The 110,747-nt window shown below is 66.9% G+C and carries 112 protein-coding genes and 4 tRNA genes (2 of these 116 only partly in view); 59 read left to right on the top strand and 57 right to left on the bottom strand.

Annotated features, from left to right (window positions below):
- The 7 genes from AC3WLF_RS04300 to AC3WLF_RS04270 all read right to left on the bottom strand — a co-directional run.
- Positions 1–62, bottom strand: partial view of a Maf family protein gene (locus AC3WLF_RS04300; RefSeq protein WP_010812911.1) — the 5' end (the start) only. 553 nt of this gene lie to the left of the window's left edge; only the first 62 of its 615 coding nucleotides appear in the window; its start codon is at positions 60–62; its stop codon lies beyond the left edge, outside the window.
- A 33-nt stretch (positions 63–95) separates the two neighbouring features.
- Positions 96–575, bottom strand: a complete 480-nt coding sequence (gene rlmH, locus AC3WLF_RS04295; RefSeq protein ID WP_011614787.1) for a 23S rRNA (pseudouridine(1915)-N(3))-methyltransferase RlmH — start codon at positions 573–575, stop codon at positions 96–98.
- A gap of 53 nt (positions 576–628) precedes the next feature.
- Positions 629–1,366 (bottom strand): ribosome silencing factor, encoded by a 738-nt coding sequence (gene rsfS / locus AC3WLF_RS04290; protein WP_492321431.1) that lies wholly within the window; start codon positions 1,364–1,366, stop codon positions 629–631.
- A 61-nt stretch (positions 1,367–1,427) separates the two neighbouring features.
- Positions 1,428–2,162: a nicotinate-nucleotide adenylyltransferase gene (locus AC3WLF_RS04285; RefSeq protein WP_492321432.1), complete on the bottom strand. Its 735-nt coding sequence runs from the start codon at positions 2,160–2,162 to the stop codon at positions 1,428–1,430.
- 10 nt (positions 2,163–2,172) lie between these two features.
- Complete coding sequence (gene hemF, locus AC3WLF_RS04280; RefSeq protein ID WP_492351765.1) at positions 2,173–3,084, bottom strand: oxygen-dependent coproporphyrinogen oxidase; 912 nt, start codon at positions 3,082–3,084, stop codon at positions 2,173–2,175.
- Positions 3,085–3,263: 179 nt separating this feature from the next.
- Entirely contained in the window at positions 3,264–4,532 is a 1,269-nt protein-coding gene (gene purD / locus AC3WLF_RS04275) for a phosphoribosylamine--glycine ligase (RefSeq protein ID WP_010812906.1), read from the bottom strand.
- Positions 4,533–4,616: 84 nt separating this feature from the next.
- The gene (locus AC3WLF_RS04270; protein ID WP_010812905.1) at positions 4,617–5,342 is read right to left on the bottom strand and encodes a YebC/PmpR family DNA-binding transcriptional regulator; all 726 of its coding nucleotides are present in this window, start codon (positions 5,340–5,342) and stop codon (positions 4,617–4,619) included.
- Between the two features lie 219 nt (positions 5,343–5,561).
- Here AC3WLF_RS04270 and AC3WLF_RS04265 point away from each other — a divergent pair, with 219 nt between their 5' ends.
- Positions 5,562–7,088 (top strand): helicase HerA-like C-terminal domain-containing protein, encoded by a 1,527-nt coding sequence (locus AC3WLF_RS04265; RefSeq protein WP_492351766.1) that lies wholly within the window; start codon positions 5,562–5,564, stop codon positions 7,086–7,088.
- A 52-nt stretch (positions 7,089–7,140) separates the two neighbouring features.
- On the opposite strand, the gene AC3WLF_RS04260 is transcribed toward AC3WLF_RS04265, so the two are convergent.
- The 6 genes from AC3WLF_RS04260 to AC3WLF_RS04235 form a co-directional block, all read right to left on the bottom strand.
- On the bottom strand, positions 7,141–7,305 hold the full coding sequence (locus AC3WLF_RS04260; protein ID WP_010812903.1) for a DUF3149 domain-containing protein: 165 nt from the start codon (positions 7,303–7,305) through the stop codon (positions 7,141–7,143).
- 127 nt (positions 7,306–7,432) lie between these two features.
- Complete coding sequence (gene upp, locus AC3WLF_RS04255; protein WP_010812902.1) at positions 7,433–8,083, bottom strand: uracil phosphoribosyltransferase; 651 nt, start codon at positions 8,081–8,083, stop codon at positions 7,433–7,435.
- 201 nt (positions 8,084–8,284) lie between these two features.
- Positions 8,285–9,685, bottom strand: a complete 1,401-nt coding sequence (locus AC3WLF_RS04250; protein ID WP_492321435.1) for an MFS transporter — start codon at positions 9,683–9,685, stop codon at positions 8,285–8,287.
- Positions 9,686–10,313: 628 nt separating this feature from the next.
- A complete protein-coding gene (locus tag AC3WLF_RS04245) occupies positions 10,314–13,187 on the bottom strand; it encodes a c-type cytochrome (RefSeq protein ID WP_492357928.1) in 2,874 nt (957 codons plus the stop codon).
- Between the two features lie 50 nt (positions 13,188–13,237).
- Positions 13,238–13,735, bottom strand: a complete 498-nt coding sequence (locus AC3WLF_RS04240) for a (2Fe-2S)-binding protein (protein WP_492321436.1) — start codon at positions 13,733–13,735, stop codon at positions 13,238–13,240.
- Positions 13,736–13,822: 87 nt separating this feature from the next.
- Complete coding sequence (locus AC3WLF_RS04235) at positions 13,823–14,983, bottom strand: FAD-dependent monooxygenase (RefSeq protein ID WP_492321437.1); 1,161 nt, start codon at positions 14,981–14,983, stop codon at positions 13,823–13,825.
- Positions 14,984–15,331: 348 nt separating this feature from the next.
- Between AC3WLF_RS04235 and AC3WLF_RS04230 the strand changes: the two genes are divergently transcribed.
- Genes AC3WLF_RS04230 through AC3WLF_RS04215 form a run of 4 tightly spaced genes read left to right on the top strand, consistent with a single transcriptional unit; the run spans position 15,332 to position 18,647 of the window.
- Entirely contained in the window at positions 15,332–16,084 is a 753-nt protein-coding gene (locus AC3WLF_RS04230) for a maleate cis-trans isomerase family protein (RefSeq protein WP_010812897.1), read from the top strand.
- 11 nt (positions 16,085–16,095) lie between these two features.
- Positions 16,096–16,926, top strand: a complete 831-nt coding sequence (locus tag AC3WLF_RS04225; RefSeq protein ID WP_492353427.1) for an alpha/beta fold hydrolase — start codon at positions 16,096–16,098, stop codon at positions 16,924–16,926.
- Positions 16,927–16,939: 13 nt separating this feature from the next.
- Positions 16,940–18,019, top strand: a complete 1,080-nt coding sequence (locus tag AC3WLF_RS04220) for a 2,5-dihydroxypyridine 5,6-dioxygenase NicX family protein (RefSeq protein WP_492357878.1) — start codon at positions 16,940–16,942, stop codon at positions 18,017–18,019.
- Positions 18,012–18,647, top strand: a complete 636-nt coding sequence (locus AC3WLF_RS04215) for an N-carbamoylsarcosine amidohydrolase (protein WP_492353429.1) — start codon at positions 18,012–18,014, stop codon at positions 18,645–18,647. Before AC3WLF_RS04220 ends, AC3WLF_RS04215 begins: the two co-directional genes overlap by 8 nt.
- A 27-nt stretch (positions 18,648–18,674) precedes the next feature.
- On the opposite strand, the gene AC3WLF_RS04210 is transcribed toward AC3WLF_RS04215, so the two are convergent.
- Entirely contained in the window at positions 18,675–19,430 is a 756-nt protein-coding gene (locus tag AC3WLF_RS04210; protein WP_492353430.1) for a TetR/AcrR family transcriptional regulator, read from the bottom strand.
- 83 nt (positions 19,431–19,513) lie between these two features.
- Here AC3WLF_RS04210 and AC3WLF_RS04205 point away from each other — a divergent pair, with 83 nt between their 5' ends.
- Positions 19,514–21,784, top strand: a complete 2,271-nt coding sequence (locus tag AC3WLF_RS04205; protein WP_492321442.1) for a xanthine dehydrogenase family protein molybdopterin-binding subunit — start codon at positions 19,514–19,516, stop codon at positions 21,782–21,784.
- A gap of 59 nt (positions 21,785–21,843) precedes the next feature.
- Here AC3WLF_RS04205 and AC3WLF_RS04200 read toward each other — a convergent pair whose 3' ends face one another.
- A complete protein-coding gene (locus tag AC3WLF_RS04200) occupies positions 21,844–22,320 on the bottom strand; it encodes a MarR family winged helix-turn-helix transcriptional regulator (protein WP_011614798.1) in 477 nt (158 codons plus the stop codon).
- Between the two features lie 219 nt (positions 22,321–22,539).
- Here AC3WLF_RS04200 and AC3WLF_RS04195 point away from each other — a divergent pair, with 219 nt between their 5' ends.
- The 4 genes from AC3WLF_RS04195 to AC3WLF_RS04180 are packed head-to-tail and all read left to right on the top strand — an operon-like array spanning position 22,540 to position 25,739.
- On the top strand, positions 22,540–23,427 hold the full coding sequence (locus AC3WLF_RS04195; RefSeq protein ID WP_492353020.1) for a DMT family transporter: 888 nt from the start codon (positions 22,540–22,542) through the stop codon (positions 23,425–23,427).
- Positions 23,428–23,482: 55 nt separating this feature from the next.
- Positions 23,483–24,271, top strand: a complete 789-nt coding sequence (locus AC3WLF_RS04190) for an SDR family oxidoreductase (protein ID WP_492321721.1) — start codon at positions 23,483–23,485, stop codon at positions 24,269–24,271.
- A gap of 57 nt (positions 24,272–24,328) precedes the next feature.
- Entirely contained in the window at positions 24,329–24,721 is a 393-nt protein-coding gene (locus AC3WLF_RS04185) for a methylglyoxal synthase (RefSeq protein ID WP_492321720.1), read from the top strand.
- A gap of 40 nt (positions 24,722–24,761) precedes the next feature.
- Complete coding sequence (locus AC3WLF_RS04180) at positions 24,762–25,739, top strand: quinone oxidoreductase family protein (RefSeq protein ID WP_035819617.1); 978 nt, start codon at positions 24,762–24,764, stop codon at positions 25,737–25,739.
- A gap of 75 nt (positions 25,740–25,814) precedes the next feature.
- Here the strand turns inward: AC3WLF_RS04180 and AC3WLF_RS04175 are convergent, their stop codons facing one another.
- The 6 genes from AC3WLF_RS04175 to AC3WLF_RS04150 all read right to left on the bottom strand — a co-directional run bounded on the left by AC3WLF_RS04175 (position 25,815) and on the right by AC3WLF_RS04150 (position 32,364).
- On the bottom strand, positions 25,815–26,108 hold the full coding sequence (locus AC3WLF_RS04175) for a YkvA family protein (RefSeq protein WP_492321719.1): 294 nt from the start codon (positions 26,106–26,108) through the stop codon (positions 25,815–25,817).
- A 199-nt stretch (positions 26,109–26,307) separates the two neighbouring features.
- Positions 26,308–27,453: a BMP family ABC transporter substrate-binding protein gene (locus tag AC3WLF_RS04170; RefSeq protein ID WP_492353018.1), complete on the bottom strand. Its 1,146-nt coding sequence runs from the start codon at positions 27,451–27,453 to the stop codon at positions 26,308–26,310.
- A 59-nt stretch (positions 27,454–27,512) separates the two neighbouring features.
- Positions 27,513–28,433, bottom strand: a complete 921-nt coding sequence (locus tag AC3WLF_RS04165; protein ID WP_010809241.1) for an ABC transporter permease — start codon at positions 28,431–28,433, stop codon at positions 27,513–27,515.
- 18 nt (positions 28,434–28,451) lie between these two features.
- Entirely contained in the window at positions 28,452–29,561 is a 1,110-nt protein-coding gene (locus AC3WLF_RS04160; protein WP_492321717.1) for an ABC transporter permease, read from the bottom strand.
- Positions 29,554–31,116, bottom strand: coding sequence for an ABC transporter ATP-binding protein (locus AC3WLF_RS04155; protein ID WP_010809239.1), 1,563 nt, complete (start codon positions 31,114–31,116; stop codon positions 29,554–29,556). Before AC3WLF_RS04155 ends, AC3WLF_RS04160 begins: the two co-directional genes overlap by 8 nt.
- A 315-nt stretch (positions 31,117–31,431) precedes the next feature.
- On the bottom strand, positions 31,432–32,364 hold the full coding sequence (locus AC3WLF_RS04150) for a pirin family protein (RefSeq protein ID WP_492321716.1): 933 nt from the start codon (positions 32,362–32,364) through the stop codon (positions 31,432–31,434).
- Between the two features lie 689 nt (positions 32,365–33,053).
- Between AC3WLF_RS04150 and AC3WLF_RS04145 the strand changes: the two genes are divergently transcribed.
- From AC3WLF_RS04145 to AC3WLF_RS04125, 5 genes are read left to right on the top strand one after another with little or no spacing between them, the layout of a single operon-like run.
- The gene (locus tag AC3WLF_RS04145) at positions 33,054–33,770 is read left to right on the top strand and encodes an ABC transporter permease (RefSeq protein ID WP_492357083.1); all 717 of its coding nucleotides are present in this window, start codon (positions 33,054–33,056) and stop codon (positions 33,768–33,770) included.
- Between the two features lie 26 nt (positions 33,771–33,796).
- The gene (locus tag AC3WLF_RS04140) at positions 33,797–34,729 is read left to right on the top strand and encodes a glycine betaine ABC transporter substrate-binding protein (protein ID WP_492321715.1); all 933 of its coding nucleotides are present in this window, start codon (positions 33,797–33,799) and stop codon (positions 34,727–34,729) included.
- A gap of 10 nt (positions 34,730–34,739) precedes the next feature.
- Positions 34,740–35,390 (top strand): ABC transporter permease, encoded by a 651-nt coding sequence (locus tag AC3WLF_RS04135; RefSeq protein ID WP_492321714.1) that lies wholly within the window; start codon positions 34,740–34,742, stop codon positions 35,388–35,390.
- Positions 35,387–36,550, top strand: coding sequence for an osmoprotectant ABC transporter ATP-binding protein OsmV (locus tag AC3WLF_RS04130; RefSeq protein WP_492357877.1), 1,164 nt, complete (start codon positions 35,387–35,389; stop codon positions 36,548–36,550). Before AC3WLF_RS04135 ends, AC3WLF_RS04130 begins: the two co-directional genes overlap by 4 nt.
- 40 nt (positions 36,551–36,590) lie before the next feature.
- Positions 36,591–36,962, top strand: a complete 372-nt coding sequence (locus AC3WLF_RS04125) for a hypothetical protein (protein WP_010809233.1) — start codon at positions 36,591–36,593, stop codon at positions 36,960–36,962.
- A 47-nt stretch (positions 36,963–37,009) separates the two neighbouring features.
- Here the strand turns inward: AC3WLF_RS04125 and AC3WLF_RS04120 are convergent.
- Positions 37,010–37,099: transfer RNA gene (locus tag AC3WLF_RS04120), tRNA-Ser, on the bottom strand.
- Between the two features lie 287 nt (positions 37,100–37,386).
- On the opposite strand from AC3WLF_RS04120, the gene AC3WLF_RS04115 reads away from it, so the two are divergent.
- Complete coding sequence (locus AC3WLF_RS04115) at positions 37,387–37,884, top strand: outer membrane lipoprotein (RefSeq protein WP_010809232.1); 498 nt, start codon at positions 37,387–37,389, stop codon at positions 37,882–37,884.
- Between the two features lie 78 nt (positions 37,885–37,962).
- On the opposite strand, the gene hemW is transcribed toward AC3WLF_RS04115, so the two are convergent.
- The 5 genes from hemW to AC3WLF_RS04090 form a co-directional block, all read right to left on the bottom strand.
- Positions 37,963–39,195: a radical SAM family heme chaperone HemW gene (gene hemW, locus AC3WLF_RS04110; RefSeq protein WP_492321701.1), complete on the bottom strand. Its 1,233-nt coding sequence runs from the start codon at positions 39,193–39,195 to the stop codon at positions 37,963–37,965.
- Positions 39,192–39,809, bottom strand: a complete 618-nt coding sequence (rdgB, locus tag AC3WLF_RS04105; protein WP_492321702.1) for an RdgB/HAM1 family non-canonical purine NTP pyrophosphatase — start codon at positions 39,807–39,809, stop codon at positions 39,192–39,194. Before rdgB ends, hemW begins: the two co-directional genes overlap by 4 nt.
- A 15-nt stretch (positions 39,810–39,824) precedes the next feature.
- A complete protein-coding gene (rph, locus tag AC3WLF_RS04100) occupies positions 39,825–40,544 on the bottom strand; it encodes a ribonuclease PH (protein WP_492321703.1) in 720 nt (239 codons plus the stop codon).
- 96 nt (positions 40,545–40,640) lie between these two features.
- On the bottom strand, positions 40,641–41,555 hold the full coding sequence (locus AC3WLF_RS04095; protein WP_010809228.1) for a PP2C family protein-serine/threonine phosphatase: 915 nt from the start codon (positions 41,553–41,555) through the stop codon (positions 40,641–40,643).
- Positions 41,556–41,611: 56 nt separating this feature from the next.
- A complete protein-coding gene (locus AC3WLF_RS04090) occupies positions 41,612–42,658 on the bottom strand; it encodes a serine/threonine protein kinase (protein ID WP_492321704.1) in 1,047 nt (348 codons plus the stop codon).
- A gap of 187 nt (positions 42,659–42,845) precedes the next feature.
- Between AC3WLF_RS04090 and AC3WLF_RS04085 the strand changes: the two genes are divergently transcribed.
- The 4 genes from AC3WLF_RS04085 (at position 42,846) to AC3WLF_RS04070 (ending at position 47,392) form a co-directional block, all read left to right on the top strand.
- Positions 42,846–43,781, top strand: coding sequence for a YicC/YloC family endoribonuclease (locus AC3WLF_RS04085; RefSeq protein ID WP_492321705.1), 936 nt, complete (start codon positions 42,846–42,848; stop codon positions 43,779–43,781).
- Positions 43,782–43,812: 31 nt separating this feature from the next.
- Positions 43,813–44,475, top strand: a complete 663-nt coding sequence (gene gmk, locus AC3WLF_RS04080) for a guanylate kinase (RefSeq protein WP_010809225.1) — start codon at positions 43,813–43,815, stop codon at positions 44,473–44,475.
- 105 nt (positions 44,476–44,580) lie between these two features.
- Positions 44,581–44,784, top strand: coding sequence for a DNA-directed RNA polymerase subunit omega (rpoZ, locus tag AC3WLF_RS04075; RefSeq protein ID WP_006578656.1), 204 nt, complete (start codon positions 44,581–44,583; stop codon positions 44,782–44,784).
- Between the two features lie 196 nt (positions 44,785–44,980).
- Positions 44,981–47,392, top strand: coding sequence for a RelA/SpoT family protein (locus AC3WLF_RS04070; protein WP_492321706.1), 2,412 nt, complete (start codon positions 44,981–44,983; stop codon positions 47,390–47,392).
- 110 nt (positions 47,393–47,502) lie between these two features.
- On the opposite strand, the gene greB is transcribed toward AC3WLF_RS04070, so the two are convergent.
- Positions 47,503–48,066, bottom strand: a complete 564-nt coding sequence (gene greB, locus AC3WLF_RS04065; protein WP_492321707.1) for a transcription elongation factor GreB — start codon at positions 48,064–48,066, stop codon at positions 47,503–47,505.
- A 156-nt stretch (positions 48,067–48,222) separates the two neighbouring features.
- On the opposite strand from greB, the gene AC3WLF_RS04060 reads away from it, so the two are divergent.
- The 5 genes from AC3WLF_RS04060 (at position 48,223) to AC3WLF_RS04040 (ending at position 50,570) form a co-directional block, all read left to right on the top strand.
- Positions 48,223–48,299: transfer RNA gene (locus tag AC3WLF_RS04060), tRNA-Arg, on the top strand.
- A gap of 213 nt (positions 48,300–48,512) precedes the next feature.
- Positions 48,513–48,773: a hypothetical protein gene (locus tag AC3WLF_RS04055; RefSeq protein ID WP_013955938.1), complete on the top strand. Its 261-nt coding sequence runs from the start codon at positions 48,513–48,515 to the stop codon at positions 48,771–48,773.
- A gap of 180 nt (positions 48,774–48,953) precedes the next feature.
- Positions 48,954–49,029: transfer RNA gene (locus AC3WLF_RS04050), tRNA-Met, on the top strand.
- Between the two features lie 477 nt (positions 49,030–49,506).
- Complete coding sequence (locus AC3WLF_RS04045) at positions 49,507–50,247, top strand: hypothetical protein (protein WP_492357876.1); 741 nt, start codon at positions 49,507–49,509, stop codon at positions 50,245–50,247.
- A 26-nt stretch (positions 50,248–50,273) separates the two neighbouring features.
- Positions 50,274–50,570 carry a hypothetical protein gene (locus AC3WLF_RS04040; protein WP_492357875.1) on the top strand — a complete coding sequence of 99 codons (297 nt, stop codon included), beginning with the start codon at positions 50,274–50,276 and terminating at the stop codon, positions 50,568–50,570.
- A 99-nt stretch (positions 50,571–50,669) separates the two neighbouring features.
- Here AC3WLF_RS04040 and AC3WLF_RS04035 read toward each other — a convergent pair whose 3' ends face one another.
- The 12 genes from AC3WLF_RS04035 to AC3WLF_RS03980 all read right to left on the bottom strand — a co-directional run bounded on the left by AC3WLF_RS04035 (position 50,670) and on the right by AC3WLF_RS03980 (position 58,101).
- Complete coding sequence (locus AC3WLF_RS04035; protein WP_492357874.1) at positions 50,670–51,449, bottom strand: hypothetical protein; 780 nt, start codon at positions 51,447–51,449, stop codon at positions 50,670–50,672.
- Positions 51,450–51,606: 157 nt separating this feature from the next.
- Positions 51,607–52,674, bottom strand: a complete 1,068-nt coding sequence (locus AC3WLF_RS04030; RefSeq protein ID WP_492357873.1) for a phage major capsid protein — start codon at positions 52,672–52,674, stop codon at positions 51,607–51,609.
- A 146-nt stretch (positions 52,675–52,820) separates the two neighbouring features.
- Positions 52,821–53,069 (bottom strand): hypothetical protein, encoded by a 249-nt coding sequence (locus AC3WLF_RS04025; RefSeq protein ID WP_492357872.1) that lies wholly within the window; start codon positions 53,067–53,069, stop codon positions 52,821–52,823.
- 265 nt (positions 53,070–53,334) lie between these two features.
- Positions 53,335–53,568, bottom strand: coding sequence for a hypothetical protein (locus tag AC3WLF_RS04020; RefSeq protein ID WP_492357871.1), 234 nt, complete (start codon positions 53,566–53,568; stop codon positions 53,335–53,337).
- A 39-nt stretch (positions 53,569–53,607) separates the two neighbouring features.
- The gene (locus AC3WLF_RS04015; protein ID WP_492357870.1) at positions 53,608–53,895 is read right to left on the bottom strand and encodes a hypothetical protein; all 288 of its coding nucleotides are present in this window, start codon (positions 53,893–53,895) and stop codon (positions 53,608–53,610) included.
- A gap of 66 nt (positions 53,896–53,961) precedes the next feature.
- Positions 53,962–54,309, bottom strand: coding sequence for a hypothetical protein (locus AC3WLF_RS04010; protein WP_492357869.1), 348 nt, complete (start codon positions 54,307–54,309; stop codon positions 53,962–53,964).
- Complete coding sequence (locus tag AC3WLF_RS04005) at positions 54,306–54,959, bottom strand: DUF1376 domain-containing protein (protein WP_492357868.1); 654 nt, start codon at positions 54,957–54,959, stop codon at positions 54,306–54,308. Before AC3WLF_RS04005 ends, AC3WLF_RS04010 begins: the two co-directional genes overlap by 4 nt.
- A gap of 4 nt (positions 54,960–54,963) precedes the next feature.
- Complete coding sequence (locus AC3WLF_RS04000) at positions 54,964–55,248, bottom strand: hypothetical protein (protein WP_492357867.1); 285 nt, start codon at positions 55,246–55,248, stop codon at positions 54,964–54,966.
- An 11-nt stretch (positions 55,249–55,259) separates the two neighbouring features.
- Positions 55,260–55,553: a helix-turn-helix transcriptional regulator gene (locus AC3WLF_RS03995; protein WP_492357866.1), complete on the bottom strand. Its 294-nt coding sequence runs from the start codon at positions 55,551–55,553 to the stop codon at positions 55,260–55,262.
- Positions 55,554–55,622: 69 nt separating this feature from the next.
- Entirely contained in the window at positions 55,623–56,084 is a 462-nt protein-coding gene (locus tag AC3WLF_RS03990) for a hypothetical protein (RefSeq protein ID WP_492357865.1), read from the bottom strand.
- A gap of 105 nt (positions 56,085–56,189) precedes the next feature.
- On the bottom strand, positions 56,190–57,488 hold the full coding sequence (locus AC3WLF_RS03985; protein WP_492357864.1) for a site-specific integrase: 1,299 nt from the start codon (positions 57,486–57,488) through the stop codon (positions 56,190–56,192).
- Positions 57,489–57,819: 331 nt separating this feature from the next.
- Positions 57,820–58,101: a hypothetical protein gene (locus tag AC3WLF_RS03980; RefSeq protein WP_035819589.1), complete on the bottom strand. Its 282-nt coding sequence runs from the start codon at positions 58,099–58,101 to the stop codon at positions 57,820–57,822.
- A 152-nt stretch (positions 58,102–58,253) separates the two neighbouring features.
- Here AC3WLF_RS03980 and AC3WLF_RS03975 point away from each other — a divergent pair, with 152 nt between their 5' ends.
- On the top strand, positions 58,254–58,937 hold the full coding sequence (locus AC3WLF_RS03975) for a Fe2+-dependent dioxygenase (protein WP_492321708.1): 684 nt from the start codon (positions 58,254–58,256) through the stop codon (positions 58,935–58,937).
- A 57-nt stretch (positions 58,938–58,994) separates the two neighbouring features.
- Here the strand turns inward: AC3WLF_RS03975 and AC3WLF_RS03970 are convergent, their stop codons facing one another.
- Both AC3WLF_RS03970 and pdxR read right to left on the bottom strand, forming a co-directional pair.
- Positions 58,995–59,303, bottom strand: a complete 309-nt coding sequence (locus tag AC3WLF_RS03970) for a hypothetical protein (protein ID WP_010809219.1) — start codon at positions 59,301–59,303, stop codon at positions 58,995–58,997.
- A 158-nt stretch (positions 59,304–59,461) separates the two neighbouring features.
- Positions 59,462–60,910, bottom strand: coding sequence for a MocR-like pyridoxine biosynthesis transcription factor PdxR (pdxR, locus tag AC3WLF_RS03965; RefSeq protein ID WP_492357863.1), 1,449 nt, complete (start codon positions 60,908–60,910; stop codon positions 59,462–59,464).
- Positions 60,911–61,052: 142 nt separating this feature from the next.
- Here pdxR and AC3WLF_RS03960 point away from each other — a divergent pair, with 142 nt between their 5' ends.
- The 5 genes from AC3WLF_RS03960 to AC3WLF_RS03940 all read left to right on the top strand — a co-directional run bounded on the left by AC3WLF_RS03960 (position 61,053) and on the right by AC3WLF_RS03940 (position 64,824).
- Positions 61,053–61,496 (top strand): carboxymuconolactone decarboxylase family protein, encoded by a 444-nt coding sequence (locus tag AC3WLF_RS03960; RefSeq protein ID WP_492321710.1) that lies wholly within the window; start codon positions 61,053–61,055, stop codon positions 61,494–61,496.
- Positions 61,497–61,632: 136 nt separating this feature from the next.
- Complete coding sequence (locus tag AC3WLF_RS03955; RefSeq protein ID WP_492357927.1) at positions 61,633–63,075, top strand: DUF2252 domain-containing protein; 1,443 nt, start codon at positions 61,633–61,635, stop codon at positions 63,073–63,075.
- A gap of 32 nt (positions 63,076–63,107) precedes the next feature.
- The gene (locus AC3WLF_RS03950; RefSeq protein WP_010809215.1) at positions 63,108–63,419 is read left to right on the top strand and encodes a hypothetical protein; all 312 of its coding nucleotides are present in this window, start codon (positions 63,108–63,110) and stop codon (positions 63,417–63,419) included.
- A 156-nt stretch (positions 63,420–63,575) separates the two neighbouring features.
- Entirely contained in the window at positions 63,576–64,478 is a 903-nt protein-coding gene (lpxO, locus tag AC3WLF_RS03945) for a lipid A hydroxylase LpxO (protein WP_492357862.1), read from the top strand.
- 88 nt (positions 64,479–64,566) lie between these two features.
- Positions 64,567–64,824, top strand: coding sequence for a putative hemolysin (locus AC3WLF_RS03940; RefSeq protein WP_492353009.1), 258 nt, complete (start codon positions 64,567–64,569; stop codon positions 64,822–64,824).
- An 11-nt stretch (positions 64,825–64,835) separates the two neighbouring features.
- On the opposite strand, the gene AC3WLF_RS03935 is transcribed toward AC3WLF_RS03940, so the two are convergent.
- Both AC3WLF_RS03935 and AC3WLF_RS03930 read right to left on the bottom strand, forming a co-directional pair.
- On the bottom strand, positions 64,836–66,341 hold the full coding sequence (locus tag AC3WLF_RS03935; protein ID WP_492357861.1) for a sensor domain-containing diguanylate cyclase: 1,506 nt from the start codon (positions 66,339–66,341) through the stop codon (positions 64,836–64,838).
- Between the two features lie 420 nt (positions 66,342–66,761).
- Positions 66,762–68,198 (bottom strand): aminotransferase-like domain-containing protein, encoded by a 1,437-nt coding sequence (locus tag AC3WLF_RS03930; RefSeq protein WP_492357351.1) that lies wholly within the window; start codon positions 68,196–68,198, stop codon positions 66,762–66,764.
- A gap of 176 nt (positions 68,199–68,374) precedes the next feature.
- Between AC3WLF_RS03930 and AC3WLF_RS03925 the strand changes: the two genes are divergently transcribed.
- Both AC3WLF_RS03925 and AC3WLF_RS03920 read left to right on the top strand, forming a co-directional pair.
- Positions 68,375–68,746: a hypothetical protein gene (locus AC3WLF_RS03925; RefSeq protein ID WP_492320968.1), complete on the top strand. Its 372-nt coding sequence runs from the start codon at positions 68,375–68,377 to the stop codon at positions 68,744–68,746.
- A gap of 67 nt (positions 68,747–68,813) precedes the next feature.
- Positions 68,814–70,439 (top strand): NAD(P)/FAD-dependent oxidoreductase, encoded by a 1,626-nt coding sequence (locus AC3WLF_RS03920; RefSeq protein ID WP_492320967.1) that lies wholly within the window; start codon positions 68,814–68,816, stop codon positions 70,437–70,439.
- Here the strand turns inward: AC3WLF_RS03920 and AC3WLF_RS03915 are convergent.
- The gene (locus AC3WLF_RS03915) at positions 70,436–71,701 is read right to left on the bottom strand and encodes a TIGR03862 family flavoprotein (protein WP_492357860.1); all 1,266 of its coding nucleotides are present in this window, start codon (positions 71,699–71,701) and stop codon (positions 70,436–70,438) included. The two genes, AC3WLF_RS03920 and AC3WLF_RS03915, sit on opposite strands and share 4 nt — an antisense overlap.
- A gap of 90 nt (positions 71,702–71,791) precedes the next feature.
- On the opposite strand from AC3WLF_RS03915, the gene AC3WLF_RS03910 reads away from it, so the two are divergent.
- Positions 71,792–72,367: a DUF1415 domain-containing protein gene (locus tag AC3WLF_RS03910; protein WP_492357859.1), complete on the top strand. Its 576-nt coding sequence runs from the start codon at positions 71,792–71,794 to the stop codon at positions 72,365–72,367.
- On the opposite strand, the gene AC3WLF_RS03905 is transcribed toward AC3WLF_RS03910, so the two are convergent.
- Both AC3WLF_RS03905 and AC3WLF_RS03900 read right to left on the bottom strand, forming a co-directional pair.
- Positions 72,368–73,210 carry a class I SAM-dependent methyltransferase gene (locus AC3WLF_RS03905; RefSeq protein WP_011614818.1) on the bottom strand — a complete coding sequence of 281 codons (843 nt, stop codon included), beginning with the start codon at positions 73,208–73,210 and terminating at the stop codon, positions 72,368–72,370.
- Between the two features lie 516 nt (positions 73,211–73,726).
- Positions 73,727–74,023: an ArsR/SmtB family transcription factor gene (locus AC3WLF_RS03900; protein WP_010809205.1), complete on the bottom strand. Its 297-nt coding sequence runs from the start codon at positions 74,021–74,023 to the stop codon at positions 73,727–73,729.
- Positions 74,024–74,453: 430 nt separating this feature from the next.
- On the opposite strand from AC3WLF_RS03900, the gene AC3WLF_RS03895 reads away from it, so the two are divergent.
- The 19 genes from AC3WLF_RS03895 (at position 74,454) to AC3WLF_RS03805 (ending at position 91,554) form a co-directional block, all read left to right on the top strand.
- Positions 74,454–74,747: a Flp family type IVb pilin gene (locus tag AC3WLF_RS03895; RefSeq protein ID WP_010809204.1), complete on the top strand. Its 294-nt coding sequence runs from the start codon at positions 74,454–74,456 to the stop codon at positions 74,745–74,747.
- A 52-nt stretch (positions 74,748–74,799) separates the two neighbouring features.
- On the top strand, positions 74,800–76,329 hold the full coding sequence (locus AC3WLF_RS03890; RefSeq protein ID WP_492357858.1) for a pilus assembly protein TadG-related protein: 1,530 nt from the start codon (positions 74,800–74,802) through the stop codon (positions 76,327–76,329).
- Between the two features lie 58 nt (positions 76,330–76,387).
- Positions 76,388–77,149, top strand: a complete 762-nt coding sequence (locus tag AC3WLF_RS03885) for a hypothetical protein (RefSeq protein ID WP_010809202.1) — start codon at positions 76,388–76,390, stop codon at positions 77,147–77,149.
- A 1-nt stretch (position 77,150) separates the two neighbouring features.
- Positions 77,151–77,876, top strand: a complete 726-nt coding sequence (locus AC3WLF_RS03880; RefSeq protein WP_492357349.1) for a hypothetical protein — start codon at positions 77,151–77,153, stop codon at positions 77,874–77,876.
- A gap of 4 nt (positions 77,877–77,880) precedes the next feature.
- On the top strand, positions 77,881–78,054 hold the full coding sequence (locus tag AC3WLF_RS03875; protein WP_010809200.1) for a hypothetical protein: 174 nt from the start codon (positions 77,881–77,883) through the stop codon (positions 78,052–78,054).
- 42 nt (positions 78,055–78,096) lie between these two features.
- Positions 78,097–79,128: a Flp pilus assembly protein CpaB gene (gene cpaB / locus AC3WLF_RS03870; protein ID WP_492357857.1), complete on the top strand. Its 1,032-nt coding sequence runs from the start codon at positions 78,097–78,099 to the stop codon at positions 79,126–79,128.
- 172 nt (positions 79,129–79,300) lie between these two features.
- Positions 79,301–80,725 carry a type II and III secretion system protein family protein gene (locus tag AC3WLF_RS03865; RefSeq protein ID WP_492357856.1) on the top strand — a complete coding sequence of 475 codons (1,425 nt, stop codon included), beginning with the start codon at positions 79,301–79,303 and terminating at the stop codon, positions 80,723–80,725.
- Positions 80,726–80,732: 7 nt separating this feature from the next.
- Complete coding sequence (locus AC3WLF_RS03860; RefSeq protein ID WP_492320961.1) at positions 80,733–82,592, top strand: TadA family conjugal transfer-associated ATPase; 1,860 nt, start codon at positions 80,733–80,735, stop codon at positions 82,590–82,592.
- A 9-nt stretch (positions 82,593–82,601) separates the two neighbouring features.
- The gene (locus AC3WLF_RS03855) at positions 82,602–83,450 is read left to right on the top strand and encodes a type II secretion system F family protein (protein ID WP_492311138.1); all 849 of its coding nucleotides are present in this window, start codon (positions 82,602–82,604) and stop codon (positions 83,448–83,450) included.
- Between the two features lie 12 nt (positions 83,451–83,462).
- On the top strand, positions 83,463–84,344 hold the full coding sequence (locus AC3WLF_RS03850; protein WP_492320960.1) for a type II secretion system F family protein: 882 nt from the start codon (positions 83,463–83,465) through the stop codon (positions 84,342–84,344).
- Entirely contained in the window at positions 84,341–84,706 is a 366-nt protein-coding gene (locus tag AC3WLF_RS03845) for a DUF192 domain-containing protein (RefSeq protein WP_492357348.1), read from the top strand. The genes AC3WLF_RS03850 and AC3WLF_RS03845 overlap by 4 nt, the downstream gene beginning before the upstream one ends.
- Positions 84,703–85,413 carry a TadE family protein gene (locus AC3WLF_RS03840; protein WP_492320958.1) on the top strand — a complete coding sequence of 237 codons (711 nt, stop codon included), beginning with the start codon at positions 84,703–84,705 and terminating at the stop codon, positions 85,411–85,413. The genes AC3WLF_RS03845 and AC3WLF_RS03840 overlap by 4 nt, the downstream gene beginning before the upstream one ends.
- 168 nt (positions 85,414–85,581) lie before the next feature.
- Positions 85,582–85,974 (top strand): hypothetical protein, encoded by a 393-nt coding sequence (locus AC3WLF_RS03835; protein WP_492352960.1) that lies wholly within the window; start codon positions 85,582–85,584, stop codon positions 85,972–85,974.
- Between the two features lie 58 nt (positions 85,975–86,032).
- A complete protein-coding gene (locus tag AC3WLF_RS03830) occupies positions 86,033–87,403 on the top strand; it encodes an OmpA family protein (protein WP_492357855.1) in 1,371 nt (456 codons plus the stop codon).
- Entirely contained in the window at positions 87,403–88,146 is a 744-nt protein-coding gene (locus AC3WLF_RS03825) for a lytic transglycosylase domain-containing protein (RefSeq protein ID WP_492357854.1), read from the top strand. The genes AC3WLF_RS03830 and AC3WLF_RS03825 overlap by 1 nt, the downstream gene beginning before the upstream one ends.
- Before the next feature lie 16 nt (positions 88,147–88,162).
- Positions 88,163–88,504 (top strand): hypothetical protein, encoded by a 342-nt coding sequence (locus AC3WLF_RS03820; RefSeq protein WP_153956191.1) that lies wholly within the window; start codon positions 88,163–88,165, stop codon positions 88,502–88,504.
- Between the two features lie 41 nt (positions 88,505–88,545).
- Positions 88,546–89,352: a hypothetical protein gene (locus AC3WLF_RS03815; protein WP_492357853.1), complete on the top strand. Its 807-nt coding sequence runs from the start codon at positions 88,546–88,548 to the stop codon at positions 89,350–89,352.
- A gap of 177 nt (positions 89,353–89,529) precedes the next feature.
- The gene (locus AC3WLF_RS03810) at positions 89,530–91,143 is read left to right on the top strand and encodes a flagellar assembly protein A (RefSeq protein ID WP_492357852.1); all 1,614 of its coding nucleotides are present in this window, start codon (positions 89,530–89,532) and stop codon (positions 91,141–91,143) included.
- 255 nt (positions 91,144–91,398) lie between these two features.
- The gene (locus AC3WLF_RS03805) at positions 91,399–91,554 is read left to right on the top strand and encodes a hypothetical protein (protein WP_013955963.1); all 156 of its coding nucleotides are present in this window, start codon (positions 91,399–91,401) and stop codon (positions 91,552–91,554) included.
- 61 nt (positions 91,555–91,615) lie between these two features.
- On the opposite strand, the gene AC3WLF_RS03800 is transcribed toward AC3WLF_RS03805, so the two are convergent.
- Positions 91,616–92,728, bottom strand: a complete 1,113-nt coding sequence (locus tag AC3WLF_RS03800) for a CapA family protein (RefSeq protein ID WP_492357851.1) — start codon at positions 92,726–92,728, stop codon at positions 91,616–91,618.
- 245 nt (positions 92,729–92,973) lie between these two features.
- On the opposite strand from AC3WLF_RS03800, the gene AC3WLF_RS03795 reads away from it, so the two are divergent.
- A complete protein-coding gene (locus AC3WLF_RS03795) occupies positions 92,974–94,362 on the top strand; it encodes an FAD-binding oxidoreductase (RefSeq protein WP_492357850.1) in 1,389 nt (462 codons plus the stop codon).
- 130 nt (positions 94,363–94,492) lie between these two features.
- Complete coding sequence (ppk2, locus tag AC3WLF_RS03790) at positions 94,493–95,410, top strand: polyphosphate kinase 2 (RefSeq protein ID WP_436221104.1); 918 nt, start codon at positions 94,493–94,495, stop codon at positions 95,408–95,410.
- Between the two features lie 342 nt (positions 95,411–95,752).
- On the opposite strand, the gene AC3WLF_RS03785 is transcribed toward ppk2, so the two are convergent.
- The 3 genes from AC3WLF_RS03785 to pepN all read right to left on the bottom strand — a co-directional run bounded on the left by AC3WLF_RS03785 (position 95,753) and on the right by pepN (position 99,789).
- A tRNA-Thr gene (locus AC3WLF_RS03785) sits at positions 95,753–95,828 on the bottom strand.
- Between the two features lie 150 nt (positions 95,829–95,978).
- Complete coding sequence (locus AC3WLF_RS03780; RefSeq protein WP_492320951.1) at positions 95,979–96,995, bottom strand: class 1 fructose-bisphosphatase; 1,017 nt, start codon at positions 96,993–96,995, stop codon at positions 95,979–95,981.
- Between the two features lie 97 nt (positions 96,996–97,092).
- A complete protein-coding gene (pepN, locus tag AC3WLF_RS03775) occupies positions 97,093–99,789 on the bottom strand; it encodes an aminopeptidase N (protein ID WP_492357345.1) in 2,697 nt (898 codons plus the stop codon).
- Between the two features lie 270 nt (positions 99,790–100,059).
- On the opposite strand from pepN, the gene AC3WLF_RS03770 reads away from it, so the two are divergent.
- Positions 100,060–100,683 (top strand): DUF4136 domain-containing protein, encoded by a 624-nt coding sequence (locus AC3WLF_RS03770; protein ID WP_492320974.1) that lies wholly within the window; start codon positions 100,060–100,062, stop codon positions 100,681–100,683.
- Positions 100,684–101,024: 341 nt separating this feature from the next.
- Positions 101,025–103,346, top strand: a complete 2,322-nt coding sequence (locus tag AC3WLF_RS03765) for an NADP-dependent malic enzyme (protein ID WP_010809179.1) — start codon at positions 101,025–101,027, stop codon at positions 103,344–103,346.
- A 106-nt stretch (positions 103,347–103,452) separates the two neighbouring features.
- Here AC3WLF_RS03765 and AC3WLF_RS03760 read toward each other — a convergent pair whose 3' ends face one another.
- The 6 genes from AC3WLF_RS03760 to AC3WLF_RS03735 form a co-directional block, all read right to left on the bottom strand.
- Positions 103,453–103,698, bottom strand: a complete 246-nt coding sequence (locus AC3WLF_RS03760; RefSeq protein WP_010809178.1) for a hypothetical protein — start codon at positions 103,696–103,698, stop codon at positions 103,453–103,455.
- Positions 103,699–103,938: 240 nt separating this feature from the next.
- On the bottom strand, positions 103,939–105,006 hold the full coding sequence (locus AC3WLF_RS03755) for a porin (protein WP_492320949.1): 1,068 nt from the start codon (positions 105,004–105,006) through the stop codon (positions 103,939–103,941).
- Between the two features lie 180 nt (positions 105,007–105,186).
- Positions 105,187–105,705: a 2-oxo-4-hydroxy-4-carboxy-5-ureidoimidazoline decarboxylase gene (gene uraD, locus AC3WLF_RS03750; protein ID WP_492340245.1), complete on the bottom strand. Its 519-nt coding sequence runs from the start codon at positions 105,703–105,705 to the stop codon at positions 105,187–105,189.
- Positions 105,702–106,652, bottom strand: a complete 951-nt coding sequence (puuE, locus tag AC3WLF_RS03745) for an allantoinase PuuE (RefSeq protein WP_492340246.1) — start codon at positions 106,650–106,652, stop codon at positions 105,702–105,704. Before puuE ends, uraD begins: the two co-directional genes overlap by 4 nt.
- A 125-nt stretch (positions 106,653–106,777) precedes the next feature.
- Positions 106,778–108,184 (bottom strand): nucleobase:cation symporter-2 family protein, encoded by a 1,407-nt coding sequence (locus tag AC3WLF_RS03740; protein ID WP_492320948.1) that lies wholly within the window; start codon positions 108,182–108,184, stop codon positions 106,778–106,780.
- 179 nt (positions 108,185–108,363) lie between these two features.
- Positions 108,364–109,134: a GntR family transcriptional regulator gene (locus AC3WLF_RS03735; protein ID WP_492320947.1), complete on the bottom strand. Its 771-nt coding sequence runs from the start codon at positions 109,132–109,134 to the stop codon at positions 108,364–108,366.
- Positions 109,135–109,431: 297 nt separating this feature from the next.
- Here AC3WLF_RS03735 and uraH point away from each other — a divergent pair, with 297 nt between their 5' ends.
- Both uraH and AC3WLF_RS03725 read left to right on the top strand, forming a co-directional pair.
- Entirely contained in the window at positions 109,432–109,785 is a 354-nt protein-coding gene (uraH, locus tag AC3WLF_RS03730) for a hydroxyisourate hydrolase (protein ID WP_010809171.1), read from the top strand.
- A gap of 31 nt (positions 109,786–109,816) precedes the next feature.
- Positions 109,817–110,747, top strand: the 5' portion of a protein-coding gene (locus AC3WLF_RS03725; RefSeq protein WP_010809170.1) for a urate hydroxylase PuuD. 278 nt of this gene lie beyond the right edge of the window; 931 of the gene's 1,209 nt are visible here — the first part of the coding sequence; the start codon lies at positions 109,817–109,819; the stop codon falls past the right edge of the window.

Here is a 110,747-nt window from a genome sequence, read left to right as displayed (position 1 = left end):
AGCTCGCGGCGGCGCGGGCTCTGCGAGGCGAGGTAAAGGTAGTCGTGCAGGGTGTCGGGCATCGCGGCGGAGGGGCCTACCGGCGACAGCCGGGATCAGGCCCGATGATAGGGGTGGTTCTGTGTGACGGACCAGGCGCGGTACAGCTGCTCGGCCAGCAGCACGCGCACCATGCCGTGCGGCAGGGTCAGGCTGGACAGCCGGATCAGGGTGCTGGCGCGGGCTTTCAGGGCGGGATCGAGCCCGTCGGCGCCGCCGATCAGGAAGGCCACGTCGCCGCCCTCGCGCTGCCAGTCGGTCAGCTGCGCGGCCAGTTGCACGGTGGTGAAGTCGCGCCCGCGCTCATCCAGCGCGACGATGCGACACTGTTTCGACAGCGAGCCCAGCACCGCCTCGATGCGCGCGGCTTCGCGCTGCATCACGGTGGCGGCGTTGTTGCTGGACGAGCGGGTTTCGGGCTTGACCTCGCGCAGTTCGATGCGCAGCTCGGGCGGCATGCGCTTGGCGTACTCGCTGAAGCCGGTCTCGATCCAGCCGGGCATCTTGTGGCCGACGGCCACGATCACCAGTTGCATGGGGCAGGGGATGGGTCATGCTGCGCGGCCGCCGGGCGGCCGCGCGCCGGGACTCAGGCCGAGCGGGTGGTGCGCTTGCGCGCGGCCGGCTTGGCTGCTGCGGTCTTGCTGGCAGCGGTCTTGCTCGGGGCCTTCTTGGCCGCGGTCTTGGTTGCGGTCTTGCGCGCGGTGGTGCCGGCAGCGGTCTTGCGCGGCGCCGCGGCGCGGGTGCCGGCGGTCTTGGTCGCTGCCGTCTTGGTGGCGGTCTTGCGGGCCGGCTTGCGGATGGTGGCGATGGCGTCCGCGTCGGTGTCCTCATGGCCCATCGGCGGCGACGGCTCCTTCATGCCTTCGGGCAGGCGGGCCAGCGCGGGGCGCAGGTTGCTGGCGCGGCGCACGGTGCGCACCGGGGCTTCTTCCTCGTCCTCGTCCATCGGCTCGCTGGCCTTGGCCAGGCCGCGGCCGCCGGCGGCCAGCTTCATGCGCACCGGCTTGTCGCCCCAGATTTCTTCCAGGTTGTAGTACAGGCGCAACTGCGGCTGCAGGATGTGGACCACGGCGTCGCCACAGTCGACCAGCACCCATTCGCCGGTTTCCAGGCCCTCGACCGCCACGATATGGCCGCCGGCTCCCTTCACCGTATCCCGCACCGACGCTGCCAGCGCCTTGGTCTGGCGGTTGGATGTCCCGCTGGCAATCACCACCCGGTCGAACAGTTCAGTCAGGTGGCTGGTGTCGTACACCTTGATGTCCTGCGCTTTGACATCCTCGAGGCCGTCGACGATGGCGCGTTGCAGTTTACGAATATCCATGGTGTCTTCTTGTTCAGCTGAGATCGGTTGGGGGTGGGCGCCGGGACTGGTGCAACCCCGGTCATGCCCTGGCCGGGGCGTTGCGGTACAGCCCGTGGTTGGCAATGTAGTGTGCCACGCCGGGCGGCAGTTGGTCATCTGCCGGCTGGCCGGCTGCCAGCCGCTGGCGCAGGTGGGTGGAAGACAGGTCGACGGCGAGCGTCTGGTCGATCCACATCCGGCCGGAGGGCGTGCATTGTATCAGGTGCGTGTCAGCCTGGCGTTCGGCCAGTGCCGCCAGCACCGGACCCTCCAGTGCCGCCAGTTCAAAGCGCGGCCGCGTGGCGGTGCACAGGTGCACGTGTTCGAACAGTGCCTGCCAGCCGTGCCAGGTGTGCAGGCGCAGCAGCTGGTCGGCGCCCATCAGCCAGCACAGCGAGGTTTCGGGGCCGTATTCGGCGCGCAGCTGGCGTACGGTGTCGATGGTGTAGCTGGGGCCGGCGCGGTCCACTTCCATGCGGCTCACGCGGACTTTGGCGCCGCTGTCGCCAAGCGCCGCGGCGGCGAGTTCGGTCATGGCCAGGCGGTCGGCGGCAGGGGTCACGTCGTCGCCTTTTTGCCACGACTGGCCGGTGGGTATCCACACCAGCTCATCCAGCCCGAGGTGTTCGATGCACAGCCGCGCCAGTGCCAGGTGGCCGACGTGGGGAGGATCAAATGTGCCGCCCAGGATACCCAGGCGATAGGGGCGGGCGGACGGTTGCGGCGGTTCTCCCGCGTCGGCGGCGGGCTTGCGGTGTTGCGCTGGATTGGCCATAGGTCAGGCGTCAGGCCCAGTCGCGCGCTGGCAGGAAATCGGTGTACAGCGCCGCTTCGGGGCTGCCCGGTTCCGGTTGCCAGTCATAGCGCCAGGTCACCAGCGGCGGCATCGACATCAGGATGGATTCGGCGCGTCCGCCCGACTGCAGGCCGAACAGCGTGCCGCGGTCGAACACGAGGTTGAATTCGACGTAGCGCCCGCGCCGGTAGGCCTGGAAGCCGCGCTCGCGCTCGCCGTAGGGCGTGTCCTTGCGCGCCTGCAGGATCGGCAGGTAGGCGTCCAGGAAGGCGTCGCCGACCGATTGCATCATGGCGAAGCTGCGCTCGAAGCCCAGCGCGGAGAAGTCATCGAAGAAGATCCCGCCCACGCCGCGCGCCTCGTTGCGGTGGCGCAGGAAGAAATACTCGTCGCACCACTGCTTGAAGCGCGGGTACAGGTCGTCGCCGTAGGGCGCCAGCGCCTGCTGGCAGGTGCGGTGGAAGTGCGCGCAGTCGCCGGCGTCGCCGTAGTAGGGCGTCAGGTCCATGCCGCCGCCGAACCACCATACCGGCTCGGCCCCCGGCTTGAGCGCCAGGAAGCAGCGCACGTTCATATGGACCGTGGGCACATAGGGATTGCGCGGGTGGAACACCAGCGACACGCCCATGGCCTCGAAGCTGCGCCCGGCCAGTTCCGGCCGGTTGGCGGTGGCCGACGGCGGCAGGGTGTCGCCGCTCACGTGCGAGAAGCCCACGCCGGCGCGCTCCATCACCGCGCCGCCTTCCAGGATGCGGGTGCGGCCACTGCCGCGCAGGCGTTCGGTGGGCGGTTTCTCCCAGGCGTCGGTCAGGAACGGCTGGCCGTCGATGGCACCGATGGCATCGGTGATGCGGTCTTGCAGACCGAGCAGATAGGCACGGACTGCCTGGGAATCGATCATGGTTGGCGGAAAGCGGATGGACCGGGCTGAGGGCGGCCTGGCAGCCTTGGCGGCTGCCAGGCGCGTCACAGCGTTGTCACGATTGTACCGGCTGAGGCGGCCGGCGGGTCGCGCAGGTCCAAAGCTGGCCGGCAAGGCGGATCAGCCATGCCGGCCGGAACGGCGTTTGCCGGGAAGGATCAGCGCTTGATGGCGCGGTAGCCGATGTCGGTCCGGTACTGCATGCCGTCGAAGCGGATCTGCTCGACCGCGGCATAGGCGGCGCGCTGCGCTGCCTTGACGGTGTCGGCCAGGCCCACCACGCACAGCACGCGCCCGCCCGAGGTCAGCAGGGTGCCGTCCTTGAGGGTGGTGCCGGCGTGGAAGGTCACGCTGTCGTCGGTCTCGGCCGGGATGCCGGTGATGGCATCGCCCTTGCGCGGGCTGTCGGGATAGCCGTAGGCGGCCATCACCACGCCCAGCGCGGTGCGGCGGTCCCAGTCCAGCTCGATGCTGTCGAGCTTGCCGTTGACGGCGTGCTCCATCACATCGACCAGGTCGGTCTTCAGGCGCGCCAGGATCGGCTGGGTTTCGGGGTCGCCCATGCGGCAGTTGAATTCCAGCGTCTTCAGGTTGCCGTCCTTGTCGATCATCAGGCCGGCGTACAGGAAGCCCGTGTACGGGATGCCGTCCTTTTCCATGCCGCGCACGGTCGGCAGGATGATCTCGCGCAGCGCGCGCGCATGCAGCGCGGGCGTGACCACCGGGGCGGGGGAATACGCGCCCATGCCGCCGGTGTTGGGGCCGGCGTCGGCATCCAGCAGGCGCTTGTGGTCCTGGCTGGTGGCCAGCGCCAGCACGTTCTTGCCGTCGACCAGCACGATAAAGCTGGCTTCCTCGCCGTCCAGGAACTCTTCGATCACCACGCGCGCGCCGGCGTCGCCGAGCTTGTTGTCGGCCAGCATCATGTCGACCGCGGTGTGCGCTTCTTCCAGCGACATCGCCACCACCACGCCCTTGCCCGCTGCCAGGCCGTCGGCCTTGATCACGATCGGAGCGCCCTGGGCGTCGATGTAGGCGTGCGCCTGGGTGGCGTCGGAGAAGGTCTGGTAAGCGGCGGTCGGGATGCCGTGGCGCTCCATGAACGCCTTGGCGAAGTCCTTGGACGATTCCAGCTGCGCGGCAGCCTGGGTCGGCCCGAAGATGCGCAGGCCCTTGGCGCGGAAGATATCGACAATGCCGGCGGCCAGCGGGGCCTCGGGGCCGACCACGGTGAAGGCCACGCCCTCGCGCTCGGCAAAGGCGGCGATGACCTCGGGGTCGGTCAGCGGAACATTCTGCAGGCGCTTGTCGAGCGCGGTCCCGCCGTTGCCCGGCGCCACGTACACCACCTGCACCTTGGGGGACTGGGCCAATTTCCAGGCCAGCGCGTGTTCACGTCCACCCGAGCCGACAACCAATACTTTCATGATCACTGCCAGAAAAGAAACACATACTAAAAGGCGGCGGCCTGGGCTGTGTCCGGGGCGCCGCCGATGGGGGCTTGTTGCAGCTTAGTCTTCGATCACCGCATTGGTGAAGACTTCCTGCACGTCGTCCAGGTTTTCCAGGGCGTCGAGCAGTTTCTGCATCTTGGCCGCGTCGTCGCCGGCAAAGCTGACTTCGTTCTGCGGCTTCATCACCACGTCGGCCACTTCCGCCTTGAAGCCGGCGGCTTCCAGTGCGGCCTTGACCGCCGAGAAATCGTTGGGCGGGCAGGTGACTTCGATCGAACCGTCGTCGTTGGTGACGACGTCGTCGGCGCCGGCTTCGAGCGCGGCTTCCATCAGCTTGTCTTCCGGCGTGCCGGGGGCATACAGGAACTGGCCGCAGTGGGTGAACATGAACGCCACCGAACCTTCGGTGCCCATGTTGCCGCCGTGCTTGGAGAACGCATGGCGCACTTCGGCCACGGTGCGGGTGCGGTTGTCGGTCAGGCAGTCGACGATGATGGCCGCGCCGGCCAGGCCGTAGCCCTCGTAGCGGATCTCTTCGTAGTTGGCGCCTTCCATGCCGCCCACGCCGCGCTGGATCGCGCGCTGGATGTTGTCCTTGGGCATGTTCGCGTCCATGGCCTTGTCGATCGACAGGCGCAGGCGCGGGTTGGAGTCGACATCGCCGCCGCCGAGCTTGGCGGCAACGGTGATTTCCTTGATCAGGCGGGTCCAGATCTTGCCGCGCTTGGCGTCAGCGGCGGCCTTCTTGTGTTTGATATTGGCCCATTTCGAGTGACCGGCCATGATTCTCTCCGAAGCGGAATGCGGTGATCTGCGGTGATGTTGTGCGGGGTTGCCATGCGCGCCGTGGCCGGGGTGGCAAAGCCCTCGGACAGCGCGCGCCAGGTGACGGATATGCCTGGCGGCTGGCTATAATCAGCCCAGGATTTTATCACGCGGGCCTGCCCGCGCCGCTGCCGTGGCGAGTCCCGCGGTGCCAGACCTCAAAACCCCAGGAGCATCATGGCCGACCCCATCCTCATCGCCAAGAACGCCGAACATGAACTGGTGCTGCTGCCGCAGATGGGCAACCGGCACGGGCTGATCACCGGCGCCACCGGCACCGGCAAGACCGTCACGCTGCAGACCCTGGCGCAGGGCTTCTCGCGACTGGGCGTGCCGGTCTTCATGGCGGACGTCAAAGGTGACTTGACCGGCATTTCGCAGGCCGGCCAGCCGTCCGACAAGCTAAAACAGCGCCTGGCCGACCTGAACCTGCCGGAGCCGGCATGGGGCGCGTGCCCGACCACGCTGTGGGACGTGTTCGGCGAGAAGGGCCACCCGGTGCGCGCCACGGTCTCGCACATGGGCCCGCTGCTGCTGTCGCGCATGCTGGAGTTGAACGACACCCAGCAGGGCGTGCTGAACCTGGTGTTCCGCATTGCCGACGCCAATGGCCTGCTGCTGCTCGACGCCAAGGACCTGCGCGCCATGCTGCAGTACGTCGGCGACAACGCCGGCCAGTTCACCACCGAGTACGGCAATATCTCGGCCGCCTCGGTCGGCGCCATCCAGCGCGGGCTGATCGCGCTGGAATCGCAGGGCGGGGACGTCTTCTTCGGCGAGCCGATGCTGAACCTGGAAGACTTCATCCAGACCGAGAAGGGCCAGGGCGTGGTCAATATCCTGGCCGCCGACAAGCTGATGAACGCGCCGCGGCTGTACGCGACCTTCTTGCTGTGGATGCTGTCCGAGCTGTTCGAGAAGCTGCCCGAGGCCGGCGACCTGGACAAGCCCAAGCTGGTGTTCTTCTTCGACGAGGCCCACCTGCTGTTCAACGATGCGCCCAAGGCGCTGCTCGACAAGATCGAGCAGGTGGTGCGGCTGGTGCGTTCCAAGGGCGTGGGCGTGTACTTCGTCACGCAGAACCCGATCGACATCCCCGACACCGTGCTGGGCCAGCTGGGCAACCGCGTGCAGCATGCGCTGCGCGCCTTTACCCCGCGCGACCAGAAGGCGGTCAAGGTGGCGGCCACCACCATGCGCGCCAACCCCAAGCTGGACCTGGAAACCGCGATCAGCGAACTGGGCGTGGGCGAGGCCCTGGTGTCGTTCCTTGACGCCAAGGGCACGCCCTGCGTGACCGAGCGCGCCTGGGTGCTGGCACCGGGCAGCCGCATCGGCCCGGCGACGGAGGAAGAGCGCAGGCAGCTGATTGCAAGTTCGCTGGTGGCGGGCACCTACGAGAAGACCGTGGATCGCGAATCCGCCTATGAAAAGCTGCGCGGCAGCGTGGCGACGGTCGGCAATGGCAACGGCAAGGGCGCTGGCGGCGCGCCGGCGGGGCAGCCAGCGGGCGAGCAGGACAGCGGCTGGCTCGGCACGGCCGGCGACATCTTCGGCACGCTGACCAAGGGCACCGGCAAGACCGGCCGCGGCGATTCGATCCTGGAGTCGATGGCCAAGTCGGCCGCGCGCACGGTGGGCTCGCAGGTCGGGCGCGAGCTGATCCGCGGCGTGCTGGGGAGCCTGCTGGGCAAGAAGAAGTAAAGACCCGGACTGACGCAATGACGGAAAGGGCCGCGCGAAGCGGCCCTTTTCCTTAGCGGCGCTGCGCTTGTTGCTGCGCCTTGGCCGCTGCCGCATCCTCGCGCATCTTGCGCGCGAACATCCGCGCGAAGAACCACCCCATGCCGATGATGAAGACGATCACGCCCAGGCTCATCAGGCCGGTGCTGGTACTGAACAGGATCTTGAAGGCTTCCATGCTTGGCTCCCTTTGCTTTGGCGATGGCCGCCGGCGAGGTCTCGCCGGCGCCTGCCGCCAGTGTAGGGAGCCCTGTGGCGCGGACTATTGAGGCCGGTCAAGCGCAAGCCAGCCCGCCGCGCGCCACTCAGTTCTTGGTGCCGAACAGGCGGTCGCCCGCATCGCCCAGGCCCGGCACGATGTAGGCGTGCTCGTCGAGATGGCTGTCGAGCGAGGCCACGAACAGCTGCACGTTCGGATGCGCCTTCTGGAACACCTCCACGCCCTCGGGCGCCGCCACCAGCGCAACGAAGGTGATGGCCTCGTCCTTCACGCCGCGCCGCTTGAGCACATCCACGGCATGCGCAGCCGAATAGCCCGTGGCGACCATCGGGTCGCACAGGATGAAGCTGCGGTCCTCCACGTCGGGCAGGCGCACCAGGTATTCCACCGGCCGGTGCTGCTCGTCGCGGTACACGCCGATATGGCCGATGCGCGCCGACGGGATCAGCTCGACCAGGCCGTCGCTCATGCCCACCCCCGCGCGCAGCACTGGCACGATGGTCAGCTTCTTGCCGGCGATCACCGGCGCGTCCAGCTCCACCAGCGGCGTCTCGATGCGGCGCGTGGTCAGCGGCAGGTTGCGGGTGATCTCATAGCCCATCAGCAGCGTGATCTCGCGCAGCAGTTCGCGGAAGGTGCGCGTCGACGTTTCCTTGTCGCGCATGTGCGAGAGCTTGTGCTGGATCAGCGGGTGGTCGAGGATGAACAGGTTGGGAAAGCGCGGGTCTTGTTTCATGGCTGGCGGCGAGGGCTCGGCGGGATAGGGGCAAGCAGGTGAAGCGGGCGGCGAGATCGGGTCGACCAGCGCGCCGCGCCGTTGCAGCCGGATTGTAATGGAAGCGGGCCGTCCTGCCCGTGGCTTCGCTTTCGGGACCCGCCACGTCAGCGCCGCCGGCGGGCTCCCTGAACTGCCGGGAGCGTCCGGCGGCGCCTTGCGCTAGTCGAGCGCGCGGTTCTTCGACTCGATATCCACCATGTAGATGGCGATTGCCGCCACGGCAAGAAATGACGAAAGCAGCGCAAGGGCGAGGGTGAACTGGCTGGCCATGATCGGTGCAATGATGGACGGCGCGAACAGGCCGCCAAAGCGCGCCATCGCACCCGCAGTGCCCATCCCGCTGGCCCGCAGGTCGGTCGGGTACACCTCGGGCGTGAAGGCGTAGAGGGCGCCCCAGGTACCGAGGAGCGAGAAGCTCATCAGCAGGGTCGAGCCGACGATAAGCGCGGTGGACGTACCCAGGCTGTAGAGCATGCAGCCTGCCGCGCTGAGCAGCAGGAAGCCGATCAGGGTCGGCTTGCGGCCCCAGCGCTCGACGCCGTGCGCGGCCAGCGCGAACCCGGGAAGCTGCACCAGCGCGAGCACGATCAGGAAGACCTGGCCGCGCATGAAGCCAAAGCCCTGGCCCGCCAGCTTGACCGGCAGATAGACGAAGACGCCGTAGTAGGCGATCGAGATGAGCGCCCAGGCGGCAAGCAGGCAGATGGTGCGGCGCCGGCATCCGCGCGCGAACAGCGCAAAGACCGACTTGCGCTCCATCGGCTGCGGCTCCAGGTTGCCGATTTCAACGGACACGCGATTGGCGGTGGCGACACGCTGCAGCACCGCGCGCGCCTCGGCCGAGCGTCCCGATTTATTCAGGTAGAGCGGAGACTCGGGAACAAAGAAACGGAACACCACGCCGACCAGGGCGGGGATGCCCGTGACGAGGAAGATCAGCCGCCAGGCATCATTGCCTCGCGACACGGCGATCAGCGCAAGAATGGCGAGCAGGATCGTGCCGACGGCCCAGAACGACTCCAGCAGGACCAGCCAGCGACCGCGCCGGTCCGAGGGCAGGAACTCGGCCATCATGGTGTAGTCGACCGGCAGCGTGCCGCCAACGCCGATGCCGGTCAGGAAACGCAGCAACAGCAGCCACTGGAAGTCCGGTGCAAAGGCTGAAGCGACACCGCAGATGGCGTCGATGACCACCGCCATCATCAGCACTGGCCGGCGTCCGATCCTGTCAGCCAGCCGGCCGAACACGAAAGCGCCGATCAGCATGCCGACAAAGAACATCGTCCCGGTCTGCAAGGCCGTCGGTACGGGAATGCCAAACGTCGCCGCGATCGACGGCGCGGTGAAGCCGATCGACAGCACCTGCATCGCGTCAGCGAGCCAGACCAGGCCGAAGATGACAAAGAGCCGATACTGGAACCGGCCGACGCCGGCCGCGCGGATGCCTTGCTCGATCGTGATGGTTTGAGACGACGCTCCCCTCGCGCTGGGCTGCGGAGCCGAGCCTAGCGTGACTTCCGGGATGGTCGTTGTTGCCATGGATGAAATTGATGACGACATGTTGTCTACCTGTCTTTATAGGCTGGTTCTTGAACTCGGACGCACACGTTTATCGAAGCGGGGCCAGACGGTACTGACTAATGCGTGATGATCACACCGGGGCAGTCGCACCGAATTGCAACGAAACGTGGTGAGTACTCCAATTGGCGAGGCTGGAACTAACCTGGTAGCACGCTCGCGACACCTGCTTGATTCTGATACGACATAGTCACTCCTTGTTGTCTACCCTTGGTTGGTCCAGGCCCGGCCTCCCGGTCGGCGCTGCGGGGGACTATGCAAGCCCCGGGCCAGCGCTTCCGGTGATGTAAAGGGCCAATCTTTTAGTTTTGTTGTCTCGTCTGCCGCTTGCGGCGCGCCGTCCTTGTGCGGGGAGGCACCGCTGCGAGCCACGCGGCACTCATGTAGTGCGCACTACATGATCGTTCAGCGTAAGCTACATGAAACTGGCGGGCAAGGCCGAATTGCGTTTTCCCTCCTCGGGGTTTTCCCGCGCGTGGCGCGCATGGCGCCGGCGCGGGAATGCACGTGTCCCTGCCCGGTGGCGAAGCGCCTTGCCAGGCACGGCGTAGGTGCGGTCAGCGTGGATGCGGAAGGCCGGCGCGCCGGCCCCGCAAGGTCTGGATTAGTCCTAGTGGGCAGGCGCCGCGCGCAGGCGCGCGACGGTGTTCTCCAGGTCCTGCCATGCGGGTTTGTCGGGCGCAAAGCGCGCGCGCAGGTACTGCGTCAGTTGCGCGATCTGCTGGTCGTCGAGCGTGTCGGCATAGGCCGGCATCGCCCCCAGTTCGCTGTTGGGCGGTGCCGGCATGCCTTGCAGCAGCACCTGGATCACGTTGTCCGGCAGCTTGCTGTGCAGGTTCGTATTGAGCGCCAGCGAAGGCTTGACGCCGAACTGGGCGATGCCCTGGTCCGACTGGTGGCAGACCGCGCATGCGCTCTGGTACAGGCGTTCGCCGGGACCGCCCAGGGTGCGCGCGGCCTGCGCGCTGCGCTGCTCGATCTGCGCTGCCTGTGCGGCCAGTACGGCAGGCGAGGGCGCTGGCGTGCCGAACGAGGCCACGTAGTGCGCAATCGCGCGCACGTCGGACTCAGGCAGTTGCGCCAGTTCCTCGACCACCGGTGCCATCGGTCCGGCCGCGGCGCCATGGTGCGGTGCATAGCCGCCGCGCAGGTAGGTGAACAGCGCCGCTTCGGTCCAGGGCAGCGGTGCTTGCGACAGCGCGGTCAGAGGCGGCGCTTCCCAGCCTTCGGCGCTGCCGCCGGTCAGGTACTGGCGGCCGCCCTTTTCGCCGCCGAGCGCGTTGCGCGGCGAATGGCAGGCGCTGCAGTGGCCCAGCCCTTCAGCCAGGTACGCGCCGCGATTCCATTGCGCGGAGCGCGACGGGTCCGGTGTAAAGCGCTCGTTGCGATGGAACAGCAGGTTCCAGCCGGCCAGCAGCGGGCGCACGTTGAAGGGGAACGCCAGCTGCGTCTGCGGGACTTCGGCTTTCACCGGCTCTGCCGACATCAGGTACCCGTATAGCGCCTGCATGTCGCCGTCGCTGATCTTCGCGAATGCGGTGTACGGGAACGCGGGATACAGGCGGCGCCCGTCGCGGTGGATGCCCTCGCGCATGGCGCGCTCGAACGCGGCGAAGGACCAGTTGCCGATGCCGGTCTGCACATCCGGGGTGATATTGGTGCTGTAGACCGTGCCGAAGGGCGTCTCCAGCGGCAGGCCGCCGGCGTTCTTCACGCCGCCCGGCACGGTATGGCAAACCGCACAGTCTCCCGCGGCGGCCACCAGCCGGCCGCGTTCGAGCGTGGCGGCGGAATAGAAGCCCGCTTCGGGCGGCGCCACCGGTGCGATCGGCGCGCGCCAGGGCAGCAGCGTGGCGCACACGCCCGCAGCGGCAGCGGCGGCTGCGGCGATCCAGCCGCGCTTGCTGCGCTGGTTGCCGGGCCTGGCCTCGGCCAGCGCCAGGCGGATGCGGTCGGCGCTGAAGGGCGGCGCGCGCAGGCGCACGCCGGTGGCATCGTAGATGGCATTGGCCACGGCCGCGGCGGCGGGCATGGTGCCGGTCGGGCTGGCAGCCAGCGCGTCATGCGGGGCGAGCGTGCCGGCCAGGCGGACTTCCGGCAGGGCGCTGCCCGGCACGGCTGGCAGCGCCGGCCTGGCAGATGGCGCCTCGGCCGGCCAGGTGTCGAAGGCGGGCGTGGCCGACGTCAGCTGCAGGGCAGCATCGGCCACGGCCAGCTCGAGCGAGCGCGCGGACGGCGCGGCTTGCGCGCGCGGCAGCGATTCACTGTCATGCCCCACCGTCACGCGCGTGACCGCCAGCTCGCCGGTGGTGCTGTCGACCTCGACCTCGGCCACCCATGCCGACCAGGTCTGCCCGGCTTCGTGATCGATGGTGTGGGCATAGGCAAAGCCGCGGCCGCGCTGTACGTTGCCTGCCGCTGTGTTGGCGCGGGGCGCGGCCGGCGTCCAGGCGGCGCGCTCGGCCACTTGCCGTACCAGTGCCGTGCCGCGCGCATCGTCGAGATGCGCCAGCCGCAGCGCGACCGGATCGGTGCCGGAGGCGGCGGCAAGCTCGTCGAGATGGGATTCCCGGGCGAACACCTGGGCCCGGGCGGCCGCCAGTGGCGCGGCATCGAACGCGGCGGCGTTGCCTGTCGCAACCAGGTCGACATGCGGGATGCGATAGGGCGGCATGGCGGTGTCGCCAGCATGGTCGGCATCGATGCCGTCCGCCACGGGCGATGCCGTATGCGTCAGCCACAGCGCCAGCGATACGGCCGGGGCGGCGGTGCCCGCCAGCGTTGCGGCGTAGGCTTCGATGGCAGTGCCGGCCAGCGCGGTGTCGACGCGCATATCGAGCGCGGCATCGGCAAGACCCAGGTCGGCGGCACACAGCCGACGCATCACGGGCAGTCCGGCGGCGTGGGCCAGCAGCGCCGCGTCGGCGGCGGCGTGCGGCGCGAGCAGGGCGGGGTCCGCGCGGTCGTCGGGCGCCTGCCAGCAGGCCAGCACCACCTGTTGCTGCGCGATGCCCAGCAGCGCGGCAAGCTCGGCGCGCAGCGCGCCAGGGCGCGTGCTCGGCAGCCACACGGTCAGCTTGCCGTCGCGCCAGTCGGCGACGGCCGTGCAATACGCCTCGCCGCGGGTGCCGGCCAGCGGCCACTGGTAGTGCTGCGTGTGGCGCGCAGCGCCGCCGGCCAGCACCGCATCGGCATTGCCGCGCCGGGCCAGCGCGTGGCGCGTTACCGGCGCGTCGCCGGCGCGGGGCGGGGCGGACCATCGTGCCTGCAGCGCCTGGATTGCGTTGGCGGCCTGTGCGCCGGAAGCCGCCGCCACGCCGGCAAAGTTGTTGCGGATGACGACCGCGCGCACGCCCGGCAGCGCCAGCGCGGCCTCGCGCTGCGCGCCCAGCAGGCGTGCCGCCAGCGGCTTGCCGTCGATCCAGCGCAGGCCAGGCGGTGTCAGCACCCGGGCAACCAGGCAGTCGGCGGCGGGCGGCGGCATGCTGCCCGCGACCGCGGTCGCAGGGGTGGCCTGGGGCACGAGTCCTTCGTTCACGATGCGGCCCCCGCGGCCGCTTGCCGTTGCAGCATCGCGGCACGTTGCACCGCGCGCACGATTTCCACGTGGGTGCCGCAGCGGCACAGGTTGAAGCGCAGCGCCTCGCGGATCTGGGCCTCATCGGGATCGGGATTCTGCGCGAGCAGCGCCTTGGCGGTCATGATCATGCCATTCAGGCAATAGCCGCATTGCGCGGCCTGCTCGTCGATAAACGCTTGCTGCACCGGGTCGGGCTGCGCATCGGTGCCCAGTCCTTCCAGCGTGGTGACGGCGTGCCCGACCACGGCCCTGACCGGCAGCACGCAGGCGCGCGCCGGCATGCCGTCCACCAGCACCGTGCAGGCGCCGCACTGGCCCAGGCCGCAGCCGTACTTGGGCCCGTTGCAGCACAGGTCGTTGCGCAGGATGTAGAGCAGCGGCGTGTCAGGGGCCACGCTCAGCGTGTGCTCGGCGTGATTGACTTGCAGCGTCAGGGGGCGGGGCGTGTTCATCGGGGGCTTGGGGGCGGTTTGAACATCACGCATCGCTGCGCCGCGCCCCTTCGATGAGGGGCTGCGGCGGGCAGGGTTGGTCAGGCGTCAGGCCGCTGCGGACAGCGTCCCGGTCCCGGCCGACACCAGCGGCACGTTGAAGACATCGTAGCCGAAACACCAGTCGGGGTTCTCGTTGCTGCGCAGCCAGGTGTTGTTGTGCGAGACCAGCTGGACCTTGCTTGCGCGCTCGTTGCGGTTCGCTTCATACAGCGCGAATGCCGAGGCGAAGTCGTCCACGCCGGTCTCGGTGAAGCAACGCGTAAGCATCGCGGCATCCTCGATCGCCATCGCGGCGCCTTGTGCCATGTGCGGCTTCATCGGGTGGCAGGCATCGCCGAGCAGCACCAGGCGGCCCCGGCTCCACAACGGCAGCGGGTCGCGCTCCAGCAGCGGCCACTTGGTCACTTCGACGGTGCCTTCGATCAGCGACTGCACACCCTCGTGCCAGCCGTCGAATGCGGCGCGCATTTCCTCGATGCTGCTCGGCACCCAGCTCTTGCTCATGTCCCAGTCGGGCTCGGGCACGCCGGTGACGTAGTAGATCTCGTCGAGCTTGCTGGTATCGAAGTAGACCATCATGTGGCGGTCGTCGGTCCACCACTTGGTGCAGCGCTCATGCGTGAAGCCCTTGACGCGCGAGATCGGGAACACCGCGCGATGCGCCACGTAACCGGTGTACTTGGGCGGCTCGGCGCCCAGCAGCGTCTCGCGGATGCGCGAGTTGACGCCGTCCGCGCCGATCACGATGTCGGCCTCTTCGACCGTGCCGTCGGTGAAGCGCAACTGCACCACGTCGCCCTGGTCGGTGACGCTGTCCAGCTTCTTGTTGAAGAACAGCGTGTCGGGCGCCACGGCGTCGGTCAGCAGCTTGTGGAAGTCGCCGCGGTGCACGGTCAGGTAGCTGGCGCCGTAGTGGCGCTCCGCGTAGTCGCCCAGCGGGATCTGCGCGATCACCGCGCCGCTCAGGCCGTCGCGGCTGTACCAGTAGTCGGGGTGGCAGCCCATGTCGTTGAGCGCGTCCTCGATGCCGATGCGCCGCATGATCTTCATCACGTTGGGCCCCACATGGATGCCCGCGCCCAGGCGCGAGAACGCCGGTGCCTGTTCATACAGCCTGACTTGGAAGCCGGCTCGCTGCAGCAGGGCGGCCGCGGCCGTCCCTCCGAGTCCGGCGCCGACAACTGCGATTCGCGGTTTGCCTTGCACGTTCTTTCTCCTGGCAATGACACAAGGTCGATGGGGGCTGGGGCGGCCACTCGGCCGACCGTTGAAAACGAGTGTACACACTCAAAATATCAAAGTAAAAGAAGAAATTGATGAACCTATGGAAAACCCTTACTGAAACGTGAAGACGCTCACACATCGCGCTGTATCGATGAATTTCTGCGCAAAAATAGGGGCTGGTTAGTTAAGTATGCACTGAACGAGTGAATTCGCGGCGATGCAGATTCTGTTTGCCTAGATAAAGTGTGTACACTACAATCAATCGCAGCATGCAGGGCCGCCAGGGCGAAGCAGGCAGGGTAGACAGACAAACAGATGACGGAGTCGACAGTGCAGAAAGTTTTCCGAATCGGCCAGATCGTGCCGAGCTCCAACACCACCATGGAAACCGAGATCCCGGCGATGCTGGCCGCGCGCCAGCTGGTGCGCCCGGAACGCTTCACCTTTCACTCAAGCCGGATGCGGATGAAGAAGGTGGTCAAGGAAGAGCTGGCGGCCATGGACGCCGAATCCGACCGCTGCGCGGTGGAACTGAGCGACGCCCGCGTCGACGTGCTCGGCTACGCCTGCCTGGTCGCCATCATGGCCATGGGCCACGGCTACCACCGCGTGTCCGAGCAGCGCCTGCAGGCGCATACCGCCGAGAACGGCGGCGACGCGCCGGTGATCACCAGCGCCGGCGCGCTGGTGGATGCGCTCAAGGTGATGGGCGCGAAGCGCATCGCCGTGGTGGCACCCTATATGAAGCCGCTGACCGAGCTGGTGGTCGACTACATCCGCAATGAAGGCTATGAGGTGGTCGACTACCGCGCGCTGGAAATCCCCGACAACCTTGAGGTGGGCCGCCATGACCCGGCGCGGCTGCCGGAGATCGTCGCGCAGATGAATACGGCCGACGCCGATGTCATCGTGCTGTCGGCGTGCGTGCAGATGCCGTCGCTGCCGGCCGTGGCCAAGGTCGAGGCAATGACCGGCAAGCCTGTGGTCACCGCCGCCGTCGCCACCACCTATGCGCTGCTGAAGCGGCTGGGGCTGGAGCCGGTGGTGCCGGGCGCCGGCGCGCTGCTGTCGGGCGCGTACTGAAGGGGGCGGCCATGGCAGACAGCACCTTTCTCTACGGCGCCAACGTGAACGCCAACGGCATCCGCCAGCACTACCTGCGCTATGGCGGGCAGGGCGGCGCGCGCGCGCAGCGCGATGCCGTCATCATCGTGCCGGGCATCACCAGCCCGGCGGTGACCTGGGGCTTTGTCGGCGAGCAGTTCGGGCGGCAGTTCGATACCTATGTGCTCGACGTGCGCGGCCGCGGCCTGTCGCAGGCCGGCGCTGAGCTGGACTACTGCCTCGATGCGCAGGCTGCCGATGTGATCGCGTTTGCCAAAGCGCTTGGCTTGCAGCGCTACGCCATCGTCGGCCATTCGATGGGCGCGCGCATCGGCATCCGCGCCGCGCGCAGCAAGCCGGCAGGCCTGACGCGCCTGGTGCTGGTCGATCCGCCGGTGTCGGGCCCGGGCCGCCGCCCGTATCCGTCGCAACTGCCGTGGTACATCGATTCGATCCGGCTGGCGCAGCAGGGCATCGACGTGGAAGGCATGCGCCGCTTCTGCCCGACCTGGACCGAGGACCAGCTGCGCCTGCGCGCGCAATGGCTGCATACCTGCGACGAGCGCGCGATCCTGGCCAGCTTCAATGGCTTCCATGAGGACGATATCCACGCCGACCTGCCGCACGTCGCCGTGCCGGCCCTGCTGATGACCGCCGGCCGCGGCGACGTGATCCGCGAGGAAGACGTGCAGGAGATGCGCAAGCTGCTGCCCGCGCTGCTGCTTGCGCATGTCGCCAACGCCGGCCACATGATCCCGTGGGACGACGAGGGCGGCTTCTACCGCGCCTTCGGCGATTTCCTGGGTGCGGCGCTGAACTGATCAAGGAGCGAACATGCCCGTAAGCGATTACGACCTGACCGCGGCGTGGAAGCAGGTGCTGACGCTGTCGAAGCTTGAGCCGGGACAGACCGTCACCGTGCTGACCGGCGCCGCCACGCATCCGCAGACGCTGCGCACCGCGATGGTGGCGGCGGCATCGATGGGCGCCATCGTCAACCGGCTCGACCTGCCGCCGGTCAACGGCGAAAAGGCGCTCAGCCGCGACGCGCTGGCCTACCTCGGTACCACGCCGCTCACCGGCAATCCCGCCGCCATCGCTGCGCTCAAGGCGAGCGACCTGGTGCTGGACCTGATGACGCTGCTGTTCTCGCCCGAGCAGCACGAGATCCTGGCGCAAGGTACCAGGATCCTGCTCGCGGTGGAGCCGCCCGAAGTGCTGGCGCGGCTGGTGCCGACCGAGGCCGATCGCGCCCGCGTCAAAGCGGCGACAGCGCGGCTGGGCAAGGCGCGCGAGATGCATATCGTGTCCGACGCCGGCATGGACCTGCGCTGCCGCCTGGGCGAATTCCCGGCGATCAGCGAGTACGGCTTTGTCGACGAGCCCGGCCGCTGGGACCACTGGCCGAGCGGCTTCGTGCTGACCTGGCCGGACGAGGGCGGCACCAACGGCACCATCGTGCTGGACCGCGGCGACATCCTGCTGCCGATGAAGTCCTATCTCCAGGCGCCGATCCGCATCACGGTCGAAGCCGGCTACGTGCGCAGCATCGAAGGCGGCGTGGACGCCGAGCTGCTGGCCGACTACATGGCCTCGTTCAACGACCCCGAGGCCTATGCCATGTCGCATATCGGCTGGGGGCTGCAGCCGCGCGCCAGCTGGTCGGCGCTGGCGATGTACGACCGCGAGGCCACCATCGGCATGGATGCGCGTGCCTACGAGGGCAACTTCCTGTGCTCGTTCGGTCCCAACAACGAAGCCGGCGGCAGCCGCACCACCGCCTGCCATATCGATATCCCGGTGCGCCACTGCACCGTCAGCCTGGACGGCGAGCCGGTGGTGGTGCGCGGCAAGGTGATGGACGGCCACCACGCGCCGGTCGCTTCTCTCTACAAGGACGCGCGCCATGGATGACGCCGTGCAGACTTACCAGCGTCAGGGCTTCGGCGCGTCGATGGAACTGAAGGCCCCATACGGCCTGCTGATCATCGACTTCGTCAACGGCTTCGCCGATCCGGCGGTGTTCGGCGGCGGCAATATCCCCGAGGCGATCCGCAATACCCAGCCGCTGCTGCGCAGCGCGCGCGAGCAGGGTTGGCCGGTGGCGCATAGCCGCATCGTGTTTGCCGACGACGACAGCGACCACAATATCTTCACGCTGAAGGTACCGGGCATGCTGACGCTGAAGGAGGATGGCCACAACAGCAAGATCGTGCCGGAGCTGGCCCCCGCGCCGGGAGAGCTGGTGGTGCGCAAGACCGTGCCGTCGGCGTTCTTCGGTACCTCGCTGGCGGCGTGGCTGACGCAGCGCGGCGTGCAGACGCTGCTGGTGGCGGGGTGCGTCACCAGCGGCTGCGTGCGCGCCAGCGTGGTCGACGCGATGTCGCTGGGCTTCCGCCCGCTGGTGGTGTCGGATTGCGTAGGCGACCGCGCGCTGGGTCCGCATGACGCCAACCTGTTCGACATGGCGCAGAAATACGCCACCGTGCTGACGCGCGACGAGGCGCTGGCGCAGGTTGCCGGCGTGCGCGCCGCCGCCTGAGGCGTGGCGATGCGGCCAGGCCTGGCGTCAGCCTGCCGCCGCGCGCCGGCCGCGGGCCGGTTTGCGCGGCGCGGCCGGCGGCGCCACATCCACATCCGGCACCGCGCCGGGCACGGCCACCGCGCGCAGCACCGTCTGCTGGATCACATCGCGCCAGTGCGCCAGCGCGGGCGGGCTCATCATGGGTTCGCCCAGGAAGGCGCTGAGCGTATGATGGTTGGAGTTGTAGAAGTAGCCAAGCGAAGCGATCACCATATAGACATCGCGCGCGCCCGCATCGGGCCGGAACAGCCCCGCGGCCTTGCCGCGCGCGAGGATGCCGTCGAGCACCGACAGCGCGTAGCTGGAGATCTCGCGCAGCCGCACCGACTTCTTCGCGTGCTTGCCCTGGCTCATGTTCTCGCTGATCAGGATGGCGACGAACTCCGGATGGTCGAGGTAGTACTGCCAGACGAAGTCGATCAGCTGCGACAGCGCGCGCACGGGGTCGGCAGCGTCGAGCTCATGTTCCAGCTGCTGCTCGGCTTCATTGAGCTGCAGGTAGATGGTCTCCAGCACTTCAACAAACAGCTTTTCCTTGCTGCCGAAGTAGTAATAGATCATCCGGTCGTAGGTCTTGGCCAGCGACGAGATGCGTTCGATGCGGCCCCCGTCGTAGCCGCGCTGGGCGAAGACCTTGATCGCAGCCTTCAGGATGCGGTCGCGGCTGTCCTGCGCTTGCCTGGCCCGCGTGCCGGCTGGCGCCCGCTTTGCGGTTGGCTTGGGCGCGGTCGTGATCGTCATGGTCGATGCTTGGGCTATTCCACTGTTGGCTTGCAGTATAACGGGCGCCCCGGGGCGCAGCCGGTGAAGGAGATGGCAGAACGATGACGGCAACCAACCTGCAACCCGCGGCACAGGCCGACGCCGACACGCCCCGCACGCTGCGGCTGGCGCTGCTGCAGGCCACCGGCGTGCTGCTGGTGACGCGCGCCCCGCAGGCGGCGCCGCGGCCCGCGCCGGGCCAGCCCGGCGCGGCTTCGGACTACGTGCCGGCGCTGCCGGACATCTTCATTGCCGTGCGCGACAGCGGCGAGGTGCTGGCCTTCAACGGCCACGTCGACCTGGGCACCGGCATCCGCACGGCGCTGGCGCAGATCGTGGCCGAAGAACTCGACGTGCCGCTCGAACGCGTACGCATGGTGCTTGGCCATACCGAAGCCACCCCCAACCAGGGTCCCACTATCGCCAGCGCATCGATCCAGATCTCGGCGCTGCCGTTGCGCCGCGCCGCGGCACAGGCCCGTGCGTGGCTGCAGGCGCGTGCCGCGCAGCACCTCGGCGTAGAGGCCGGCAGGCTGGAGGCAGAGGACGGCATGTTCCGCGATCCCGGCACGCAGGCCAGCATCGGCTATGGCGCGCTGCTTGCCGGCGAGCACCTGGAACTGCCGCTGGCCGAAGACATACCGACCAAGCCGGTCGAGTCCTACCGCATCGTCGGCCGCGCCGCGGGCCGCGTCGATATTCCCGGCAAGGTGCGCGGCGCGCTGACTTTTGTCCACGACGTGCGCGTGCCCGGCATGCTGCATGGCCGCGTGGTGCGGCCCCCATATGCGGGGCGCGACAGCGGCGACTTTGTCGGCAACAGCCTGCTGGAAGTCGACCGCGACTCCGTGCGCGATATACCCGGCCTGGTCGATGTGGTGGTGCGGGGCGATTTTGTCGGCGTGGTGGCCGAGCGCGAGGAATACGCGGTGCAGGCCGCGCGCCGGCTGCGCGTGCGCTGGAAGCCGGTGCCGCCGCTGCCCGCGCTGGACGATCCGGAGCCCGCGCTGCGCGCCAACCCCGCCACGCGGCGCGAGTTGCTGTCCGACGGCGAGCCGCCGGCAAGCGGCGCCGGCAAGGTCTTGCAGCGGCGCTTCGTCTGGCCGTACCAGATGCATGGCTCGATCGGCCCGTCATGCGCGGTGGCCGACTGGCATGACGATGGCCTGACGGTGTGGTCCGGCACGCAAAACCCGCATGTGCTGCGCATCGACCTGGCCAGGCTGTGCGGGCTCGGCGAAGACCGCATCGAGGTCGTGCGCATGGAGGCCGCCGGCTGCTACGGGCGCAACTGCGCCGACGATGTCTGCGCCGACGCGGCACTGCTGGCGCGCGCGGTCGGGCGGCCCGTGCGCGTGCAGCTATCGCGCGAACAGGAACACCTGTGGGAGCCCAAGGGCGCGGCCCAATTGATGGACGTCAGCGCTACGCTGGGGCCGGACGGCGCGCTGCTTGGCTATGACTTCACCAGCCGCTATCCGTCCAACGATGCGCCCACGCTGGCGCTGGTGCTGACCGGTGCCGTGCCCAACGCGCCGCGCACGCTGGAGATGGGCGATCGCACCGCCGTGCCGCCATACGCGTATGGCGCGCGCCGCATCGGTTGCGACGACACTCCCGCGATCGTGCGCGCGTCCTGGCTGCGTGGCGTGTCGGCGCTGCCCAATGCGTTTGCGCATGAGTGCGTGATCGATGAGCTGGCGGCAGAGGCGGGTGCCGATCCCGTGGATTTCCGGTTGCGGCACCTGCCGGATGAACGTGCCGCGGCCTTGCTGCGTGCCGTGGCTGAAGCGGCTGGCTGGCAGCGGGGCGTGGCCGGGTCGCGGGGCATCGCGGATGCCGATGGCCGGCTGCGCGGCCGGGGCGTGGCCTATGCCCGCTATATCCACAGCCGTTTCCCGGGCTTCGGCGCAGCCTGGTCGGCCTGGGTGGTGGACCTGGCGGTGGATGCCGGCAGCGGCCGCATCACCATCGAGAAGGTGGTGGTCGGGCAGGATACCGGCATGATGGTCAATCCCGACGGCGTACGCCACCAGATCCACGGCAACGTGGTGCAGACCATCAGCCGGGTGCTGAAGGAGCAGGTGCGCTTCGATGCGGATGGGGTCGCCAGCCGCGAATGGGGCAGCTATCCGCTGCTGACCTTCCCGGAAATCCCGCCGATTGAAGTGGTGCTGATGCCGCGCCAGTCGGAGCCGCCGCTGGGCGCGGGCGAATCGGCCTCGCTGCCGGGCGCGCCGGCGCTTGCCAATGCCTTGTTCGATGCGCTGGGGGTGCGGCTGCGCCGGCCGCCGTTCGTCCCTGAGACGGTGCTGGCGGCGCTGAAAAGCTGACTGTTTGCTCCCTCTCCCGCAAGCGGGAGAGGGGAGAAAACCCTCGGCGTCCGTGGACCCTAGACGCCGTTCCCCTCGTCGATCTCACTCATCTTGCGCAGCAGGTAAGTCACCGCCACACGCTCGGCCGGATTCAGGCTGCCGAAGGTCTGCTCCGAGATCTCCTTCGCAAACGGCACGGTCTCGTCGATCAGTGCCAGCCCGTCGGGCGTGACCGTCACCACCACCTTGCGCCGGTCATTGGGATCGTGCGACACCGCAATCAGCTCACGCGACTTCAGCCGGTCGATGATGCCCCGCACCGTGGCCTGGTCGATGGCGGTGGCGCGCACCACCTCGTTCATCGAACACGGCTGGCGGTCCCTGACCGCGCACAGCACCACGAACTGCGCCGCGGTCAGCTGCGAATCCGGGATGGTCTGCTGGAAGATCGCCACATGGCGCTGGTAGGCGCGCCGCAGCAGGTGGCCCACCTGTTCGGTGAAGTCGTAGTCTGCGGCGGTCTTGCCGGAAGGCGGGTCGGAGGGCTGGGGCACGAACCTGGTGCAGTGGGTAAGGTGACCCAGAGTATACCGAGGAAGGGGGCAGGAAAGGTGGCCGGGAAGGTGGCCGGGGCCGCCGGGGTGACGCCCGATGCCATTGCGTCTTTTCGAATACAATCGTCGGGTCGTTTCGCGGGGCCCACGTGCCCGCCCGCTTTCCCCCTGTATTCCCCCGTGCCCGCCTCCCAGAAGTCTCTCGCCGCACCTGCCGCGCTGCCGTCGCCGCAGCGCTCGGGCCTTGTCATCGCCGCCGTCGGCGCGGTGCTGTTCTCCGCCAAGGCGATCGTCGCCAAGCTGATGTACCGCTACAACGTCGATGCGGTGATGGTGATCACGCTGCGCATGCTGTTCGCGGTGCCGCTGTTCATGGCGATCGGCTGGTGGCAGTCGCGCCGGCTGGCGCCGCTGTCGTGGGCGGATCGCGGCCGCGTGGTGTTTCTCGGCTTTATCGGCTACTACCTGTCGAGCTTCCTCGATTTCATCGGCCTGCAATACATCACCGCCGGGCTGGAGCGGCTGATCCTGTTCCTGACGCCGTCGTTCGTGCTGCTGGCCACCGCGCTGGTGTTCCGCCGGCCGATCGCCATGCGCCAGTGGCTGTCGCTGCTGCTGGCCTACGCCGGCATCGTGCTGGTATTCGCGCATGACCTGGACGTCAGCGGCAGCCAGGTGTGGCTGGGCGGCGCGCTGGTGCTGGGCAGCGCCATGACCTATGGTATCTACCTGATCCTGAGCGGCGAGCTGGTGCGGCGTATCGGCTCGCTGCGGCTGGTGGCGTATGCGATGTGCGTCTCGACCGCCTGCTGCGTGATCCAGTACCTGGTGCTGGGCCGGCCGGTGGCGGAATTGGCGCAGCCGGCTCCGGTGATGTGGCTGTCACTCGTCAATGCGGTGTTCTGCACCGTGCTGCCGGTGTCGCTGACCATGGTGGCGGTGTCGCGCATCGGCGCGCCGATGGCGTCGCAGGCGGGCATGATCGGCCCGGTGTCGACCCTGTTCCTGGCCTTCTGGCTGCTGGGCGAGCCCATCAGCGGCGTGCAGCTGGCCGGCAGCGCGCTGGTGATGGGCGGCATGTATTTGCTGTCGGCAAGAAAGACGTGATTCCGGGCCGGCCCCGGGGCTGGCCCGCCAAAGACAACAGACAAAGGAGAAGGACATGGATCTGGGACTGCGCGGCAAGCATGCGCTGGTATGCGGCGCCAGCAAGGGCCTGGGCTTTGCCTGCGCCGACGCGCTGGCGGCCGAGGGCGTCGACGTGGTGATCGTGGCGCGCGGCGCCGAGGCGCTGGAGAAGGCCGCCGCCGGCCTGCGCGCGCGCCATGGCCGCCGCGTGATCGCGGTGGCGACCGACATCACCACGCCCGAAGGCCGCAAGGCGGCGCTGGACGCGGTGGCCAAGCTGGGCGATCTCGACATCCTGGTGAACAACGCCGGAGGCCCGCCGCCGGGCAACTTCCGCGACTGGGAGCGCAGCGACTGGCTGGCCGCGCTCGACGCCAACATGCTGACCCCGATCGAGCTGATCAAGGCCACCGTCGACGGCATGATCGCGCGCCAGTGGGGCCGCATCATCAATATCACCAGCGGCGCGGTCAAGGCGCCGATCGATGTGCTGGGCCTGTCTAATGGCGCGCGCTCGGGCCTGACCGGCTTTGTCGCGGGCGTGGCGCGCGAAGTGGCGCAGCACGGCGTGACCATCAACAACCTGCTGCCGGGCCCGTTCAACACCGACCGCCTGCTCAAGACCATGGAAGGCGGGGCCAAGAAGGCTGGCCTGAGCGTCGATGAGGTGGCGCAGCGCCGCGCCGCGGCGAACCCGTCGCGCCGCTTCGGCGAGCCGGCCGAGTTCGGCGCCACCTGCGCCTTCCTGTGCAGCCGTCATGCCGGCTACATCACCGGGCAGAACATCCTGCTCGATGGCGGCGCCTATCCGGGCACCTTCTGATCCCGCTGCTTTCTCCTGTTTCCTGACGTTCACCGACCCCGCAACAAGGAACCCCTGATGACTCGCCCCCGCATCGCGCTGATCGCCCATGACCACAAGAAGGACGACATCGTCGCCTTCGCCACGCGCCACCGCGCCTTCCTTTCGCAGTGCGAGCTGCTGGCCACCGGCACCACCGGCGGGCGCCTGATCGACGAGGTCGGGCTGGAGGTGACGCGCATGCTGTCGGGGCCGTGGGGCGGCGACCTGCAGATCGGCGCGCAACTGGCCGTAGGCCTGGTGCGCGCCGTGGTGTTCCTGCGCGACCCGATGACGCCGCAGCCGCATGAACCCGATATCAACGCGCTGGTGCGTGCCTGCGACGTGCACAACGTGCCGTGTGCCACCAACGTGGCCACTGCCGAGCTGTTGATCGCCGGGCTGACGCGCGAGGCTGAAGCCGGCAACTGAATTCCCACCGATACAACACCATAGCGAAGGAGCGACACAGATGAGCAAAGCCATCCGGATCGAGCAAACCGGCGGTCCCGAAGTCATGCAGTGGGTCGATGTCGAAGTGGGCGAGCCCGGCCCCGGCCAGGTGCGCGTGCGCCATGAGGCGGTGGGCCTGAACTACATCGATGTCTATTTCCGCACCGGGCTGTACAAGCAGCCGCTGCCGGGCGGGCTGGGCATGGAAGGCGCCGGCGTGGTCGAAGCGGTGGGCGAGGATGTGCGCCACGTCGCCGTGGGCGACCGCGTGGCCTACGCCGGCCGTCCCACCGGCGCCTACGCGCAGGTGCGCGTGATGCCGGCCGATATCGTGGTGCGGCTGCCCGACGCGATCCCGTTCGACACCGCCGCGGCGATGATGCTGCAGGGCCTGACCGCGCAGTACCTGATCCGCGACAGCTACAAGGTGCAGCCGGGCGACACGGTGCTGCTGCATGCCGCCGCCGGCGGCGTCGGCCTGATTGCCAGCCAGTGGCTCAAGGCGCTCGGCGTGACCGTGATCGGCACCGTCGGCAGCGACGAGAAGGCCGAACTGGCACGCGCCAACGGCTGCGCCCACACCATCGTCTACACGCGTGAGTCGTTCGTGGAACGGGTCAGGGAGATCACCAACGGCAAGGGCGTGCCGGCGGTCTATGACTCGATCGGCAAGGACACATTCCAGGGCTCGCTCGACTGCCTGGCGCCGCGCGGCACCATGGTCAGCTTCGGCAACGCCTCGGGTCCGGTGCCGCCGTTTGACCTGTCGGTGCTGGGCAACAAGGGCTCGCTGCGGCTGACGCGGCCGACACTGATGACCTACGTGGTGCACCGCGAACTGCTGGAGCCGATGGTGGCCGACCTGTTCGACGCCGTGGCCACCGGCAAGGTGAAGATCGATATCCGCCAGCGCTACGCGCTGTCGGAGGTGGCGCAGGCGCACCGCGACCTGGAATCGCGCAAGACCACGGGCTCGACCATCCTGCTGCCGAACTGAGCAACAGCCAGCCAGGCAAGCAAAAGCCCCGGGGCGGCAGGCGCTGCCCCGGGGCTTTGTCGTTGAGCGATGCCGTCAGTGCGGCCGGACCGTGGTGGCGGTGGCGCGCGTCTGCGCCTGGCGCAGGATATGCGGCGGCAGGCGCTTCAGGATCAGGTGCACCGCCAGTGGAATCAGCACCACGTCATCGACAATGCCCAGGCCCGCGACCACGTCGGGGATCAGGTCGATCGGCGAGATTGCGTAGAGCAGCAGCCCGATGGCGGCGGGCTTGAGCCAGGCCGGCGCGTCCGGATGGCGCAGCGCGTACCAGAACAGGCGGCCGTCGCGGCGAACCAGCGTCCACAGGGCCGAAAATCGCTTCCACATGAGAGGCCTCCTTCACATAGCGCGCGCCGGTCACTGGCGCATGCACAGATAGCTTGGGCCGTTATCGGCGGCTTCAAGTTCCGGAGGTGCAGGGAGATGCCTTGGGGATAGCCAAGGCTGGCGGTTTGCTCCCCTCGCCCGCTGAGGGGAGAGGGAGAACACCTTGCTTGGGCAAGCTCGGGCGGCTCTGGTGCACCAATCAGCCCGGGATCTTGCCTTCCACGCCTTCGACGTAGAACTTCACGCCATGCAGGAAGCCGTCGTCGGCCACCTGGTCCTTGGCCAGCTGTTCCTTGCCGGTGTTGTCCTTGATCGGACCCTTCCAGATCGGCGCGCTGCCGTCGGCGATGCCCTTCTTGCGCTCTTCGACCAGCGCCTTGACGTCAGCCGGCACATCGGCGTTGAAGCTCTTCAGGTCGATCATGCCTTCCTTCAGGCCCCACCACGTGGTGCTGTTCTTCCACTGCTTGTTCAGCACGTCTTCCACCACCTTGTTGTAGTAGACGCCCCACGAGATCACCGACGCGGCCAGATGGGCCTTGTCGCCGAACTTGCTCATGTCGCTGTCCCAGCCGAAGGCGTGCACGCCCTTTTCCTGCGCGGTCTGCACCACGGCGGCGGAGTCGGTGTTCTGCATCAGCATGTCGACGCCCTGGCCGATCAGCGTGGTGGCGGCTTCGCGCTCCTTGCCCGGATCGAACCACTTGTTGACCCACACCACCTTGACCGTGGCCTTGGGGTTGACGCTGCGCGCGCCCAGCGTGAACGAGTCGATATTGCGGATCACCTCGGGGATGGGCACCGATGCCACCACGCCCATCTTGCCGGTCTTGCTCATCTTGCCCGCGACCACGCCCGCCAGGTAGGCGCCTTCATAAGTGCGCACGTCGTACTGGGCCAGGTTCTCGGCGGTCTTGAAGCCGGTGGCGTGCTCGAACTTCACGTCCGGGAATTCCTTGGCGACCTTGAGCATCGACTCCATGTAGCCGAAGGTGGTGCCGAAGATCAGCTTGTTGCCCTGGCTGGCCAGGTCGCGGAACACGCGCTCGGCGTCGGCCGCGGATTCGGGCACGTTCTCGACGAAGGTGGTCTTGACCTTGTCGCCGAACTTCTCTTCCACGGCCTTGCGGCCGTTGTCATGCGCGAAGGTCCAGCCGGCATCGCCGACCGGCCCGATATAGACGAAGGCGACCTTGAGCGGCTCGGCCTTCTGCTCGGCCACGGGCGCGGAGGCCGCGCCCGCCGTCTCGGCAGGCTTGTCGGCCTCTTTCTTGCCGCAGCCCGCGAGGGCCAGCAAGGCGGTGGCGGCCAGGGCCGCCAGGGTCTTCCTGCGCGTGACGATCATGATTTCTCCTTGTGATGAATTGTTGGTAGCTCAGGGATTTCCGTCAAAAAACTCGAGGCTCAGGCATTGCCGGGCCGGAAGGGCTTGCCCAGCGAGGCCGGCATGTTCAGCCGGATCCAGGCCGGGTTGCGCGAGATCAGCGCCAGCACCACGATGGTGGCCGCGTAGGGCAGCATCGACAGGAACTGCGACGGCACCGACACGCCGATCCCTTGCAGGTAGAACTGCAGGATGGTCACGCCGCCGAACAGCCACGCGCCCACCAGCACGCGGCCCGGGCGCCAGGTGGCGAAGGTGGTCAGCGCCAGCGCGATCCAGCCGCGGCCGGCGACCAGGTTCTCGACCCACATCGGCGTGTACACCAGTGACAGGTAGGCGCCGGCCAGCCCGCAGCAGGCACCGCCGAACAGCAGCGCGCCAAAGCGGATGGTGCGCACCGGGTAGCCCAGCGCGTGCGCCGATTCGGGCGCTTCGCCGATCGCGCGCAAGGTCAGCCCCGCGCGCGTGCGGAACAGGAACCACATGATGGCAAAGCACAGCAGCAGGCTGAAATACACCATCCAGTGATGCTGGAAGAAGGCCGGCCCGAAGAAGGGCAGGTCGGCCAGGCCGGGCACGGCCTTGGCCTGCGCCGGCATGGCGAAGCCGACAAAGCGCTGGCCCATGAAGGCCGACAGGCCGGTGCCGAAGATCGACAGCGCCAGGCCGGTGGCGACCTGGTTGGTGGCCAGTACCAGCGCCAGCCACGAGAACAGCGTAGCCATCAGCATGCCGGCGAGCGCGCCGGCGGCAAAGCCGAGCAGCGGCGACTGGGTCTGGTAGCCGACCATGAAGCCGGCCACCGCGGCCACCAGCATCATGCCTTCGGCGCCGAGGTTGAGCACGCCCGAGCGCTCGTTGATCAGCAGGCCCAGCGCGGCCAGCAGCAGCGGCGTGCCGGCGTTGATGGCGGTGGCGATAAGGGGAGCGAGTTGTTCCATATTGTTCTGTAGCTCCGCTCAGGCCGTGGTGGCGCGCCAGCGCAGGCGGTTTTCGATCAGCGTGTCGCAGGCCAGCAGGAAGAACAGCAGCATGCCCTGGAACACCCAGCCAATGGCCGACGGCAGGCCCAGGCGCGATTGCGCCATCTCGCCGCCGATATAGAACAGCGACATCATGATGCCGCCGAAGACCGTGCCGACCGGATGCAGCCGGCCGATAAAGGCGACGATGATGGCGGTGAAGCCGTAGCCCGGCGAGATCGACGGCAGCAGCTGGCCGATCGGGCCGGTCACTTCGAACGCGCCCGCCAGGCCCGCGGTGGCGCCCGAGATCAGCAGTGCGCTCCACAGCGCGCTGCGCGCCGAGAAACCCGCGTAGCGCGCCGCCGCCGGCGCGGTGCCGCCCACCTGCAGGCGGTAGCCGGCAAAGCTGCGGAACACGAACACGGTCATCACTGCCACCAGCACCAGCATCACGGCAAAGCCGGCATGCAGGCGCGAGCCCGACATCAGGTTGGGCAGCAGGTACTCGGACGAGAACACCTTCGACTGCGGGAAGTTCATGCCGTTGGGATCCTTCAGCGGCCCGTTGACCACCCACAGCAGCAGCTGCTGCGCGATATAGGTGAGCATCAGCGAGACCAGGATCTCGTTGGCGTTGAACCTGTCCTTGAGCACCGCCGTGAGCGAGGCCCACAGCATGCCGCCGACCATGCCGGCGAGTGAGGCCAGCACCAGCACCACGGTGCCGTTCATGGCCTGGCCCGGCACATCGAAGTAAAGCACGGTGGCGCCGGCGCAGATGCCGCCGGCAATCAGCTGCCCGTCGGCGCCGATATTCCACACGTTGGCGCGGTAGCACACCGACAGGCCGAGTGCGCACAGCACCAGCGGCACGGTCTTGAGCAGCACCTCGCCGATGGCGCGCTGGTCGCGCAGCGGATCGGCCAGGAAGACCTTGAGCGCGGCCACGGGGTCCTTGCCGAGCACCAGGAACAGCAGCGCGCCGAACAGGAGCGTCAGCGCTAGTGCGATCACCGGCGAGGCATAGGCCATGGTGCGCGAGGGCAGGCCACGCGGCGCCAGCGAGAGGGGGGAGCGGGGCAGCAGTTGTCGCACATCAGCCATGGCTTGCCACCTCCGCGCCGGATTGCGCCTGGGCGGGCCCGCCTTGCCACAGTCCGCTCATCCACAGGCCGATCTGCTCGCGCGTCGCGGTCTCGGCAGGCACCGAAGGCGACAAGCGGCCCTTGGCGATCACGTGCAGCCGGTCGCAGATCGCGAACAGCTCATCGAGCTCTTCCGACACCACCAGGATGGCGCAGCCGGTGGCCTTCAGCGCCAGGATCTCGTTGTGGATCTGCGCCGCGGCGCCAACGTCCACGCCCCAGGTCGGTTGCGCCACGATCAGTACCTTAGGGCCGCTTTCGATCTCGCGGCCGACAATGAATTTCTGCAGGTTGCCGCCCGACAGGCTGCGCGCCAGCGCGTGCGGCCCGCTGGCCTTGACGCGGAAGCGGCTGATCACGGCCGAAGCCAGCCCGGTGGCCGCGCCGGGAGAAATCATGCCTTGCCGCACATAGGGTGGCGTCTGGTGCGACAGCAGGATATTGGTCGCCAGGCTCATGCCCGGCACCGCGCCGCGGCCCAGGCGCTCTTCCGGCACGAAGGCCAGGCCCGCGCGCCGGCGCTGGCGCGCATCGAGCCGGCCGACTGGCTTGCCGCCGAGCTGCACCGACATGTTGTCTGCGCGTGTGTCTTCACCGGACAGCGCGGCCAGCAGCTCCTGCTGCCCGTTGCCGGACACGCCGGCAATGCCGACGATCTCGCCGGCGTGGACATCCAGCGAGATCCGGCTCAGCTCGGTGGCGAAGGCATGCGCGCGCGGCAGCGACAGGCCCTGCACGCTGAGCCGCACCGGGCCGCGCTCGGCAGCCACGCGCGTCTCGCGCGGGGGCTCGCCGCCGATCATCAGCCGCGACAGCGAGGCCGCGGTTTCCTGGCGCGGATCGCACACGCCGGTGACCTTGCCCATGCGCATCACGGTGGCCTGATGGCACAGCGCGCGGATCTCGTCGAGCTTGTGGCTGATGTAGAGGATGCTGGTGCCTTCGGCGGCCAGCTGGCGCAGCGTGACGAAGAGCGTTTCCACTGCCTGCGGGGTCAGCACCGAGGTGGGCTCGTCCAGGATCAGCAACTGCGGATTGGCCAGCAGCGCGCGCACGATCTCCACGCGCTGGCGCTCGCCGACCGACAGCGTATGCACATGGCGGTTCGGCTCCAGCGGCAGTCCGTAGCGCTCGGCAGTGGCGCGGATGCGCTCGGCCAGCTGCTTCATGTTGCCTTGCTGTCCGGCGGGCAGGCCGAGTGCGATGTTCTCGGTCACGGTCAGCGTGTCGAACAGCGAGAAATGCTGGAACACCATGGCGATGCCCAGGTTGCGGGCGTCGTGCGGACTGTTGATGGTGACCGGCGCCCCGTTGAAGTGCATCTCGCCGGCATCCGGACGGACCGCGCCAAAGATAATCTTCATCAGGGTGGATTTGCCTGCGCCGTTTTCACCCAGCACGGCATGGATCTCGCCGGGGGCGACGCTGAGGCTGACGTCGTCATTGGCGACGACGCCCGGGTAGCGCTTGCTGATATGGGCCAGCGCCAGCCTGGGAGGGAGTTGTGATGTCACTGAGGCGGCTCGGGTTGTTGTGATGGCAGCAACGTGGGATGAGTCAACAGCGCGGCAGTGCGTGGCGCAGCATCGCCGCGACGCATTGCAGCATTCATCATGGTTTGGTGATGCCCGATATTGGTGATGGATTATATAAGTGACAGGACACCGGGCGGGCCGATTCCGGCGTCATTCCAGTCCCTGCAACGGTTTGGGGGTGGTTGCAAGTCGCGTGCCGGCCACAGCACGAAAAAAAGCCGCCGGCCCCTTGCGGAGCCAGCGGCTGGACTGGAGCAGCGGCGGGCGGCCAGGGCGGCCGCCCGCCGGCAGGGCTCAGGCGCCGGTGGTGGCGGCGCTGGTGGCGAAGCGCCCGTCGCGGAAATCCGCCAGGGTCTGGTAGATCTGCTCCTGCGTGTTCATCACGAACGGCCCGTACTGCGCGATCGGCTCGTTCAGCGGCTGGCCTGCGATCAGCAGGAAGCGCGCGTCGGCTTCGGCCCTGACGATGACGCCGTCAGACTGGCCGGCGTTGTCCAGCACGCCCATGCGCTGGGCCTCGATCACGGCGCGGTCGTCGCCGCTGCCGATCGAAACCTCGCCCCGGTACACGTAGACGAACGCGTTGTGCCCGGCCGGCAGCGCCTGCGCAAAGGTCTGGCCGGCCGGCAGGTGCACGTCCAGGTAGACCGGCTCGGTCACCGGGCGCGTGATCGCGCCGGCCACGCCGTGCGTGGCGCCCGCCAGCACGCGCACCGTGACGCCGTGGTCCAGCGCCACCGTCGGGATCTCGGCGGCGGGCAGGTCGCGGTACCACGGCGCGGTCATCTTGTCCGCGGCCGGCAGGTTCAGCCACAGCTGGAAGCCTTCCATGCGGCCGTCTTCCTGCTCGGGCATTTCCGAGTGGACCACGCCTGCGCCCGCCACCATCCACTGCGCGCCGCCGTTCTGCAGCAGCCCCTCGTTGCCGGCGCTGTCGCGATGGCGCATGCGCCCGGCCAGCATGTAGGTGATGGTCTCGAAGCCGCGGTGCGGGTGATCGGGGAAGCCGCCGATGTAGTCGTCCTTGCTGTCGGTGCCGAAGGCATCGAGCATCAGGAACGGGTCCAGCCGGCGCTGCAGGTTCTGCGTCAGCACGCGGGTCAGCTTGACGCCGGCGCCGTCCGAGGTGGCGATGCCCCGCACCACGCGGTCCACGGCGCGCGAGCGCTGCACGGTTTCGGCGGCGGCGGCGGGAACGGTGGCGAAGGTGGTGGCAAGGGTGTCCATGTCTTTCTCCAGTGGGCGGGTTCCGCGCGGCAATGGCCGGGCCGGTTTCCCGTCGTTTCAGCTACCTCGTCAATTTAGTGTTTTGGCGCGGAAAGAGTAGAGGGTCGCCGGGCAACAGATTGTTCTGCTGGCGTACCAACTGGCTGTCCGGTTTCCGCGATTTCAGAACGATCCGGGAAGTCTCCATGTGTCGGCTAATGCACGACCGAACATGCCGTCCTACTGCCGCCAATTCGCGCAAGATCGGCGCAGGAAGGTCGGAAAAATGCGGGAAGATGACAGGATCGATGAAGATCGCTATAATAGCGCTCTCTTTGTCATCCGTTGAGGCGAGATGCGGGGGTATCAAAACCTCGCCAGCCCTTGCCAGTCAACGGCCGATGGACCGGCGGCGCGTCGGAAAACTTCAATATTTGCGCTGCCACTGGCCAACCGATCGCAACAACTTTGCGTCGCCGGTTGCGCCGCTTCAGGGACTGCCAATCCAACCCGGCATCCCGTCAATCGGACTTCCCGCCCACGGCGGAGGAATCCACAGACCGTCCGCCGGCAATCGTGCCGGTCATGGCGGCAATGCAATCTGAACCGGGACTGGTGGCGCCCTATCTCCGCACGCACCAGCCCATATTGTTTTCCATCGCCGGGAAGTGGCGTGCTGCGCGCTTTTCGGTTTCGGAAAAGGGGAGAGTATGTCAAAGCAATCGGCACGGGCCCTCGCCTGGGCAGGACTGACGCTGGCCGCGCTGGCTGCACTGGTGGCATGGATCGGCGTCGATGTGATTCGCCAGTACCAGGAGCGCCTGCTCTACGACGTGGCCGACCACCTGCGCCTGGTGGTGCTGTCCATGACGCTGGCGCTGGCCACCGGCATCCCGGCCGGCATCGCGCTGAGCCGCGCGTGCATGCGCCGCTGGGCCGACCGCCTGATGCAGGTCTTCAACGTGGGCAATACCGTGCCGTCGCTGGCGGTGCTGGCGCTGGCCCTGGCCGTGCTCGGCATCGGCGAGCGGCCCGCCATCCTGGCGCTGTGGCTGGCCTCGCTGCTGCCGATCGTGCGCAACACCTACGAAGGCCTGCGCAATGTCTCGCCCACGCTGCTGGAAGCGGCGCGTGGCATCGGCATGACGCCGGTGCAGCGCCTGGTGCGCGTGGAACTGCCCAACGCGCTGCCGGTGATGCTGGCCGGCATCCGCATCGCCCTGGTCATCAACGTGGGCACGGTGCCGCTGTCCTTCCTGATCGGTGCCAACAGCCTGGGCGAGCTGATCTTCCCGGGCATCTACCTGAACAACCAGCCACTGCTGCTGCTGGGCGCGGCCGCCACGGCGCTGCTGGCGCTGGCCCTGGACGCGCTCTTTGCCGCCGCCGGCCAGCTGTACCTGCGCCGGCGCGGGCTGGCGCGCTGAACATGGGGACCGAAATGGAAAACCAGATGCAATTCATCCGCCGCCGCGCCCGGCGCGTCGCCCTGGTGGTGGCTGCCGTCACCGCTTTTGCGGCGGGCCTGGCGCTGGCCACTGCGCCTGAAGCCCATGCCGAGGCCACGCCGATCCGCGTGGGCGGCAAGAACTTCACCGAGCAGCTGCTGCTGTCGTCGATGACTTCGAAATACCTGCGCGCCAAGGGCCTCACCACCGAACTGACCGCCGGCCTGGGCAGCACGCTGATGCGCCAGGCGATGGAGAGCAACCAGCTCGACGTGGTGTGGGACTACACCGGCACCGCGCTGATCGTGTTCAACAAGGTCCAGGAAAAACTCGGCGCCAGGGAAAGCTACGAGCGCGTCAAGCAGATGGACGGCGCGCGCGGGCTGGTGTGGCTCGATGCCTCGAACATCAACAACACCTATGCGTTGGCGATGCCGAAGGAACGCGCGGCCAGCGGCGTGACCACGCTGTCGGGCTTTGCCGAGCAGATGCGCCGCGCCGGCCCCGACGCCAGCCACCCGTTCGCGGTCGACATGGAATTCGCTGCGCGCCCGGACGGCCTGGAGCCGCTCAAGGCGCTGTACAAGCTGCCGTTCTCGCGCCGCGACGTGATCCAGCTCGACCCGGGCCTGGTCTACACCGCACTGAAGAACAACCAGGTGGAGCTGGGCCTGGTCTATGCGACCGACGGCCGCGTCAAGGGCTTCGACCTGGTGCTGCTGGAAGACGACCTGCATTTCTTCCCGCCGTACAACGCGGTGCCGGTGGTGCGCAAGCCGGTGCTCGACAAGCATCCGGAACTGGCCGGCCTGCTCAATGCACTCGCTGCCAAGCTCGACAACGAGAGCATGACCGACATGAACTACAAGGTGGACATCGGCCAGCAGCCGGTGGACAAGGTCGCGGAGGACTTCCTGCGCAGCCACGGACTGATCTGAGGGAGGCCGCATGGACTTGTTCTCTTACCTGCAGCACAGCTGGCCCACGCTGCTGAAAATGACCGGCGAGCACCTGGCGCTGGTGGGCTCGGCAGTGGGGCTGGCGATCCTGATCGGGGTGCCGCTGGGCATCGTGATCACGCGCTTCCGCGCGCTGGCCACGCCGCTGCTGGCGCTGGCGACGATCGTGCTGACGCTGCCGTCGATCGCGCTGTTCGGGCTGATGATCCCGATCTTCGCGCGCTTCGGCCATGCGCTTGGCTACGTGCCCGCGGTGACGGCGGTGTTCCTGTACTCGCTGCTGCCGATCATGCGCAACACCTACACCGCGCTGGCCAATGTCGACCCCGGCATCCAGGAAGCGGGACGCGGCATCGGCATGACCGCCTGGCAACGCATGCGGCTGGTGGACCTGCCGCTGGCGGTGCCGGTGATCCTCGGCGGCGTGCGTACCGCCGTGGTGATGAATATCGGGGTTGCCACCATTGCCGCCATCATCGGCGCGGGTGGCCTTGGGGTGCTGATCCTGCAGGCGATCAGCCAGAGCAACATGAGCAAGCTGGCCGTGGGCGCGGTCCTGGTCAGCCTGCTCGCCATCGTGGCGGACGCCTTCCTGCAGTGGTTGCAGCGGGCACTGACGCCAAAGGGAATCCGCACATGATCGAACTCGACCAACTCACCAAGTCCTTCCCGCAGAAAGACGGCACCGAAACGCGCGCCGTCGACGCCGTGTCGCTGACGGTGCCGCGCGGTGAGATCTGCGTCTTCCTCGGCCCCTCGGGCTGCGGCAAGACCACCACGCTGAAGATGATCAACCGGCTGATCGAGCCGACCTCGGGCACGGTGCGCATCGAGGGCGAGGATACGCGCGGCCTTGACGGCGTGACCCTGCGCCGCAAGATCGGCTACGTGATCCAGCAGATCGGCCTGTTCCCCAACATGACCATCGAAGAGAACATCATGGTGGTGCCGCGCCTGCTGGGCTGGGACAAGAAGCAGTGCCGCGAGCGCGCGCGCGAGCTGATGGCGATGGTGCAGCTCGATCCCAACCGGCTGCTGACGCGCTATCCGCGCGAGCTTTCCGGCGGCCAGCAGCAGCGCATCGGTGTGATCCGCGCGCTGGCGGCCGACGCGCCGCTGCTGCTGATGGACGAGCCCTTCGGCGCGGTCGACCCGATCAACCGCGAGAGCATCCAGAACGAATTCCTGCAGATGCAGCGCCAGCTCGGCAAGACCGTGATCATGGTCTCGCACGATATCGACGAAGCGATCAAGCTGGCCGACAAGGTCGCGGTGTTCCGCCGCGGCAAGCTGGTGCAGTTCGACCACCCCGACGCGCTGCTGGCGCATCCGGCCGATGAGTTCGTGCAGGCCTTCGTCGGCCACGACAACACCCTCAAGCGCCTGCTGCTGGTACGCGCCGGCGACGCTGCCACCATGCCGCCGAGCTGCCGCCCCGACATGCCGCTGGCCGAAGCGCTGGGCGTGATGGACGATGCCGACGTGCGCCACCTGCCGGTGGTGGACGACGCCCAGGTCGCGCTGGGCTACGTCACGCGCCGCGATGCGCGCTCCGGCAAGGGGCAGTGCAGTGATGTGATGCGCCCGTTCGCCGTCACCGCGGCCTTCGACGAGCACCTGCGCATCGTGCTGTCGCGCATGTACCAGCACAACACCAGCTGGCTGCCGGTGATGGGCGCTGACGGCGCCTACCTGGGCGAGGTCACGCAGGAATCGATCGCCGGGTACCTGAGCTCGGGACGTTCGCGCGGGCAGGCCGGGGGGCTGGCCGCCTCCGCGCCGCTGCAGGCGGCGGCCTGAGCCAGCGGCAGGGCGGCGGCATCCGCGCTATGCTAGGTGCATGCTCCGCTATTGCCGCTCGCCCTTGTGCCTGGTCGTCGAAACCCGCTGGCTGATACCGCGCGGGTTTGACGGCTTCACGCCCGGTCCGCTGATCCTGCTGCGCCCCGGCGCCAGCCAGGCGCTGATCGAGCATGAGAAGGTGCATGTGCGCCAGTTCTGGCGCAGCTGGGGCCTGATGGGCGTGCTCTACCTGGCCAGCCGGCGCTGGCGCCTGCGCTATGAAGTGGAGGCCTACCGCGAACAACTGCGGCACAGCCCGCCGGGCGCGGCGCATGGCCTGGCGCGCGTGCTGGCGTGCAAGTACCGGCTCAGGATTTCAGAAGCCGAGGCGTACCGTCTGCTGACGCAAGACCTGCACGGCGATCTCTAATGAAAAACGGCCCGCACCAGTTACTGGTCCGGGCCGTTTCTCTTGTCTGGCGGAAGCGGTGAGATTCGAACTCACGGATGGGTCACCCCATCGGCAGTTTTCAAGACTGCTGCCTTAAACCACTCGGCCACGCTTCCTGGAAGTGCGGGCATTGTAGCGCGAAAGGGCATGGGCCCGGCGCGCTGCCGCCTGCAGACCTGACGGTCAGGCCGCGCATTATACAAGGCTCGCGTGGATCGATGGTGGTCTTGTGTTGCGGCACGCAAGCGCGCGTAAACTTCCTGCCACATCCGCTGCCGCGGATGTCGGCGTCTGTCTGACATTACGGAACCTTCACACGCCGGCATCGCTCATATTGTCGTGCCGGATGGCGCGGTGTGTGCCGCATCCCCGGCTTTCGCCTGGCAACAGAGGAGAACTCAAAATGCGAATCCATAGCAAGAAATGGCTGATCGTTCCGGTGGCTGCAGCGGCTGTGCTGGCCGGTTGTGCCGCCCCGTATGACAGCGGCTACAACACCGGCTACAACGCCCCGCCTCCGGGGTACCAGACTCCCAACACCTCGCAGGCCCCGGCTGGCGCGGTGTACTACGGCCGCGTGGAATCGATTGAACCGATCACCAGTACGCAAGGCAGCTCGGGCCTGCTCGGCACCGTGATCGGCGGTGCGGCCGGCGGCCTGCTGGGCCACCAGATCGGCGGCGGGCGCGGGCAGACCGCGGCGACCATCGGCGGTGCCGTGGTCGGCGCCGTGGCCGGCAACCAGATCGAGAAGCGCGCGGGCAGCAACACCCAGACCGCGTACCGCGTCAACGTGCGCCTGGATGATGGCCGCATCGCCACGGTGACCCAGTCGAGCCTGGGCAACCTGCAGGTGGGCATGCGCGCACGCGTGGCCAATGACATGGCAACGCCGTACTGACATGCCAGCCTGACGTTTGCCAGCATGTAAAAGGCCACGCATCGCGTGGCCTTTTCTTGTACCGGTGCTCGTCGGCGCTCAGTCCTTCAGGAACATCTCCTGCAGGTCGTTGAGGAAGCGCCGGCCCAGCTCGGTGGGGCGGATGGTGGTCAGGTCCGCTTCCAGCAGCCCTTTCTTTTCCGCCTCGGCCAGCTGCTTGCTGATGGTATGCAGCGGCAGCCCGGTGTAGTCGTGGAAGCTCGATGCCGGCACGCCATCGGTCAGGCGCAGCGCGTTGAGCATGAACTCGAACGGCAGCTCGTCGGCGCCGACATCGCGCGCTTCCTGCACGGCATTGCCGGCCAGCGCCCGCTCCATGTAGGTGGCCGGATGCTTGTGCCGCATCTGGCGCAGTATCCGATGCGGGAACGACAGCTTGCCGTGCGCGCCGGCGCCGATGCCGAGGTAGTCGCCGAAGCGCCAGTAGTTCAGGTTGTGGCGCGCCTCGCGATGCGGCTTTGCATACGCCGAGGTTTCGTAGTGCCGGTAGCCGGCCTCGGCCGTGCGCGCTTCGATCCAGTCCTGCATCTCGTACGCGCTGTCGTCGTCCGGCAGCGCGGGCGGGAATTTGGCGAAGAGGGTGTTGGGCTCCAGCGTCAGGTGGTACAGCGACAGGTGCGTGGTGCCGTACGACAGCGCGGCTTCCACATCCTGCCGGCATTCATCCAGCGTCTGGCCGGGCAGGGCGTACATCAGGTCCAGGTTGATGTTGTCGAAGCTGGCCTGGGCGATGTCGATCGCCTTGCGCGCTTCGGCACCGCCGTGGATGCGCCCGAGCGCCTGCAGGTGCCGGTCGTTGAAGCTCTGGATGCCGATCGACAGCCGGTTGATGCCGCTGGCGCGGTAGCTGGCGAACTTGTCGGCCTCGAAGGTGCCGGGGTTGGCCTCCATCGTGATCTCGGCGTCGGCATCCAGCGGCAGCAGCGCGCGGATGTCCGACAGCAGCCGGTCCATGCCTGCCGCCGACAGCAGGCTGGGCGTGCCGCCGCCGATAAAGACCGTATGCACCGGCCGGCCCCACACCAGCGGCAGCGACTGCTCCAGGTCCGCGCGCAGCGCGTCCAGGTAGATGTCTTCCGGGATCTCGTGGTTGTCGGCGCCGGGTGCGGCGTGCGAGTTGAAATCGCAATACGGGCACTTGCGCACGCACCACGGGATATGCACGTACAGCGACAGCGGCGGCGAGCCGGGCAGGCTGATCTGCCCGGGCTTGAGCCAGAGCTGCTTGCTGTCCACGGGCACGGACGCGGAGACCGGTACGATCGGGATCATCGGGTGGCGCTTTGCGCGGCATCGGCCTGCAGCCGTGCCACCAGCGCGCGCAGCGCCTGGGCCCGGTGGCTGACCGTGTTCTTCTCTTCGGGCGATAGCTCGGCGGCGGTCTTGCCCAGGTGCGCCAGCAGGAAGTGCGGGTCGTAGCCAAAGCCGCCCGCGCCGCGCGGCGCGTCGACGACCTCGCCGTGCCAGAGGCCTTCGGCGATGATCGGGCAAGGGTCTTCGGCGTGGCGCACGAACACCAGCACGCAGTAGTAGTGCGCGTGGCGGTTCAGCTTGCCGGCCAGTTGCGAGACCAGGTGGGCATTGTTGGCGGCATCCGACTTGGCCTGCCCGGCCATCTGCGCATAGCGCGCGGAATAGACGCCGGGCGCGCCGTCCAGCGCCTGCACGCAGATGCCGGAATCGTCGGCCAGCGCGGGCAGCCCGGCCAGCCGGCTGGCATGGCGGGCCTTGGCCAGCGCGTTCTCGACGAAGGTGGCAAAGGGCTCTTCGGCCTCGGGAATGCCCAGTTCGCCCTGGGGCACCACGTCAAAGCCGAGCGGGGCCAGCAGCGCGCCGAATTCGCGCAGCTTGCCGGCGTTGTTGGAAGCCAGTACCAGGCGTTGCATCGCGGGTCCCGCTCCTCAGGCCAGGCCGAGCGCTTCGCGCTGGTGCTGCACCAGGCGGGCGATGCCGGCTTCGGCCAGGCGCGTCATGGCGTCCAGGTCGGCGCGGCTGAACGGCGCGCCTTCGGCGGTGCCCTGCACCTCGACAAAGCCGCCGCTGCCGGTCATGACCACGTTCATGTCGGTGTCGCAGCTGCTGTCCTCGGCGTAGTCCAGGTCCAGCACCGGCACGCCGTCGACCATGCCGACCGAGACCGCGGCAACATGGTCGCGGATCGGGCTGGCAACGATCAGGCCATCGCGCAGCATGGTCGAAACCGCGTCATGGGCGGCGACAAAGGCGCCCGTAATGGCCGCGGTGCGGGTGCCGCCGTCGGCCTGCAGCACGTCGCAGTCCAGGTGGATGGTGTATTCGCCCAGCGCCGCCAGGTCGAACACGGAGCGCATGGCGCGGCCGATCAGGCGCTGGATTTCCTGGGTGCGGCCGGTCTGCTTGCCGCGCGCGGCCTCGCGGTCAGAGCGGGTGTGCGTGGCGCGCGGCAGCATGCCGTATTCGGCCGTGACCCAGCCTTCGCCACTGCCCTTCTTGTGCGGCGGCACCTTGGCCAGCACGCTGGCGGTGCAAAGCACCTTGGTGTCGCCAAAGGCACACAGGACGGAGCCCTCGGCGTGGCGGGTGTAGTGGCGGGTAAGGCTGATGGAACGCAGCGCATCGGCTGCGCGGCCGCTGGGTCGCATGGGATGGTTTGTCCGAATCGGGGAGAGACCGCGATTCTAACGCCGCCAGCCCTGGAGCGCTGCACAGTTGCCCCGGCGCGCCGCCGGGGCAAGGCATTACCGCATCAGGTTGCTGGTCTTGTCGATGGCGGCGCGGATCTCTGCGATCGAGCGCTCGATCTCCTCTTCGGACAGCAGGTCGCTTTCCGAGCCGGTGCGCTCCAGGATCGAGGTAGTGAAGGCGTTCAGCGGCAGGGTGTCGGTCATGACCGAATCCTGCCCCGCCGCATTGCTGTCCAGTTCCCACATCATGGCGATGCCGGTGGTGTTGTCGGCACCTTCGCCGGCGTTCTGCAGCGCCTGCTCGATCAGCGCGGGCACCGCCTGCACCACCGACAGGCGCGACAGCTTGTCCACCAGCGCGGGCTCTTCCAGCGCGCCCCACAGGCCGTCGGAGCAGAGCAGGGCCACGTCGCCCGGCTCCAGCCGCACCGGGCCGCCCAGGTCGATCAGCGGCAGGTTGGGCGAGCCCAGGCAGTTGTAGAGCTTGTTGCGCTCCGGGTGGTTGGCCACGTGCATCGGCAGCACGCGCTCCTGCTGCAGCAGGTTCTCGATCTTGGAGTGGTCGCGCGTGCGCGTCAGCAGCCGGCCCTTGCGCAGCAGGTAATAGCGCGAGTCGCCGGCGTGGGCCCAGTAGATCTGGCCCTGCTGCACCAGGCAGCAGACCACCGTGGTGCGCGGCACGTCCGCCATCTGGTTGGCCTCGGCATAGCGGTGGATCTCGCGGTGGGCCAGCATGATGGTGTCCTGCAGGAACTCGGCCGGGTTGCGCACCGTGGGCCGCGCCTGCACCTGGAACTGGCGCGCCAGCGTCTGCAGCGCCTGCTGCGCGGCGACTTCGCCGTGCGCATGGCCGCCCAGGCCGTCGGCCAGCACCATCAGCAGCGCGTCGCGCGTGAAGCAATAGCCCATGCGGTCCTGGTTGACGCGGCGGCCGCCTTTCCTGCTTTCCTGGTAGACAGAGAATCGCATGTTGGCTTTCAGGGAATTCAGTGGACTGGCCGCAAGCGGGGCGCCAGATTTGTGATTCAGTCGACGCTCGCGCCGGGGACGGATTCGTCACGCCGGCGCAGCAGGGTCAGGAAGCGCGATGTCGCCGCGGGCCGCTCCGCCGGCGCCAGGGCCGGGGCTTGCGTCTGCGGCGCCAGCGCCTGTTCGCCGAGGGCGTTGGTCTGCTCGCGCAACTCCTTCTGCAGCCGGAACACGCTCTGCGGGCGCTCGGCCGGCGTCAGCCGCAGGCACCATTCGACCAGGTCCACCAGGCCGTTGGTGTAGCTGCTGCGCAGCCGCGCCAGGGCATCGCCCATGCGGTCTTCCTTTTCGCGCTGGTTGGCTTCCTGCGGCGGCATGCCGGCCATGCACGCGTAGAGCGTCGCGCCCAGGCTGTAGACATCGGTCCACGGGCCCAGGTCGGAATGCTTGCCATAGAGCTCGGGCGCGGCAAAGCCGGGGGTGTACATCGGCTGGAAGCGGGCCGCTTCCATGGTCAGGGTCTGCCGCGCGGCGCCAAAATCCAGCAGGATCGGGGATTCGTCCTCGCGCAGGTAGATGTTGCCGGGCTTGATGTCCAGGTGCAGCAGCTTGTGGATATGCACTTCACGCAGGCCGCTCATCAGGTCGTGGAAGACCTTGCGGATGAAATGCTCGCGCAGCACCTTGGGGCCGCCTTGCTGGCGGGCGGCCAGCACGTGCTCCTGCAGCGTCTTGCCCAGCTCATAGTTCATCACCATGTAGACGGTGGAGTTCTCGCGGAAGAAATTCACCACGCGCACCACGCTGGGATGGGAGATGCGGGCCAGCGAGCGGCCCTCTTCAAAGAAGTACTTCAGGCCAAGCCGGAACGCGGCGGCGTTTTCCTCGGGCACCACGGGGATCAGTTCGCCCGGGTTGCGCCGCGCCAGCGACGACGGCAGGTATTCCTTGATGGCAACCGGTGCGCCGGTATCGTCGGTGGCCAGGTAGACGAAACTGAACCCCCCGCTGGCCAACTTCTTTACAATACGATAGTTGGACAACAGCGTGCCGACGGGCAGCGGTGCACTCTTCGGTTGTGTCGTGCCCTTTGGCTCTGTCATGGGAATAGGGACCTGATTTGCCTCCGGATTGTCCGGGCTAATCGGTCACTTGTAAAGAACACAAATAAGGGCATTGTTGCCCTCCTTTCAACGTATTGAGAGCGTCCCCAGGATCCCTTGCGGGGCGCTCGAGGCGGGCGTGCTCGGGTCGCCAGCCCGGGGCCGCCGCCATTCACGAGAACATCCAATGATCCACAGCATGACAGGCTATGGCCTGGCGACGCGCCAGGCGCCATTGACCAACGCGCAAGGCGAGCCCAGCGGGCGCTCCGCGTCCGTTTCGGTGGAATTCCGCACTGTCAATTCGCGTTTCCTCGACCTGTTGTTCCGGGCCCCGGAAGAGTGCCGAGCCTTCGAGCCGGCCCTGCGCGAGATGCTGATGGCCGAGCTGTCGCGCGGCAAGCTGGAATGCCGCATCAACCTGCAGCGCACCGACACCGGCGGCGCCACCCTGGCCCTCAATGAAGGGCTGCTGGCGCAGATCCGCGCGCTGGAAACCACCGTCGCCGCCACCTTCGCCAGCGCCGGCACCCTGCGCATGGGCGAGATCCTGCGCTGGCCGGGCGTGCTGGTCGAGCCGGAACTGTCGCAGGAGGCACTGCGCGAGGCGGTGCTGGGCGCCGCGCGCGAGGCGCTGGACCAGTTGCTGGAAGCCCGCCGCCGCGAAGGCGACGCGCTCAAGGCGACGCTGGTGGAGCGCATCGACGCCATGCTGGCGATCGTCGAGCGCCTGACGCCGACCATCCCGCAGCTGATCGCGCACCACCAGGAAAAGCTGACCGAGCGCCTGCAGGAAGCCTTCAACCTGGCCGCGCCCACCGGCATGCCGTCGATGAGCCGCGACGAGATCGCCGAGCGCATCCGCCAGGAAGCCACCGTCTACGGCATCCGCATCGACATCGCCGAAGAGCTGTCGCGGCTGCAGGCGCACCTGAACGAGACCCGGCATATCCTGAAGAAGGGCGGCCAGGCCGGCAAGCGCCTGGACTTCATGATGCAGGAGCTCAACCGCGAGGCCAACACGCTTGGCTCCAAGGCCGCCGCCAAGGAACTGGCCGATGCCTCGATGGAGCTCAAGCTGCTGATCGAGCAGATGCGCGAACAGGTCCAGAATCTCGAATAAAGACAGCCCCAGGAATCACCAAAGAATCATCATGAGCCCAACGCCTCAATCCGCGCCTCACACTGCCATCGATACCGTCTACCCCGGCAACCTCTTCATGGTGGTGGCGCCGTCAGGAGCCGGCAAGTCGACGCTGGTCAACAAGCTGCTGTCGCAGGACCCGGCCATCCGCCTGTCGATCTCGCACACCACGCGCGCCCCGCGCCCGGGCGAGCAGGACGGGCGCGAGTACCACTTCGTCACGGTCGACGCGTTCCGCGCCGCGCGCGACCGCGGCGACTTCCTGGAATGGGCCGAGGTCCACGGCAACTACTACGCGACCTCGCGCGTGTGGATCGAGCAGCAGATGGCGCAGGGCAACGACGTGCTGCTGGAAATCGACTGGCAGGGCGCGCAGCAGGTGCACCAGCGCTTTTCCAACGCGGTCGAGATCTTCATCCTGCCGCCGTCGCTGACGGCTCTGGAAGAGCGCCTGAAAAAACGCGGCCAGGACGAGCCCAATGTGATCGTGCGCCGGCTGCTGGCGGCGGGCAGTGAAATGGCCCACGCCTCGGAGTCGGACTACGTCATCATCAATGAGGTCTTCGACGATGCTCTCGAGCAGTTGCGCAACGTGATCAGCGCCACGCGGCTGCGGTTTTCCTCGCAGAAAGCACGGCATACGGAGCTGTTTATCGAGCTGGGCATCCACTGAGCCGATGCCTGCCGATGACAGCTGCGCGGGGCGCCGCCGGCGTTTTCCGCCGCGTGCTGTAAAATAGCAACCCAACGTAAGGTTTTGTCCCAAGGTGGATTTGATATGGCGCGTATTACCGTCGAAGATTGTCTGAAACACATTCCGAATCGCTTCGAGCTCGCGCTGGCGGCCACGTATCGTGCCCGTCAGCTGGTGCAGGGCCACACGCCCAAAGTCGAAGCAAAGGACAAGCCGACTGTGGTGGCACTGCGCGAGATCGCGTCGGGCCAGGTCGGCATCGAGATGCTGAAGAAGGTCCCGACCTGATTGGTCAGGCGGCCCATGGCTTATCCTCGCATCGTGCCAGCACGTATCCAGCCGGATTCCAGGGGCCGCCGCCATGCCTTCGCCGCATTCGCCCTCCAAGCCTCCCTCCCAGCCGTCGCCGACTGCCGTGGCGCCGGCGCTTGGCGATGCGGCCCCGCCTACGGCGCGTAAGCGCACCATTCCGGGCCAGCCCTCCGTGAACGCGCGCACCGGCGCTCCCAATCTTCCCGATCCGCTCGGCGACGATGTCGTCGGCGAGCGTGCCGTCGCGCCCGCGCTGGCGCCGGGCAAGTCCAGGGGCGCGGCGCTGCAGGATGAGCTGGCCGCGATGCAGGATGTGGCGCCGGCGGCTGACAGCCTGTTTATCGACGCAGTGCTGGCGCAGTCATACCGGCACTTCTTCGGCCCGACCTCGCAGCCGGCGGTGCCGCCGCGCCAGCAGGTCATCTCCATCACCCGGCTGATGGAGAAACTCGCGTACCTGAAGGCGCCCGATCTGGCGCGCGTGCGCGAGGCCTTCCAGTTTTCCGACGAAGCCCACCTGGGTCAGTACCGCCAGAGCGGTGAGCCCTACATCACCCATCCGGTGGCGGTGGCCGAGCTGTGCGCGGACTGGAAGCTGGATGTGCAGTCCATCATGGCGGCGCTGCTGCACGACGTGATGGAAGACCAGGGCATCACCAAGAGCGAGCTGGCCGAGAAATTCGGCCCCAAGGTCGCCGAACTGGTCGATGGCCTGACCAAATTGGACAAGCTCGAATTCCAGAGCCGCGAGCAGGCGCAGGCGGAGAGCTTCCGCAAGATGCTGCTGGCGATGGCGCGCGACGTGCGCGTGATCCTGGTGAAGCTGGCCGACCGTACGCACAACATGCGCACGCTCGACTTCGTGCCGCCGGAGAAACGCCGCCGCATCGCGCTGGAGACCATGGAGATCTATGCGCCGATCGCGCACCGTCTCGGTCTCAACACGATCTACCGCGAGCTGCAGGAGCTGTCCTTCAAGGTCGGCTCGCCGTTTCGCTACGCCACGCTCGAGAAGGCCGTCAAGGCCGCGCGCGGCAACCGCCGCGAGGTGGTCAAGCGTATCCTGGAAGCCGCGCAGAAGGGGCTGGCCGACGCCGGCATCGTGGCCGAACTGTCCGGGCGCGAGAAAACGCTCTACAGCATCTACCGCAAGATGCACGACAAGCAGCTGTCGTTCTCGCAGGTGCTGGACGTATATGGTTTCCGCGTGGTGGTGGAAACGCAGATGCACTGCTACATGGCGATGGGCGCGCTGCACGGGCTGTACAAGCCCATGCCGGGCAAGTTCAAGGACTACATCGCCATCCCCAAGATCAACGGCTACCAGTCGCTGCATACCACGCTGGTGGGCCCGTTCGGCACGCCGGTGGAGTTCCAGATCCGCACGCGCGACATGCACCAGATCGCCGAGGCCGGCGTGGCCGCGCACTGGATGTACAAGCACCAGGCCGACCACGCCAACGATATCCAGCAGCAGGCGCACCAGTGGCTGCAGTCGCTGCTGGACATCCAGAGCCAGACCGGCGATTCGCAGGAATTCCTCGAGCACGTCAAGATCGACCTGTTCCCGGACGCGGTCTATGTGTTCACGCCCAAGGGCCATATCCGCGCGCTGCCGCGCGGCGCCACTGCGCTGGACTTCGCCTACGCGGTGCACAGCGACCTGGGCAACCAGTGCGTGGCGGTCAAGATCAACAACGAGATGTTGCCGCTGCGCACCGAGCTCAAGAGCGGCGATATCGTCGAGGTGGTGACGGCGCCGTACTCCAAGCCCAATCCGGCGTGGCTGTCGTTCGTGCGCACCGGCAAGGCGCGCGCGGCGATCCGCCACTACCTGAAGACCACCAAGCTCGACGAAGCCATCCAGCTCGGCGAGCGCCTGCTGGAACAGTCGGCGCGCCAGCTCGGCTTCGAGCTCAAGGCGGTGCCGCAGTCGGTGTGGGACCGCATGGTGCAGTGGACCGGCAACAAGCAGCGCGAAGACATCTTTGCCGACCTGGCACTGGGCCGGCGCGTGCCGGCGGTGGTGGCCAAGCGCATGGAGATCCTGCTCCAGGAGCTGTCCGGCGATGTCGACAGCGCGCTGCTGGCGGCGGTGCAGACCTTCGCCGGCGAAGAAGCGCCCGCGGTGCCGATCACTGGCGACGAAGGCATGTCGATGATCTTCTCGGCGTGCTGCCGCCCGATCCCGGGCGACTCCATCGTTGGCTACCTGGGCAAGGGCGAAGGGCTGCAGATCCACGTGCAGGACTGCAAGATCGCCAAGCGCCTGCACAGCAAGGATCCGGAGCACTGGATCGACGTGATGTGGGCGAAGAAGACCACGCGCGCCTTCGACGTGTCGATCAAGGTGATGGTGCGCAACGTCAAGGGCATCGTCGCGCGCGTCGCGGCGGACCTGACCGCCGCCGACGCCAACGTCGCGCACGTGGCCATGGAGCAGCAGGACGCCGGCCACCAGGAAGCCACCTATATGCAGTTCATCATCCAGGTGCAGAACCGCCTGCACCTGGCCAACGTGATGCGGGGCTTGCGGCGCAACCCCGATGTGATCCGCATCTTCCGCGACCGCAACGACGGCTAGGAGGCCGTTTTAGGACGGCCCTGGCGTCGTTGCGCGGCCTTGCCGTACTACTGTACTGTCTGCGGCCGCACGCCTAGCCAGGGCCGCCCTAAAACGGCCTCCACTCCAGGCTATTGTTTCCGCGACGGGTAGCGGACTTCCAGGATATCGATCTGCTCGACCCCGGCCGGCGTGCGCAGCGCCACGGTGTCGCCCTCGCGCGCCTTGATCAGCGCCTTGGCGATCGGCGAGATCCAGCTCACGTGGTTGCTGTCCAGGTCGACTTCATCCATGCCGACGATGGTGATGGTGGTTTCTTCGCCGGCGCGATTGGCGTAGGTGACGGTGGCGCCGAAGAAGATCTGGTCGTTGTCGCCCTGCAGGGACGCGTCGACCACTTCCGCCTTGTCGAGGCGGCGCGTCAGGAAGCGGATGCGGCGGTCGATCTCGCGCAGGCGCTTCTTGCCGTAGAGATAGTCGCCATTCTCCGAGCGGTCGCCATTGGAGGCCGCCCACGACACGATCTGCACTACATCGGGCCGGTCGACGTCGATCAGCTGCATCAGCTCATTGCGCAGGCGGTTGTAGCCTTCGGCGGTGATGTAGTTCTTGGTGCCGGGAGGTAGCGGCGTTGCGCCTTCGGGGAGATCGTCGTCCTCGTCGCCGGACGACTCTTTGACAAATGCCTTGTTCATGTTCCGGATCACTTCTTGGGTCTGTCATTATAGGAAAACGCCACAGGCGAACCTCGCCGGCGGGCATCTGCTGCGCCCCTTCCAAAGAAAGATCACAAAAAAGTTGCGAAGGGGCTTCCCAAAAATAAAAACTGGGTTATAATCTTTTTCTCGCGTGCGGCTGTAGCTCAGTTGGATAGAGTACTTGGCTACGAACCAAGGGGTCGTGGGTTCGAATCCTGCCAGCCGCGCCACCTATGCAGAAAGAAGAGGGCTTCCGGAAACGGAAGCCCTCTTTCGCTTCCGTCCTCTCGCCGTCGTGCCATTCGACTTGCGCGCCGCGGCTACCGTTCCCGCTTTCCACCTGCACCCGCGCAGACCTGCGATTGCTGCGTCACGCCTTGCGGTCGTGCGTGCGGCCTCCTAGGCTCGAATCAGGCACAACCTCGACCCTGGGAGCTGAGCGCATGGAAAACGCAGAGTGGCGCGTTGAAGAGTACCGCGGCATGGATGTCTATGTCCTGGTATCGCCGCAAGGGCAGGACAGCATCGGCCGTTGGGGCTATGAAGTCCGCGTGTCGCAGGAAGGCGCCGACCCGGCCGACGCGGGCGATACCGAGTTGCTTGCCAGCGGCCCGCAGCAGTTCGCCACGCGCCATGCGGCGGAGGTGGCTGCCTTCGGCGCGGGCTATGCTCTGGTGGACCGGCTGCTGGGGCCCGCCGAGTAAGAGCTGCGCGTCATTGTGGTTGGCGCAACGGCTTATATCATGCCGTGATCTATTGCTATTGAGGTGGCAAAGCCAGGCGCATTGCATGACGGCGCGAGGCGGGGACGAACGATTTCATGCGCACGGCAAAATAGCGCTTGCCATGCGCGGATGAATCGCCCATAATCCGTCTCCTTCAGACGCGGGGTGGAGCAGTTGGCAGCTCGTCGGGCTCATAACCCGAAGGTCGCAGGTTCAAGTCCTGCCCCCGCAACCAAGACACAGCAAGGGATTGCGCCGTTTTGACCCTCAGCAGCAGATTCGTGTTTTTACGAATTTGGGCACTATGTGGGCAAAACCGGCAGAATTCCGGCAAAAGTAGTGCGCAAACGACCCGCCCCACTTCGGCGGGTTTTTTGTTGCCCGCCGTTTTCGTCACACCACTCCGACACACGACAGCGCCCGCCACGCGCCAAAAAAAAAGCCCCGACCGAAGCCGGGGCGAACACTTGAAAGGTGCCGACCGATGCCAACGGCGGCGGGGTCATCATGCCGCCCCGTTTCGGGCTTGCCAAGGGGCCGGATAGGGGCGTGTTTCACATGCCGCGCACCTGGGGGGGGCACGGGGTCAGGGCCGGTGCGGGCGCGGGCCTCATGCGGTTGTGCGGGGCGCGTAGGATGACCTTAGCGAAACTAGGGCTATTCGCTCATTGTGGGCATAATCGCATGATCGATCACACGGCCAGGATTAACCATGACAGGGACAAGCGTAACGCCGCCGCAGGGCTGGGCCGAAGACGAACTATCCAACGTCATCGATACGGCGAACGGCAATGGTTGGGCAACGTTCGCAAACAAGTCCGTCGAATACAAGCTGCTATCAAGCGTCGATCAGCAGTTCCACACCATCGCCACCCATCTCCACCACAATAAGGCCGGACTTCCGGCACTGCTGTTTCTTCGTTGTCATTCAGCATACCGGGCTGCCTGCCGCTTAGTCATCGGCGGTCAAATAGCAGAGGGCTATGTCGTTCTACGTAGCGTCATCGAATACGCCTTGTATTCGGTTCATATCTACGCCAACGATGGCGACGGACTTGATGAAGTCTGGATGAAGCGCAGCGACAGTGACGACACGCGAAAGGCTTGCCGCAAAGCATTTCAAACTACGGTCGTGATGCAGTCGCTAAAGAAGGTTGCGGAACCGAAACTAGCCGACGCGGTTGCATCCCTCTACGAAAGAACAATCGACTTCGGCGCGCATCCGAACGAACTGGCCCTGACAACGGCCCTGCACATCAACGACAAAGAAGACGGAGCAGTCGAACTGCAACAGCAATACATCGTGCATGATGGCGACGCCCTGGCCCTTGGGTTAAAAACTACTGCGCAAATAGGTGTCGGTGCATTGCTGTTGTTCCGCTACATCCTTAAAGAGAGGTTTGACATCCTAGGGGTAACGCAAAAGGTCGATGAACTTAAGGCCAATCTCTAGGCAAAAGATACCGCACTCATCGAATCGTGACTGACGACTTTCTTTCATGGGCCTTCGCCGCCTTTGTGTTCTGCGGCTTCTCTTGGCTGGTATTCCGCGACGCTGCGCAAGGCATTGCCCGTCTGCGGTCTGGCAAGATTCGACTTGCTGACTTGCGGCGCGCATTACCGGGCTTGCTGCTTACGGCAGCGGTCGCAGGCGGCATCCTTTGGTTCCTGCTTTGGATGCTGACCGATGGGCGCATTCCTCATGGGCTTTGGGGATTTGGATTGGCGGCGGCTGCACTGCTAAGCGTAGTCTTCTTCGATTCACGCAAGCGATGATGCCGCGCCGGTCTTAGGCCCAATGCCGAACAAGACTCCAAAGACAGAACACGAACGGAACGCCGGCCAGCGCCGCATCCAACCCCATCGATCCATCGATCACCAGGTCGACAAGTTCGGGCGCGTGTTCGATGAGCGTGACATGCTCAGGCGATGCGATGCCCGCAAGCTGACACGCAGCGCGGCGGGCTTCTTCGCCTTCGGTTCGGCCTTCGGTTTCGTCTTCATAGGCGTTCCCTGTTTCGCTGCCTGATGCGCGGCGGGGTCTTCGTGCATGGTCTTCTTTGCCCGTTCGACGCTGGCGGTACTGACGTTCAGTGCGGCGGCGGCTTGTGCGGTCGTCATGGCTGGTTTTGTAGCTCCATCATTTGACGGAGCTACCTTCGATTGAAAGCGGTTAGACCCGTTTCGCATCGTCGCCATTTCCGCCGCAATCGCGGCGCGCTGCTTCGTGGTCTTCTTCGGCAGGTCAGCAACCTTCACCGCTTCGCTGACCGACATTTCCCCGGCTTCGACGCGGGCAACGATTTCCGGCGTGGTCTTGTCCACGACCACGCGGGCACGTTGCACGCTGCGGGCACCAACATTCAGACGCGCCGCCGCGTCGGCTTGGCTGACAGCATTACTCCGCCAATTGGCGGAGTTTTTCCCCGGTCGCCCTTCGGCCATGTTCGCCAACTTCGCCGCAACTAAAGCCCGCTGCGATTCGTTCAGGTGGCGGCGGCTCAGGTTGCGGGCAATGACAAACGCTTGAGGATCGTTGCCCGCATAGTCGACGTACTGCGGTTCAATGCCCGTCAGCGCACAAGCCTTCGCGCGGTGCCGACCGTCAAGAATCTGCCCTTCGTATTCGATGGTGGAAAGAAGAACGCCCGCCAAGCTACGCGACTTGGCGGGCGTCCTGCCGTGTCACGGCTGCCGGCCTTTTTCTGGATGGCGGGAGTAACCGGCATGGCGATGCCCGCCGCGTGGTGATGCAAGCAAGGGCCACGCACCCCCGGAATCCAGGGCGCCATGACAGCGCCCCGGCTTGCGCTTACTTCGTCTTCGCTGCGGCAGGCTCTACCGGCGCGATCAGGTTGCCGGCATAGATCAGCGATGGGTCTTGCGGCACCAGGGCGCCGCGCATTTCAACCAACAGCGTAATCAGATTCGCAGTGAAGTTCGATGCGTGTTCGCGCGACCATTCAAACGACATGCCAGCACGCAGCGCCACGAACGCGCCCGCAGGCGATGCCGCCGCGATGAATGTTCCCGGCCCAATGGATGCAGCCGGAACGATGGTCGCACCAGCAATGCCGGTCAACAGGCTTTGCAGCGGGTTCACCAGATAGGCGCCGTTCGAATCCTTCGCGGTCAGCAGGCCAATCCAGTCTTCCGGGGCCAGGCCGACAACCACGCCGCTTCCCCCGCTGCCGTAAAGCGCGCCAATGACGTTCAAGATCGAATCTAGGGCCGTGCCGCCAGCCGGGGGCGTATAGGTCTGCGCCACGTCTGCCAGTGCCCCGACGACATATGCATCCATTGCCGCATTGACGCTTTCGCTCAATTCCATTTGCAAGAAGCCCTGCAATGCGGGCGCGTCTTCGAACAGCTGCCAGCTAACCGTCTTGTGGACGGGGATGGTGACCACAGGCACCAATCGCGGCGAAGCGGCGTTCGTCATCTCCGCCTTCGGATCGCCTTCCTTTGCCTGAATCGCGGCGCCCCCGGTCGCCTCCATGTCGATGATTTGCAGCGCGTTCGACCCGGTCGGCGTCGATGCCAGCGAAGACCAGAAGCGCGGCGGGCGCAGCGGTGCCGGCAGGACTTGCTGCGGCAATACGGGGTAACCGTTCGCGGCGTCGCTGATGGTCGATACCAGGGCCTTGCGAACATCGATTCCAGTCAGTTCGGCCCGTGCCGACTTCGCGCCGTTGCGAAACGCTTCTAGCGCGTCATGCTTCATCAGCAGCGATGCCAGCGATTCAACGGCAGGGCCACGCCCGATGCCGCCTTCGCTGAGAAGGGCAAGCTTCTGTTCCACGTCCGTCAGTCGATTCTTGACGCCGCCGAACGCGCTATCAAGCGCGGTTTTGATTTCCTCAATTGCGGTTGCATTCATGATTTCACCCCATAGGGTCACTACGTTTCGGGGTGGCCTTTGTTCGCAGTGCCGCAGCATCACGCAGGGCAACGCTGACCCGGTGCCAAGGGGCCGGGTCACCGACGACGACCAAGCATCCCGCAGGGTCGTCGTCGGATTTCAGATCAGTTCAACTGCCCAGGCGATAGCGCCTGCCGTTCCACGTCAGCGCCTGCCGTCGCGGTGATGCGCGCCACGTCTTCGGGCGATACCCCGTCCGCAATTTGCAGATCAAGCCCGCCATCAGGCAGAGGGCGCGCAATCCATACCTGCCGGTCGTGCTGGCAGTACGCGGCGTATGTCCGATCCTCAGCGGTTGCCACCTGGGCACCGGCACAGAACGCCGCAAAGCATTCAGAACAGTTCACGATCATGGTGATTTTCTCCCAACACTGTCGGTTTTTGTGGAATTTATGGCCAAGAAACGAAGGAACGCTTGCGTCTTGGCGGTGAAATATCGGTTTTTAGCGCAACAAATCTCCGGCGCGCGGTGAAAGCCGAAAGTGCTCTTAACTTTGCTTCCCCCTTCCCCTGACCGCCATCGGCGGCACGACCGGCGCGCGACGAACGGAGAGGCGCGAAACAGCGATTTTTTGCCCCGACCCTTCGCAAGGTATGTCCAGGCCCAGAAAATCGCTTCTAGGCGATTGCAGCAACCTTGCCGGGGCATTCCTGAAGGCGTTTGCCTAGTCGCTGCCGGCGCTTGCGGTCGCGGTCGTGTATGCGTTGCTCTTCGGGCGTGCGCCTGACCCGTTCGTCCCGCTCACCCGGCATGATCGGCGGCGGGTCGAACTGCGGGCGCGGCACCCAAAAAATCCGGCCCGCCATCACGTCATCGACCACCCTTGCGAACACCCGCGCCGCTGCTTCCATGTCTGCCCCCGTTCAATTCAGCATAGGAAGCAGCGCGGGTCATGCGCGGGGCTTCAGGTCTTCCAGGCGCGCGGATACCTCAGCGTCGAACGCGTCGTCAATCGCATGATCGACGGCGGCATCCCACAGGTCGTCATCGGTTCTTACGTCGAACCAGAATGTCTTGCCAATTGCATGGGTCGCACAGGCGCGTCCGACATCGCGCGCCGCAAGCAACATGCCTTCCAGCCCCTCAACGCATGTGGTCGCGGGGCGCTGTCCGGTGCAATCGATGGTTACGTCGAACCATCCAGGCGTTGCAGACCGCTTCGCGGTGAAGGTCAGCATGACCCCCTTGCTTCGTTGCTTTGTCATTTCAACCCTTTCGATTTAATGGGCCGAAGCCCGATGGCACTACCAATCGCGCCGGCATGACTTCGATGTGCCGACGCATCCCAGCGTGCCGATAACGAAACCGCGCCGGTCACGCTTGAAACCGCAACCAGGGCACGACTGCAAGCCGGTTACTACGCCGCGCGGCGTGGCGCGTGCCCTGGCTTCGGCCAGTCGCGCACGGAAGTGTTCGACTTCAGCCGGCAGGCTTGCAACCGACGTGCAGGCAATGCGCGTCAAGCGGTCGGCGCGCTCTTCATCCGGCCAGCCTTCAAGATCGGCAACGCCATTGATCCACGCGCGCCCCTGCGTCAGCAGAACGCGCACGTCATCAACGCTCAGGGCCGGCACATCGTCGCGGGCGCTCACGGCGTCGCCCCCGCATCCGTTTGATCGTCAGCGTTGCCGTCGAAACGCCTTCCCTTTGCAAGCCGCTTTTTGGGCGTTTGTTGACCGTTTTCGCCAAGGTCTTGCCCTATGTTTTTATAGGTAGTTAGGTAGATAGATTCAGTTTGGGAAATCCAGTTTGAATCCAGTGGATTCTCTTCGGGGTGCCCGTTCGCACCATCGGCAGGAAATCCACTGGATTCTTTCGGATCATGGACAGGCGAACCCACTGGGTTTTCGAAATCATCATCGGCGGTGCCTGTAACCGGCGCAGTTGCGCCAATCCCCATAAGCGACTGGATTTCGGCTTTCGACTTGCGACCGGCATTCTTGGCGTTCAAACGGTTGCGTTCCACAAGCTTCTGATAGCCTTCGATTTCGCGCAGAACACGGCGCTGCACGAACCCAAATTCGTTTTCAAAAAAGAACTGATTCAGGCACCATTCGACGGCGGCGCGGTCGGCTTTAGTGGTGACGTGCAGAAGCCCGTACAGGCGCTTGCGGTTCGTGGTCAAGGGATGTTCCGTGTGATACGCCAGACGCAGCAGTGCGAAGTACGCGCCATGCTGACGGAGCGACATACCCTTGGTGTCCAGTTCGTAATCTGGAATGAAGAACTTGAAATAGAGCATGGCGTCAGCCCCCCTTTGCGTAGCGGCGCGGCGTCAGCCACCAGCCCGGTTCGGGAGCGTGATGACGACGCCGGCGCGGGGTCAGACTCCGCAGCGACAGGCCGACTGCGCGAACGATTAGCCAGGGCGGGCAACCGTTGTCGCAATGCAGCGATACGGCGCCGTCGCTGTCTTCGCGGATTTGAAGCGTGTGCGTCAGGTCTTGGCAGGCGGGGCAATGCGACCGCCACTGACCGCAACCGTCTTCGCACACGCCCCACAGGCGGGCCAGCAGGGTATCGGCGGACATGGTGCCGCCCCTTACGCGCGTGCCTGTGCTTCGCGTGCGGCCTTGCCGCGACCGCGATGGATCGGCGCGGCGGGTTCCGCTTCAACGGGCATGGGATTGGAAGCGCGCAACATCGCGGCTTCCCATTCAAGCCGCGCACGATGCAGAATGCGCACCGAACGCCCAAGCTTGACTTCGTCAGGCGCGATGCCCAGACGCTTCAGTTCGTAGTAGTGCTGGCGGCTGAAACCGTAGTGCGCGCAGAACTGCGCAATCGTGAATGCGGGGCCGTCTTGTAGTACGGCAGTGTTCGTGTTGGCTTCCATTTGATCCCCCAAGTTCGGACGCGTGAATCCTTGGGAAGCAATGTAGCCAGCAGTCTGCGAACAAAAAACCTACACTTTGGGCGCCTTAAAAGTATGTGATTTCCAAGGCTTCGGCGCGTAGTACGCCTTTTCCACAGTGACGCGCTCCACATGGAACTTCGCTGCGACTTCGTCAAGTGCCTCACCGACCTTCATATCCGGGTTGGCGTGCAGCAGTTCGCCAACAGCCCGCGATATGCGCACCGACTTTCGCACTTCATCTTTCGGCATCGTGCCAGGAAGGTAGAACTGTTCTGCAATCGGGGCGCCAGCAATCCAGCCCCACAGCCGCGACCGCACTTCGCGCAAGACCCATTCCGGAACCGGCTTCCCCAGTTCGCCACAAGCAACGAAGTACGATGCCAGCCGCAGCGGGTATTGCTGTTCGTCGTCTTCGTTCGCGTCACCACGCCAGCAACGCGCGAAGAAGGCGTCGTAGTCGAACGTATGCAGGTCAGCCAGATAGGAAGGGGGCGGCGGCTTCTTCGGCATGGGTCGGCGCTTCGTACCGTGAAGGACAAGCGCCAACTATATCGGACAACCACGGACAGCAAAAAGCCCGCGCGATGGCGGGCTTGCGGGGAGCGGGTCAGGCGGTCAAACCGCGCGCAGCGCCTTCGCGCCCTTGGTCTTCAGCTTGTCCAGCACGGCGACGGCGGCGGCGGTGTGTTCCGGCGACAGATGGGCATAGCGCAAGACCATTTTTAGGTCGGCCTGGCCTAGCAGTTCGCGCACCGTGTTCAGGTCAACGCCTGCCATGACCAACTGCGATGCGAAATCGTGCCGGTGGTCGTGCCAGCGGTAGTTTTCAATCCCGGCATCGCGCAGGACTTGCCCCCATGCGGTCTTGATTTCGGTAATGGGTTCGCCATCGATGCCCGCGAACACATAGACTCTGTGGGCAAGCGGCTTCCAACGCTTGAGCGTGCCCAAGGCTTCGGTGTTCAGGGGAATACGGCGGGTCTTGTCGCCCTTGGCAGTCTCCCGACGCACGGTCAAGACGGCATGTTCCAGGTCAATATCGGCCCAGGTCAGGGCCAGCAGTTCGCCCCGGCGCAGGCCGGTATTGAGCGACACCAGCACGGCGGGGCGCAGGTAGTCCACGAACGCCACGCCACGCAGGCTTGGCAGTAGTGGGCGCTTGCGGGCCTTGCGGTGGGCGTTCGTCCGGTCGCGGGCGTCGCGCATGGCGTCTTCGCGGGCGATCAGCGCCGCATACAGGGCTTCGCGTTCGTCAGGCGACAGATACCGAACGACTTCTTCCGAAGCACCGTCATACTCAACCGACTTCACCGGGTTTTCGGAAACATGACCGGCCATGCCTGCCACACGGTACAGCCCTTGAAGTGCGGTCAGCTTGCGCGCTGCTGTGGCGGCGGTGTTTCCCTTCTTGGCTTCGTCGTGCTTCCACTTTTCCAGCGCCCACGGTGTAATGTCATCCAGGCGCTTGTCCAGCAAATCGGCAAAGGCCATGCGGATCAGGTCGGCAAGATCGGTGCCGGTCTTGCGGTTCACAATCAGCCAGTTCGTGTAGTCACCGTCTAGGAAGTCGCGCAAGGTCGGCACGCCCGCGATGCGGTGGGCGTCGTCGCGCTTCTTGCGGCGTTCGGCCAGGGTGGAAAGGGTATCCCCCTTGCGGTCGGTCAGCGCCAGTTCATTGCGGGCGGCTTCGCGGGCCTGCGATGCCGACATAGCCGGGTAAGTGCCGATCTTCTTGCGCCCGAACTTGCCGTCAGGCTTGCGGTAACGCAACGTGTACTGGATGGCCCCGGCTGGCGTGACGCGCACCCCGAAGCCGGTCAGGGTCGAATCGGCGTATTCCTGGTGTGCGCCGGTGGGGGTGATGCCGCGCATAAAGTCGCGGTCAATGGCAACCCGATTGCGGGCCTTCTGCATGGTCTATAGCTCCATTTGGGCAAAGTTTGGGCAATCGCCGCCGCGTACAGCGGCAGACTTCACCGAACAACTATAGACATAACCCATTGATTTCAAAAGACACGCTGACTGCGGTAGACACCAGCGGACAGGCAAAATCGCGCTCATAACCCGAAGGTCGCAGGTTCAAGTCCTGCCCCCGCAACCAACGCCTTATATCAGTATCCAGCGGCATTCGCCGCAGTCCTTCAAGGCGTTGTTCTCAAGGCCGTCCGGCCTGACGCACTCACTGCTCCGATGTCATTCCGCGCAACCCAAAGGCATGCCTTGCAGCGTTCGTGCGCTTGCACCACTAGGTGCGCACCAGTTCCGCCGCACGCCTGAAGGTATCGCGCACCAGCGGCTGGTCTTCACGCTCCGCGGCGTCGGCATGCTCACGCAGCCGCGTGGCCAGCACCGTCAGTGTTCCTTGCGCCTGCGGCCCGCCCGCGGCCTGGCACTTGGTTACCGCTTCGCGCATCACCGCATCGAGCTCGCCGCTGACATCGGCACCATCGAAGGCGCTCACCGAGAGAGCCGAGATGCGTTCCAGGTAGAGATTGACCAGCGCTTCATCGTGTAGCGGTTCGGACATGTCGGCTCCTTGTCGGTGACGGGGATACAGAACCCATTGTAGTGAAGCCCGCCGCCTGCACAGGATCAAACAGTAATGATTCTTGTTCGGGTCCCTGCCGCGCTTCCCATACAATGTGCACCTGCCCGATTCATCCCGACATTATTGCCATCATGATGCTGCAGATTCCCGACGTACTGTCCAAGGCCCAGGTGGCGCAAGTCCGGCAGGTCATCGACGCGGCGGCGTGGGCCGACGGCAATGAGACCTCGGGCTACCAGTCGGCGCTGGCCAAGCGCAACCTGCAGTTGCCGGAGGGCTCGCCGGCGGCGCGCCAGGTGGGCGACCTGATCCAGGACGCGCTCGGCAATAACGCGCTGTTCTTCTCGGCGGCGCTGCCGCTGAAGGTCTATCCGCCGCTGTTCAACCGCTACGAGGGCGGGCATACCTTTGCCAACCACGTCGACAACGCGATCCGCTACCTGCGCGGCACCAGCTTCCGCATCCGCAGCGACCTGTCGGCGACGCTGTTCCTGACCGAGCCGGAGGAATACGACGGCGGCGAACTGGTGATCGAGGACACCTACGGCCAGCAGCGCGTGAAGCTGCCGGCCGGGCATATGGTGCTGTACCCGGCCACCAGCATCCACCACGTGACGCCGGTCACGCGCGGGGCGCGGGTGTCATCGTTCTTCTGGATCCAGAGCATGGTGCGCGACGATGGCCAGCGCGCGCTGCTGTTCGAGCTGGACGCGCGTATCCGCCAGGTGGCGCAGGAACTCGGCCAGGCGCATGAATCGGTGATCGGCCTGACCGGGGTCTATCACAACCTGCTGCGCCGCTGGGCGGACGCCTGAACGCCGGCGGCGCCCTCACGAGGGCGCTGCATAACGTCAGCCAGCAAGCAGGCGCGGCTATCCGTCGCGCCGTCGCTGCATCTGCAACAGTTCGATCGGAGAGGGCTGGATGCGCCGCCGCGCGGGGCGCAGCGCGCGGTTGGGCCACAGCACGTAGTTGGTGTGCGGATCCAGCGGCTTGCCGAAGTACGAGACCCAGACCTGAACGCCGTGCTCGGTTTCGGCAACGATGGCCGCGACGGCGCGCGCCGCGGCGGAAGGGGACTTGAGCAGTTCCGCCAGGGCTTCGACGCCCTGCACGACATGGTGCTTCACCCCGGCAAACCATGCGTACTGACGCATGGCGGACAACAAACGCTTGGTCATGAACGCGACTCTGGTTGTGTGGAAAGTGCGAATGAGACCCGCACGCTTCCGGTTTGTTCACGTCGGTTTGCGAAATACCAGCATGACTGCGGCGCCATGTCGCTGTGATGGCATGCGCGCGGCATGCGTCACCTGGTATCGCTCCTGTGCGGCCCGCATCACGTGGCGTGCGCCGGCTCAGGTACCAGTGCAGAGAGTACCATTGCCAGCCGGTCCAGGGCAGGATCGATATCCAGCAGGTCGATGGCGCCGAAGCCCAGCAGCAGCCCCGCGCAGGTAGCAGGGGGCGTGGCATAGCAGGGATCGAGCGTGGCAAGTGCCAGGCCGGCCAGGCGCGCGGTCGAGACCAGTGCCTCGGACGCCACCGGCACGCGCAGCCGCGCCGCCAGGTGGAAGCCCGCCATTGCCGGCAGCGGCTCCAGCCACGGCGACAGGTCGCCGTGCAGCCGCGCCAGCAGGCGGGCGCGGCGCTGGGCGTGGCGCGCGTGCGAGCGCCGGATATGGCGCAGCAGGTGACCCTCGGACAGGAAGCGCGCCAGCGCCTGCTGGATCAGCGTCGGCGTGTACCAGTCCATCAGGTGCTTGACCTTGCGCGCGGCCGGCATCAGCCAGGGCGGCACCACCAGGTAGCCGCCGCGCAGGTTCGCCACCAGCGTCTTCGAGAACGTGCCTAGGTAGACCACGCGGCCATGCCGGTCCAGCGTCTGCAGTGCGTCCAGCGCCTGGCCGCCGTAGCGGAATTCGCTGTCGTAGTCATCTTCCAGGATCACCGCGTGGCGGCGTGCCGCCCAGTCCAGCAGCGCCTGACGCCGCGCCAGGCTCATCGGCACGCCCAGCGGCGACTGGTGCGATGGGGTGACATAGACCAGCGTGGCATCGTTCGGCAGCGCCTCCACCACCAGCCCTTCACCATCGACCGGCACTGGCACCACCCGTGCGCCCAGCCCCTGGAACAACGAACGCGCCATTGGATATCCGGGATCCTCCATCGCCACCACGGCGCCGGGCCCGAGCAGCAGCCGGGCCAGCAGGTCGATGCCCTGTTGCGCGCCGCCCGTGACCAGGATGTCGGTCGGCATGCTCTGCACGCCGCGCGTGAAGGCGATATGGCGGGCAATGGCCTGGCGCAGCACCATCTCGCCGGCCGGATCGGCGGCGCCGGGCGGGCGCTGGCGCTCGGCGGCCAGCGCCGCGCGCACGCAGCGCGACCAGGCTTCATGCGGAAAGCGCGTGGTATCGGCCTGCCCCGGCTGGAACGCATAGCGCGCGCCGCCGCCGGAGTCCAGGAACGGCGTCGGCACCGCCATCCAGCGCTGCACGGCAGGCGGCAGCACCGGCGCCGCCGCCATGCGCACGGCCGGGCGGGCCAGCCCCTCGGCCACATAGGTGCCGTCGCCGACGCGCGCGTGCAGCCAGCCTTCGGCCACCAGCCGTTCATACGCCGTGGTCACCGTCTTGCGCGCCACGCCCAGCTGGATGCCAAGCAGGCGCGTAGGCGGCATGCGTGCGCCGGCCTCGAGCCGGCCGCCCTGGATCGCGTCGCGGATCTGGTGGACGATCTGCGCGGTCAGGTCGCTGGCTTGGTCCAGGGCGAGATGCAGTTCCATAAGGTACGCGTCGGTCAGGATTGGTCTACTGATTCTGCCGGAAATTGGCGGTGTACGGGGCCAATCGATGGGTCTATCTTTCATCCCAACGGGCGCGACACCAGTGCCCGCCGAATCCAACCTGTCAAAGCGGAGATCGATCATGGAAGAACGGATGAACTGGCAAGACGTGGCCCCTGACGCCTACAAGGCAATGGTTGGCCTGGAGGTCTACCTGGCACGCTGCTCGCTGGAGACCACGCTCAAGGAACTGGTGAAGATCCGCGCCTCGCAGATCAACGGCTGCGCGTTCTGCCTGGACATGCACATCACCGATGCGCGCAAGCATGGCGAAAGCGAGCGCCGCCTGAACCTGCTGCCGGCCTGGCGTGAAGTGAGCTGGTTCACCCCGCGCGAGCGCGCCGCGCTGGCGTGGACCGAGGCGCTGACGCTGCTGCCGCAAAGCCAGGCGCCGGATGCGGACTACCAGGACTTGCGCGAGCAATTCTCGGAAAAGGAAATGGCGGACCTGACGCTGCTGATCTCGGCCATCAATGCATGGAACCGCTTCGGCGTCGGTTTCCGTCGCCAGCCGCCCGCGCTCTGAGCCACGGCGCACATCCGCCCGACCTCAGCCTGACCCGCGCCGTGGCCTGCCGATTGACAAGCCGCGGCGCAGTGCATTAGCTTCTGTTGCAGATGCTGCACAAATGGCAACCGCTGGCGGCGCCGGCATGGGGGGCATGGTGGCGACACGTCAGGAGGGCGGGCAAGCCGGGGCCGAGGGTACTGTCGAGGCCCGGCGCGAGCGCGGCAGGGCCGCCCGCCAGAAGGTGCCGCGCGGTGCGCACGAGGCCATTGGCAACGTCGACCGCGACCCCGTCGAACTGCTGGAAATCAGCAGCCAGGGCCGGGTTGAGCGGCTGGTGCCGCTGCGCTACGGCCGCATGATCCAGTCGCCATTCGCCTTCTACCGCGGCAGCGCCATCATCCAGGCGCACGACCTGGCCAGCACCGCGGATTCCGGGCTGCATATGCAGATCTGCGGCGACTGCCACCTGGCCAACTTCGGCGGCTTTGCCACGCCCGAGCGCGCGCTGCTGTTCGACCTCAACGACTTCGACGAAACCAGCCCCGGTCCGTGGGAATGGGACCTCAAGCGCCTGTGCGCAAGCTTCGTGGTAGCGGCACGCCACCTGCGGCACAAGTCCGCTGTGGCCGAAGACGTGGTGCGCGAAGCGGTGGGCAGCTACCAGCGCCGCATGCTCGCCTATGGCGAAATGGGCATGCTCGAGACCTGGTACGACCGCATCACCTTCGAGCGGCTGCTCGAAGAAGAAACCTTGCCCGAAGTCCAGAAACGCATCCGGCGCGGCATGGAGCGCGCCGCCGACCGCACCCACGAGTCGCTGTTGCCCAAGCTGGCCGAGCGCATCGGCGACCGCTGGTCGATACTCGATGCGCCGCCGGCGATCTTCCACGTGCGTGGCGAGCAGACGCTGTTCGGGCCGGGCGACGACTGGCTGGCCGCCAGCGACGCGGACCTGGCGCTGGACCAGGCCTACCACGACTACCTGTCCACGCTGGCCCCCGACCGGCGCCGGCTGCTCGGCCATTTCACGCGCCATGACGTGGCCTTCAAGGTGGGCGGGGTGGGCAGCGTGGGCACGCGCTGCCTGGTGCAGCTGATGGTGGACCAGCATGACAAGCCGCTGTTCCTGCAGGCCAAGGAGGCCACCAGGTCGGTGGTGGCGCGTTACTTCAAGAGCGCGCCGACCGCGCACGAGGGCCGGCGCGTGGTCGAGGGCCAGCGCCTGATGCAGGCCGCGAGCGACCTGTTCCTCGGTTGGACCAAGGGGCCGTTCGGGCGGCACTTCTATCTGCGGCAGCTGCGCGACATGAAGCTGTCGGCACAGATCGAGCTGATGGATGCCGAGCTGTTCGGCCGCTATGCCTCGCTGTGTGGCTGGGTGCTGGCCCGCGCGCACGCCAAGGCCAGCGGCCTGGCCGCCGAGGTCAGCGGCTACCTGGGGCGCAGCGACCGCATGGCCGACGTGATGGTAGGCTATGCCAATGGCTATGCCGACCAGGTCGAGCGCGACTATGACCAGTTTGTCGCCGCGTGCCGTTCGGGGCGCCTCGAGGCGCGCACCGATGCCGACATGGCTGCTGATTTCCGCGTGTAGCCCACGCGTCTTGCCAGGCCAGGAGTCTGCCCATGACAGAAGACACCCTGCTGCAACTGATGACGGAAGTCGAGAAGGAAGACCCCATCGACTACGCCGACCTGCCGTTCGACGACGCCGCGCTGCGCCGGCTGGCGTGCCGGCTGATCGCCGAGCGCTCCAGCGAGATGGAAGCGTCCGGCCTGCCGGTGGAAGCGCTGCTGGCCACGATGTGGGCCTCGACCGCCAAGCTGGTGCTGGAAAACCTGGTGCTGAACGCGCGCCTGCTGAGGCTGCAGGGCCTGCCCGACGACGCCCAGGCGCTGATCGAGCGCATCGCGCGGCAGTCGCGCGGCGGGGCCTGAACGCGCCAACCTGACTTCCCGGCCCGAACCGGGGCCATGTGCCGCAATCGTCTCAAGCTGCGGCGGCTCTGCCGTTTCGCTAAAATACGCGTTTTCACCCAGCCGGTCCGCGCTGTGACTGACACGCGGCGGAGGCGGCTGACCAGGAGGATTTCGGTGATCAAGTGGATTATCGTCGCGGGCTACCTCGGTGCCGTCCTGTATGTGCACTTCCGCGGCAAGGTGCGCCTGCGCATCTGGCGCCAGCTGCTGGACCATTCGGCCCTGGTGGCCCCGATCAACTGCTTCATGTATGCGTTCTCGGGCGTGCCCCGCACGCCGTACATCCCGGTCGACAACTTCCCCGACCTGGAAAAGCTGCGCGCCGCCTGGCCCGAGATCCGCGACGAAGGGCTGGCCCTGGCCGCGATGCGCAAGATCAAGGCCGCGGACAAGAACGACGACGCCGGCTTCAATTCCTTCTTCAAGTACGGCTGGAAGCGCTTCTACCTGAAGTGGTACGAGGCCCAGCACCCGTCGGCCGAGGAGCTCTGCCCCAAGACCGTGGCGCTGCTGCGCGAGCTGCCCACGGTGAAGGCGGCGATGTTTGCCGAGCTGCCGCCGGGCGGCAAGCTCAACCCGCACCGCGACCCGTTCGCCGGCTCGCTGCGCTACCACCTGGGCCTGGCCACGCCGAACGACGACCGCTGCTTTATCGAGGTCGATGGCGAGCGCCACAGCTGGCGCGACGGTGAGGGCGTGGTCTTCGACGAAACCTACCTGCACTGGGCCGAGAACCGCAGCGATGCCAACCGGCTGATCCTGTTCTGCGATATCGAGCGTCCGATGCGCTACGGCTGGGCTGCGAAGTTCAACCACTGGATGGGCCGCAAGGTCATGACCGCGGCCAGCTCGCCCAATGACGAGCACGACCAGACCGGCATGATCAACCGGTTGTTCCGCTTTGTCTGGCTGGGCGGCCAGTATCGCCGCCGCTTCAAGGCCTGGAACCGCCAGCTTTACTACGTCACCAAGTTCGGCCTGATCGTGCTGGGCGTGGGGCTGATCGTCTTCCTGTAAGAAGCAAAAACCGACGGTTTGCTCCCCTCTCCCGCTTGCGGGAGAGGGAGCACCCACTTGGGAGCTTCCTTTGCCCACGGAGATCCTGATGCGCGTCCGTACCGCAGCACTGTGGCTGGCCGCCGCCCTTGGCGCCGCCGCATGCACCACGACACCTGCAGAACGTGCCGCCGGCAGCGCCGCTGCCGTCGGCAAGCCCAACCCCGCCTCCGTCAACTGCACGCAGCGCGGCGGCAAGCTGCAGATCGTGTCGACACCCGCCGGCCAGTCCGGCATCTGCACCTTCCCGTCCGGCAAGCAATGCGAGGAGTGGGCGCTGCTGCGCGGCGAATGCACGCCGGGCTGAGCCGCTAGGCTTCAATCGCGGCGGCGTTCGTTGGCCAGCGTGGTGTAGTAGTCGCGCTTGGCTTGATACATGCGGCTGTCGGCCAGCTTGACGACCTCGTTCAGCCGGTCGCCCTGCAGGCAGGTGGCGTGGCCGATGGAAAGGCTCAGGCGTGCGCCCGGGTAGAACTGGTTGTTCAGTTCCACCACCTTGCCGATCTGCTCGACCACCGTCGCGGCGCCGCGCTCGTCGCGCCCGGGCAGCAGGATCATGAACTCGTCGCCGCCGATGCGCGCCACGCAGGCCTGCTCGCCCACCGCCTTCTTCAACACCTCGCCGGTGCGGCGAAGTAGCCCGTCGCCGTCGGCATGGCCGAACTGGTCGTTGACCACCTTGAGGCCGTTCAGGTCCACCGCCACCACGCTGACCGGCCACGGGCCCTTGCGGCCCAGCCGCGCCATCTCGTCCTCATAGTAGGCGCGGTTGTAGAGCTTGGTCAGCACGTCGTGCTTGCCCAGGAACTCGACATAGGCTTCTGCCTTCTTGCGCGCCGTGATATCGGTCAGCGACACCAGCACCTGGTCCCAGTCCGCTTCCCGCCCGGGGAACACCGACCACTGCATGAAGACGTCCACGGCGCGGCCATCCAGCGCGTAGTTGATGACTTCGCGCTGCTGCCACAGCTTCTCGTGCCAGAGGTCGATCAGCTGCTCGGCAAAGTGGATGCGCATGTCGTCGCGGAACACATCGCCCAGCCGCGAGAGCAGGACTTGCTTGCTGTCCGCGCCGAACATCTGCAGCGTCTGCTGGTTGACGTCGAGCACGCGGATCTCCTGCATGCAGCGCAAGACAAAGTCCGGATGCACGTTGAGGAAGGTGCGGAAGTCGGTGATGCCGGCGCCGCGCACTTCATCGAGCAGCACCTTGACCGCGCTGAAGTCCTCCACCCACAGCGATACCGGCGAATGCTCGAACAGTCCCAGCGCATATTGCTCGCTGCGGCGCAGCTCGTGCTCGGTGCGCATGCGCGCGGTGATGTCCTTGATCGACAGCAGCACGCGCTCCCAGGTGTCTTCGTGGCCCGGCATCACCGTGGCCTCCAGCTGGATGTCCAGCCGCTCGCCATCCAGCGTGTAGTTGACGGTCTGGCTGGCGAAGCGATTGCCGCCGTCCCACAACTGGCCGAGCTCCTCGACATGCTGGTCGAGCATGTCGTCGCGGAAGACTGTGTCGAGGTTGGCCACCAGGTCGTCGAGATCGGCTGCACGGAACAGCTCCAGCGTGCGCCGGTTCACGTCGATCACGCGGATCAGCGCCGAGCACTGCGCCGCTTGCCGCGGGTCCGCGCGCAGGTGGGCGCGCAGGTCGGTGACACCTTCCTTGCGCAGTTGCGCAAAATACTCGCGCACGGCGCTGAAGTCTTCCAGCCACAGCGAGACAGGTGCCAGTTGGAACAGGGTTTGATAGTCGTCCAGGTTGTTGCCGGCAGGGTTGCCGGCACCCTTGCCGACGGACGTTGCCGCGGATGCACTGCTCAAGGCTTTTCTCCTTTTTCTTTTTCCCGTGGTGCACGGCGCCCCGTGGTCGGTCTTCGCCCCCGGAGACCAGCCGGGCCGCCCTGCGCACCAGCGCTTAGAACCCATTTCATAATGAAGAAGGGGCGCGAAGGCTGCTGCCGGGCCGCAGGGCTAGGCGTGGCCGACGCGGCGTGGTTATTCCACGCAAGGAGGCCGCAACAACGCCATGCGGCCCGGCAGCAGCCTTCCCTTCGGGTTCAAGCCAGGCGCGGCGCATGCGTTGTTACGGGCCTTGACCTTGGAATGACCAAGGCCGGCGGCCCGCGCCTAGCCTGCGCCGCGCCTGGCTTGAACGCGTCCCCTTCTTCATTATGAAATGGGTTCTTAGGATAGGCGAGGCGCCAGCAAAAGGGGAGGGATATTGGCAGGCAAGCGCCAGGGCTAGCCCGCCAGCCGCTGCACGATGGCGGCCAGCGTGCCCAGTGCCCGCTCGATCTGCGCCGAGCGCGGCGTGCCGCAGTTGACGCGCAGGCAGTGGTCGAAGCGGCCGGCGTTGGAGAACATCACGCCCGGCATCACGCGGATGCCGGCCTGCAGCGCCTGGTCGAACACCGCTTCGGACGATACCTGGGCGGGCAGTTCCACCCACAGGTGCATGCCGCCGCGCGGGGACCCCAGCCGCGTCCCGGCGGGAAAGCTTGCGGCGATGGCCTGCGTGAACCATTCGCGCTGCGCGCACAGCCGGGTGCGCAGCCGGCGCAGGTGGCGGTCGTGCGCGCCGGAAGCCAGGAAGTCGGCGGCCGCCATCTGCGACAGCATCTCGTTGGGCCGCGACAGGCCGAACTTGAGCATCTCCACGCGCGCCTGCCATTTGCCGGCGGCGATCCAGCCCAGGCGCATGCCGGGCGCCAGCACCTTGTGCAGCGAGGCGCAGTGGATCACGTTGCCGCTGCCATCCCAGGCCTTGGCCGCGGCCGGCGGCGCATCGCTGTCGGCGGTGGCCGAGAAGCAGTCGTCCTCGATCAGCGCGATGCCGCGCGCCTCGCACCACTGCACCAGCCGCGCCTTGTGCGCGTCCGGCATGATGCAGCCGAGCGGGTTCTGCAGGTTGGGCACCACCGCCACCGCGCGGATATTGTCGTAGTGCTGCGCGGCCAGCTCCAGCGCCTCCAGCGAGATGCCGGTCTGGGGGCTGCACGGGATCTCCAGCGCGCGCATGCCGAGACTTTCCAGGATCTGCAGCAGGCCGTAGTAGGTCGGTGATTCCACCGCGATCACGTCGCCCGGCCCGGCCACCGCGCGCAGGGCCAGGTTGAGCGCCTCGGTGCAGCCGTTGGTGATGACGATTTCCTCCGGCGCGAGCTGCACGCGCGCCCGCAACGCCTGGCGCGCCAGCGCGGCGCGCAGCGGCTGGTAGCCCTCGGGCTCGACCGCTTCGCCGAACAGCAGCGGATGCCGGCGCAGCGCACGGGTCGCGGCGCTGCGCAGCGCCTCGGTCGGATACAGTGACGGCGCGCAATAGGCGCCGCCCAGGTTGGTATGCACATGCTGGTGCTGGCCACGCGCCAGCAAGCCGGAAATGCGCTGGTGGATGCCGACATACTGCGCCGGATCAGGCAAGGCCGCGGCCGGCTCGGCCAGCGCCGCCAGCGGCGAACGCAGCGGTGCCGCGACGAAATAACCCGAGCGCGGCCGCGCTTCCAGCAAGCCGTCGCTCTCGAGCTGCCTGCATGCCTGCAGCGCGGTGGACAGGCTCACACTGTGCAGCGCCATCAGCGCGCGCACCGACGGCATGCGGTCACCGGCGGCGAGCGTTCCGGATTCGATGGCGCGGCGGTAGTGGCCGGCAACCTGGCGGTAGAGCGGGGCGGATTCCATTGGGGGCATCGTGGCGCGGTTGGCCGCATCAGTACAGATACAGACGCGTGGCGGCTGTATCGTAACAGGGCTGAATTTGCTTGGCTGTTCCGGTCCAGGCGGTTCCGGGGTGTGCCTGCCGCGGATGAGATCAGGTCGATAGGCTGGAGTCCTGTGCCTGTTACCGGAGTCCTGCCATGCAAAGCGATCTCAACGACACATCAACCGTAGTGCCGCTTCTGGCCGGCCAGTGCCTGCGCCTGCGCGTGGCGGCGGGCACCATGCTGCATGCCGGCGCGGGTGAGCTGGAGCTGGCCGGGCCGCCGCAATGGCTGGCCGAGACCTGCTACGTACCGCGGCGGCGCCTGCGCGCGGGCGACACGTGGATCGTGCCCGCGCGCGGCTGGCTGACGCTGTCGGCAAGCCGCGCCGGCGCATTGTCGATCACTGACCCGCCGGGCTGGCTGCCCCGGCTGCAAGCCTGGCTGGCGTTGTCGTGGCGCCGCACCGGGCCGGCCCGACAGCCCGAATCCCGCCAGATTCCCGACTCCGCGCCCGAAAGCCTATAAAATTGCGCTCCGGCCGGCCTGGCACATTGGTGTGCCCAACCCCCCGGCCGCAGTTCTCGGGTTCCCCATGCTACGTCTAAGTGAAGTCAAACTCCCGCTCGACCATACCGAAAGCGACCTGGACGCCGCCGTGCGCACCAGCGCCGCGCAGATCGGTGTCAAGGGAGACGGCCTGATCGGCTATACCGTGTTCCGCCGTGCCCACGATGCGCGCAAGCGCTCGGATATCAAGCTGACCTACATCATCGATATCGAGGTCGGCGACGAGGCCGCGGCAATCAAACGCATGGCCGGCAAGCCGAACTGGAGCGTGACGCCCGACATGGCGTACCACTTCGTCGCGCGCGCGCAGGCGGGCAGCTCGCATCCGCGCCCGGTGGTGATCGGCATGGGCCCGTGCGGCCTGCTGGCCGGCCTGATCCTGGCGCAGTCGGGCTTCCGCCCGATCATCCTGGAGCGCGGCAAGGAAGTGCGCGAGCGCACCAGGGACACCTTCGGCCTGTGGCGCAAGAGCGTGCTCAATCCGGAATCGAACGTGCAGTTCGGGGAAGGCGGCGCGGGCACGTTCTCGGACGGCAAGCTGTACAGCCAGATCAAGGACCCCAAGCACTATGGCCGCAAGGTGCTCAACGAGTTCGTGCGCGCCGGCGCGCCGGAGGACATCCTGTACAAGGCGCGCCCGCACATCGGTACCTTCCGGCTGGTCAGCATGGTCGAGAAGATGCGCGCCGAGATCATCGAACTGGGCGGCGAGATCCGCTTCGAGACGCGCGTCGACGATATCGACATCGACAACGGCCAGGTGCGCGGCCTGAAGCTGTCCAACGGCGAATACCTGGAAGCCGACCACGTCATCATGGCGGTCGGCCACAGCGCGCGCGACACCTTCGAGATGCTGCACAGGCGCGGCGTGTTCATGGAGGCCAAGCCGTTCTCGCTGGGCTTTCGCATCGAGCATCCGCAGGGGCTGATCAACCGCAGCCGCTTCGGCAAGTTCGCCGGCAACAAGCTGCTGGGCGCGGCCGACTACAAGGTCGTGCATCACTGCAGCAACGGGCGGTCGGTGTACAGCTTCTGCATGTGCCCGGGCGGCACGGTGGTGGCGGCAGCTTCCGAGCCGGGCCGGGTGGTGACCAATGGCATGAGCCAGTACAAGCGCGCCGAGCGCAACGCCAATGCCGGCATCGTGGTCGGCATCACACCCGAGGACTATCCCGGCGGCCCGCTCGCCGGCATCGAATTCCAGCGCAAGTGGGAAGAGCGCGCGTTCGAGCTGGGCGGCAGCAACTACTGCGCGCCGGGCCAGCTGGTGGGCGATTTCATCGCGGGACGGCCATCCACGTCGCTGGGTTCGGTCGAGCCCTCGTACAAGCCCGGCGTGACGCCGACCGACCTGAGCACGTCGCTGCCTGACTACGTGATCGCGGCGATCCGCGAGGGCATTCCCGAGATCGACAAGAAGCTGCCTGGCTTTGCCCTGCATGATGCCGTGCTGACCGGGGTGGAGACGCGCACCTCGTCGCCGCTGCGCATCCGCCGCAACAACGATGACTACCAGAGCATCAATGTGAAGGGCCTGTACCCGGCGGGCGAAGGCGCGGGTTATGCCGGCGGCATCTACTCCGCGGCGATCGACGGCATCGAAGTGGCCGAGGCGGTGGCGCTCAGCATCGTCGGCGGCAAGGCCGCCTAAGCCTGCTGCAGGTAAGCCGCGGCGCCGAGCGCCGCGGTGCGCCCGCTGGCAAAGCACGCCGTCAGCAGGTAGCCGCCGGTGGGTGCCTCCCAGTCCAGCATCTCGCCGGCGCAGAACACGCCCGGCAGCGCGCGCAGCATCAACCCTTCATCCATCGCCTCGAAGCGCACGCCACCGGCGCTGCTGATCACTTCGTCGATGGGCCGCGGGCGCAGCAGCCGCAGCGGCAGCGCCTTGATCGATGCGGCCAGCGTGCCGGCATCGTGCATCGCTTCCTTCGACAGGCATTCGCGCAGCAGTCCGGCCTTGACGCCGGTGAGGCCGAGCCGGCTTTGCAGGTGGCTCGACAGCGAGCGCGCGCCGCGCGGATGCGTTACCTGCGCGCTGACATGTTCGGCGCTATGCGCCGGCAGCAGGTCCAGGTGGATGGTGGCGCCGCCATCGGCTTCGATGCGGTCGCGGATCGGCGCGGACAGCGCGTAGACCAGGCTGCCTTCGATGCCGGTCGCACTGATGACGAACTCGCCCTGGCGGTAGTGCGCTTGCCCATTGCGGTCGGTCAGGGCGATGGCTACCGGCTTGACCGGCTCGCCGGCAAAGCGCGCGGCAAACGCTTCGCTCCACGCCACATCGAAACCGCAGTTGGCGGGCCGCAGCGGCGCAATCTCGACGCCGCGCTCGGCCAGCCGCGGCACCCACGCACCATCCGATCCCAGCCTTGCCCAGCTGGCACCGCCCAGCGCCAGCACCACCGCGCGTGCCCGCATGACCGTTTCACCGTGCGGCGTGGCAAAGCGCAGCGCATGCGGCGCGCCGTCGTCCCAGCCCAGCCAGCGGTGACGCATATGGAACTGCACGCCGGACTCGCGCAGGCGGTGTAGCCACGCGCGCAGCATCGGCGCGGCCTTCATGTCGGTCGGGAAGACGCGGCCGGAACTGCCGATGAAGGTCTCGATGCCAAGCCCGTGCACCCAGTCGCGCAGGGCCTGCGGGCCGAAGCCCGCCAGCATCGGCGCGATCTGTGCGGTGCGGGCGCCATAGCGGCCGAGGAAGGCCGGCTCCGGCTCCGCGTGGGTCAGGTTCATGCCGCCCTTGCCGGCCATCAAAAACTTGCGCCCGACCGACGGCATGGCGTCGTAGACGGCCACGCTGGCACCTTGCGCCGCCAGCACTTCGGCCGCCATCAGGCCGGCCGGACCGCCGCCGATGACGGCAACGTCGACGCTGGCTTGGGAAGGGGAGGAAGTGGCGGAAGAGGGCATCAGGAGGCTCGGCAGGGGGCGGGGTGTTTCCGCCGCGGATTATAGAGCCTGCGGCAGCGCTAGAATGACGGTTTGCCGCGCATCGCCATCATGACCTCCGCCACTCACTCCGCAGACACCGTCATCGCCGCCACCCGCCACTGGCTGGAGCGCGCCGTGATCGGGCTCAACCTGTGCCCGTTCGCCAAGAGCGTGTATGTGAAGGAGCAGGTGCGCTACGTGGTCAGCACCGTCACCGAAGCGCCGGACGTGATGGACGACCTGGAGCGCGAACTGCGCCTGCTGGCAGACGCCGACCCCGACCAGATCGACACCACGCTGCTGATCCTGTCGGATGCGGTGGCGGACTTCCTCGACTTCAACGACCTGCTGTATTTTGCCGAGCGCCTGCTCGGCAGCCTCGGGCTGGAAGGCACGCTGCAGATCGCCAGCTTCCATCCGCAGTACCAGTTTGCCGGGACCGAGCCGGACGATATCGAGAACTACACCAACCGCGCCCCGTATCCGATCCTGCACCTGCTGCGCGAGGACTCCATCGCCCGCGCGGCGGCGGCGTTCCCGGATGCGGCGGACATCTACGAGCGCAACCAGGCCACCATGCGCCGCCTGGGCCACGAGGGCTGGCAGCGCTGGATGGCGGGCGAGGACGAGCCCGGTAAAGTCTGACTACGCAGCCGACACCGGCGCGGTGAAGAAGCGCTCGCGCATCTCTTCCAGCCCCAGTCTTTCCAGCACCTCTTCCAGCCGCTCGGCCGGGCGGCGGCGCGGCAGGTCCTTGTACTGCGCGATGATCAGCTCGTTCTTCATCGAGTGTTCCCAGCCCACCAGCTCGGTCACGCTGACCTGGTAGCCATGCGCCTCCAGCTGCAGGCAGCGCAGCACATTGGTCACCTGGCTGCCGAACTCGCGCGTGTGCAGCGGGTGGCGCCAGATTTCCGTCAGCGGATTGCCCGCCAGCAGCTTGCCCTTGTGCTTGCGCAGCACGCTGGCCACCTCGGCCTGGCAGCACGGCACCAGCACGATATGGCGGGCCTGCTTGGCCAGCGCAAAGCGGATCGCGTCGTCGGTCGCGGTATTGCACGCATGCAGCGCGGTGACGACGTCGACGGTGGGCGGCAACTGCGGCGAGGTGATCGAATCCGCCACCGACAGGTTCAGGAACGACATCCCAGCAAAGCCCAGCCGCGCAGCCAGCGCCTGCGAGGTCTTCACCAGTTCTTCACGGGTTTCGATGCCGAAGATATGTGAGTCGTCCTGCAGCGCCTTGAAGAACAGGTCGTAGAGGATAAAGCCCAGATACGACTTGCCGGCGCCGTGGTCCACCAGCGTGACGCGGCCGCGCTCGGCCTTGACTTCCTGCAGCAGCGGTTCGATGAACTGGAACAGGTGGTAGACCTGCTTGAGCTTGCGCCGGCTGTCCTGATTCATCTTGCCGTCGCGCGTCAGGATATGGAGTTCCTTGAGCAGTTCGATGGACTGGCCGGGGCGGATTTCGTGGGTATTTGACATGAGGGGGACTGCGCAGGCTGCGGGACGCGGCGCGTCCCGGAATGCCGACAGTTTACCGAAAAGTCCCGCAGGGTCCCCGAGTGACGCTGGCCTCACCGGTGCGGGGCGTGGTGTGGTTGGCGCTTCCGCATCGCCGGCACGGGCTCTCGGCGGGCTCGATCGAGCTTGCGAGTTGCTGTCGGATAAATGGTAAAAGTATTAAAACTGCTGCATTGTTACCGCCACGGGATGCCTGCGTTTCTCCGGGCTCCTGGCGCTCGGCTCCGGCAAAAGCGCGGCAAATGGTCAGAAACCGACTGCCTTTGGCCACCAGCGGGCGGCGTGTTGCATCTCGACCAAGGCTGAATTCCGAAATCGGCAATGATCCTGAAACAACATAATTGACACGATTTGTGTCATGAATTCGAAATACGCAAATTTGGCAGACGGGATTGTCGGGATGAGGTGCCGGGCTGGCGGCGCAGGCCCGCGCGGCGGGTCGTCCGGCGGCGCGGCGCGCCGCCGGAACAGTGCCCTCTACTGCAGGGAAGCGCATTTCCCGCCAAGAAATGCGAGGACTGAGGAAATGCCGTCGGTGGTGGCGGAGTAAATCATGAACCGCCCTTGCTGGCGGCTTTTAACCAACCCCGTCCTGACCAATTCCTTCAAATGGAATGTTACGGAAGAGGGAGTTAAATCGGAAGATGCGGAGATAATACCTGCCGGTATTCCTTCCGGTCCCGAATCGGCGAGCAGTAAAAATATCCTGAGCCGATTTTCCTGTGCTAACGCCCCCAGTATTTCCACTGCATTCTTTATATCCAGTTCTGCCATTTTTTTGCTTCTTTATTTTATGCTGCGGGCAGCTGGCAGGGGCGGTATGACTGCCCCGGTTCGCCTTGAAGTCCAGCAGGCAGGCCGCATGCGGCCTGCCGCCCGTGGCGCGGCTTGTCATCCGTAAATCAACGCTCAACAGCACCCCATTGCTGGCAATGTGCCGGTTCCGAGAATAGTTCGTATAACCTCCGTCCATTGTGAAGGATTACTTTTTGTTACATTCGGGGGAGTCCCTGGTAGGGTTATTTCAACGCTATTAAAAATATTGAAATTATTCCTCTTCGGCCCTAAGGAACCTTTTGATAGCATGCACGCCGCTGCTGCCGGATAACCGTTCGCATCAGCGTTTTCTTTACATATGGCTTCCATATGAGGCGCCTTTCATATGGCGCAACCGTTTCTGTGCATTCCCATGGAAGGAGTCGTTATGACATTCGCAAATCTGCGCCGCAAGGCGCGTCAGCAAGGTCAGGGCATGACCGAATACATCATCATCGTGGCACTGATCGCCGTGTCCGCGATCGGCGTCTATGCCATGTTCGGCCAGACCATCCGCAACCAGACCGCGGGCCTCGCCCAGGAAATGGCCGGCAAGAACTCGGCGTCCAAGCAGGCCATCAAGCAAGCCGGCAGCGCCGCGGACGATGCCAGTTCCAAGGCCAACCAGGGCAAGGGGCTGAACAACTACAACGTCGGCAACGACACGGGCAAGAACAACTAAGCGGCATCGCCGCCAGTTGCTTGCTGCGCTCCAGCACTCGCGATCCCGGAACATGGGCAAAACAGGTCTTGCGCATCGACGCAGCCGTCCCGGCCAGCGCGGTCAGGCACTCGCCTTCGCGCTGGTGTTCCTCGCCATCGGCGGGCTGGCCCTGTATCTCGCCTTCAATGCGAGCCAGCTGACCAGCGCCAAGACCAAGCTGCAGAACACGGCGGACGCAGCGGCCTATAGCGCCGCGGTGCTGCAGGCGCGCGACTACAACTTTGCCGCCTACGCGAACCGCGCGATGGTGGCCAACCAGGTGGCCGTGGCGCAGGCCGTGAGCCTCAAGTCGTGGATCGACGAGCTGAAGGGCACCTACACGGAAAACACCTGGATCGACACGCTGGTCAAGATCTTCTCCGACGGGCAGTTGCTGTGGACCACGCCCAAGCAACTGGGCAAGGCCGCGATCACGCCGGTGCGATCCGCCCTGAACACGCTGCTGCCGCCGCTGGTGACCGGGCTCGATGACATCATCGCCGCGCTCAGCATGGCGCAGCGCGCCTACCACGCGGGCACCATTGCCGCGGTGCCGCTGGTGACCGACGAAGTCGCCAAGCGCAACCAGCCTGATTCGACGGTCAGTTCCGGCTACTTCTTTGGCCCGCGCTATGGCGTGCAGCTGGCCCGCTGGACCAAGTTCACCACCGTGACCGATCCGCAGTATCCCAAGCAGGGTTCGGCCACCGGCAAGGACCGCTTTGCCGACGTCACCACCGACGGCACCACGCTCGACGGCTTTCTGAAGGACCGCGGCTCGCCGCGCTCGCCGACGGCGGTCCCGACTGCCTACAAGGGCTGCAAGGGCGCGGTGGTGGCCATCATGGTGACCGTCGTCACGCATGACGGCGGCACGCATCTGCGCCGCGACAAGAAGGGCTGGGAAGCACTCGATGCCTCGCAGGCCAACGGCACGCTTGCCTGTGTCTGGGCCACGCCGGCCGGCCCGGTCGGGTTTGCGATTCCCACGGTGTCCAGTGTCGGGCGCGGCGGCGCGGCCAATGGCCCGGGCGGGCGCTATTCGGGCCGCTCCGGCTACGGTGGCTACAGCAATTTCGGCGGTTCGCTGCTGAACCCGCTGACGCTGATCGCCGCGCAGATGCAGTACTCGTCGGGGCCGGGCAAGACCCTGCACAACAAGCCCGCGGGGCTGCAGGAGTACGCCGACCTGAGCAACCAGCCCAAGCCCGGCACCGGGCCCGTGGACGATTTCAACCGCGCGCCCTCGATCACGATCGAGGCGCAGCGCCAGGACACTTCAGTCGTCACCAGTTCGCGCGTGCTGCCGGGCGGCGATCGCCTGACGCTGGACGGGCGCATGGCCGGCGGCATGATGCGCGCGCTTGCCAGCGGCAGCGCGTACTTTATCCGCCCGACCGACAGCGGCGGCATGGCGGGCGCGCTGCGCAGCGCGGCGGGGTGGCGGCGCGCCGATTCGCGCATCGAATACCCGAGCCTCTTCAATCCGTACTGGCAGGCATCGCTGACGCAGACCAGCGATCTCGAACGCGTTGCCGCGATCGCGGCACAGGGCAACTGAGGGAACGGACATGCGCATGCGCAGGCCAGCCAGGCCGAACCGGGCAGCCGGACAGGCAATGATCGAATTCGTGATCGCCGCGATGACGGTGCTTGGCGTGCTGTTTCTCGGCATGGCGATGCTGGGCAAGTTCAGCGACGTGCGCAACAAGGCGCTGATGGCCTCGCGCTATGCCGGCTGGGAGCGCACGGTCTGGACCGTCGACCCGGGCTGGCGCGCGTCGCACGGCAGCTTCGCCAGCAAGGGCGACGAAGAGATCCGCAGCGAATTCGTGCAGCGCGTACTGGGGCACGACCAGGCCGCGCTGGCGTCGAGCGACCGCACGGCGCGCCGCCTGCCCGGCGGCATGGCGCCGATGTGGAAAGACCATGCCGGCGTCGACATGCTGCGCAACTATGCCGACGTGACCCTGGGCAGCGGCGTCGACGAAACCCCGGCAGCCACGCTCAAGCCGATCACGGCTGCCATGGGTGCGGCCAACGCGGTCAGCGCCGGCTTCGACCTGGCCACGCGCAACCTCTACCGGGCCGAGGTGGGGTTGTCCGTCGCCGGCGACAACGCGGCCCTGCGCGCGCTGTGGCCGGGCTGGACCGGCTTCGGCATGCAGGACCACACCGTGCTGCTGACCAACGCCTGGACGCCCGAGGGGCGCAACGGCACGCTCGCCGTGATCAAGGAAGCGGTGCCTACCAGCAAGGGCGGCGTGATCGACACCGCGCTGACCGTCGGGCTGGCCGCCTTCGGGCCGGAAATCCTGAAACTGGACCTGGGCCGCATCCAGCCCGACGTGGTCCCCGCCGACCGCCTGGGGAGCCGCTGAGATGAGAGCCTGCATGCATGGCGTGCTGATGCGCTGCCTGGCCGCGCTGCTGCCGGCCGCGCTCGCCTGGTCCGCGGCGGCAGCGACCGCGACGGACTGCACGCGGCAGCCGGTTGCGCCTGCCAGGGCGCATGCGGTCGGCACCGACATGGTGGTCAACGGCCTGCCCACGCGGGTGCTGACGATGGAGTTCGCCGGCACCGCCGAAGCGGTCTCGGACGCGTGGCGCCAGTACTGGACGCGCGAAGGCGTGCCGGCGCGCGGGCAGCGCGCCGGCGGCCAGTACGTGCTGAGCGCGATCGACGGGCTTTGCCACTATGTGCTGTCGCTGGAGCCCAGGCCCGCGCCGGGCGGGCATGTGGCGGGCATCTTCTCGGTCAGCAAGCTGGCGCCGGTGGCGTCCGGCACCGGGCTGGGCGACCTGGGCCTGCCGCCCGGCGCCAAGGTCCTGTCGGATGTCCAGAGCACGGACCGCGGCCAGCGCGGGCGCACCCTGGTGGTCCGGCTGCCCGGCAACGCGCAGGCGGCGCGGCAGCGCGCCGCCGAGCGGCTGGCGGCGCAGGGCTGGAGTTCGGTGGTGCAGATGCCCGCGCCCGTGGCCGACGGTTCGGGCCGCATCGAGGGCCTCACGCTGGCCATGCAGCGGCAGCAGGAACGCATGGATGCCACCTTTGTCGACCGCGCCGGCCAGACCGACGCGGTGATCACCGTGGCACGGCCGGAGTAGCGCGATGGCAATCCGTAGCAGGCGCCAGCGCGGGCAGGCCGCGTTCGAATACATCGTCATCACGCTGCTGGTCGTTGCCGTGCTGGTCGCCGGCGGCGACAACTCGGTCATCAGCATGCTGGCCGCGGCGTTCAGGTCCTTCTTTCAGGCGTACAGCTTTTCCCTGTCACTTCCCTGACGCACCGCCACCAGGCGGCGTCTGGCCATTGCAAGCACATTCATGCTGAAGAAAATCAAGATTCATTCAATTATCGGGAATCCCTGGGTCGTCCTTGTCATCGCCGTGCTGGTCGCCGGCCTGCTGACACTGTGGATCTACCGCTTCCTGAGCGGGCGCGAAGCGGCACTGAAAGAGCAGCTGGCCGCACAGCTGAACGAGGGCCGCCGCGTGGCCGTCATGGTGCCGGTGCGCAATGCCGCGCCGGGCACGGTGATCGACGGCAATGGCTTCGCGGCGCGGGAGATTCCGGCCGACCTGGTCTACGAAGACATGATCCTGGCGAGCAGCTTCGACAAGGTGGCGAACCTGCGCCTGGTGCGCCAGGTGCGGCAGGGCCAGCCGGTGCGGCGTGCCGACGTGGAAGCGCTGCAGTCGCGCGATTTCTCCGACCTGCTCAAGCCCGGCAAGCGCGCCTTCACCATCGAGGTCGACATGGTCAACTCGACGGCCAAGATGCTCAAGCCTGGCAACCATGTCGACCTGTTCCTGATCAGCTCCACCTCGCCCACCGCGGCAGGCACCGACAAGCAGACCGCGCGGCTGCTGATGTCGGACATGCTGGTGCTGGCCACCGGCCAGGACGTGCGCCCGCGCGACTATGGCGAAGCCATGGCGGCGCAGGCCGCGGAAGGCGCGGAGGGCGTGGACACCGACCCGGATTACGACAGCCTCACGCTGATGGTGTCGCCCGAACAGGCGGCGCGGCTGGCGCTGGCGCAGAAGGTCGGCAGCCTGCGCGCGGTGCTGCGCAATGCGGCCGACAAGACCGCGACCCCGCAGATCGCGGTCAGCGAGCACGCGCTCTTCGCCGGTGGCGACGAAGCGGCCATCGAATACATCGTCGGTGGCCGTTCCGCGGGCGCCAACATGATCTCCAAGCTGCCTACCGCGCAGGACATCGGCAACGCCATTTCTTCGGCGCTGGCCAATGGCGGATCCATGGGCGGTTCCGCGGGCGGCATCGCCCAGGCCCAGCAGGGCGCCGTTGCCAACGCCGCCAACGCCATGGCGGGCCGGCCGGCCTCGCGTTGAGCGCGGCGGCCGCACGACATCGGATTATCCAGAACACCAACTGACGGAACACGCAATGGATGGGTCTTTCGCGCAGCGCGGCGGCATCGCCGGGCGCCTGCAGGCGGTCACGGTACACAGAGCACCGGACGGGAAAACGGGTAAGGGGGCGCGCCATGCGGTGCGCGGGGGTATGGCAGCACTGGCGGCAGCCGCGTTGGCCTCGGGAGCCTGGGCCGCCGAGCCCGTGACCACCGCGGCCCGCACAGGCGCGCAGCCGCCGTCGTACGAGCTGCCGGCGCGCTTTGGTGCGATCGAGCTGTTCAAGGGCGAGGTGCGCGCGCTCGAGGTGCCGGGCACCATCAAGCGCGTGGCCATCGGCAACGGCGCGCTGGTCAGCAGCACCGTGGTCGACGGCCGCCTGCTGCTGCTGGCAGAGGAGATCGGCACCACCAGCCTGATCGTCTGGAACGAGCGCGGCGTGGCGCTGCAGGGCAAGCTGCGCGTGGCGCCGGCCGATACCGCCGACGTGGCCCAGCGCCTGCGGGCGTCGCTGGGCAGCGTGCGCGGCCTGAAGATCGAGGTGGTCGGCCCCAGCGTGGTGCTGTCGGGCATCGTCGATCCGCAGATGGTGCCGCTGATCAAGACCGCCACCTCGGGCCTGGACAGCGTGGTCAACCTGGTGCGCGCCGACGAGGGCGACGCCCTGAAGAAGACCGTGCACTTCAAGGTGCACATCATGGAGATCACCCGGCGCGGCATGGAGAAGCTGGGCATTGCCTGGCAGCAGAGCTTCAACGGGCCGCAGATCGCGTTCGCGGGCAATCCGGTGCACACCGGGCGCTATCGCACGCTGCCGTCCACCGATGCGGCCACCTTCACCGATACCCCGAGCCAGGTTGCCGGCGCCGCCAGCGGTTTCTATCTCGGCATTGCCACGACCATCTTCTCGCGCATCAACCTGGCCATCTCCGATGGCGATGCCTACGTGCTCGCCGCGCCGGAGCTCAACAGCAAGAGCGGCGGGCTGGCCACCTTCCTGGCCGGCGGCGAAGTGCCGATTCCCAAGGCCGGCGCGTTCGGCACCACCGACGTCGACTACAAGCCGTACGGCATCAAGCTCAACATCCGCCCGGCGGTGAACGTCGACAACGTCATCTCGACCACGCTGGAAACCGAGATCAGCCAGATCGACCCGTCGGTATCGTTCGGCGGCTTCCCGGCGTTCCTGACGCGCCGCACCACCTCCGAGACCTCGATCCGCGCGGGCGAAACGCTGGCGATCTCGGGGCTGGTCAATGCCGACGCGTCCAAGGCCGTCGACAAGGTGCCGCTGCTGGGCAGCATTCCCATCCTCGGGCGATTGTTCCGTTCCGACGAATTCCGCAACAACAAGAGCGACCTGGTGATCTTTGTCACCCCGGTCGTCTATGACCCGGCCAGCCCGGAAAACGCCGCGCTGCTGCAGCGTGGTGCGGATGTCGATGCCAACTACCGCCACCGCTTCGGCGAGCCGAGCCCGCTGCCCGCTGCGAATGCCGTGCGCGAGCAGGAAGTGATGGAGCAGAAGCGGTCGCCGCTGCCGCCGCCCGGCGTCGACCCGATGAACGGAGGCTGATCCGGCCATGCTCAATATCCGCCTGCAGCAGCGCAATGGCAGCGCCGAGGTGATCCATGTGAAGGGGCCGGGCTGCACCATCGGCAAGGATCCCGGCTGCGACGTCGTCCTCAAGGGCCTGCTGATCGGCAAGGTCCACGCCCGCATCGAAGGACACAACGGCGGCTGGTATATCGAGGATCAGGGCGGCATTGCCTCGACGCTGATCAACGGCGACCCGATCACGCGCTATGGCCCGCTGGCCGCGGCCGACCAGATCGAGATCGGCGGCTTCGTGCTGTCGGTCGTGGCCGAGCCGGGGCGTGCGGGAGCGGGCGTGGCGGCGCAGCCATCGCCGCTGCAGCACCACGCCCAACCACCACAGGATGCCGTGGCGCCTCAACCGGCGGTGCCGGTGCCCATGCCTGTGCCGCCTCCGTCGCCGCCGCGGGAGGCGGTGACCCTGTCGCCATCGCCCCAGGCAAGCGAGCCGGTGCCGCGCGAAGCCGTGCCCGCACCCAGGCCGCCGGCACCTGCGCCGAAGCCAGCGCCGGTGGCCGCCAAACCTGCGCCGGCGGCGCCGCTCGACGAGGCCTTGCGCGCGCCCATCAACTCGCCGCGCGGCGTGGAACTGCGCAAGCAGGCGCACCAGCGCCTGATCGCTGCGCTCGACCTGCGCCGCGTCAACGTCGCGCGCATGGCCGAGGACGAGCTATGCGAACTGGTCGGCTCGCTGCTCGACGACATCCTCAAGGAGAGCGTGTTCCGCAGTCAGGAGATCCCGCTGGACGCGCTCAAGCAGAGCGTCTTCGACGAAGTGATCGGGCTGGGTCCGCTCGAAGAGCTGCTGGACGATGACGCGGTCTCGGAAATCATGGTCAACTGCCATGACGAGATCTTTGTCGAGCGCGCCGGCAGGCTGACGCGTTCGCCGGTGATCTTTACCGACGACCGCGCCGTGCTGGGCGCCATCGAGCGCATCGTCGCGCCGCTGGGACGGCGCATCGATGAAAGCTCGCCGATGGTCGATGCGCGCCTGCCCGATGGCTCGCGCGTGAACGCGGTGATCCCGCCGCTCGCCCTCAAGGGGCCGAACATCACCATCCGGAAGTTCTCGCGCAAGAAGCTCAGGGGCGAAGACCTGGTCGGCTTCGGCTCGCTGTCGCCCGAGATGCTGGAGTTCCTGCGCACCGCCGTGGAGCGGCGCGCCAATATCGTGATCTCCGGCGGCACGGGCTCGGGCAAGACCACGCTGCTGAACGTGCTGTCTAGCTTCATCCCGGATGACGAACGCATCGTCACGGTCGAGGATGCTGCCGAACTGCAGCTGTCGCAGCCCAACCTGGTGTCGCTGGAGGCGCGGCCGCCCAATATGGAAGGCAAGGGCGCGGTGACGATCCGCGACCTGGTCAAGAACTGCCTGCGCATGCGCCCGGACCGCATCGTCGTCGGCGAATGCCGCGGCGGGGAAGCGCTGGACATGCTGCAGGCCATGAATACCGGCCATGACGGCTCGCTGACCACGGCCCACGCCAACTCGCCGCGGGACTGCCTGTCGCGTCTCGAGGTGATGACGCTGATGGCGGGGCTGGACCTGCCGGTGCAGGCCATTCGCGAACAGGTCTGCTCGGCGGTCGACGTGATCGTGCAGCAGACGCGCTTCTCCTGCGGTTCGCGCCGCGTGACGCATATCACCGAGGTCAGCGGCATGGAAACGGGCGTGGTGCAGCTGCAGGACGTGTTCATGTTCCGCGAGGAAGGCTACGGTGCCGACGGCAAGGTCAAGGGGCGCTATGTCGCCACCTCGTATATCCCGGATTTCTACCAGGACCTGATCCGTCGCGGCATCCAGGTCAATACGGGCATCTTCACCGCCCGCGACGAGTAAGGAGGCCATATGAACCTTGCCCTGGTGCTGTGCGGCGCCTTCCTGATGACTGTGCTGATTGCGTGGGCCGTGCTGTCGCAGGGCAAGCGCTGGTTCGTGCGGCACACGCAGACGCTGGCGACCGAGGTCGAGGCCTCGCTGGCCGATCTCTTCATCTTCATCAACATGCGGCAGGTGGCCGGCATCTCGGTGGTGGCGGTATTCGCGCTGCCGCTGCTGACCTGGCTGGTGTCGCAGAACGTGTTCTTCGCGATGCTCAGCATTCCGGTGAGCCTGCTGCTGCCGCGCGCGCTGGTGAAGAAGATGCAGCGCAAGCGCCTGATGGCCATCGAAGACCAGATGCCGGATGCGCTGCTGATGATGTCGAGCGCGCTGCGCGCCGGCGCCAGCTTCCCGATGGCGCTGGAAAGCGTGGTGGCCGAGTCGCGCCCGCCGATCTCGCAGGAGTTCGACCTGCTGATGCGCGAAGTCCGGCTTGGCGTGGACCTGATGGACGCGCTGCGCAATATGGAGAAACGCATCCCGGTGCCCGACTTCCTGATGGTGACCGCGGCCATCACGATCTCGCGCGAGGTGGGCGGCAACCTGGCCGAGACGCTGGAGTCGGTGGCGCGCACGCTGCGCGAGAAGCACCAGATGGAAGGCAAGATCCGCGCGCTGACCGCGCAGGGCAAGATGCAGGGCCTGGTGATGACGGGCTTGCCGCTGTTCCTGATCGTGGTGCTGAACCACATGGAGCCGGTGGCGATGGCGCCGCTGTTCAATTCGCCGATCGGCTGGGGCACGCTGTCCGTGATCGCGGTGATGGAGCTGCTTGGCTACAAGGCGATCAGCAAGATCACCCATATCGATGTCTGACCGGGGCCGACCATGATGCTTGTTGTTGCCTTCGCCCTCGCCGCCGGCCTGGTCGGCGTGCTCGCCGCCACCACCATGGCCATGCGCCGCCTCACCGTGGCCGTGCCCGACGAGGCGCGCGACTACCTCGACCCGCTGCCGCCGTCGCTGCGCGCGGTCTGGCCGGTGGTGCGCTTCTTCGACCACCATTTCGTCTGGATCACGCCGAAGTCGCTGCGCGCCGCGGTGGACGAGCAGTTGCGCCTGACGGGCATGTCGTTCCTGATGACGGCGCGCCAGTTCCTGTCGCTGTCGATCGTTTCGGCGCTGGCGTTCTGCCTGCTGGCGGGCATAGCCATGCTGGGGCTGGACGTGTTCTCGCCGCTGCTGTTGCTTGCCGCCGGCGCGCTGGGCTTCTTCTATCCGCGCATCTGGCTACGCGACGTGCGCAAGCGCAACCTGCTGCAGATCACGCGCCACCTGCCGGTGTTTCTGGATTTCCTGACACTGAGCGTGGAGGCCGGCCTGAACATCAACGGCGCACTGCTGCAGGCGGTGGAGAAGGGGCCTGAGGGCCCGCTGCGGCGCGAGTTCGAGCACGTGCTGCGCGACCTGAAGTCGGGCCTGAGCCGCGCCGATGCGCTGCGCCGCATGGATGACCGCCTGCGCGTGAAGGAGGTCACCAATTTCGTCGGTGCCGTGATCCAGGCGGAGCGCATGGGCTCGGGGCTGGCCGCCACGCTGCGCTTCCAGTCGGAGCAGCGGCGCACCGAGCGCTTCCAGCGCGCGGAGAAGCAGGCCATGGAAGCGCCGGTCAAGCTGATCTTTCCGCTGGTGGTGTTTATCTTCCCGGTCACCTTTATCGTGCTTGGCTTCCCGATCGTGATGAAATTCATGCAGGAAGGGCTGCTGTGAGGCAGGCGCGCCTCTACCTGCGGGCCAGCCACGGCACGCTCGACACCGGCGTGCGGGTGTCGGTGGCGGCCACTGCGCGCGAACGCATGACGGGGCTGCTCAGCCGCGATTCGATGGCACCGGACGAAGCCTTGCTGCTGTCTCCCTGCGGCGCCGTCCACACCTTTGGCATGCGCATGGCGATCGACGTGGTGTTTCTCGACAAGCGGCAGCGCGTGCTGGCGGTGCACCCGAGCGTGGGGCGCCAGCGCGTGCGTGCTCACTGGCGCGCGTGCCAGACGCTTGAGCTCGGCGCGGGGCGCGCGGCGGCATTGGGGATTGCGCCGGGCCAGACCCTGGAAATGCGGGAGGAGGGGCCATGACGCACCAGCAAAAGCACGCGGCGCGGCGCGGGGCACGGGGACAGTCCGCGGTGGAATTCCTGATCATCGCGCCGGCGCTGCTGCTGCTGTGCCTGGGCGTGATCCAGTTCGGGCTGCTGTACCAGGCCAAGGCCACGCTCGACCACGCCGCCTTGCAGGCCGCGCGCGAAGGCGCCGTCGACCACGGGCGGCTGGCCAGCATGCGCAAGGGGCTGGCGCTGGGGCTGACGCCGCTGTTCGTGCGCTCCGCCGACCGTACCGCGCATGCCACCGGCTATGCCAAGGCCCAGTTCGAAGCCCGCACCCAGGCCAGGATCGACGTGCTGAACCCGACGCCGGCGGCGCTGCAGGATTTCGGGCGAAGCGGCTACTACGCCGGCAAGACCACGCGGGAGATCCCCAACGACAGCCTGATGTACCGCGCCACCAGCGCGGGGCCGTCTTCTGGCGTCAATATCCAGGACGCCAACCTGCTGAAGATCCGGGTCACGTACTGCTATGAAATGTTCGTGCCGTTTGCCGATCGCACCATCTACTCGCTGGTCAACGGCATCCGGAATTTTGTTGCAACCGGTTCGTACGGCGGCATGGAGGTCCCGACCACGCCCAATTTCTGCACCGGACGGGCCACGCTGGCGTCGGAATGGCGCATCCCGCTCGAGTCCGAGGCGATCGTGCGGATGCAATCGCCGTATCGCGGCAACTGACGCTTCCGCAGCCGCCGTTTTTGTAAGTATTTGTGAAAATTTGCCGGGATAGGCCCGAAGACACCGATGCCAGAATCGACAAGGTCGACAAAATTGCCGAAGCGGGGTTGTTTGGCGTTGCTGTTGTTGTGTAACCTCGGGTTCGTGCCGCGACCGGCGCTGGCGGCGATGGAGGTTTCTCGCTCCGAAGGCGTGCAGATCATCACCACGCGGCGTGCGCCGCCGGCGGTGAGCGGCGCCGTGCCGGCGTCGGCAGCGCGGGCTCCGGCGGCTTCCGCGCCCCAGGCAGCGGCACCGTCCGCACGCGGCAACGCGCCCGACCAGGCGCAGGCCGCCGTCGCGGGCGCCGCGCAGGCGGCGATTCCGAGCGTGGCGGCCAGCGATGAGCGCGAGCTGGTCAAGCGTGCGCTGGCCGAAGAGCAGCGCGGCATGAACGAGGCGATCGCGAACTACGCGCGCGCCAGCAAGGCCGGAGCCAGCCCGGAAACACTGGCGCCGCTGGAGCGCGAAGTCCGCGCGCGGCTGCAGAAGATCGACATGCTGATGCGCGCCCCGCATTGAGGCGCGCACCGGACCGGCCGGCATCACAAAAAGAAGAAGGGGAAGTACCTTGAAGGGAATGACGTTTGGACTGACGACCCGCAAGGCCGCCATCGGCCTGGGCGTCGTGGCCCTGCTGGCCTTGGCGGGCTGCAAGAAGAAGCCTGCTGACAGCGCCGCTGCGCAAGGCGATGCGCAGCCCGCGCCTGCAGCGGCATCGGCGCAGCCCGTGGCATCGGCGCCGGCAACGCCCGCGCAAACCAACGTTGCCGGCCTGTGGTCCGGCGCGTTCGTGGTCAACCGCGACAAGGAAGACCGCTCGTGGTATCCGCTGCTCAATGAGATTCCGGACCATGCCGGCTTTATGCGCAACGGCAGCCGGCAGGAGCTGGTGATTGCGCTGGCGCAGGCCTCGTCCGTCGACGTGCTGCGCTTCCGCGGCCTGTCCGATGCCGGGGCGCGCAGCAATGCGCGCCATGCCCGCGTCGAAGCCTCGGCCGGCGGCACGCAAGGCCCCTGGACCGTGATCTACGATGCGGACCTGCCGGGGCAGGACGGCTACGATACCCGCGTGCCGCTGGCCCAGCCCGTCAAGGCCGGGGCCCTGCGCCTGACGCTTACCGGCAACCGCTGGCCGGGCGACCAGGACGAGGGCCAGATCGGCCTGCAGCAGTTCATGGCCTACGGCAAGCCCGAGGCCGTGGCCGACAAGGTGCGCCAGGTGGGCGGCATCTACCAGTTCCCGGTGGAATTCGGTTCGTCCGGCTACGTGCTGCTGCACCAGGACGGCGCCGCGGTGGAAGGCTGCTACGTGGAAGGCGACTACAGCAACAAGCAGATGAAGATCACGCAGGTGCTGGGAACGATTTCCGGCGGGCTGGAAAATGGCGCCCTGCTGGCTTTCCGGCGCACCACCGAGGGCGCGCCTGAGAAGGGCGCCATGGCCTTCAGCCCGGACGGCAGCCATGCCTACGCGGCGCTGGTGAAGGGCGATGCCCGCACCTTCGACAGCGTGCGCGAGGCCGGCGGCTGGCGCCTGGCGGACACGGCGCCGCCGTGCTTCCCGAAGGCCGAGGCAGCCCCCGATCCCATCGGCCAGGCGCTGGAAGGCGCGGGCCGCGTGCAGCTCTACGGCGTCAACTTCGAAACCGATTCCGACGTGCTGAGCGCGGCGGCCCGGCCGCTGCTGGACCGTGCCGCCAAGGCGGTGCTGGCGCACCCCGACTGGCGCCTGCGCGTCGAGGGGCATACCGACAGCACCGGCGGCGACGCGCGCAACCAGCCGCTGTCCGAGCGCCGCGCCGCCGCCGTCAAGCGCTACCTGGAAAGCGCTGGCGTGCCCGCCGACCGCCTCGATGCCAAGGGCTATGGCGCCACCCATGCGCTGATGCCCAACGACACGCCGTTCGGCCGCGCGCAGAACCGCCGCGTGGAGCTGGCCAAGCAGTGATGCCTGCGCTTGTGGCCGCGCCGGCGCGCGGTGTGGTGGCGGCAATGCTGCTGGCGGGCGCGGTGCCGGCCGGCGCCGAGATCGTGATGCATGCCGACCGCGGCAGCGGCGTGACCTTCCTCACGTCGCGCAGCGCCGCGCCGGCACGGCTGGCGTCCACCGCGGCGCCCGCGGAATTGCCAGCGCGGGCGTTTATCGGGCTGCCAACGCTGGCGGCGGCAAAGGCCGCGGTCGTCAGCGCCAAGTCCCCACCCTCTGAGCTGGTTGCCCTCGCGCACCGCGCGGCGCAGGCCGCGGCGGTGGACCCGCATCTGCTGATGGCCATGGTGGAGGTGGAGTCGGGCTGGAACCCGCAAGCCACCTCCGTCAAGGGCGCCATCGGCCTGACGCAGCTGATGCCGGCCACGGCTCGCATGCTGGGCGTGACCGATGCCTATGATCCAGCCCAGAACCTGCAGGCCGGTGCGTCCTACCTGGGCGGCCTGCTATCGCGCTTCAACGGCGACACCAGCCTGGCCCTGGCCGCCTACAACGCGGGCGAAGGCGCGGTGCTGCGCCACGGGTCGCGCATCCCTCCGTTTGCCGAGACCCAGGCCTACGTGCCGCAGGTGCTGGGCCGCTATGCGCGCTTGCGCGGCGGCCAGGACGGCAGCACCGCGGCGCCCTTGCGCCAGCCGGCGTCGCCGGCGCAGCACGGCGGCCTTGCCATTGTCTCGTATCAGAACCCCCCGCCTCCGCGGTGAAGAAAAAGGAGAAGTCATGAAGTCGTACTGGATTCCGCGTGCCTGCCTGCCGGTCATGCTGGCGCTGGCCGTTGCCGGCTGTGGCAAGGAAGAAGGGCGTTCCGCCGCGGCCAGCGATGCCTTGCCGAAGGCTTGCCAGGAAGCCGAGGCCGCGCAGCGCGCCTGCACCGAGAACATGGCGGCCAAGCTCGACAAGTCGGGGCAGGCCGCGGCCGCCCAGACCCTGCGCGACGGGCTGCCCGGCGAGCTGGAATCGATCCGCACGCGCTGGGCCGGCGTCTCCGACAAGGATGGCCTGGCGCAGTCCTGTGCGACGGTGCGCGACAGCTTCCGCGACATGCCGCAATGCAAGGACTGACTGCCGGTGCTTTGCTGAACTGACCAATGGAGAGGCGACAGATGCCGAAGAATTCCGACCGCGCTGGCGCGCGTCAATCCCTGGACCGCCGCACGGCGCTTGGCGCAAGCGTGGCCCTCGCTGCGCTGCTGCTGCCGGCAGCCGCAGCGGCCGGCGTCTGCGATGCGCCGTGGATGCACGACGGCGGCGAGATCCGCATGACCATGCAGGGCGGTGCGCCGGGCACGGCGACCATGTCCGTGTCCGGCGTGCGCAAGTCGGGCAAGGGCCAGTGCAATGCCAATATCAGCGTCGTGTCGAAGGTGGCCGCGGCCGGCTCGGGCAACGAGACGCGGCTGGACTACACCATGGCGGTGATCGAAGACCGCCTGACCATCTCGCGCGGCGGCGCGCCGGGCAAGGTCGAGGGCAAGAGCGCCGCCGGCACGGCATCAGGCATGCTCGACAGCAGCGCGGTCGGCACGCTGGCCTACGGCGGCGTCATTGAAGCGGAAGGGCAGCGGCTGCCGGGCGAGTCGCAGACGGTGCGCATGGACCTGCAGATGACCGCCGCCGGCCAGAGCGCCGGCCAGGCCAGGATCCCGTCCGCCAAGATCACCATCGGCGGCAAGGTCGTCGGCAAGCGCGCGACCATCCCCACCCGCCTCGGCCAGAAATCCTGCTGGCCGGTCCGCTACGAGCGCAGCACGACCATGGCGCCGGTCACGGTGGCGGGCCACACCGTGTCGGTGCCGCCGGCGAGCGCCAGCGTTACGGACTGGTACTGCCCCGACATGGGCCTGGTCATGAAGCAGGAGGTCGTGCAGAGCGGCCAGACCGGTACCATCGAGGTGGTCTCGGTCAAATAGCCCGGACATCGTCCGGATCGTCCCCCCAGGCGCTTGCCCACGAAGGCGATGGCAGCCCCGCCGACGCGGCAAGGTGTGCGCTAAAGTTCTCTGCGCTGCTGCCGTTGGTTTATGGATCGATAACAAGCGGAGCGCCGGCACCCGCCGCGCGGCTGCACAAGACGATTCAGGGGACGCATGACGCATGAGTCGGGTTTGCGCCTGGAGCTTGCCGAGCCAGGCGAGCAGGTGCATGCGCGCTACACGCCGCAGCCAGGCAGGCTGCCGCCGGACCAGGCCAGCCTGCGCCAATGCCTGGACAGCCTGGGCTGGGCCGGGGCGCGGCTGGATGCGCGCGCGATGGCGCAGTTCCTGGCGCAATGCCAGCGCGCCGAGCATGAGATCGATGCCACCATCGGTGCGCTGATCGACGGCGCGTTCGAGCTCGACATCACCGCCGACGGCCTGGCAGTGCGGCTGACGCTGCTGCCAGCTGAAGGCGGCCGCCCGGTCGGCGCCGAGGACATCCGCCGTGCCGCGGCGGCGCGCGGCGTGGTGGCGCCGATCCAGACCCTGGCACTGGACGCCGCGCTGGCCGAAGGCCGTTGCGAGCTGCGCACCATTGCTGCCGGCGTCGCGCCGCGCCAGGGTGAGCCGGCGCGCTTCATCAACCTGCTCGAACCGCGCAAGCCGGCGCAGCCTGACGACGAGGCCGGCAAGGTCGACCTGCGCGACCTGGGCAATCTGCTGCTGGTCAGCCCCGGCACGCCGCTGATGCGGCGCGTTCCGGCGGTGCGCGGCAATGACGGCGTCGACGTATTTGGCAAGCCCGTCGCCGCCGATCCGGTCGATGATCCGCCCTTTGCCGAAGGCCTGACCGGCGCTGCCGCCGATGCCGACGATGCGGAGCTGCTGCGCGCGGTGATCGCCGGATCTCCGGTGGTTGGCGTGCACGGCATCTCGGTCAGCCCCGTGGTGCAGGTGGAATCGGTCGACCTGCACTCGGGCAACGTGGCGTTCGACGGCACGCTGCGCGTGTCGGGCGACATCCGCACCGGCATGTCGGTCAACGTCAGCGGCGACGTGGTGGTCGAGGGCACCATCGAAGCCGCCAATGTCGAGGCCGGAGGCAATGTCATCGTCAAGGGCGGCATTATCGGCAAGGCCGACACCGGCCGCGCCGAAGGCGGCATCAGCCGCGCCAGCGTGCGCTGCAAGGGCGCGGTGAAGGCGCGCTTTATCGAGAACGCCGTGGTCGAGGCCGGGACCGAGGTCAACGTCGAAAGCGGCATCCGGCAGAGCGATGTTGCTGCCGGCGAGCGCATCGTGGTGGGCGGCACCGGCGCGCAGGGCAGCATCAGCGGCGGCCGCAGCCGTGCCTTGCTGGCGGTGCGCGCCGCGGTGCTGGGCGCGCCGGCCGGCACCGCCACCAGCATCCAGGTCGGCCTGAATCCATTTGCCGACGCACAGCGCGCCGCGCTGGAAGCCGAGCGCCGCCGCATGCTGGCAGAGCAGAACAAGGTCAGGCAGCTGGTGGATTTCTTTGCCAAGCATCCCGAGAAGGCCGTGGGCGACCTGCGCGAACAGGCACGCGCGACACTGTTCAAGCTGTCGCGCGACCTGTTCGAGCTGGAGGCCCGCCTGGCCGAGCTGGGGCAGCAGATGCAGCCGGCCGCCGAGGCCGTGATCGACGCCGCGCGCCGCATCCATGGCGGCGTCACGCTGCAGGTAGGCAGCCGCGTGCTCAAAGTGATGGAAGACAAGCCTGGCGGCCAGATCCGCCTGGTCGACGACCGCATCGCTGTCAGCTGAACGCGCGCTGTTATCCGCGGGGATTTGTACTATGCTGCAGTTATGTCCTGGGGTGCCGCAGGATGGGCGAGTGAGCTAGAGTCGGGCAGTGAATGAAGAAGCGGATCAGCACTCTGCGGAAGCGTTACACGGAACCAACTCACGTGGCACTGGAATAACCGGAAGGCCAGCCATCAAGGCTGGCCTTTCTGCTTTCCGGGACGGCTGCCGGGCGAACTACACTGAAGGTGCAACCATTATCCAAAGGAGGTTGCGATGGCCGCCACCTTGATTACCGCGCTGGTCCTGATCGCCCTTGTTGCGTGCGCCGCATTTACCATCTGGATGTTGCGGGAAAAGAACCCGACGCTGCTGCAGCAGCAGGAGCAGTCGGTGCGCACCTGGTTTGACCACATGATCCATCGCCACTGACGCGTGGCGATTGGCTTTCGGGCAGCCCGCCGCAACGGCGGGCTTTTTCATGGGCTGAGGCTCAAGCCGCCCACAAGCGCAGTTCGTGCAAGCCGCTGCGCTCCACCCGGGTGCCGAGTGCCCGTCCCTCGTCTTCGAACATGGCCTGCAGCCACGCCATATCCACTTCGCGCGCATAGGCCAGCCGGAAATGGCTGCGCCGCAACGGCACCAGCCGCAGGTCGGCGCTGCCGCCGGCATCGAAGCTGACAAAGACCATCAGCGCCAGGTCCGGCCGGTAAGCGTCGTAGCCGCCGATGCCTTCGTAGTCGTTGATGAAATCGCCGCAGCCGTACAGGATCGGCTTGCCGGCATGCAGCTCAATCCCGAGCGGATGATGCGAGGAATGCCCGTGCACGATGTCGATTTCGCCGCCCTCCACCAGCGCGCGGGCGAAGGCGCGTTGCGCGGGGTCGGTGTGGTAGCCCCAGTTCGGGCCCCAGTGGATCGATACCACCACGATGTCGCCGGCACGCCTGAACTTGCGCACCTGCGCGGCAATGCGTTCGCGCGATGCCACCGACCAGTCTTCCAGCAGGTTCACGCCGGAATGTCCGGCGCTGGCGCGCCAGGCCGCGGGGGTGCCGGCATTTTCCATGGCGAGGGCCAGCACCAGCACGCGGCCGCCGCCGGGCCGCTGCAGCAGTGCGGCGTGCGCCGCGCTTGCCTCGTCGGGGCCGGCGCCGGCATGCGCGATATGCGCGCCGTCCAGCGCTGCCAGCGTATCCGTCAGGCCCGCGCGTCCCCAGTCCATCACATGGTTGTTGGCCAGCACTGCGCAGTCGATGCCGGCGGCCTGCAGGCAGGCGACATTGTCCGGATGCATGCGATAGTGCACCGCCTTGCCGGGCCAGACATCGTCGCTGGTGGTGACGGCGGTTTCCAGGTTGACGATGCGCGGCCGCGCAGCGCGGCTTTCCAGTTCCGCCAGGGCATCGCCCCAGGGGTACTCCGGCGCGGCGGGGCGTGCGATCGGGCCGGCCTTGTGCTCGGCCAGGCGCACGTAGTCGAGCGCCGAATGCACATACGATTCATGCAGCAGCGGCTGGCTGGGATGCGCGAGGATCTGGTCGATGCCGCGCCCGGTCATCACGTCGCCGCACAGGAACAGGGGAGGGTGGCTGGCTGTGTTCATGGTGCAGACGGACGGCGCGAGGGCGCCGTCCCGGCTGTTCATTCATGATAGGCCGGCAGGGTGGCGGGGCGGCATGAACGCGTTGCGGTACTTGCCATGGGGATTGTGCGCGTGGGGCCAAAGGCCCATTTACATTCAAGCGGTGACTGCCTTAAATGATCTAGTCATCGGTCCTCGTGGCCATTTCCCTGCACCCAGACGCCGCGCGCCGTCCGATGTTTCCAACCAGCATCGGGAGGCACACTATGGCCCAGCCATCGCAGGAACACATTGAGGCACTCAAGGCGCAGCTGCGCGGGCGCCTGCTGCAGCCGGACGACAGCGGCTACGACGAAGCGCGCCGCATCTGGAACGCGATGATCGACCGCCGTCCGCCACTGATCGTGCAGGCCGCGGGCGCTGCCGACGTGATCGCCGCGGTCAACTTCGCGCGCGACCATGGCGTGCTGCTGTCGATACGCGGCGGCGGCCACAATATCGGCGGGCTGGCGATCTGCGAGGACGGCATGGTGCTGGACCTGTCGCAGATGAAATCCGTGCGCATCGATCCCCACGCGCAACGCGGCTATGTGGAGCCCGGCGCCACGCTGCGCGATTTCGACCACGAGGCGCAGGCCTTTGGCCTCGCCACGCCACTGGGCATCAACTCCACCACCGGCGTGGCCGGGCTGACGCTCGGCGGCGGCTTCGGCTGGCTCAGCCGCAAGTTCGGCACCACCGTCGACAACCTGGTGGCGGCACAGGTCGTGACCGCCGACGGCAAGCTGGTGCGCGCCAGCGCCGGCGAGAACGCCGACCTGTTCTGGGCGCTGCGCGGCGGCGGCGGCAACTTCGGCGTGGTGACGATGTTCGAGTTCCGGCTGCACCCGGTCGGCCCCGAGATCTATGGCGGGCTGATCGTCTATCCGCTGGAACAGGCCGCCGCGGTGTTGCCGGCCTACCGTGAACTGTTCAAGTCGATGCCTGACGAGCTGACCGTCTGGGTGGTGCTGCGCCAGGCGCCGCCGCTGCCGTTCCTGCCGCCCGAGACGCACGGCAAGCCGGTCGCGGCACTGGCGATCTGCTATATCGGCCCGCCTGACAAAGGCCCCGAACTGGTCGAGCCGTTGCGCAAGCTCGGCACACCCTATGGCGAGCATCTCGGCCCGATGCCGCTCACGGCATGGCAGCAGGCGTTCGATCCATTGCTGACACCGGGCGCGCGCAACTACTGGAAATCGCACAACTTCGCCGGGCTGGACGACGGCCTGATCACGATGCTGATCGAACAGATCGGCAAACTGCCCTCGCCGCAATGCGAGGTCTTTATCGGCGCCATGGGCGGGCAGACCAACCGCGTCGCGCCCGATGCCACCGCCTACGCCAGCCGCGACGCCAACTTCATCATGAACCTGCACGGGCGCTGGGACGCGCCCGCTGACGACGACAAGTGCATCAGCTGGGCCCGTGAAGTGTTCCGCGCGGCAGCGCCCTTCGCGCTGGGCAGCGTCTATGTGAACTTCCTGACGCAGGAAGAAACCGACCGCATCGGCGCGGCCTACGGGCCCAACTACGACCGGCTGGTCGAGGTGAAGCGGCGCTATGACCCGGGCAACCTGTTCCGCCACAACCACAACATCAATCCGGCGGCGTAACTGGCGTAATCTGCAGGGGCAGGCAGGAAGGCGGGGCAGGGCGGTTGGCCTGCCCCGCTTTCACGCGGCTGCAATACCGGCATGCGAGTATCGGCGCGACCGCGTTGTATCCACAGGGAGAGCAGATCAGATGAGACCGGGCGAAGCAGAATTGGTGCGGCGCATCCACAATGAGGTGGCCGACTACTACGACGAAGAGATCGAACTGGAACTGGACGACCGCGAAGCCAGCGAGGCCTTCGGCGATCCGGTGCACCTGGACGACGAGGCCGAGCAGGACAGCCGCCGCCACTATTTCCGCGAGCTGTTCCGCCTGCAGGGCGAACTGGTGCGGCTGCAGAGCTGGGTGGCAGCCACCGGACACAAGATCGTCATCATCTTCGAAGGACGCGACGCCGCCGGCAAGGGCGGCGTGATCAAGCGCATCACGCAGCGCCTGAACCCGCGCGTCTGCCGCGTGGCGGCGCTGCCAGCGCCCAACGACCGCGAACGCACCCAGTGGTACTTCCAGCGCTACGTGGCGCACTTGCCCGCCGCCGGCGAGATCGTGCTGTTCGACCGCAGCTGGTACAACCGCGCCGGCGTCGAGCGCGTGATGGGCTTCTGCTCCGACGACCAGTACGAAGAGTTCTTCCGCTCAGTGCCCGAGTTCGAAAAGATGCTGGTGCGCTCCGGCATCCAGGTGATCAAGTACTGGTTCTCGATCACGCACGACGAACAGCGCCTGCGCTTCCTCAGCCGCATCCACGATCCGCTCAAGCAGTGGAAGCTGAGCCCGATGGACCTGGAATCGCAGCGCCGCTGGGAGGACTACACCAAGGCCAAGGAAATCATGCTCGAGCGCACGCATATTGCCGAGGCGCCGTGGTGGGTGGTGCAGGCCGACGACAAGAAGCGCGCACGGCTGAACTGCATCCATCACCTGCTGAGCCAGGTGCCCTATGCGGAAGTGGAGGCACCCAGCGTGGTGCTGCCGGGGCGCGAACGGCATGAGGACTATGTGCGGCAACCGGTGCCGAAGGAGATGATCGTTCCGGATGTGTATTGAGGGAACAGACCCTAGGGTTTGCACGGGTGCGCCATCGTCCCCCTGGGGTAGGCGGCTACCTATAATGAAAACAGCCGCCTGTAAATCCAAGGGTGGCCGTTATCGTGGAACTGCTAGTTTTTTGGGCGGCCATGCTTGCTGCCTACCTCCTGATGAAGCGTGCCGGCTGCTTCAGCCAGCCGGTGCTTTATCCCGACTTCGATCATCCCTTCCGCTACTGGTGGGCGCACCGGCTGGGGCGCCCGCTGCCACCGCCGGCTTTGCCCGATCACAGGCAACAAAAAACCCGGAGAGCGTGACGCTGTCCGGGTTGGCTTGTGTGGGCGATGCCCTGGAATTCTGTGGTGCCGAAGAGAGGAATCGAACCCCCGACCTTCTCATTACGAATGAGCTGCTCTACCGACTGAGCTACTTCGGCAACATGTTCCGGTGAACTGGAACAGCCCGCAATAATAGCAGCGTTTTTCCGCCCTGTGAACCCCTTTTGTGTCGCCCGTGCCATCCGGCCGGGGCCGAAAGAAAACGGGGCGCCACCTGGGCGCCCCGTGCTATTGCCGCGCGGCCGGAATCAGGCCTTGCCTTCGGCTTCCAGGTGGTAGCGCGTGACGCGTTCCACTTCGTTCTTGGAGCCCAGGATCACGGAGACGCGCTGGTGCAGCTTTTCGGGCTGCACGTCCATGATGCGCTGGTGGCCGTTGGTGGCGGCGCCGCCGGCCTGCTCGACCAGCATCGCCATCGGGTTGGCTTCGTACATCAGGCGCAGCTTGCCCGGCTTTTCCGGCTCGCGCTGGTCCCACGGGTACATGAAGATGCCGCCGCGGGTCAGGATGCGGTGCACGTCGGCGACCATCGAGGCGACCCAGCGCATGTTGAAGTTCTTGCCGCGCGGGCCTTCTTCGCCGGCCAGGCATTCGTCGATGTAGCGGCGCACGGGCGGGGCCCAGTGGCGCATGTTCGACATGTTGATGGCGAATTCCTTGGTGTCGTCCGGGATCGTCACATTGGAGTGCGTCAGCACGAAGCTGCCTGCCTCGCGGTCGAGCGTGAACATGTGCACGCCGTTGCCGACGGTCAGCACCAGGGTGGTCTGCGGGCCGTAGACGGCGTAGCCGGCGGCGACCTGGTGGGTGCCGGGCTGCATGAAGTCGGCCTCGGTCACGGTCTGGCCCGGCTTGGGCATGTGCAGCACCGAGAAGATGGTGCCGATCGAGACGTTGACGTCAATGTTCGACGAGCCGTCCAGCGGGTCGAACATCAGCAGGTATTCGCCCTTCGGGTAGCGGTTGGGAATCTCGTAGAACGATTCCATTTCTTCCGACGCCATCGCGGCGAGGTGGCCGCCCCATTCATTGGCGTCGAGCAGCACTTCATTGGCGATCACGTCCAGCTTCTGCTGGGTTTCGCCCTGGACGTTGCCGGTGCCGGCCGAGCCCAGCACGCCGGCGAGGGCGCCCTTGCTGACGGCGTTGGAAATGGCCTTGCAGGCGCGCGCGACCACTTCGATCAGCAGCCGCAGTTCGGGCTGGATCGTGTTGTGCTTGCGCTGCTCCTCGACCAGGTAGCGGGTGAGGCTGATGCGAGTCATGGTTGGTTCTCCTTGGATGGCCGCAATTCTACATGCCCGGCCGCGCTTGGCCGGGCAAAGGGGGCGTTGGCGGGCCTCCTTGTGTCGTTCCCGCCGCTCAGGCGGCCAGCGCCTTGCCGACGATCTCGCGCACGTCGCGCGACAGCGTGCTGCTGGCGGCGACGCGTTCCAGTTCGGCGCGCATGCGGTCGCGCAGCGCCATTTCGTACTTCTGCCAGCGGTCCATCACCCGCGCCAGGCGCGCCGCCACTTGCGGGTTGATGGCGTCGAGCGCCAGCACCTGGTCGGCCCAGAAGCGGTAGCCCGAGCCGTCCTGGGCGTGGAACTGGGCCGGGTTGCCGGAGCAGAAGCTGAAGATCAGCGAACGCGCGCGGTTGGGGTTGCGCAGGTTGAAGGCGGGGTGCTCCATCAGCGCGAGCACGGTGTCGATGGTGCGCTTGCCGGCGTGCGGGCCGACTTCACCGCGCTGCATGCCTTGCAGCGAGAACCATTTGTCGATCACCAGCGGGTCGTCCTCGAAGCGCTCATAGAAGTCCGCCAGCGCGTGCTCGCGGCCGGGGGCGAAGCTGTTGACCAACGCCGACAGCGCGGCGAAGCGGTCGGTCATGTTGTCGGCGTTCTGGTACTGCTGCTCGGCCAGCGCCTGCATCGCGGCATCGCCGCCGTCGGCCAGGTAGCCGAGCGCAAGGTTGCGCAGTGCGCGCCTGGCGGCGGAGGTGGCATCGGGCGAGTAGGCGCCCGGCGTGGCATTGCCCTCGTAGGCGGCGAGCCAGTCGGCCTGCAGCGCGCGCGCCAGGCCTTCGCGCATGAATTGGCGGGCGCGGTGGATGGCGGCGGGATCGGCCACGCCCATGCGCTCGGCCAGGTAGGCCTCGGCGGGCAGCACCAGCGCCTGTTCGCGGAAGGCGGGGTTGAGCGTGTCGTCGGTGAGCACGGCGCGCATGGCCTGCACCAGCGCGGGATCGAGCTTGAGCTCGCGCCCGGCCTGGACCTCGGCCACCAGCTGCAGCAGCGCGCGCGTGGCCAGGCGCTGGCCGGCTTCCCAGCGGTTGAAGGCATCGCTGTCGTGCGACAGCTGGAAGGTCAGCTGCGCGTCGGTGTACTCGGCATCGACGATCACCGGCGCCGAGAAGTTGCGCAGCAGCGAGGGCAGCGGGGCACTGGCGCCGCGCGGCAGGTTGATGAAGCGGAAGCTCTGCTCGGCCTGCGTGAAGTCGAGCACGCGCGTGGTCGTCCCGGGCGTGCTTTCGCCTTCGAGCTGCAGCGGCAGGTCCTTGCCGTCTGCGCCAAGCAGCCCGAGCGCGAACGGGATATGGAAGGGCTGCTTCTCGGGCGTGCCGGCGCGGGTCTCGATGCCGACCTTGGGGCAGCGCTGCGACAGCGTCAGCGTCAGGCTGCCGTCGTCGCCGTTCCAGTCCGTGCGCGCCGTCACCACCGGGGTGCCGGCCTGGCTGTACCACAGGCCGAACTGCGTCAGGTCGCGGCCGTTGGCATCGGCCATGGCCGCGCGGAAGTCGTCGCAGGTGACGGCCTGGCCGTCATGGCGCTGGAAGTACAGGTCCATGCCCTTGCGGAAGCCGTCGCGGCCGAGCAGGGTCTGGTACATGCGCACGACTTCGGCGCCTTTCTCGTACACGGTGACCGTGTAGAAGTTATTGATCTCTTCATAGCTGTCGGGGCGCACCGGGTGCGCCATCGGGCCGGCGTCCTCGGGGAACTGCACCTGGCGCAGCACGCGCACGTCCTCGATGCGCTTGACCGCACGGCCGGATTCCGAGCCCATCATGTCGGCCGAGAACTCCTGGTCGCGGAACACCGTCAGGCCTTCCTTGAGCGAAAGCTGGAACCAGTCGCGGCAGGTCACGCGGTTGCCGGTCCAGTTGTGGAAGTACTCATGGCCGACCACCGCCTCGATATTGGCGAAGTCGGTGTCGGTGGCGGTCTGCGCGTTGGCCAGCACGTACTTGGTGTTGAAGATGTTCAGGCCCTTGTTCTCCATTGCGCCCATGTTGAAGTCGCCCACGGCGACGATCATGAAGCGGTCCAGGTCCAGTTCCAGCCCGAAGCGGCGCTCGTCCCAGCGGATCGAATGGATCAGCGAATCCATGGCGTGGCGGGTCTTGTCGAGGTCGCGCGCCTCGACCCAGACCTGCAGCAGCTTGTCCTTGCCGGAGGCGGACTGGATCCGTTCCTCGATGCATTCGAGCTTGCCCGCGACCAGCGCGAACAGGTAGGCCGGCTTGCGGAACGGGTCTTCCCATACGGCTTCATGGCGGCCGTCGGGCAGTTCGCGCTGGCCCACCAGGTTGCCGTTGGACAGCAGCACCGGATAGGCGGCGCGGTCGGCGCGCAGCGTGACGCGGTAGGTCGCCATCACGTCGGGGCGGTCCAGGAAGTAGGTGATGCGGCGGAAGCCCTCGGCTTCGCACTGGCTGAAGAAGTTGCCGTTGGACACATACAGGCCCGACAGCGTGGTATTGGCCGCGGGCTGGCAAGCGGTGGTGATCTCCAGCGTGCCCTGCGCCGGCAGGCCGGGGATGGTCAGCGTGCCGGCATCCTGGGTCGCGTTGGCGACCGGCTTGCCGTCCAGGCTGACGCCGATCAGTTCGAGTTCCTCGCCGGCCAGCACCAGCGCTGCGTCGGGCGCGCCGGCCTGGCGCGCGAAGCGCAGCGTGCTGGTGACCACGGTGCGCTGGGGATCGAGGTCCAGCACCAGTTCGGCGTGGTCGATGGCGAACGGCGGCGGGGTATAGTCTTTGCGATAGACGGTAACGGGCGTGTCGGTGCGCAGCATGGAAAGATCCTGTCTTCGGAAGACCGTTAGGAAAGGGGGCGGGCCATGCGCGCGGCAGCGAAGCATGGCGCTGAAGTCCTCATTGTAGCCAAGGGGTCGGGGCGCGGCCCGGCGCAGCACGGCATCGGCAAGCTGCGGGGAATTCCGCGCCGGCGGCGTGGTCTCAGAGACACGTGGGTATTCAGCGGAAAGCGAGGTAGCACTATGTGGCAGCGCGCAGGCGGTGTCGGCAAGGCAGGAGCGGCGGGGCCGCGCAGGTGGTGGGGGGCGATGGCGTTGCTGGCGGCGCTGTTGCTGTCAGGGTGCGCCAGCACGGTGGTGACCGATGTCACGGCGTTCCGCCAGCCCGGCTGGCAGAACGATGCGCCGCGCACCTACAGCTTCGAGCGCAGCGCCGAGCAGGCGGCGCAGCTTGACCGCCAGACCTATGAGCAGTGGCTGGCCGCGGCGCTGGCGGAGATCGGCTTCGAGCAGGCGCCGGCGAAACAGGCGCGCTATCGCGTCAGCATGGACTTCGATGCCGCGCCCGGCATCGTGCGCGTGGCCGAGACCGTCTATCCGGACCCGTGGTACGGCCCGTGGGGCCCGTACTGGGGGCCTGGCTACTACCGCCCTTACGGGCCCTGGGGTCCGTGGGGCCCATGGGGGCCGGGCTACTGGCCGCCGCAGACCGTGGTGCGCGACATTCCGGTGACGTTCTCCAGCCTGCGGGTGTATTTCAGGGATGCGGCCAGCGGCAAGCGGGTCTACCAGGTCACCGCGCAGAACCAGACCGAGAACGGCAGCCTGCCTGCGGTCATGCCCTACCTGATCCGCAGCGCCTTTACCGACTTCCCGGCCGAGAGCGGCCGTCCGCGCCGGGTGACGCTCGAGGTCGAGAAAAACGCAAAGTAGGGCGGCCGGGGCCGGCCGCGCGGTCCCTGCCAGGCGATGCGTGCGGATGCATGCACGGGCATGCGTCTGCACCTGCATTGCATACGCAATGGTAAAAGCTGTTTAACTGGAATAATCCACCCAAAAAGCGGCCTGCAGGCGGGCTCTGGTGGTACTTTGCGCGGACACGTGGGCTAGAATGGTTGCTCGATTTTTCCGGCCTGTCTGCCGGGATCGCCAGTTTCGCTGCCAGGCGTTGTCCTTCGCTGCCGGCCCGTATCCTGAGATTTCTCGATCGGGGCTGAGCCGGATCTTGGCGGGAGAGGGGCGCTTCCGGTTCGGGCCATTTTCCGGACGAGCCAATGAGCAGCAAGAATAGCGGTGATGCACCGCAACATGCCCCGAACAGTCCTGAAGCGCAATTGCGCCTCGCCGCGCTGGAATACCACCGCAGCCCCACCAAGGGAAAGATCCAGGTAACCGCGACCAAGGCGCTGTCCAACCAGCGCGACCTGTCGCTGGCCTATTCGCCGGGCGTGGCCTATGCCTGCGAGGAAATCGCCAAGGACCCCGCCACCGCCGCCGAGTACACCTCGCGCGCCAACCTGGTGGCCGTGGTCACCAACGGCACCGCCGTGCTGGGCCTGGGCGATATCGGCCCGCTGGCCGGCAAGCCGGTGATGGAGGGCAAGGGCTGCCTGTTCAAGAAGTTCGCCGGCATCGATGTGTTCGACATCGAGCTCGACGCGCGCGACCCGGACAAGATCGTCGAGATCGTTGCCGCGCTCGAGCCCACGCTGGGCGGCGTGAACCTGGAAGACATCAAGGCGCCGGAATGCTTCTACATCGAGCAGAAGCTGCGCGAGCGCATGAACATCCCCGTCTTCCACGACGACCAGCACGGCACCGCGATCATTTCTACCGCGGCGCTGCTCAATGGCCTGAAGGTGGTCGGCAAGGACGTCGCCAAGGTGAAGCTGGCCGTGTCCGGCGCCGGCGCGGCCGCCATTGCCTGCCTGGACACCATGGTCAGCCTCGGCGTGAAGCGCGAGAACATCTCGGTGGTGGACTCCAAGGGCGTGATCTATGTTGGCCGCGACGCCAACATGGAAGCCAACAAGGCGCGCTATGCGCAGGACACCTCGGCGCGCACGCTGGCTGACATCGTCAAGGACGCCGACGTCTTCCTGGGTTGCTCGACCGCCGGCGTGCTGACCGCCGAGATGGTCAAGACCATGGCCGACAAGCCCATCATCCTGGCGCTGGCCAACCCCGAGCCGGAAATCCGCCCGGAAGTGGCCAAGGCCGCGCGACCGGACTGCATCATCGCCACTGGCCGTTCGGACTACCCGAACCAGGTCAACAACGTGCTGTGCTTCCCGTACATCTTCCGCGGCGCGCTGGATTGCGGCGCGACCAAGATCACGGAAGCGATGAAGCTGGCCTGCGTCAAGGCCATCGCCGAGCTGGCCGAGGCCGAGCTGAACGACGCCGTTGCCGCCGCCTACGGCGGCCGTGAGCTGAAGTTCGGCCCGGACTACATCATCCCGACGCCGTTCGACCAGCGCCTGATCGAGAAGATCGCGCCGGCGGTGGCCAAGGCCGCGGAAGAATCCGGCGTGGCCACGCGCCCGATCAAGGATCTCGAGGCGTATCGCCAGCAGCTGTCCACCTATGTCTATCACACCGGCCTGATCATGAAGCCGGTGTTCTCGGCCGCCAAGGCCGCGCCCAAGCGTGTGGCCTACGCCGAGGGCGAGGAAGAGCGCGTGCTGCGTGCCGTGCAGACCGTGGTCGACGAAGGGCTGGCCCGCCCCACCCTGATCGGCCGCCCGCACGTGATCCAGATGCGCATCGAGAAGGCCGGCCTGCGCCTCAAGGCCGGGGTGGACTTCGATCTGGTCAATCCGGAAGAAGACCCGCGCTATCGCGCCTACCACGAGGCCTACCACGCGCTGCGCGGCCGCGACGGCGTGACGCCGGACATGGCCAAGGTGGCACTGCGCCGCTCCAACACGCTGATCGGCGCCATGCTGATGCACATGGGCGATGCCGATGCGCTGCTGTGCGGCACGGTGGGCCGCTTCGAGGCACACCTCGAGCACGTGCGCGACGTGATCGGCCTGGCGCCGGGCGCCAAGGTGTTCGCCGCGATGAACGCGCTGATGCTCGAAAAGCATACGCTGTTCATCACCGACACCTTCGTCAACGACGATCCCACCGCCGACGAACTGGCCGCGATCACGCAACTGGCCGCTGAGGAAATCGCGCGTTTCGGCCTGGTTCCCAAGGTCGCGCTGATGTCGCACTCGATGTTCGGCTCTTCTACCCGTCCGTCGGCGCGCAAGATGCGCGAGGCCGCGGGGATTCTGGCCAAGGTGGCTCCGCACCTGGAAGTGGAAGGCGAGATGCAGGGCGACGCTGCCCTGGACGAAGACGTGCGCCGCCATTTCCTGCCGTCGACCAAGCTGGCCGGCAGCGCCAACCTGCTGGTGATGCCGACGCTGGACGCCGCCAATATCGCCTTCAACCTGCTCAAGATCACGGGCGGGCAGGGCGTCACGGTGGGCCCGATCCTGCTGGGCGCGGCCAAGCCGGTGCATATCCTGAACCCGCAGGCCACTACGCGCCGGATCGTCAACATGACGGCCGTGGCGGTGGCGGAGAGCAACGCGGTGCGCTGATGCGCTGAAAGGCGTGAGCCAATGTAAAAAGCCGGGTCTGATGATCCGGCTTTTTCTTTGATGGTGCCCCGCGGCAAGCGCGCAGGGCACGCTGCTGGTTCGGTGGCTATTGCAGCACGTTGTACTGCTCGCGCATTACGACAATGATCGACTTGGCCGCGGCGAGCTGCGTGCCCAGGTTGTCGACGGATTCTTGCGGGAAATCGACCTCGGCGCTCCAGTTGCATCCGGTATGGTCAGGCTGGTGCATTCGCACCGCGTGCAACTCGCATTCGCCGCACTCGGGGTTGTTGTCGAGGCACTGGTTCAGGATGGCCATCAGTTCGGAACGGGTCTTCGGATATCGCCGCATGAATCACCTCTCTAGGATCGTTTTTTGAGGCCTGGAACACCAATCTAGGTAGCGGGCGGGGGCCGTTCCAATTGAATCCGACTATGGAGCGCGGGCTTCCGATCCGGTGTGAAGCTTAGCAGGGAATGGCGCGCCGCAGCATTCCGGGGCAAAAGTCTTGCCTAAAGTGACGCGTGCGCGGCAATGAAAAAGCCCGCCGGGAAGGCGGGCTCCAGTGCTGCCGGTGAGGCGCTTACGCCATCAGAACTTGTGACGCATGCCCACGCCGAAGGTATCGCCGTGCTCGATGCCGGTGATCTTGTCGTAGTAGTAGGCGGCGTAGACGTCGGTGCGCTTGGACAGGTTGTAGTCGTAGGCGACGGCAAACGTGTTGCGCTTGAAGTCACCGATCGCGTTCTCGGTCTTGCCATAGGCGTAGGACGCCAGCACGTTGCCGGCACCGACCGGTACCGAGGCCCCGACCTGACCGTTGGTGTGCTTGATGTCGCCGCTGGCGGCCGTGCTGGCCTTGGTCTTGATGTACTGGCCCTGGGCGAACAGCTTGACCACCTTGAAGTCGTACGTGATGCCGCCCAGCACAGCGTCCTGGCGGCTCAGGCCTGCTACCGACAGGTCGTCGGGAACGGCGTTGAAGCGGACCTGCTGGAACGCGACGGTCGCGGCGAACGGCCCGTTGAAGTACATCAGGTTGCCGCCCCACTTGTTCTGGCCCGCGGCACCTGCCTTCTCGCCTGCCGAGTAGATCAGGTTCGCACTCAGGCCGCCGAAGTTCGGGGTGGAGTACAGCACCGAGTTGCTCCAGCCCGAGTCGCCGATGATGCCCGGATCCACCACGCCATTGCTGGCCGCACCGAAGTAGGTGTGGAAGATGGTCGGCGAGAACACGTACGAGTCGACCAGCGGGTTGAACAGGATGGTCGAGATGAAGTACGGGGTGGTGTTGCGGCCCAGCTTCAACGTACCCAGCTTGTCATTCTGCAGGCCGACGTACGCGTTGCGGCTGAACATCGAGTCGCCGGTGAAGCGGCCGCTGTTGCCGCTGTCCGTGCGGAAGAACCCGTTCAGGTCGAAGATGGCCTTGGTGCCGCCGCCCAGGTCTTCGGTGCCCTTGATGCCCCAGTAGGACGTCTGCATACCGCCCGAGTTGGCCACCCATGCGCGCTCGCCCGAACCCGGGCTCTTGACGCCGCCGATGAACATGTCAGCCTGGCCGTACAGCGTGACGCTGGACTGGGCCATGGCCGCACCGGAAAAAAGGGTAGCCGCTACTGCCGCCAGCTTTAGTGCCGGCTTGTACTGCTTCTGCATTGTTAGACCTCCGTGGTTTTTGATCCTGCTTGGAACGTTGTGTACTGGGTCCCTGTCGGGTTCTTCTAATGTCTTGGTGCTTTTATTCGTGCCGCCTGGCTTGGCTCGGTGAGGGGTGGTGCATGGGTGCCGGCGGCATCGGGTACAGCGTTTTTTGTTATACAGGTGACGCTTTTTTGCTCAGGCGGATACTAAGTCGTCAAGCCGGAACTGCGCAATGCGATGGATCTGGTTGATGCAAGTTTGCAACTCTTGCTGCGGCGTGTTTTCCAGTCGGCGCGCGAACTCCGCGATGATCCCGTGACGGTCGTAGCCGCGCACGGCCAGGATGAACGGGAAGCCGAACTTGTGGTTATAGGCCGCGTTGAGCGACTGCAGGCGGTCGAACTCCTCGGGCGTGCACAGGTTCAGGCCGGCGCCGCTTTGTTCGCGCGTGGATTCGGCGGTCAGCTCGCCGCGCACGGCGGCCTTGCCGGCCAGCTCCGGGTGGGCGCGCACCAGCTTGAGCTGGGCCGCCTCGCCCGCTTCATCGACCGCCTTGCGCAGTGCCTGCGCCAGCGCGGCGCCGTCGGCGAAGGGCCGCTGCGCGGCTGCGGTCTCGGCAAACCACGGCGAGTGTTCGTAGATGCCGCCCAGCACCTGCACGAACTCCGCGACAGGCATGGTGTTGAGTTGGGCGATGGTGTAGGTCTGGCTCATGCTTGGTTCCGGGGGGGGTAGGGGTGGGTATCGGCCCAGTGGCGGGCGATGTCGACACGGCGGCAGATCCACACCTTGTCGTGTCCCTGCACATAGTCGAGGAAGCGCTGCAGCGCGCGGAAGCGGCCCGGGCGGCCGAGCAGGCGGCAGTGCATGCCGATCGACAGCATCTTGGGGCTGTCCTGGCCGCTCGGGTCGCCTTCCTCGTACAGCACGTCGAACGCATCCTTCAGGTACTGGAAGAACTGTTCGCCGGTATTGAAGCCCTGCGGCGTGGCAAAGCGCATGTCGTTGGAGTCGAGCGTGTACGGCACCACCAGGTGTGGCTTCTTCTCGCCGCCGGTGACTTCGACCTCGGTCCAGAAGGGCAGGTCGTCGCCGTAGTAGTCCGAGTCGTACAGGAGGCCGCCGTGCTCCACCACCAGGCGGCGCGTGTTGGGGCTGTCGCGGCCGGTGTACCAGCCCAGCGGCAGTTCGCCGGTCAGGTCCTTGATGATCTGCATGCCGATGCGCATGTGCTCGCGCTCGGTGGCTTCGTCGATGCCCTGGTAGTGGATCCAGCGCCAGCCGTGGCAGGCGATCTCGTGGCCCAGTTCGACAAAGGCGCGGGTCAGTTCAGGATGGCGTTGCAGCGCCATCGACACGCCGAAGATGGTCAGCGGCAGGCCGCGCTTCTCGAACTCGCGCAGCAGGCGCCAGACGCCGGCGCGCGAGCCGTATTCGTAGATGCCCTCCATGCTCATGTGGCGGTCGGGGTAGGCCGCGGCGCCGACGATCTCGGAAAGGAACTGCTCGGAGGCGGCATCGCCGTGCAGCACGCAGTTTTCGCCGCCTTCTTCGTAGTTGAGCACGAACTGCAGCGCAACGCGCGCGCCGCCCGGCCAGCGGGCGTGCGGCGGCCGGGCACCATATCCGATGAGATCGCGTGGATAGTTATCTTTTGTCATGTGTCTTTGCTTGCTTCAGGAAAACGCCCGGCACCGCCGCGCCGCCCGCAAGCGCCGACCATCACGCAATGAACGTGCCAGTCGTGCCGGCGGCGGTGCCGGATACTTCGATACCGTTGCTTCAGTTACTCGGTGCCGTGCGAGTTGGCGGCGGCGTTGCGCATGGCCTCCTCGCGCGACTGGATGCCGTTGTAGAACAGGTTCAGCGCCACGGCCACGATCGTGCCCAGCACGATGCCGCTGTGGGTGAACGGACCGGTCCACTTCGGCAAGTACTGGAAGAAGGTCGGTGCCAGCGTCGGGATCATGCCGGCGCCGATCGAGATGGCGACGATGAACAGGTTGTGGCGGTTGCGGTTGAAATCGCACGAGCCCAGGATGCGGATGCCGGTGGCGGCCACCATGCCGAACATCACGATGCCGGCGCCGCCCAGCACGAACTGCGGCACCGAGGCCACCACGTGGGCCATCTTGGGGAACAGGCCGAAGGCGATCAGGATGATGCCGCCGGCAGCCGCCACGTAGCGCGAGCGCACGCCGGTCACCGTCACCAGGCCCACGTTCTGCGAGAACGAGGTGTACGGGAAGGTGTTGAAGATGCCGCCGATCACGGTGCCGAGGCCGTCGGCGCGCAGGCCGCGGGTCAGGTCCTCGTTGCTCAGCTTCTTGCCGGTGATGTCGGACAGCGCCAGGAACATGCCGGTGGACTCCACCAGCGTGATCAGCATGACGATGCACATCGACAGGATGGCGGTCACTTCGAAGGTCGGCATGCCGAAGTGCAGCGGCGTGATGACGGCGACGAAGCTGGCTTCATCCAGGCCTTCGAACGACACCTTGCCCATCGCCATCGCCACCAGCGTGCCGGCGATGATGCCCAGCAGCACTGCGCAGTTGGCCACCAGGCCGCGGCCGTACTTGGTCAGCAGCAGGATGATCAGCAGCGTCAGGCCGGCAATGCCGAGGTTGGCCAGGTCGCCGTAGGCGAGGTTGGGCACCTCCTTGACCACGCCGTCGATCACGGCACGGGTGGTGGGCTGGCCGCCGGCCGCCCAGTTGATGCCCACGCGCATCAGCGACACGCCGATCAGCGTGATCACCGTGCCGGTCACCACCGGCGGGAACAGCCCCAGCATGCGCCCCATCATCGGCGCGATCAGGATGCCGAATACCCCCGATGCGATCACCGCGCCATAGATGCCGAGCAGGCCGACATTGGGATCGGTGCCGATGGCGATCATCGGCGCCACCGAGGCGAAGGTCACGCCCATCATCACGGGGAGGCGGATGCCGAACTTCCAGAAACCAAAGGCCTGGATCAGCGTGGCCAGGCCCGCGGCGAACAGGTCGGCGTTGATCAGGAACGCCAGCTGGTCCTTGGGCAGCTTGAGCGCGCCACCAACGATCAGGGGCACGGCAACCGTGCCGGCGTACATCACCAGAACGTGCTGCAACCCGAGCGCGAGCAGGCGCCCGGAAGGCAAACGCTCGTTGGTGAGGTCCGTCGGGACCGTGGTGCTTGCGGAATTCATGGGTGCGTCTCCTCTCCTTTGGTTTGATGGGAACACCACTGCCATGGCCCCGGTCCTGGATCCCGGAAGGTCTCCGGACCGTTATCTGCCTGTCGTCTCAGCACTCTCGTCGGTGAGCCGGGTGCTGTTTGCCGACCGGGTCTGGCCTTGTAGTTGGGGGCAGGGGCGGGAACACCGTGCTAGGTGGAGCGGCCTAGTACGCTGCGAAGATCGAAGTTGCCCGGCTCGTCCGGCTGCACGCGGTCGGCGCAGGCGCCAAGGTGGTGCGCCATGCGCGACTGGGCCAGCGCGGCATTGCCCTGTTCGAGTGCGTCGAGAATCTCTTCGTGTTCATCGAACGAGCAGGCGTTGTTGCCCGGGGCTTCCACGCTGGCGATCATCAGCGTGGTGCGCGACACCAGCCGGCGCATCATGTTGACCAGCAGCGCATTGCCCGACAGTTCCGCCAGCGCCGTATGGAACTCGGCGGACAGGCGGATCCATTTGGGCCGGTCATGCGTGAGGAACGCCTGGCGCTCGCTGGCCACCATCTGGCGCAGCGGCGCGATCACGGCCTTGACGTCGGGCATGCCGGCAAGCTTTTCCAGCACCGCGCGTTCCAGCATCTGGCGCAGCTCGAACATGTCGTGCGCTTCGTCGGTGGAGGGGCTGGCGATAAAGGCGCCGCGGTTGGGTTCGAGATCGACCATGCCGTCGGCTGCCAGGTGCGACAGCACCTTGCGCACCGTGTGCCGCGCGGTGGCATAGATCTCGCAAAGGGAATGCTCGGTCAGCTTGGTGCGCGGCGGCAGCCGGTGCTCCATGATCGCGTCGTAGATCTCGTGATACATGCGCTCTTCGACCGAGCCCTTGCGTGCGGGCTTGGCGGGCTTGCCCGCTTGGATCTCGGTCAGCTCGGCGTCGGCCTTGGTTTCGGCGTTGGCGGCAATCAGCTTCAGGCTCTTGGACATCGTGGCACCAGCAGTCAGGCAGGGCACCGCAAATCCTGGACATCAGGCAGCGGTGATCCAAAAATTGTTGACAATTATTTGGTTACTGCTTCAATATTGTCAACAAAACCGACTCAGGTTTTCGACAACTCAGGGAAATCCCTGAATTGCCAACCGGGTAGTGCAGGCGCATTGTCGCCACGCACCACCCAGCGCCGGGATGCGTTACCAGACGTACCGAGCGGGCACCATTCCCACAAATGGTGCTAGTGAAGGCAGCGGCGCCCCTCACAACCCAATCGCCTAAGGAAAAACACGATGGGACGCTTGACCACACACGTACTTGACACCGCTGCCGGCACGCCCGGCAAGGGCATGTCGGTTACTCTTCATAAGATTGTCGACAATCGTCGCGAAACCCTGAAGACAGTCGTGACGAACCACGACGGCCGTTGCGACCAGCCGCTGCTGGAAGGCGCGGACTTCGCCGTTGGCGTGTACGAGCTGGAATTCGCCGCGGGCGACTACTTCCGCGCGCAAGGCACGCAGCTGCCCGAGCCGGCTTTCCTGGACGTGGTGCCCCTGCGCTTCGGCATTGCCGATGTCAACGCGCACTACCACGTGCCCCTCCTGGTCTCGCCCTGGTCGTACTCGACCTACCGCGGCAGCTGAAGCGGTGGCATAGGGAAACAGGAGACAAGACATGGAAGGCTACATTCTCGACTGGGCCAATCTGCTGCTGCGCTGGGTGCACGTCATCACGGCGATCGCGTGGATCGGCTCCTCGTTCTATTTCGTCTGGCTCGACAACAGCCTGACCCGTCCCACCGATCCTGACCTGCAGGAGAAGGGTGTCGGCGGCGAGCTGTGGGCAGTGCACGGCGGCGGTTTCTACAACCCGCAGAAATACCTGACCGCACCCAAGACGCTGCCTGAGAACCTGCACTGGTTCTACTGGGAGTCGTATTCCACCTGGATGACCGGCTTCGGCCTGCTGGTGGTGCTGTACCTGTTCAACGCCAGCACGTTCCTGATCGACAAGAACGTCTACGACATGTCGCCCGGCGCGGCGGTCGGCCTGGCGCTGTCCTACCTGGCCGCGGGCTGGGTGGTCTATGACGTGATCTGCCGCGTGTTCGGCAAGAGCGACAAGACCGTGGGCGTGCTGGTGGCGATCTACGTGGCCGTGGCTGCCTACGTGGCGTGCCACCTGTTCTCGGGCCGTGCGGCGTTCCTGCTGACCGGTGCGATGATCGCCACCATCATGAGCGCCAACGTGCTGGTGTGGATCATCCCGGGCCAGCGCAAGGTGGTTGCCGCGCTGCGCGCGGGCCAGCCGGTCGATCCGGTCCATGGCAAGAACGCCAAGCAGCGCAGCGTGCACAACACGTACTTCACGCTGCCGGTGCTGTTCGCGATGCTGTCGAACCACTACAGCATGACCTACAGCTACAAGTACAACTGGGCCGCGCTGATCCTGATCATGCTCGCCGGTGTGCTGATCCGCCAGTTCTTCATCCTCAAGCACAAGGGCAAGATCAACGTGGCCTGGCCCGCAGCCGGCGTTGCCGTGCTGGCCGTGGTCGCCGTGCTGATCGCGCCGCAACCGCGCCCGGCCGTGGCCAAGGCAGAAG

It is taken from the genome of Cupriavidus sp. FW306-01-F10A, from assembly GCF_058782785.1.
The sequence above is the reverse complement of the archived record's forward strand: the minus strand, read 5'-3'. Positions and strand labels throughout refer to the sequence as shown.

Bases quoted from the DNA above. Each gene is read 5' to 3' on its own strand.
- rlmH (WP_011614787.1), bottom strand. From the start codon at position 575: ATGCAACTGGTGATCGTGGCCGTCGGCCACAAGATGCCCGGCTGGATC.
- rsfS (WP_492321431.1), bottom strand. From the start codon at position 1,366: ATGGATATTCGTAAACTGCAACGCGCCATCGTCGACGGCCTCGAGGAT.
- AC3WLF_RS04285 (WP_492321432.1), bottom strand. From the start codon at position 2,162: ATGGCCAATCCAGCGCAACACCGCAAGCCCGCCGCCGACGCGGGAGAA.
- hemF (WP_492351765.1), bottom strand. From the start codon at position 3,084: ATGATCGATTCCCAGGCAGTCCGTGCCTATCTGCTCGGTCTGCAAGAC.
- purD (WP_010812906.1), bottom strand. From the start codon at position 4,532: ATGAAAGTATTGGTTGTCGGCTCGGGTGGACGTGAACACGCGCTGGCC.
- AC3WLF_RS04270 (WP_010812905.1), bottom strand. From the start codon at position 5,342: ATGGCCGGTCACTCGAAATGGGCCAATATCAAACACAAGAAGGCCGCC.
- AC3WLF_RS04265 (WP_492351766.1), top strand. From the start codon at position 5,562: ATGGCCGACCCCATCCTCATCGCCAAGAACGCCGAACATGAACTGGTG.
- AC3WLF_RS04260 (WP_010812903.1), bottom strand. From the start codon at position 7,305: ATGGAAGCCTTCAAGATCCTGTTCAGTACCAGCACCGGCCTGATGAGC.
- upp (WP_010812902.1), bottom strand. From the start codon at position 8,083: ATGAAACAAGACCCGCGCTTTCCCAACCTGTTCATCCTCGACCACCCG.
- AC3WLF_RS04250 (WP_492321435.1), bottom strand. From the start codon at position 9,685: ATGTCGTCATCAATTTCATCCATGGCAACAACGACCATCCCGGAAGTC.
- AC3WLF_RS04245 (WP_492357928.1), bottom strand. From the start codon at position 13,187: ATGCCGCCGCCCGCCGCCGACTGCCTGGTTGCCCGGGTGCTGACACCG.
- AC3WLF_RS04240 (WP_492321436.1), bottom strand. From the start codon at position 13,735: ATGAACACGCCCCGCCCCCTGACGCTGCAAGTCAATCACGCCGAGCAC.
- AC3WLF_RS04225 (WP_492353427.1), top strand. From the start codon at position 16,096: ATGGCAGACAGCACCTTTCTCTACGGCGCCAACGTGAACGCCAACGGC.
- AC3WLF_RS04220 (WP_492357878.1), top strand. From the start codon at position 16,940: ATGCCCGTAAGCGATTACGACCTGACCGCGGCGTGGAAGCAGGTGCTG.
- AC3WLF_RS04215 (WP_492353429.1), top strand. From the start codon at position 18,012: ATGGATGACGCCGTGCAGACTTACCAGCGTCAGGGCTTCGGCGCGTCG.
- AC3WLF_RS04210 (WP_492353430.1), bottom strand. From the start codon at position 19,430: ATGACGATCACGACCGCGCCCAAGCCAACCGCAAAGCGGGCGCCAGCC.
- AC3WLF_RS04205 (WP_492321442.1), top strand. From the start codon at position 19,514: ATGACGGCAACCAACCTGCAACCCGCGGCACAGGCCGACGCCGACACG.
- AC3WLF_RS04190 (WP_492321721.1), top strand. From the start codon at position 23,483: ATGGATCTGGGACTGCGCGGCAAGCATGCGCTGGTATGCGGCGCCAGC.
- AC3WLF_RS04185 (WP_492321720.1), top strand. From the start codon at position 24,329: ATGACTCGCCCCCGCATCGCGCTGATCGCCCATGACCACAAGAAGGAC.
- AC3WLF_RS04180 (WP_035819617.1), top strand. From the start codon at position 24,762: ATGAGCAAAGCCATCCGGATCGAGCAAACCGGCGGTCCCGAAGTCATG.
- AC3WLF_RS04175 (WP_492321719.1), bottom strand. From the start codon at position 26,108: ATGTGGAAGCGATTTTCGGCCCTGTGGACGCTGGTTCGCCGCGACGGC.
- AC3WLF_RS04170 (WP_492353018.1), bottom strand. From the start codon at position 27,453: ATGATCGTCACGCGCAGGAAGACCCTGGCGGCCCTGGCCGCCACCGCC.
- AC3WLF_RS04165 (WP_010809241.1), bottom strand. From the start codon at position 28,433: ATGGAACAACTCGCTCCCCTTATCGCCACCGCCATCAACGCCGGCACG.
- AC3WLF_RS04160 (WP_492321717.1), bottom strand. From the start codon at position 29,561: ATGGCTGATGTGCGACAACTGCTGCCCCGCTCCCCCCTCTCGCTGGCG.
- AC3WLF_RS04150 (WP_492321716.1), bottom strand. From the start codon at position 32,364: ATGGACACCCTTGCCACCACCTTCGCCACCGTTCCCGCCGCCGCCGCC.
- AC3WLF_RS04145 (WP_492357083.1), top strand. From the start codon at position 33,054: ATGTCAAAGCAATCGGCACGGGCCCTCGCCTGGGCAGGACTGACGCTG.
- AC3WLF_RS04140 (WP_492321715.1), top strand. From the start codon at position 33,797: ATGCAATTCATCCGCCGCCGCGCCCGGCGCGTCGCCCTGGTGGTGGCT.
- AC3WLF_RS04135 (WP_492321714.1), top strand. From the start codon at position 34,740: ATGGACTTGTTCTCTTACCTGCAGCACAGCTGGCCCACGCTGCTGAAA.
- AC3WLF_RS04130 (WP_492357877.1), top strand. From the start codon at position 35,387: ATGATCGAACTCGACCAACTCACCAAGTCCTTCCCGCAGAAAGACGGC.
- AC3WLF_RS04125 (WP_010809233.1), top strand. From the start codon at position 36,591: ATGCTCCGCTATTGCCGCTCGCCCTTGTGCCTGGTCGTCGAAACCCGC.
- AC3WLF_RS04115 (WP_010809232.1), top strand. From the start codon at position 37,387: ATGCGAATCCATAGCAAGAAATGGCTGATCGTTCCGGTGGCTGCAGCG.
- hemW (WP_492321701.1), bottom strand. From the start codon at position 39,195: ATGATCCCGATCGTACCGGTCTCCGCGTCCGTGCCCGTGGACAGCAAG.
- rdgB (WP_492321702.1), bottom strand. From the start codon at position 39,809: ATGCAACGCCTGGTACTGGCTTCCAACAACGCCGGCAAGCTGCGCGAA.
- rph (WP_492321703.1), bottom strand. From the start codon at position 40,544: ATGCGACCCAGCGGCCGCGCAGCCGATGCGCTGCGTTCCATCAGCCTT.
- AC3WLF_RS04095 (WP_010809228.1), bottom strand. From the start codon at position 41,555: ATGCGATTCTCTGTCTACCAGGAAAGCAGGAAAGGCGGCCGCCGCGTC.
- AC3WLF_RS04090 (WP_492321704.1), bottom strand. From the start codon at position 42,658: ATGACAGAGCCAAAGGGCACGACACAACCGAAGAGTGCACCGCTGCCC.
- AC3WLF_RS04085 (WP_492321705.1), top strand. From the start codon at position 42,846: ATGATCCACAGCATGACAGGCTATGGCCTGGCGACGCGCCAGGCGCCA.
- gmk (WP_010809225.1), top strand. From the start codon at position 43,813: ATGAGCCCAACGCCTCAATCCGCGCCTCACACTGCCATCGATACCGTC.
- rpoZ (WP_006578656.1), top strand. From the start codon at position 44,581: ATGGCGCGTATTACCGTCGAAGATTGTCTGAAACACATTCCGAATCGC.
- greB (WP_492321707.1), bottom strand. From the start codon at position 48,066: ATGAACAAGGCATTTGTCAAAGAGTCGTCCGGCGACGAGGACGACGAT.
- AC3WLF_RS04055 (WP_013955938.1), top strand. From the start codon at position 48,513: ATGGAAAACGCAGAGTGGCGCGTTGAAGAGTACCGCGGCATGGATGTC.
- AC3WLF_RS04045 (WP_492357876.1), top strand. From the start codon at position 49,507: ATGACAGGGACAAGCGTAACGCCGCCGCAGGGCTGGGCCGAAGACGAA.
- AC3WLF_RS04030 (WP_492357873.1), bottom strand. From the start codon at position 52,674: ATGAATGCAACCGCAATTGAGGAAATCAAAACCGCGCTTGATAGCGCG.
- AC3WLF_RS04025 (WP_492357872.1), bottom strand. From the start codon at position 53,069: ATGATCGTGAACTGTTCTGAATGCTTTGCGGCGTTCTGTGCCGGTGCC.
- AC3WLF_RS04020 (WP_492357871.1), bottom strand. From the start codon at position 53,568: ATGGAAGCAGCGGCGCGGGTGTTCGCAAGGGTGGTCGATGACGTGATG.
- AC3WLF_RS04015 (WP_492357870.1), bottom strand. From the start codon at position 53,895: ATGCTGACCTTCACCGCGAAGCGGTCTGCAACGCCTGGATGGTTCGAC.
- AC3WLF_RS04005 (WP_492357868.1), bottom strand. From the start codon at position 54,959: ATGCTCTATTTCAAGTTCTTCATTCCAGATTACGAACTGGACACCAAG.
- AC3WLF_RS04000 (WP_492357867.1), bottom strand. From the start codon at position 55,248: ATGTCCGCCGATACCCTGCTGGCCCGCCTGTGGGGCGTGTGCGAAGAC.
- AC3WLF_RS03995 (WP_492357866.1), bottom strand. From the start codon at position 55,553: ATGGAAGCCAACACGAACACTGCCGTACTACAAGACGGCCCCGCATTC.
- AC3WLF_RS03990 (WP_492357865.1), bottom strand. From the start codon at position 56,084: ATGCCGAAGAAGCCGCCGCCCCCTTCCTATCTGGCTGACCTGCATACG.
- AC3WLF_RS03985 (WP_492357864.1), bottom strand. From the start codon at position 57,488: ATGCAGAAGGCCCGCAATCGGGTTGCCATTGACCGCGACTTTATGCGC.
- AC3WLF_RS03980 (WP_035819589.1), bottom strand. From the start codon at position 58,101: ATGTCCGAACCGCTACACGATGAAGCGCTGGTCAATCTCTACCTGGAA.
- AC3WLF_RS03975 (WP_492321708.1), top strand. From the start codon at position 58,254: ATGATGCTGCAGATTCCCGACGTACTGTCCAAGGCCCAGGTGGCGCAA.
- AC3WLF_RS03970 (WP_010809219.1), bottom strand. From the start codon at position 59,303: ATGACCAAGCGTTTGTTGTCCGCCATGCGTCAGTACGCATGGTTTGCC.
- pdxR (WP_492357863.1), bottom strand. From the start codon at position 60,910: ATGGAACTGCATCTCGCCCTGGACCAAGCCAGCGACCTGACCGCGCAG.
- AC3WLF_RS03960 (WP_492321710.1), top strand. From the start codon at position 61,053: ATGGAAGAACGGATGAACTGGCAAGACGTGGCCCCTGACGCCTACAAG.
- AC3WLF_RS03955 (WP_492357927.1), top strand. From the start codon at position 61,633: ATGGTGGCGACACGTCAGGAGGGCGGGCAAGCCGGGGCCGAGGGTACT.
- AC3WLF_RS03950 (WP_010809215.1), top strand. From the start codon at position 63,108: ATGACAGAAGACACCCTGCTGCAACTGATGACGGAAGTCGAGAAGGAA.
- AC3WLF_RS03940 (WP_492353009.1), top strand. From the start codon at position 64,567: ATGCGCGTCCGTACCGCAGCACTGTGGCTGGCCGCCGCCCTTGGCGCC.
- AC3WLF_RS03930 (WP_492357351.1), bottom strand. From the start codon at position 68,198: ATGGAATCCGCCCCGCTCTACCGCCAGGTTGCCGGCCACTACCGCCGC.
- AC3WLF_RS03925 (WP_492320968.1), top strand. From the start codon at position 68,375: ATGCAAAGCGATCTCAACGACACATCAACCGTAGTGCCGCTTCTGGCC.
- AC3WLF_RS03920 (WP_492320967.1), top strand. From the start codon at position 68,814: ATGCTACGTCTAAGTGAAGTCAAACTCCCGCTCGACCATACCGAAAGC.
- AC3WLF_RS03915 (WP_492357860.1), bottom strand. From the start codon at position 71,701: ATGCCCTCTTCCGCCACTTCCTCCCCTTCCCAAGCCAGCGTCGACGTT.
- AC3WLF_RS03910 (WP_492357859.1), top strand. From the start codon at position 71,792: ATGACCTCCGCCACTCACTCCGCAGACACCGTCATCGCCGCCACCCGC.
- AC3WLF_RS03905 (WP_011614818.1), bottom strand. From the start codon at position 73,210: ATGTCAAATACCCACGAAATCCGCCCCGGCCAGTCCATCGAACTGCTC.
- AC3WLF_RS03900 (WP_010809205.1), bottom strand. From the start codon at position 74,023: ATGGCAGAACTGGATATAAAGAATGCAGTGGAAATACTGGGGGCGTTA.
- AC3WLF_RS03895 (WP_010809204.1), top strand. From the start codon at position 74,454: ATGACATTCGCAAATCTGCGCCGCAAGGCGCGTCAGCAAGGTCAGGGC.
- AC3WLF_RS03890 (WP_492357858.1), top strand. From the start codon at position 74,800: ATGGGCAAAACAGGTCTTGCGCATCGACGCAGCCGTCCCGGCCAGCGC.
- AC3WLF_RS03885 (WP_010809202.1), top strand. From the start codon at position 76,388: ATGATCGAATTCGTGATCGCCGCGATGACGGTGCTTGGCGTGCTGTTT.
- AC3WLF_RS03880 (WP_492357349.1), top strand. From the start codon at position 77,151: ATGAGAGCCTGCATGCATGGCGTGCTGATGCGCTGCCTGGCCGCGCTG.
- AC3WLF_RS03875 (WP_010809200.1), top strand. From the start codon at position 77,881: ATGGCAATCCGTAGCAGGCGCCAGCGCGGGCAGGCCGCGTTCGAATAC.
- cpaB (WP_492357857.1), top strand. From the start codon at position 78,097: ATGCTGAAGAAAATCAAGATTCATTCAATTATCGGGAATCCCTGGGTC.
- AC3WLF_RS03865 (WP_492357856.1), top strand. From the start codon at position 79,301: ATGGCAGCACTGGCGGCAGCCGCGTTGGCCTCGGGAGCCTGGGCCGCC.
- AC3WLF_RS03860 (WP_492320961.1), top strand. From the start codon at position 80,733: ATGCTCAATATCCGCCTGCAGCAGCGCAATGGCAGCGCCGAGGTGATC.
- AC3WLF_RS03855 (WP_492311138.1), top strand. From the start codon at position 82,602: ATGAACCTTGCCCTGGTGCTGTGCGGCGCCTTCCTGATGACTGTGCTG.
- AC3WLF_RS03850 (WP_492320960.1), top strand. From the start codon at position 83,463: ATGATGCTTGTTGTTGCCTTCGCCCTCGCCGCCGGCCTGGTCGGCGTG.
- AC3WLF_RS03840 (WP_492320958.1), top strand. From the start codon at position 84,703: ATGACGCACCAGCAAAAGCACGCGGCGCGGCGCGGGGCACGGGGACAG.
- AC3WLF_RS03835 (WP_492352960.1), top strand. From the start codon at position 85,582: ATGGAGGTTTCTCGCTCCGAAGGCGTGCAGATCATCACCACGCGGCGT.
- AC3WLF_RS03830 (WP_492357855.1), top strand. From the start codon at position 86,033: ATGACGTTTGGACTGACGACCCGCAAGGCCGCCATCGGCCTGGGCGTC.
- AC3WLF_RS03825 (WP_492357854.1), top strand. From the start codon at position 87,403: ATGCCTGCGCTTGTGGCCGCGCCGGCGCGCGGTGTGGTGGCGGCAATG.
- AC3WLF_RS03820 (WP_153956191.1), top strand. From the start codon at position 88,163: ATGAAGTCGTACTGGATTCCGCGTGCCTGCCTGCCGGTCATGCTGGCG.
- AC3WLF_RS03815 (WP_492357853.1), top strand. From the start codon at position 88,546: ATGCCGAAGAATTCCGACCGCGCTGGCGCGCGTCAATCCCTGGACCGC.
- AC3WLF_RS03810 (WP_492357852.1), top strand. From the start codon at position 89,530: ATGACGCATGAGTCGGGTTTGCGCCTGGAGCTTGCCGAGCCAGGCGAG.
- AC3WLF_RS03805 (WP_013955963.1), top strand. From the start codon at position 91,399: ATGGCCGCCACCTTGATTACCGCGCTGGTCCTGATCGCCCTTGTTGCG.
- AC3WLF_RS03800 (WP_492357851.1), bottom strand. From the start codon at position 92,728: ATGAACACAGCCAGCCACCCTCCCCTGTTCCTGTGCGGCGACGTGATG.
- AC3WLF_RS03795 (WP_492357850.1), top strand. From the start codon at position 92,974: ATGGCCCAGCCATCGCAGGAACACATTGAGGCACTCAAGGCGCAGCTG.
- ppk2 (WP_436221104.1), top strand. From the start codon at position 94,493: ATGAGACCGGGCGAAGCAGAATTGGTGCGGCGCATCCACAATGAGGTG.
- AC3WLF_RS03780 (WP_492320951.1), bottom strand. From the start codon at position 96,995: ATGACTCGCATCAGCCTCACCCGCTACCTGGTCGAGGAGCAGCGCAAG.
- pepN (WP_492357345.1), bottom strand. From the start codon at position 99,789: ATGCTGCGCACCGACACGCCCGTTACCGTCTATCGCAAAGACTATACC.
- AC3WLF_RS03770 (WP_492320974.1), top strand. From the start codon at position 100,060: ATGGCGTTGCTGGCGGCGCTGTTGCTGTCAGGGTGCGCCAGCACGGTG.
- AC3WLF_RS03765 (WP_010809179.1), top strand. From the start codon at position 101,025: ATGAGCAGCAAGAATAGCGGTGATGCACCGCAACATGCCCCGAACAGT.
- AC3WLF_RS03760 (WP_010809178.1), bottom strand. From the start codon at position 103,698: ATGCGGCGATATCCGAAGACCCGTTCCGAACTGATGGCCATCCTGAAC.
- AC3WLF_RS03755 (WP_492320949.1), bottom strand. From the start codon at position 105,006: ATGCAGAAGCAGTACAAGCCGGCACTAAAGCTGGCGGCAGTAGCGGCT.
- uraD (WP_492340245.1), bottom strand. From the start codon at position 105,705: ATGAGCCAGACCTACACCATCGCCCAACTCAACACCATGCCTGTCGCG.
- puuE (WP_492340246.1), bottom strand. From the start codon at position 106,652: ATGACAAAAGATAACTATCCACGCGATCTCATCGGATATGGTGCCCGG.
- AC3WLF_RS03740 (WP_492320948.1), bottom strand. From the start codon at position 108,184: ATGAATTCCGCAAGCACCACGGTCCCGACGGACCTCACCAACGAGCGT.
- AC3WLF_RS03735 (WP_492320947.1), bottom strand. From the start codon at position 109,134: ATGTCCAAGAGCCTGAAGCTGATTGCCGCCAACGCCGAAACCAAGGCC.
- uraH (WP_010809171.1), top strand. From the start codon at position 109,432: ATGGGACGCTTGACCACACACGTACTTGACACCGCTGCCGGCACGCCC.